A 113437-nucleotide genomic window follows, 5' to 3' on the forward strand; every position below is an offset into this window, starting at 1 on the left:
TTTTGAGAAAAATCCAAATGACTTCAATTGGAGATGAAACAAAAGAGGCCATCTCAACTCTATTTTGAGACAGCCTCTTTTTGTTTCTCTCTATAGGATATCCGGATATTTCTTAATCTTTTCAGAATACTCCTATCGATAATATAAATTCTATCGCAAAATTATCGCTTTATTACTTTTCCACATTCTGTGTAATCGTTCCATTTCCAGGATTAGATACGGCTTCACGCGGAAAAGGCATAATCCATAAATGCGAATCAGACTTTAGAATATACTCTTTTCCTTCAATAGTGCGTGGAAAAGTACGGGCATACTCCGGATCCTTATTCAAACGTCTATAATCACAATATATAACCTGAGTCTGGATATATTCACTCTCTTTATCTCTTATTATTTTTTCCACTGCTTCTTTCGTTGTTGCAGCAGTCCAATCTTGATAAAACTCAAGAAGAATACGTGTTTTTCTCACCTTATTCACCAGTTCCATTGCTTCTCTAATATTAGCTTCTCCCCCTTTACGAGCCAAACATTCGGCCTTTATATAATACATTTCAGGTGAACGCATACCTCCTTTATTCATTTCCAAAGCATAGATACCCGCATAATAAGGAATACCGGAAGATGACACTCTGGATTTCCAATGGGTCAGCAGACGAGTATCCCCCTTTTCAAAACGAGCCGCCCGTTCAGGAGAAATAGCGTAGCTTGTGTTATTCAAGCCAGTCCAGCCTGAAGTGGAAGATCCATAACAATAAATATAATTCTCTACATTATCTGTTTCAGGATTACCGGCTACCCCTGATGTATAATTCTTGGGATCATCATAGCGCTCCTTATCCGCCTCATAAAGATCTATCCAGTTAAAAAGCTGGTCATTTTGCTCCAATGCCAATGAAGCGTTCTTCAAAGCATTGTCATAATCCCCCATAGACAAATACACTCGAGCCAACATACCATATCCAAGTGCCCGATTAGGATGAAGAATCGACTCACTATGTACAGGCAGATCTTCAACCGCCTTATTCAAATCATCAAGCATAAACTCATAGATTGTTTGCAAAGTTACCTGCGGCGACGGAGCCTCCACAGAAGCCGAAGTTATCAAAGGAACTGACAGTTTATCCTTAGTAGCCTCATCATACTGGTCAGCATAAAAATTAGCCAAATAAAAATAATGCATGGCTCTAAGAACACGTCCCTGAGCTATTAACTGACGGCGCTGAACCTCCGTACATTCTGTCGCATCCGGTACATCCTCTACGATTAGATTCCACGCAAAAAGTCCCTCATAAGCATTAAAATAAGGGTTCTTATCATTGCCTGTCATTAAGTCTATTCGATTTACAGATTCATCTGCGTAATAATTGGCACGTGTTAACGACGGACTAGTTACGGCAGAAGGAAGTTTAAATATATCTCCTGCTAATACCGCAAGCTGATCGGGATCAAGAAAATGGTAGGAAAAATTATTTCGGATAAAAGCATTATAGTCTTCCCATGTCTTCGGAATCTTCTGCCCTTTCGGCACATCATCCAAATAATCATCACAAGCGGAAAGCATCATAGCCACCATAACAAAAAGCAGACTGCTTATCTTTATCATTTGTTTTTTCATATTATTCATCCTTTAAAAATTCAAATACAATCCCCATACATAATTCGGTTTCACTTTACCGCCTAAATCGTAATTCGCTTTACTATCAAAAGCAAATGTTGCTACATTCTCTACATTGAACTGAAGACGAGCGCCGGAAAGAGAAATTTTCTTGCACCAATGGGCCGGAACTCTGTACGCCAATGAAATATTACTCAAACGAATATTTGATGCATCATACACAAACAAATCCGAATAACGATATAATTCCGTACGGTGTGTATTAAAATTCTCCGTATCATTAGAGAAAAGCAGACGTGGTACGTCCGTTACATCCCCAGGCTGAGTCCAACGGTCCACTATACCCTTAGCAGTAGATGTAATACGTCCGTTCGACATATTAATGCTTGGAATATTGCTTGACCGCAACTTGTGACCTGCATCCAATATCAGCATTGCTGAAAATTCAAAACCTTTATAACGTAATACATTGGTTAACGAAGCATTATGTATAGGAACAGTCGTACCACAATAAACCAATGCATGATAATCACGTGCAGGACCTGAAGTGACATTATTTTCCGCATCATATACCTGTGGATCACCATTCTCATTCAATCCAGCCCACTTATACGCATAAATACCATATAATGGTTTTCCAACCATAGGATAACTGGTAGGCATACTTATACGGCTATCCCACAAACTTGGTTGCACACTGATGTGTTTTACTTTATTACGATTAAATGCATATAACAATGAAGCGTTCCAACTAAAGTCCTTCTGACGGATAATCTCTCCGCTCAAAGTGATTTCCACTCCCCGGTTTACCATTTTTCCATTATTCGTCATCAACGTTGTATAGCCAAACCCTTGTGTAGGACTACCATTTATAGCGGCAAGTAGATCAACACTGTATTTATTATAATACTCTATTGTTCCCGACAGACGATGACGGAACAAAGCAAAATCTACACCTACATTCACAGTCGTTGTCTTTTCCCAACGGATATCCTTATTGGGAGGAGTATTCACAGACCCTGCCATACCATCCACAAGGCTGGAATCATAATAGGAAGCTATCAGATAGGGAGCTGTATTACGCCCAATATTACCACCAATACCGTATGAAGCGCGTAATTTCAACATGTCTACAAAATCCGCTTGAAAGAATTTCTCTTTATAGATATTCCAACTTCCCCCGACTGACCATAAAGGTTTATTCTGGTATTTCGAATTAGTTCCCCACAAGTTCGAACGATCCCAACGAATACTTCCAGAAAGTACATATTTATCATCATACGTATACGATGCATTCGAATAGAAGGAAACAAAACGATTAAGCAATTCACGAGACGAAGCAATACTATTCTGATCTAACTGAGCAGATCCTAACAAGCCCGAAAAATAAGCCAAATCTTTCATATTATAATTTTGCCATGTTTTAAGCTCCGGATCATATCCGTATACCGTATTTTCATCAAAATTAATCAATGAATGGCGCACTTCCTGTCCTAATATCCATACTAAATTATGCTTTTCATCAAATGTTTTATCAAGACTCAACTGTTGACGGAAGTTATAACTATGTTTGCTGTTCTTCAACGTATGAAACGAATCTCCATTCGGCAGATTATATACCAAAGAACTGCCATTAGGTGATTTGCTGGTAAAATCATTAATACGCTTACGCATAAAATTTGACTCTTTCTCACCCAATGATTCATAATCCGAATCACTTGTTTCATATTGGAACATCACATTGTAATTCAACCAAGAAGTCAAATCAAACTTCAACTTAGCATAAGCGCGGGTTTCAAAAGTTTTGGTTGTATTAAGAGCATAATTCAACTCATCCATCGGCACGAGATCTTCTGAATACAGCCCATATTGATCCACTAAATCACGACGTGACTTGTCACTTTGTGAAGGTGCCACAAAATAACTTCCATCTGCATTGACCAACGGATCATAAGGCATGACAGAAAAGCCCGGATCAAACAAATCATATGACTGGTTCTTCTCTTTGCCATATTTCAGATAAACGCCTGTATCAAAATGCAACCAATTGGTTAGCTGTAATGAATTAGTAATATTGATACCTAATTTCCAATCACTATGATTTATATCCTCATAATCATTATCCCAATAAGTAGTAGAGAAATTAAAAGAATTACGCTCTGTTGTTTTACCTACCCTCAAATTATACTGCTGGTAAAAAGGGTTACGCTTACCATATTTTTCTGCCTGATCATAATATTGATAACCGTAGGAAGCCAACTGATTCAGAATTTTATCTCCCTCAGCCATACTGATTTTCCCAGTGTACATATCTAACAAAGTATTAACTCCCAAACTAGGATATGGTCCGTTTTCACGCAAATCGGCAGCCTGCATCTCCGCAGCCTCAGGCGTACTCAATGCCATAGTCGCCCATTCACGTTCCATAGCAATAACATCAGCCGCATTAGTCCGATTTTTTTTATAATAAGAATAAGGGTGCACTGTAAAGGTAGAAGAAAAACTTACTTCCGCTTTACCTTCTTTAGCCTTTTTCGTAGTAATCACAATCACGCCATTAGCAGCTCGCGCACCGTAGATAGAAGCAGCAGCAGCATCTTTCAGCACTGTTACGCTTTCAATATCTTCCGGATTTAAATCAGGCATATTTTCAGTTGTCTGCCCTATTCTGTCTAATGTTGTATTTTCTACAGGAAATCCATCAATCACGACCATCGGATTCGCGACAGCATTCATGGTTGTGACACCACGAATCTGTCCATTCACATATCCAGCCACTTGTCCCTCAAGCATAGAAGACAAGTTATCCATACGTTTCAACTCTAACTTTTCAGTAGAAACTTTAGAAAACGCACCCGTAGAACGTTCTTTCGACAAAGTCTGATATCCAGTAACCAACACTTCATCCAACATTTCAGTGTCCGCATCCAACCGAATAAAAAGCTCTTTCTTTCCATCCACAACCGCCACTTCTTTTGATTTCATACCAATATATGAAACCACAAGTGTTTCCCCACTGTTTACCTTCAGATGGAAACGTCCATCCACATCTGTTACGGTACCATTCTGAGTTCCTTTTACCAATACAGTCGCTCCAATCAACGGTTCATCATTAGTATCTGTAACCACTCCCGAAATAGATTTTTTTTCATTCTGCCGTATTTCTGAAACGACAGTACTTTCCTCTGCCAACGCATAAGCTACCGGTCCACACAAACAAATACAAAAAAGAATTCTTGAAAAAAACAGATTTCCCCCTTTGCACCTTCTTGAGTTTACTGATTCTTCACTCATAAAATTAAAAAGATTTATTAATATAAAAGTCAGTTAAGTAATTCATCTAATTTAGCTATTGTTTTGGGATCAGAAGGACGACTCATATCCACCGATATAATTTTTCCTTCCTTATCTAAAAGAATAAAACGGGGAATCCCCTTTATCATGTAGTCATTCATAAATGTATCTCCATTTACAAAATGCAACTGAATACCCTTTAAACCAGCCCTCACTCTATTTTCCCATGCTTTTTTGTTATTATCACATGAGATACTAACAAAATAAATATCTTTTCCATGGTATTTTTCTTCTAACTTTTGCAAATGTGGAATTTCACGTTGGCAAGGACCACACCAAGTAGCCCAAATATCTATATATACATACTTTCCCTTAAAATCAGAAAGAGAAACTTTTTTACCAGACAAATCCGTACAGTTAAAATTTGGAGAAAGAGCTCCTACCGACAATTTGCGCCAACGATTGCACAATGTCTCAAAATTCTTCACCAATAGCGGTGATTTTACATACCGATCGAACACAGCACAATAAGCATCAGCAGAATCAAGTCCATATCTCTCTACATAAGCATATACATTCTTATTTATTAAGAACTCTGCAATACTAGGCTCCTTCACTTCCGATTCCACATATCGGACTACCGCATCCAAAGACTTTGATTCCGGGTATTGTTTTCTTGCCACTCTGCTTACCGCCTCAACCAAAAATGAACGGAATTCGTCATATCGCAACAAAGAAGCATCCATAACTATCAACTCCTGTAACTTACTCCAATATTCTAAAGAAGCTTCATAAGTAGAATCCTTAGCTATACGCATATGGAAATAAGGATAAGAAGGCAATGTAGCACAAGTAAAATATTTCAAACGTATTTTCTCCATTTCATTAATTTCCTCTGATAATCCGGCATGATCCAACTCTTGCAGATTTACATTCAAAATACTATCCATTTTCAAAAAGAACGCTTTTTCTCCTAATGCCATATCATCAATTTCTGCTGCTTTCAAACGTCCGTTATTCAAATAGATATTTACTTGTGAACCTGTGCCTGTAATGGCTACACGTTCTCCAAATTTTTTATTTTCAAAAGAAATTTGTATATCTGTATCAGGTGTAAGCAACAAAGTACGACTTATATAATGATAACCTAATGCCACATAAACAGGCTCCGTAACATCGACTACCAATTCTCCCTTTCCTGAAGCATCTATTGAAATAGGAAGTTCTCTCCCGTCAGGAAAATAAAGCATTGCTGAATGATCTTCTATTTTACCACTTATAGACAAAGAAATCTTTGCCGCATAACTATAAAAAGGGAATAACAAACAGACAAAAAGAAAGACTCTCATTTTTTTCTTAAACCACTCCATAAATATTTTTTTATATTAAACATTAAAAATTAAGTGCGAAATTAACAAATAATTTGCAAACCGCCTTAATTTATATTACATAAACTAATGTTTAAGTAGCATTTTAACATAAAAAAAGCGATGGAATTCATACAGAGTTCATCCACGTTCCAATACCCCATATATTCTCCACAAAGAAGTTAAAAGAATTATAGTCACCACTAATACACACCTGCTTAAAGCAAGCGGGCTTATATTGTAATTAGAAAAAAGGAACAGTATAATCCAACAAAGAAGTTAAAAATTAACGGAGAAAATGCCAAACCGTTTGCCCATTCCAAAGACTATCTGTATTTTTGGCAGAAATATTCTGATTAAATGAATGAGAATGTCCTTGCCAAATTGAAAGTACTAGCAGAATCTGCCAAATATGATGTTTCCTGCTCCAGTAGTGGGACTGTGCGCCGTAACCAATCAGGCACATTGGGAAACACCGTAGGCGGCTGGGGAATATGCCACAGCTTCGCTGAGGACGGTCGTTGCATATCCTTGCTGAAAATTATGCTGACCAATTATTGCATATATGACTGTGCCTATTGTATCAATAGAAGAAGCAATGACATTCCCCGTGCCACACTTTCGGTAAGCGAACTGGTAGACCTCACCATCGAATTCTACCGGCGCAACTATATAGAAGGGCTTTTCCTCAGCTCCGGCGTTGTACGCAATCCGGATTACACCATGGAAAGGTTGGTACGTGTTGCCAAAGACCTGCGGTTAGTACACAAATTCAACGGATATATTCACCTGAAAAGCATCCCCGGAGCCAGTCGCGAACTAGTTAATGAAGCCGGACTCTACGCTGACCGCCTCAGTGTAAACATAGAAATTCCCAAAGAAGAGAATCTGAAATTACTGGCTCCCGAAAAAGATCACAAAAGTGTGTACCAGCCCATGCGCTATATCCAGCAGGGAGTACTTACCAATAAGGAAGACCGGAAAAAATTCCGCCATGTTCCACGCTTCGTTCCTGCCGGACAAAGCACGCAGATGATTGTCGGTGCCACAACCGAATCAGACAAAGACATCCTTTATCTTTCTTCTTCACTCTACCAACACCCCACCATGAGGCGCGTTTACTACTCAGGATATATATCCGTAAATACATACGACAAACGGCTTCCGGCACTGAAACAGCCGCCATTGGTACGGGAGAACCGTTTGTATCAGGCCGACTGGCTGTTACGTTTCTATCAATTTAAAGTAGAAGAAATAGTAGATGACTCCTATCCCGACCTGGATTTGGAAATCGATCCCAAACTAGGTTGGGCATTACGGCATCCCGAACTATTTCCGATAGATATAAATCAGGCAGATTACGAAATGATTCTCAGAGTACCGGGCATCGGAATCAAATCGGCAAGACAAATCATCGCATCACGCCGCTTCTCCAAACTGGGATTCTATGAACTGAAAAAAATAGGTGTAGTGATGAAAAAAGCGCAATACTTCATAACCTGCAACGAACTCCCCACCCGAACTGTTAATGAACTGACCCCGACAGGAGTACGCAGACTGTTAGTACCCAAACCCAAAAAGAAAGTGGACGAACGCCAATTAATACTGAACTTCACTGATAACGAATGATTCTGTTTATCTATGACCATACGTTTGAAGGCTTGCTGACTTGCATTTTCGATGCCTACTTCCGCAAAACCTTTCCAGACTCGCTCTTGATGGAAGGCGAGCCGCTACCCTTATTTTATGATGAAGCCATACACATAGCCACTGATGAAGAGAAAGCCGGACGAGTGTGGCGCGGATTACAGAAAAAAATCTCCAAGCATGCCCTGTTCTGCCTAACCTGCTGCTGGTTATCAGAATTACCAAAGGTGGACGAAATGCTTTTCCGCTATATCCGGAAGGCCATAAACTCTCCTCATTCCATCGAAACCAACTTTGCCGATCCTGATGTGCTGGAGCTTGCGAAAATCTATAAAAGAGTAGATGGAGAACGAGTACACCTCATGCAGTTCGTCCGTTTCCAAAAAGCTGCGGACGGAACTTTCTTTGCAGCCGTAGAGCCTCAATTCAACGCACTGCCACTGGCTGTGGATCATTTCAAAGACCGGTTTGCCGACCAGCGTTGGCTCATTTATGATGTGAAGCGACAATATGGATATTACTATAATCTGACGGAGATGGAAGAAGTAACATTTGAAGACCCCCGCCAAGCACATCTGGTCACAGGAATGCTAAATGAAACATTGATGGACAATGATGAGAAATTGTTTCAGAAACTTTGGAAAACATATTTCAAGTCCATTTGCATCAAAGAACGTTGGAATCCCAGAAAACACCGGCAAGATATGCCTGTCAGATATTGGAAATATCTGACGGAGAAACAATAAACAGTTCTTCCGGATATCCCACATCTACCAAAAACAAGGCATGTCCCGGAACAGAACTCCCGGCACTACAACGATCTTTATCCTCTATCACTTTCCTGAACTCATCCACAGTCATTTTACCACGTCCCACTTCTACCAACGTACCTACCACAGCCCTTACCATATTCCGTAAAAAACGGTCAGCTTTAATAGTAAATACCCATTCTGTCCCGCTCACCTGCGTCCATTCAGCATGCATAATCCGGCAATTATTCGTCTTCACATCAGTATGCAATTTACTGAAACTGGTAAAATCAGTATAATCAAACAATACACGGGCAGCCTCATTCATTTTCTCAAAATCCAATGAATTAAAAAGCCTCCAGGCATAGTGACGGTTAAACGGATCTTTCCGGGTAGTCACATAATACTTATAAGTACGATAAGTCGCGTCAAAACGGGCATGCGCATCATCCTTCACCCGCTTTACAGCGTAAACCGCTATATCGGGAGGAAGCAAGCGATTCAATTTCTCCGTTATCTGAACACAATCCAACTCCCGGTCATAATCAAAATGCGCGATCATGAGACGCGCATGCACACCGGCATCAGTACGTCCCGCTCCCACTACCTCTATTGCTTGACGGAGAAAAGTAGAAAGAGCACGCATTAATGTTTCCTGTACACTGTCACCATTGGGCTGAATCTGCCAACCGTGATAATTCGTTCCATCATAAGCCAAATATATGAAATACCGCATCGTAAAGCCTCCGACCAAGTGAAAATTCAATAAATCAGCGGGCTGTTATATGAAAACATCCCTGTTTCAACTCATATTTAATATAGCATTTGTCCGATTTCCGAAGATCACGGAGTACCTCGGCCAATACCAACTTCAGCGTATCCGGACTAACATCCTGCATAGGACGTCCATCCGGGTCTTCCACTTTACAAAACCGACGGTAACTGACATCGAAAGTTGTCCCAAAAGCATGAGCTGAATTGGCAGAAGCATTTCCATTGCGACGACGAAGACGTTTCACATCATCTGCCGTACGAAGTACAGAAGTAACAATGATTTGATTAGGATTCAATCCTTTGCAACTCAATGAATCCAAAAAATTGGCTCCTATTGTATCCAATAACGCACTAGCCTGCGGAATCAGAAAAGGAATGGAGTGAGTCAGCGAATCCATGGCATAACGCTCACAGGGTTTTATCTGAACCAATTTGCCACCCAGCCCCTCTGCTTCCGAACGAGAAGCCAACGGACGAATTCCTATTTTCTTCGCCACACTGAGATGAGTATCATTCAAATCACCGAAACTACGTTTATAGCTAATTACACCTTTTATATTATGAGGCTCGTTCATCTTCATGGACATATCTTTTTCCTTGCAACCGGAAGAAACTGTCAAGGAAAACAACAGTGACAATAGCGTGCAACATGCACCTTTCATACAATTCATAATCTAACTATCTTTTCAAATTCCTCGCAAAGATAGATTAAAATCCTTTTTCTGAAAAAGCTTATGCAAATAAATTGCCCGGAAAATAAGAACAATGAAAACCTTTCATTAAATTTGCACCCTATAAACAAGTACATAAAGTACCTAAACTAGTTAAATGATAGAAAAACATATAGTTTTAGAGGATATTGATCCTGTGATATTTTATGGCGTAAACAACGTCAATATGAAAATGATACAAGCTTTGTATCCCAAATTAAAAATTGTGGCACGTGGAAATGTCATCAAAGTATTGGGAGACGAAGAGGAAATGTGTGCTTTTGAAGAGAATATATTGGCATTGGAAAAGCATTGCGCCCAGTATAACTCACTGAAAGAAGAAGTGATTTTAGACATAGTGAAAGGTCGTTCACCCCAAATAGAGAATACAGGGGATACTATTGTATTCAGTGTAACAGGAAAACCGATCGTTCCCCGTAGTGAGAACCAGTTGAAGCTGGTACAAGAATATGAAAAGAACGATATGCTGTTCGCTATCGGTCCCGCAGGTTCAGGAAAGACATACACTGCTATCGCCCTTGCTGTCCGTTCCCTGAAAAACAAAGAAATCAAAAAAATTATTTTGAGCCGTCCGGCTGTGGAGGCAGGAGAAAAACTCGGATTTTTACCCGGTGATATGAAAGATAAGATTGACCCTTATCTACAACCACTGTATGACGCATTACAAGATATGATTCCCGCCGCCAAGCTAAAAGAATATATGGAATTGAATGTGATTCAAATAGCCCCATTGGCATTTATGCGCGGACGCACCTTGAATGATGCTGTAGTGATATTGGACGAGGCTCAAAATACCACCACCCAGCAAATTAAGATGTTCCTCACCCGTATGGGGATGAACACCAAAATGATTGTAACAGGTGACATGACACAGATAGACTTACCATCTTCACAAACTTCGGGGTTGATACAGGCACTAAAAATTCTGAAAGGCGTGAAAGGAATCAGTTTCATCGAACTCAACAAGAAGGACATTGTACGGCACAAACTGGTTACCCGCATTGTGGAAGCATACGAGAAGTTTGAAGAAAAACAGAAAACCCTTCATTCATGTCATTCTGAACGAAGTGAAAAATCTGAAAACATAAAACGAATTTATTGATTTTAATTATAAATAAAGACATGAGTAAAGCATTAACAAGAACAGACTTTAACTTTCCGGGACAGAAAAGTGTGTACCACGGCAAAGTGCGTGATGTATACAACATCAATGACGAAAAGTTAGTAATGGTAGCTACCGACCGTATCTCCGCATTCGACGTAGTTCTGCCTGAAGGTATTCCCTACAAAGGACAAATGCTGAACCAGATTGCAGCCAAATTTCTGGATGCAACTACCGACATCTGCCCCAACTGGAAAATGGCGACTCCAGATCCTATGGTTACCGTAGGAGTTATGTGTCAAGGTTTTCCTGTGGAAATGATTGTCCGTGGTTACCTGTGCGGTAGCGCATGGCGTGCTTACAAAAACGGCGTTCGTGAAATCTGTGGTGTAAAACTTCCCGAAGGAATGAAAGAAAACCAGAAATTTCCCGAACCAATCATTACTCCAACCACTAAAGCCGAAATGGGCCTGCATGACGAAGATATCTCTAAGGAAGAAATTCTGAAACAAGGTCTGGCCACTCCCGAAGAATACGAAATATTGGAAAAGTATACATTGGCTCTGTTCAAACGCGGTACTGAAATCGCTGCAGAACGCGGACTGATCCTGGTAGATACCAAATACGAATTCGGTAAACACAACGGCACTATTTATCTGATGGATGAGATCCACACTCCGGATTCAAGCCGTTATTTCTACTTGGAAGGTTATGAAGAACGCTTTGCAAAAGGCGAACCTCAAAAACAACTTTCTAAAGAATTCGTACGCGAATGGTTGATGGAAAATGGTTTCCAAGGCAAAGAAGGACAACAAGTTCCCGAAATGACTCCGGAAATCGTAAATTCTATCAGCGAGCGCTATATGGAACTGTTCGAACACATCACCGGCGAAAAATTTGTGAAAGCAGACACTGAAAATATCGCCGCACGTATAGAAAAGAACGTAACCGAATACTTGAAATAAATAAAAATGAAAAATTAAAGATTAAAAGACAGGTACAGGAATCTATCCTCCATCCTCTCCTTTTAATCTTTAATTTTCAATTTTAATTAAACATGAACTACCCACAAGAAAAAATCAAGCCCTACAACGCTGACGAAAAGAAAAGCGTCCAAGTAGAGAAAATGTTCGACAACATTGCCCCTGCTTACGACCAGTTGAATCATGCCCTTTCATGGAACATTGACAAAAGCTGGCGCCGCAAAGCCATTAACTGGCTGGAACCTTTTCACCCGCAACATATAATGGATGTAGCCACCGGAACGGGCGATTTTGCCATTCAAGCCTGTCAGACACTTCACCCCCAAGAGCTGATAGGTACCGATATATCCGAAGGCATGATGAATGTGGGACGTGAAAAAGTAAAAGCCGCCGGACTGGACAGCCGCATCTCTTTCGCTAAGGAAGACTGTACAGCACTCACCTTTCCCGACAAACGCTTTGACGCTATTACCGTAGCATTCGGTGTACGCAATTTCGAAGACCTTGACAAAGGACTCCGCGAAATGCACCGCGTACTGAAAGACAACGGAAAACTAGTCATTTTGGAACTCTCCGAACCCGACTGGTTCCCCATGAAACAGCTATATGCTGTCTATTCTAAAATAGTCATCCCCACTTTGGGCAAGCTACTCTCTAAAGACCGTAGTGCCTACACTTACCTGCCGCAGTCCATCAAAGCCTTTCCACAAGGCGAAATAATGACAGACATTATCCGTAAAGCCGGATTCAATCAGGTGAGTTTCAAGCGGTTGACACTAGGTATCTGTACGCTTTATTTAGCAACGAAATAATTTAAAGTATAGAGTTTTATGAAAAAATATGGTTTGATAGGTTATCCGTTAGGACACTCGTTCTCAAAGAACTTTTTCAATGAAAAGTTTCATTCGGAAAACATTGATGCCGAATATGTAAACTTCGAAATCCCATCCATCAAAGAACTGCCTTCTGTGCTATTGGCTAATCCTGATTTAGTAGGGCTCAATGTCACTATACCTTATAAAGAACAAGTCATCTCTTATTTGGACGAACTGGATAAAGATGCGGCAGCCATCGGAGCCGTCAATGTAATCAAAATTGTCCGCCAAAAAGGTAAGACCAGGCTGATAGGCTATAATTCCGATGTGATTGGCTTCACTCAATCTATCGAACCCTTGCTGGAACCCCAGCACAAAAAAGCTCTGATCCTAGGAACAGGAGGTGCCTCGAAAGCGATTGCTTACGGACTGAAAAAATTAGGTTTGGAATGCAAATTCGTATCACGGAACCTGCGTGAAGAAATGCTGACTTACGATCAGCTCACTCCCGAAATCATGGATGAGTATAAAGTAGTTGTCAACTGTACTCCTGTAGGTATGTATCCCCGTGCCGATGAATACCCCAATATTCCATACCAATATCTCACACCCAACCATTTGCTTTATGATTTGTTATATAATCCTGACACTACTCTTTTTATGAAAAAGGGGGCAGACAAAGGGGCAATTACCAAAAACGGTTTAGAAATGCTCTTATTGCAAGCCTTTGGTGCATGGGATATATGGAACAAATAGTTAAGGTATGAAAAGAAAAAAAATGATTATTGGAACGAGTAGTATATTCGTTCTGCTTATTATAGTCCTACTTGGAGGCAGTCAATATATGCTGAACTATTCCTTACGCCCTGAAAACAGAGGAAAGAATTTGGAAAGTTCCTGGCAATATATGTTTAAGACTTACCCCTATCTAAAACCGTGGATAGATAGTCTGAAACAGAACCAAGCACTGAAGGATACCTTTATCTATTCTCCCGACCACGTAAAACTGCATGCTTACTATGTGGCTTCCAGCCGCCCGACAGCCAAAACCGCAGTTATAGTACACGGGTATACAGACAATGCCATCCGCATGATGATGATAGGTTATCTATACAATAAAAAACTGGATTTCAACATCCTCCTACCAGATTTACGCGACACTGGCCTGAGCGGTGGAAATGCCATACAAATGGGATGGTTAGACCGCAAAGATGTAACACAATGGATGGAGGTTGCCAATCGAATTTACGGTGACAGCACCAGCATGGTAGTACATGGAATCTCGATGGGTGCAGCCACCACTATGATGGTTTCGGGCGAACCGCAACCCGACTATGTGAAATGTTTTGTCGAGGACTGCGGATATACCAGCGTATGGGACCAATTTTCCAAAGAACTGAAAGCACAATTCGGCTTGCCTCAATTCCCGTTAATGTACACCGCCGACTGGTTATGCCAGCTGGAATATGGATGGGGGTTCAAAGAAGCATCCGCATTGAAACAGGTAGCCCGATGCCATCTGCCCATGTTCTTTATCCATGGTGATAAAGATGACTACGTACCCACATGGATGGTGTACAAATTGTATGAGGCAAAACCTCAGCCCAAAGCATTATGGATAGTTCCGGAAGCAGACCATGCACATTCCTATCTGTTCAATACTGAAGAATATACCCAAAAAGTAAAAGCATTTGTAGACAAATACATCCAATGAGAAAATTGACATTTTTACTTACTTTTTTCATGCTTCTAGGCTCCGTCCAGCTTCAAGCCAAAGAATATGCCATAAAAGACATACCGATGGTACATTTGCAAAACCGTACCCGCTACGTCAGCAATCCCGACGGTATCCTTTCATCCACCGCTGTCACCACTATGGACAGCATCCTCTACGCTTTAGAGCAAAAAACAGGTATACAGACATTAGTGGTAGCGGTAACAGGCATAGAGGGAGGTGATTGTTTTGATTTTGCCCACCGGCTGGGACAGGAAACGGGCGTAGGACAAAAAGAACGTGACAATGGATTGGTCATCTTGCTTTCCACCGACGAGCGGTGTGTGCAATTCGCTACCGGATATGGCCTTGAAGGGATATTGCCGGATGCCATCTGCAAACGGATTCAGAACCGCTATATGCTGCCCTATTTCAAGGACAATAACTGGAACGCCGGAATGGTAGCAGGAATACGGGCCGTAAACGGCTACCTGGACGGTTCCATGGAAAATATCGGCAATGACGAAAGCGAAGATGATCCCTTGGAATTCATTATCATCTTTTTTGTGATTTTCGGAGGATTTATTGGCATCGGATTGTATGCAAACTGGCGTAAAACACGCTGCCCCCACTGCAAAAAACACAAACTGCAACGTCTTTCTTCCAAAGTTATAGACCGAAGTAACGGAACAAAGACTGAAGAAGTAGTATATAAATGCAGAAATTGCGGACATATCCTCAGACGGAAAGAACGGTCGAGAGATGAAAATTACAAAGGCCCCCGAGGAGGAGGGCCGTTCATAGGCGGAATGGGAGGAGGATTTTTTGGTGGCCACGGTGGAAGTGGAGGCGGATTTAGCGGAGGAAGTTTCGGAGGTGGAAGCTTTGGAGGCGGAGGAGCCGGAAGCCGTTTTTAAGAACAAGAATATTCATAATTTTAATAGTATATACATATGAAAAAGTCAACGATTATTGTAATAGTAGTCATTGTATTAATTGCCATTTGGGGAATAACCTCTTATAATGGTATGGTAAAAATGGATGAATCTGTCAGCACAGCGTGGAGCAATGTAGAAAACCAGTACCAACGCCGTTCTGATTTAATACCCAACCTGGTAAATACAGTAAAGGGATACGCCTCACACGAAAAAGAAACTTTTCAAGCCGTAGTAGACGCCCGTAGCAAAGCCACTCAGATGCAGATCAGCGCCGATGACCTGACTCCCGAAAAAATGCAGGCCTATCAAAAGGCACAAGGCGAAGTAGGTAGTGCATTGAGCCGCCTGCTCGCTATCACCGAAGCTTATCCCGACTTGAAAGCCAATGAGAACTTCAAAGAGTTGCAAGCACAATTGGAAGGTACAGAAAACCGGATCAGCGTAGAACGCAAAAGATTCAATGACACAGCACGGGCATATAACACAGCCATCCGTACTTTCCCCCGTAACTTGCTTGCTGGCATGTTCGGATTTGACAAACGCCCATATTTTGAATCTGAGGAAGGAGCCGATAAAGCACCTAAGGTAGAATTCTAACTCGTAAAAGATACCTGTTTCCATCCTTAAGAAACAGTTTCCGGGTACGGATTGTATGAATTTTACAGTTTTTCTTATTCCAAACTGTAAAATTCATACAATCCGTACCCCATTTTTATCCATTCTGCTAATTTTTCAGCAACAATCAAGTATATTATCCCTAAAATCATTATCTTTACGGAAAGAAACTTTTAAAACTACAAGCAATATGTTCAATTCATTTGGTAATATTTTCCGGTTAACCAGTTTCGGTGAATCCCATGGACCGGGAGTAGGCGGCGTCATTGACGGCTTCCCTGCCGGTATTAAGATTGATATGGATTTCGTTCAGCAGGAACTGAACCGCCGCCGTCCCGGACAGTCATTACTTACCACCAGCCGCAAGGAGCCTGATACAGTGGAATTCCTTTCAGGTATATTCGAAGGCAAGTCCACCGGCTGCCCCATCGGATTTGTGGTATGGAACAAGAACCAACATTCAAACGACTACGAGAATATCAAGAATCTGTTCCGCCCTTCACACGCAGATTATACTTATATGCAAAAATACGGAATCCGTGACTACCGTGGCGGGGGACGTTCATCAGCACGAGAAACCATTTCACGTGTAGTAGCAGGAGCTTTAGCCAAATTGGCATTGAAACAACTAGGAATCAGTGTCACAGCTTATACCTCACAGGTAGGACCTGTCAAACTTGATAAAGATTACAAAAGCTATAACCTCGACTTGATAGAAACAAACGATGTGCGTTGTCCCGATCCGGAAAAAGCCAAGGAAATGGCAGAACTTATCTGGAAAATCAAAGGAGAAGGCGATACAATAGGCGGGGTAGTGAGTTGCGTCATCAAAGGATGCCCTATCGGACTAGGGCAACCCGTATTCGGTAAGTTACATGCCGCACTAGGAAATGCCATGTTAAGTATCAATGCCGTAAAAGGTTTCTCTTACGGACAAGGTTTTGACTCCATGGAGCTAAAAGGCAGTGAGCAGAATGATGTATTTTATAATAATAACGGAAGAGTAGAAACAAAAAGTAATTATTCCGGAGGAATACAAGGAGGCATCAGCAACGGGCAAGACATTTACTTCCGTGTGGCATTCAAGCCAGTTGCCACAATTCTGATGGAGCAACATACAGTAAATATCAACGGCACAGACACGACCATGAAAGCCAAAGGGCGTCATGATGCCTGCGTACTGCCGCGTGCCGTCCCCATTGTAGAAGCCATGGCTGCCATGACCATTTTGGATTATTATCTGATAGACAGAACTACACAACTATAAGAATCATTCAATTATGGAAATAAAACAATACATTAAAGAAAATGAAGCACGCTTCATGGAGGAACTTTTCAGCCTCATCCGTATTCCCAGTATCAGTGCTTTACCCGAACATAAAGACGATATGCTGGCCTGTGCCTTACGTTGGAAAGAACTTTTGTTGACAGCCGGAGCAGACGAAGCCATGGTAATGCCCTCACAAGGCAATCCATTGGTATTTGCACAAAAGCATGTAAGCAATGATGCTCCTACCCTATTGATTTATGCCCACTATGACGTAATGCCTGCCGAGCCGTTGGACCTGTGGAAAAGCCAGCCTTTTGAACCTGAAATTCGTGACGGACACATTTGGGCACGTGGAGCTGACGATGATAAAGGACAAGCCATGATCCAAGTAAAAGCATTCGAATACGTAGTAAAAAACGGACTGCTGAAACACAATGTGAAATTTATTTTCGAAGGTGAAGAAGAAATAGGTTCTCCCAGTCTGAATACCTTCATCAAGGAACATAAGGAATTGCTGAAAGCCGATGTAATTCTTGTTTCAGATACCAGTATGCTAGGCGCGGATCTTCCCTCTCTGACCACAGGTTTACGAGGACTGGCTTATTGGGAAATAGAAGTGACCGGTCCGAACCGTGACCTTCATTCCGGACACTTCGGCGGAGCGGTAGCCAATCCTATCAATACCCTGTGCAGTATGTTAGCCCAAGTCATTGGCGAAGACGGACACATCACTATCCCCCATTTCTATGACGATGTAGAGGAAGTACCGGCAGCCGAACGTGAGATGATTGCACAAATTCCTTTCGACGAAAAAAAATACATGGAAGCCATCGGTGTAAAAGCACTGAAAGGTGAAAAAGGATATTCTACTTTAGAACGTAACAGCTGCCGTCCCTCTTTTGACATTTGTGGCATCTGGGGCGGATATACAGGCGAAGGTTCAAAAACAGTACTTCCCTCAAAAGCATATGCCAAGGTATCGTGCCGACTGGTTCCACATCAAAACCACGCTGTAATTTCCCAATTGTTTGTGGACTATATCCAGTCTATCGCTCCGGAATATGTACAAGTAAAAGTAACCCCGATGCACGGAGGCGAAGGATATGTATGCCCCATCACCTTGCCCGCTTACCAGGCTGCCGAAAAAGGCTTTGCTAAGGCATTCGGAAAAAAACCACTTGCCGTACGCCGTGGAGGAAGTATTCCTATCATCAGCGATTTTGAACAAATCCTAGGTATAAAGACCGTTCTCATGGGATTCGGATTGGAAAGTGACGCCATCCATTCGCCCAATGAAAACTTCTCTCTGGATATATTCCGCAAAGGAATTGAAGCTGTGGTAGAATTCCATCTCAATTATTAATCAATAATAAAAATGAATGCGGCAACAATCTTTAAAACTCTGACAACTGTTACTCTTTCAATAACATTACTAATTACAGGAGGTTGTAACAATATGGAAGCAAAAAAAGAAGAAACAGGAAAGAACACGGCTATAGAAAATATCTTTGCCCGAAAGAGCGTCCGGACCTATACACGCCAACCGATAGAAAAAGAAAAAGTGGATTTATTAGTAAAAGCTGCCATGGCTGCACCGACAGCAGTAAACAAGCAGCCCTGGGCTTTCGTGGTAGTGGATGACCGTAAAGTATTGGATAAACTGGCCGCCGAACTGCCTTATGCCAAGATGACGGCACAGGCTCCGCTAGCCATCGTGGTTTGTGGTGATTTAAGCAAAGCCCTGAACGGAGAAACAGATAGGTACTGGATGCTGGACTGCTCTGCCGCATCCGAAAATCTGTTGCTGGCAGCAGAATCAATGGGGTTGGGAGCGGTATGGACTGCGGTCTATCCGGAGAACGACCGCATTGCAAAGGTAAGGTCAGTCTTGTCTTTACCAGACCATATCATTCCTTTCAATTTGATTCCGGTAGGTTATCCGCAACATCGGGAAGAAGCTAAAGACAAATTCAAGACCGAAAATATCCATTATAACAAATGGTGAACAAAGGTCTAGAAATATAAATTAAGTCGGCTGGTTTAATATAAATCAGCCGACAATCTCTTTCCATTCATCCATAATCAATTTTTCTCAATCTCTATTAGCCTTATCAAGTTTCTTTTTGGCTTTTTCTATCTTGCTTTTAGCTTTATCCAAGGTTTCCCCAACCTCATCGGCTTTATCCTCAATTTGATCTTTGGCATCATCCACCACATCTTCAACCGATTCTTTGGCTTTTTCTATACGCTCCTCGAATTTATCCTTTCCTTTCTTTTCGCCACAAGATGTAACAGCAAACACCGTCATGCACACTAACACTGTAAATAATTGTCTTTTCATACTTTTTCTATTTGATTATAAACTTGATTTTAAACTATGTTCAAATATAAGCATATAGCCTATTTCTTACAAATTCAACCTGTTCTTTGATACATATAAAATCTAAATCCGACAGGAAAAAAACTTATCCCATCAAAAAAAGCCACCATAGCAAGGTGGCTTTCAATATATTAATAAAACATTCAATTCTATACTACCTGTCAAACTACTTTGTAGCAGGAGCCGTTTTAGCAGGAGCCGTCTTTATATTAATAAGAATACTATTTTCAACCCCTTCCTTGGTTACATATATTATTCTATATGCCTTCACCCCTTCTTCTTTCAGAGAAAGAGAAGCACTTTTCAGAGTTGATTCGGGATATTTTTTGGCTATGGCATCTTTAACAGATTGAGGAACCTCTTTCAGGTCTATGTTTTTAAATCCGTCTTCAACGGCAACTGTATCATTCTTTACTTTCATGGTATTATCAGCCATGACAAAAGTTCCTACACCAAAAAGGAATACAAGTGATAAAAATATCTTTTTCATAATGGTTAAATTTAAATGTTTACCTACCGACAGATATCATAAAAGACAAGAAAAATATACATCATATTCAGTCATTTCCTCCCATTAGAATATCTTCGCTAAGTAAGAATACTAAACTAAGAAAATTATATTGAGAACTAAATTATCAAGAAAAGAAGTACATACCAAATATATAAACTAAAGTTTGTGGAAATAAACATTCTTTAATCCACACCAGCTTATGCTTCCACAGGCTTATTTATTCCGGCTTTCCTGATCATTAAGTAAATAGGCTTCTGTAGAGATAGTTGTACAAACGTTTGGCATAATGCAGCAAAATACGTACTTTTGCGACTCATTTATAAAATACAGTTTGAATGAAAGCATTAAAAGAACGCATTTTACGGGACGGAAAATGTTTCGAAGGAGGAATACTGAAAGTAGACAATTTCATCAATCACCAAATGGATCCTATCCTCATGAAATCCATTGCTGTAGAATTTGTACGCCGTTTCGCCTCTACCAATATCAATAAAGTTATGACCATCGAAGCCAGTGGTATAGCTCCCGCCATCATGGTAGGCTACTTACTGGAACTTCCTGTTGTCTTCGCCAAGAAAAAGAAACCCGTCACAATGGAAAATATGCTCACCACCAGTGTATATTCATTTACTAAAGACCGTTCTTATGATGTATGTGTCAGCAAAGATTTCCTGTCCAAAGGAGACCGTGTTCTTTTTATTGACGACTTTCTCGCCAACGGCAATGCAGCCAAGGGTATCATCGATTTGGTAGAAAAAGCCGGAGCCGAACTGTCCGGAATGGGATTCATCATCGAAAAAGCATTCCAACATGGCGGAGATTATTTGCGTAATGCAGGTATCCGCGTAGAATCATTGGCCATCATTGAAAGTCTGGACAATTGTGAAATCAAAATAAGATAACCCCATGCAGGAATCTCAAACCGCCCAATCCAATACCGGACTGATTTACGGATTGAACGACCGCCCCCCTGTACGAGAGGCCATTTTTGCTGCCATACAGCATTTGCTTGCTATTTTTGTAGCCATCATCACTCCGCCTCTTATCATCGCTGGAGCATTAAAACTGGATTTGGAAACCACCAGTTTCCTAGTATCCATGTCTCTCTTTGCCTCAGGTATTTCTACCTTTATCCAATGCAGACGGATAGGAGGCATCGGCACCGGTCTCTTATGTATCCAAGGAACCAGTTTTTCATTTATCGGTCCCATCATCTCGGCAGGTATGCTGGGCGGACTTCCACTGATTTTCGGCACTTGCATCGTGGCATCATCTGTAGAGATGGTCATCAGCCGCATCTTAAAATATACCCGTAAAATAATCACCCCTCTGGTATCGGGCATTGTAGTCACTTTGATTGGAATGAGCCTGATAAAAGTAGGTATCACAGCTTGTGGCGGGGGTGTTTCCGCCCAAAGCAACGGCACTTTCGGAAGTTTTGAGAATCTAGGTCTAGCTCTGCTGGTACTTATCCTCATTATCCTTTTTAATAGAAGTTCCAACCGCTACCTACGTATGAGTTCCATCGTTATCGGTCTGATTATAGGATATTTAGTTGCCTGGGGACTCGGTAGAATTGATTTCTCGGCAGTACAAAGTTTTGGTGGTTTCAATATTCCCCTCCCATTTAAATACGGACTGGATTTCGACTTTTCCGCATTCATAGCTTTGGGGTTAGTATTCTTGATAACAGCCATAGAAGCCTATGGAGACATTACTGCCAACTCACTGATATCAGGAGAACCTGTAGAAGGAAAAACATTCATCAAACGTGCTTCGGGAGGAATTTTGGCAGACGGATTCAATTCGATGCTGGCAGGTATTCTCAACTCTTTTCCAAACTCCGTTTTCGCGCAAAATAACGGTATAATACAACTGACAGGAGTAGCCAGCCGATATGTAGGCTATTACATTGCAGGTTTTCTTATTCTATTAGGATTATTTCCCAGTGTAGGATTAATTTTCTCCCTAATGCCCGAACCTGTATTGGGAGGCGCTACTTTACTGATGTTCGGAACAGTAGCTTCAGCAGGCATTCGTATTATCGCAGCACAGAAGATCAACCGGAAAGCAACATTAGTCATTGCACTTAGTTTCGCTTTAGGTTTAAGTGTAGAAATGGTTCCTGAAATACTATGTCAATTTCCGGAATCAATAAAGAATATTTTCTCATCCGGCATTACAACAGGCGGAGTGACTGCCATCATTTCAAATGCACTGATACGGATGAAAGAGTAAAAACAAGTAATTTTCTCATAATTTGGAACTAAAGCATTAACTTTCTTTGCAAATCAGCCAAGAAAGGGAGAATAATATATATCTTTGTTCCAAAATATGATTATGATTACAGAGGATTTACAGAACCTATATCAAACCTATCTCGGAGAAGTACCCGAAGAGATTGTAGAATTACCCTCATCCGGTTCCAACAGGCGTTATTTCCGGCTGACCGGAACCCAAAAACTGATTGGCGTATACGGCACTGCCAAAGAAGAAAACGAAGCCTTTCTTTATATGGCAGCACACTTCCGCAAGAAAGGTCTTCCTGTTCCAAAAGTATACATCTGTTCTGAAGACAAGAATTGTTATTTGCAAGAAGATTTAGGAGATATCCTGTTGTTCAACGCTATTGAAAAAGGGCGGGCGACCAGCGTCTTCTCCGAAGAGGAGAAAGAAATGCTGCGCAAGACCATCCGCCTACTGCCTTCTATCCAATTTGCCGGAGCAGACGGCTTTGATTTTTCACACTGTTATCCCCAAGCCGAATTCAACCAACGTTCTATCCTTTGGGACTTGAACTATTTTAAATACTGCTTTTTGAAAGCTACCGGCCTGGAGTTTCAAGAAGACAAGTTGGAAGATGACTTTCAAAAAATGAGTGATGTACTGTTACGCAGCTCTTCCGCCACCTTTATGTATCGGGATTTCCAAAGCAGAAACGTGATGATAAAGGATGGAGCACCTTGGTTCATTGATTTCCAGGGAGGACGTAAAGGACCGTTTTTCTATGACGTAGCCTCTTTCTTATGGCAGGCTAAAGCTAAATTTCCCGAAACCCTGCGCAACGAACTGTTGGAAGAATATATAGACGCCCTCTCCAAATACAAACCAGTAGACCGTGATTATTTCTTTAGCCAGTTGCGTCACTTCGTACTCTTCCGCACCTTGCAGGTATTGGGAGCCTACGGTTTCCGTGGCTATTTCGAAAAGAAGCCACATTTCATCCAAAGTGTACCATACGCCATCGAGAACCTGCGACAATTGCTTCATAATGAATACCCCGAATATTCCTACCTGTGTTCCGTACTAAAAGACCTGACCGAACTGAAACAATTTAAAGATGACTTAAAAAAACGGCAACTCACTGTGAAGGTTATGAGTTTTGCCTACAAAAAAGGAATACCCAACGACCCCACAGGCAACGGTGGCGGGTATGTTTTCGACTGCCGTGCCGTAAACAATCCCGGAAAATATGAACGTTACAAACCTTTCACCGGGTTAGACGAGCCTGTTATTCGTTTTTTGGAAGAAGACGGGGAAATATTCCCATTTTTAAATGCTGCCTATTCTTTAGTGGATGCCTCAGTAAAAAGATACATGGAACGAGGTTTCAGCAATCTGTCTGTATGTTTCGGCTGTACAGGCGGACAACACCGTTCTGTTTATTCAGCGCAACACATGGCAGAACATATCAATAAAAAATTCGGTGTAAAAGTAGAACTCATACACCGTGAGCAGAATATAGAACAAACATTTGAAAGAACATTATGAAAGCAATGATTTTTGCCGCCGGACTAGGCAGCCGACTTAAACCTATAACAGACACCCGTCCCAAAGCTTTAGTAACGGTAGGTGGAAAAACCATGTTAGAGCACATCATCTTAAAGCTGAAAGCAGCAGGATTTGATGAAATAGTGATCAATGTACACCACTTTTCCAATCAGATTCTTGCTTTTCTGGAAGCTAACCAGAACTTTGGAGTCAACATACAAATCTCGGACGAAACAGACTGCCTGCTTGATACCGGCGGCGGTTTGGAAAAAGCATACCATTTATTATACCATCCTGAGAATATGTTTACCCAAAAAGGCGAAACCCCGTATGAACTGATATTCGAAAATCTGAACAAAGGGATGGATGAGGAAGAGATAATCGAAAAAACCTTAGGAGTTATGCGGAAAGAATGCTACTTGCTCCACAACGTAGATATCCTTTCCAATTGCGATTTTGAAAGTCTGATGTATTATCACCAGCATAGTCCTAACATCAATGCCACCCTTTTAGTCAGCCAGCGCAAGACCTCCCGTTACCTGTTGTTTAATGACGACAATCTGTTATGTGGCTGGGTCAATAAGGACACCATGGAAACCAAACCGGCAGGATTCCGGTATAGAGAAGGGGAATACCAGGAATACGCCTATAGCGGAATACAAGTGACCACCCCTAAAATTTTACATCTCCTTCCCAAAGGAAAATATTCCATTATCGATTTCTATCTCTCCATATGTCACAGGGTCGACATCCAGTGCTATGTAGAAGATGACTTGCAATTGCTTGATATCGGCAAACCCGAAAATCTGGAAAAAGCGGAAGAGTTTCTCAGTAAATTCTAAGCAGTCCTAAAAATATATCCATAACATAAAACAGTATCCCGCCTAAAATAACCCATTATTTCAGGCGGGATACTGTTTTGTTTGCTAGCAAATAGCTTCTTATTCTTTCGAATAAAATGGGCAGATAAAAAAAGTCGTAATTTTATGAAGTGCCCCCCAAAAGTTTTGTGTTTAACTTTTTTGGGGGGCACTTCTTTATGACCAAAGGTTCAATTTATTTTTCTGAGCTTCTTCCAAAGATACCGTTTTTACCTGCTTGGCACTGTTTTTCAGACGAAGATCCTCATATTCTTTGTTCAGCCTTTCCACAAACTCAAAAGAAGATTCCGGATTCAGCAAACGGGCGGCTACCAAGGCATTCTGTGAAGCATCTTTCATGTGAATGACCGGACCTCCATAAACAGGTGCTATTTTCAAGGCAGTATGCAGCTTGGAAGTAGTGGCTCCTCCAATCATAATGGGAATGTCCAGCCCCGCACGCTTTAACTCTACAGCCACATGCGCCATTTCTTCCAATGATGGAGTAATCAGCCCGCTTAATCCTATTATATCCACCTTTTCCTCTATAGCCTTCCTGACTATCATTTCGGCAGGAACCATCACGCCAAGGTCTATAATTTCATAGTTATTACAAGCCATGACCACTGATACGATATTCTTCCCAATATCATGCACATCCCCTTTTACGGTAGCCATCAATACTTTTCCTGCACTGCGGACACCTTCCTGTTTGTCGGCCTCAATAAGCGGCTGCAAAATCGCTACCGCCTTTTTCATGGTACGGGCAGTCTTCACAACTTGCGGTAAAAACATTTTCCCTGCTCCAAACAATTCTCCGACTTTATTCATACCTTCCATTAGCGGACCCTCAATAATATCCACTGCTTTAGGATACAGTTTAACCGCTTCTGCCAAATCCTCTTCCAAATGATCGCCAATGCCTTTTATCAAGGCATACTGAAGCCGTTTCTCTACCATCGGTTCTTCACGCCACACATCCTGTTTCACCGCTTCTGTTCCGGTCGACGTTCTTTTCAACGCCTCAGCAGTCTCTATCAAACGTTCGGCAGCATCAGGTCTACGGTTTAAGACCACATCCTCTATCCGTTCCAGCACATCAGCAGGAATATCCGTATAGAGCACCGAAGCAGCAGGATTTACAATACCCATATCCATACCTTGACGGATAGCGTGATAAAGAAACACGGCATGCATCGCCTCACGGATATAGTTATTTCCACGGAAGGAGAACGACAGGTTGCTCACGCCGCCACTGACGTGTGCACCGGGCAAATTCTTTTTGATCCATCCGGTAGCCTTGATAAAATCCACCGCATAATTATCATGTTCCTCAATACCCGTAGCCACAGCCAGTACATTAGGGTCGAAAATGATATCATGAGGATTAAAATCCACCTGTTCTGTCAATATTTTATAAGCACGGGCACAGACTTCAATCTTACGTTCAAAAGTATCTGCCTGTCCTTTTTCATCGAAAGCCATCACTACAACGGCAGCTCCCAGTTTTTTTATCAGACGGGCATGTTCTATAAACATCTCCTCCCCTTCCTTCAAAGAAATAGAATTGACAATGGACTTTCCTTGCAGGCATTTCAGTCCGGCCTCAATGACTTCCCACTTGGAAGAGTCAATCATGACAGGTACACGGGCTATGTCGGGTTCGGACATGACCAGATTCAAGAAAGTAGTCATCTCCTCCCGGGCATCCAGCAAACCGTCATCCATATTTACATCAATCACCAAAGCACCGTCTTCCACCTGCTTGCGAGCGATACTTAGCGCTTCCTCATATTTCTTTTCATTGATTAAACGGAGGAACTTACGGGATCCGGCCACATTGCACCGTTCGCCTACATTAATAAAATTCATTTCGGGAGTCTGCTCCAACAGCTCCAACCCGGAAAGCCACAGCCTCTCAGGAGTGGTGGCAGGGATATGAGGAGATACCCAGGCAGAACCGGAAACAATCAATTCCTGATATTTTGCAATATATTCCTCCGTTGTACCACAACAACCACCGATAATGTTTACTAATCCTTCATCGATATATTCCTTCACTTCTGAAGCCATTTCCTCCGGAGTCTGGTCGTACTGTCCCAAACTGTTAGGAAGTCCGGCATTGGGATAGGCACTTATATAATAAGGTGCCCGTGCAGCCAGCCCTTCCAGAAAAGGTTTCAATTGTTTCGCTCCGAACGAGCAGTTCAGGCCGATAGAAAAAATAGGCGCATGCTGTACGGATGCCAGAAAAGCATCCAATGTTTGCCCCGAAAGAGTACGTCCTGCAATATCCGAAACAGTAACAGAAAGCATAAGAGGAACCTCACGCCCTATCTTCTTCATTGCCGTTTCCGCAGCATAAATGGCCGCTTTGGCATTCAGGGAATCGAAAATGGTTTCTATCAGAAGCGCATCCACTCCTCCTTCCAGCAAGGCTTCCATTTGTTCCTGATAGGCAGCGGCCAGTTCATCGTATGTCAAAGCACGCAAGGCCGGATTATTGACATCCGGGCTCATGGAACAAGTTTTGTTGGTAGGACCTACCGAACCTGCTACAAATCTAGGTTTATGAGGGGTCTTTGCGGTATATTCGTCAGCCATTTCGCGAGCAAGTCCGGCAGCGGCCAGATTAATCTCACGGCACAAATCCTGCATATGATAATCTGCCATCGAAATCCGTTGGGCATTGAACGTATTTGTTTCAATAATATCAGCCCCTGCTTCCAGATATTTATGGTGGATATCCTTTATCACATCAGGGCGGGTAAGACAAAGCAAGTCATTATTGCCCTTCATCTGTCCGGGCATCTCAGCAAAACGCTCTCCCCGGAAATCCTGTTCAGACAAATTATACCTTTGTATCATAGTTCCCATTGCACCATCAAGAATGAGAACTCTCTCGTCAATTAGTTGTTTTAATGTAGCCATAAGTCTATTTTTGGGGTACGGATAACACGGATTTCACTTACCTTTTAAACATACGGTCCATTTCGCGACGGTCGTCCTTCTCTTTCAATGACTCGCGCTTATCATATTGTTTCTTACCTTTAGCCAATGCGACAACCAGCTTCGCCAGTCCTTTCTCATTAATAAACAGACGGACAGGGACAATCGTAAAACCGGGGTTCTTTCCGGCTTCTTCCAATTTCCGCAGTTCTTTCTTATTTAACAACAATTTACGTTCGCGACGGGCAGAATGGTTATTGTATGAGCCGTAAAAGTATTCGGCTATGTGCATATTCTTCACCCACAACTCGCCTTGCACAAAATAACAATAGGTATCTACCAGACTGGCTTTGCCCAAACGGATGGACTTTATCTCGGTTCCCGTGAGCACGATACCTGCCGTGTACGTATCGATAAATTCATAATCGAACGATGCACGCTTATTCTTTATATTAATAGGAGTCGGTTTCATTAATTTAAAATAACAGATAACTCATTAAACACAGCGGCAATCAATGCCGGACAAACAATTATAATAACTGAAGCAATCAAGGTGTATCGTGTCAGTTTCTCTTCATTTACCTTCATCAGGGTACGCGCACCCTCGAACACCACGAATATAGTATAAAATTGCAATATCCAATGGAGAATGGAAATAGAGAACAACCCACTGACAATATCGAGCACAAAAGTCACTACCATAGAATAACCTACAAACTGCTGATTTAGTTCATACTGGTCTTCACGTCCTAACAGTTTCTTGCCCAACTGGTCTATGGCGTATGCCGCCAAAAAATATCCTCCGAACAAGGATACAAATATAGCACAACATCGTGTCATTGCTATCTGGAAAGCAGCGACCCCTGCCGTATTCCCAATGAATGTACCTATAAAAACGGACAATCCGCATAAACCTATCATGGGATAAACAAATGCTCCCAGCACTTTACGCCTATCCTCTTCCTTGCCAATTTCCTCCCATGCTTTTGCCGGAGATGAAATCAGCGATATTACTCGTTTAAATAAATCTTTGTAATTCAATGCCTAATCTATTTACCTCAGTTCAACTTCAATGAAATGCAAAGGTAATCAATTCACTGGAATAAACGAATAAAAAAACGCATACTTCTCTTGGGGGAATCAAAAAAATAAGCCTACTTTTATTATAGATTCAGACTTTCTTTATTTGATTCGAAGATTATTTCATCTCATAATAATACATTTAGAGAAATTCTTCTATACCTTAATCAAAAAGAAAGATAACTTCCGGAGAATATATGCTTATCTTTCGATATATTCAACCAGTGATATTCTAAATTCATTAGGTCAAAATAAAAATTTCGCATCCCAAAACTTTCCCATCGGCACAGCTGTTACAGAAATTATGCACGATGCGAAATTAAAATCAAAGTATTATGGATGACAAAGAAAAAAATGCAGAAGTGGCAAAAGCCATAAAATTACCAGACTTGGCATCTTACATGCAAGTAGTAATCAAACAGTTGGAAATAGACAAAAAATGGTCAGCAGTACATACATATACTTATACACTGAAATCCGTTACGGAGTTTTACGGAGGAAAAGGAACACCTGTGCCAATAGATGAAGCTTTCACATCTGGCAGGTTAAAAGAGTATGAGGAATGGATGAGACTGGAAGGAACAAGAAACAGAAAGACCGACAAGAAAAGGTCAGATAGAAAACATGGAGTACCGAAAGGCCTGAGTTTGAATACTATATCAACCTATATGCGAACCCTGAAAGCTGTATATAACCGACTTGCCGATAAAAAAATACTGCCTTATAACCCGAAGCTATTCGATAATGTATACACAAAGGTAGAATCACAGACCAAACGAGCACTGGATACAAAACAAATGAATACACTACTGCACACCGATATAGAAAAATTGCCCAAAGAGATGCAATGTGCATTGGCATATTTCTTACTAATGTTTCTATTCCGGGGAATGCCATTCATTGACCTTGCCCATCTACGAAAACAAGATGTGAAAGGAAAATATATTGTATATAGCCGTCACAAAACAGGACGACAGATAACAGTGCGCATTCCTAAAGAAGCAATAAAACTGATAGAGAAGTTCAAGAATATGAATTATGATTCCATTTATCTATTTCCGATTCTAGACAAAAAAAACGCAGCAAAGGAACAGAGTCAGAAAAATGGAAAAATAAAAAAAGATAAAGAGCTATATATGAACTATCTCCGAGTACTGCGCAACTTCAACTTGAAGCTAGAAAAAATAGCGACATTGTTACTGCCTGATGCAAAGCTCAGTTCATACACGCCGCGCCATACATGGGCGACATTAGCATTTCATGCAGGAGTAAATATCGGTATTATCTGCAAGGCATTGGGACACTCTTCCATTAAGGTGACAGAAACTTACTTGAAACCATTTGAAAACGAAAAGGTAGATATAGCCAATGACGAACTGATAATCTCGGTAGTAGCACATAATGGAGAAAAGGAAGTGGCATGAGGAATATCATATGACAGCCATTCAAATAAAAGAAGAATTACTTACCAAGTAATAGCTTATATTTTTCTCACAGGGTGAGGAAAAGCGTTTCCTTATTCTGTATTTAATAAGAAAAAACATTTCGTCGGATAGAAAAAGATGTAAGAAATATGATTCCGTTTTTGAGATGTCAAAAATGGAAAGAGGTGTCGTGTAATTTTGTAAATTAGTTAAAGTACTGACAGATGCAATATTGTGCTTGTGCTTATGTGTTTTTCTATAATTGAATAAAATATAGTGGATTAATACAGATTTATAAGCTTTTTCTTTGGATTTATGAGGAAATATTCCCTACTTTGTGAAAGTAATCATCCATTACTTGGTAATATTCTTAATCATCTTAAAAATGTACACTTAAATGTTTTATAATCAATATGTTACAAGAAAGGTAATTTTAATGGAGAAACAAATAAGGAACAAAAATAGGAATTAAAGTGATTTCTCATTTTTCTATTTGCACTCTGTTTCTTTCTTTTCGTTTGTTTGCTTTCAGAGTGCATTCCGAGCAATTTTATCTGCTCTCATCATTCGAAGAATTTGCTCCTAACTTTAACTAACAAATTATTTGCAGCTCATAAAGAGAATACAAATTATTATCTCTTGAAGTTGTATTGCTTGTAGCAAAGATAATCTTTTTTGTACAGGCAGCCAAAAATGCCTGCCTATATTTAGTTTAATTTAGTTTAGCATATATAAGGCTAACAAACTAAACCAAACTGGATTTTCATATTACTTTTTGTGATTTTCCCATTCTACCCATACAGCCAAAAGAGAAGATAAGCTCTTGCCTCTTTTCTCTTTTCGCTGCGATACTCTTTTACTTCATAGCCACCTTTTACACACATCCGTACCGAGCAAACTCCCACATGCTCGCATATCAACTTTCGGTCTGCCCGATGGGAATTGTGTCGCAAAGGTATTTGCCATGTCTTTATTGTATGCAAGGTTGTAACCTGAAGGTTCACTACAAAATCTCCACGCTCCGCTTCGCAGAGGTAGTATTTTGTAGTGAAACCCTGCATACATAGCCATGCCATCTGTTGAAGCGACATAATTTCAATCAAGCCCGAAAGTAAGTGAAATGCTACAGGAGGGAAAGTAACAAACTTAAAACTTGGTATTTATGGCAAATTATGCAACCAACATTTTCCACGCAAGAACGGAAAATAAAACAGACCTCGACAAAATAGAGGCTTTCTTGGATGACACTTTCAGCGAATTTACCAATCGATATGGTGATAGTGTAGATGCAGAATTTTCCTCTCGTTGGGTGTATCCAGAAGAAGAAATCAAAAAATTGGTAGAATCGTTGGAGGACAAAGATAAAGTCTATATCAAGATTCTAACCTATGAATTTGAAGACGAGTACGTGAGCTTTAGAATATTCTCTCAGGGAGAATGGAAGGTCAAATTAGTAACTGAATGAGTAGAAGAAGATAAAGTAAAATTATGGTCTATCCTACACTTTGCTTATTCTATAAGAGACACACGGATGGAACGATTGTCGGTGATTTCGACAACAAAATCACTGTTCGTTTCATCTGTGGCAAAGAGAGATTATTAAATACTGTGATGAAGTAATTTTTACAATTTTACAACATAGAAACCATGACACAGATAGCAATGAAATTCGTCCAATGGGATGTGCCCGAATTGGAAAAACTGAAAGATAGCAAGGTTTACAAATTACGGGAACGTCTTGATAATGGCGACAAGTTGAGTCGGGAAGAAAAGAACTGGCTCACCCGCAATGTGAAAGAGTGCTGCCATTTCAAAAGAGGTATCGCTTTAATGGGCTACCGTTTTGACTTCTCCGATGTTCTCAAACGGTATTTCGTGAAACAACACGGACATATTGCCGAATATTATGCCATTGACAAAACCGCACTACGTTCTGTCCTATATGGTCGAATTGAAGATATAATCGAAGTACAATAAAAATCAAAAGAAGCATGAAAGTAACAATTGAACACAGCTTTTGCCCCTATTGTGACGAGGTAACTGAACTTTATTTCCGAATCATTAACACGATTCTTTTTTCTGGCAATGAGGCGGAATTGCGTGAAAGCATGAGACAGTTGGAGAAAAAAACTCCACTTGATGAATATTTCACATACGGTTACGGTGCACGACACCTTTGGGTTTGCCAGCGACGTCCCAGCGACAAAACCAAAATATTCGAGCATCGTATTATGATGGTTGAATTTCAATGACACCTTGGACAAATATCATCGACTGGCTGGAATGGAATCACCCATTTCAGCCTTACTTCCATTTTCCTTTTATAACTTTTTCTTTTGGCTGCGCCACTCCCTTTTGTAGAAACCAGCCATTTGCACAAAGCGAATTGGAAACCACTTTGTGAAAAGTCTGGTTCTTCCTGCCGTTTTTCCTTCCAGTTCCATTTTTTTTCGATGCGGATATCACTATCCTCCAAGGATGGCTACCTACGCTTCTGTCCACTCTTGGCTGACACATTCCTTATGCAGTGGCCTTTTTTCTGATTGGATGGTATTCTGTTTGTTACAGTCTCAATTCAAGCCAGGCATGTCTCGCTTTGGCTTTGCTATTCTTCACTGACTTTCGGACGGATGTCTCGCCTTTGTGCCGACATTTGGATTTGCTCTTTTTCCTTATCATTACCGGTTTACTTGTTTCCCATTTTCCATAATCGCTTTTTATCGAAGCAATCATCATTTTTCCTCTGCAAAGATAGTATGCCGACGGGAACGACATGGTTGTCTTGACCAATGGCGTAGCCGCTTCAATCTTCCTTTATCGAGCCTTCGATTTTACCTGTGGCTAAAAATAAAGCGTATTGACGCGCTATCCTTGGTGCATCCCTTAAACGACATCTACTTTTTAGGCAGTGTAAAAATTGATTTAATAACTTCTAAAAGCAATTCAACATGAAAAAGATTGAAAACAATTTCACAGTAACCGGATTCTTAGGTAAAGACGCTGAAATCCGAGAGTTCACCAACAGCAGTGTCGCACGTTTCCCATTGGCCGTAAGCTGTCAGGAAAGGAATGCCGAGGAAACCAACCGCATTTCAGCCTTTATGAATATTGAGGCTTGGCGTAAAAACGAGAATACTGGGTCATTCGACCAACTGACCAAAGGTACGATGCTCACCATTGAAGGCTACTTTAAGCCTGAAGAGTGGACCGACAAGGTCGGTGTAAAGCACAATCGTGTTGTTATGGTGGCTGTCAAGTTTTATCCTCCTATCGAAAAGGAGGATGTTCCTGAAAAGCCGGTAAAGCCCGTGAAAAAAGGCAAAAAATAATTCTTGCCTTATCATGAACAAAGCGACCTTTTGGTCGCTTTTGTTTTGCTCATGACCGGATTAATACGCATCATACTTTTATAAGTGGCTGTTGCGATGCCAAGCTCCAAATGAAATCTTCACCCGGTAATACTGTTATATTTAGCTCTACTTGATGAACAGGCAGATTACGATTTTCAATAGAAAAAAGAAGACTCTCTCAATTCCATACCTCTGAGCAGCTTTCCAGTCCCTCTTATAACCATATATTCTTCCCAAAAGTGAGGTTACGTCCGCCGTCCATTAATTTTACAGTGCGAAGTTAAGTCGGACGTGAACCCGCAAGGCGCGTTTCATTTGCAGTCAATGCCGTTCAAATGAAATCCTTCGGATGCCGCTTCCTCCTTGCATTGTTCCCTTCTTCCGCCTTGTGGTTTGCACGTAAAATCAAATCCCACCGGACGAGGTAAAAGCCTCTGAAGGGAAGGGAAAATAAAAAATTAGAATGTATGAAACAAATAATTTGGTCAAGTGATGCTCTATTGGATGAAACAGCAAGAGAGTATTATCAAAATTTCAAGCGAGAAGAACTGGACGATGATGCCTACAAGGTCAGCGATGAAGAGTGGTCGGACGAAGTGTATAATGAATTGGGGGATGAGCGGCAGAACCTAAACAAGGATGTCAATGGAGTCATTATTGCATTTGGAGATTTAGGATTGTGGAACGGACGCAAACAAGGCTATCAAATTTTGGGTGACAACATTGCCGGGATATTACAATCTACACAGTATGATGCAGAGTGGTACGGTGACGGCTACGATATACGAGGCCGTATGTCGCACCATGATGGCACGAATTATGTTTTGTACCGTGTCGCTGAAAATCGTGACGACGCAGAACGGATTGCCGCAAAAATCTACAACTATGAAATTGACGAGAATGGTTTTCGCCAAGTTACACGTTCCCTCCACCCCTATGTGGCCGCAGTGTATGGCTGGAAAACTCTACAGGACAACCTCGTTCAGGTAAAATAGCCTGTAACCTGTACTTAAACAAATGCCGTAACGCTTTCTCAAGAGGCTGTTACGCACTTGTGTTTTATGCCGTATATATTCTGCATAAAATGTGGTGGGAAACTATTCCTTTTTACACATTTATGAATGTTCCCGCCCAACTGTTGTAGGTGGCCGCTTGTGCCAGTTTCCTTTTTTAGACTCCGGCCCTCCTTTATAGCCCCATCCAGCTACCCCCTATATTTCTATCCCGCAAGCCTGGTTATTTCCCTGCAAAATTCGATTGCCGGCTGTCCGTCCTGTCAAGGACCGCTGACACTTGCTGCCGTAAAATCTTCCTCTCCGAAATATCGAAGAGTGTATTTTCCGCATCCTCCTTGCCCGTTCTGGCCGCCAATCCCGTGGGCAGAAAAATAATCAACCTTTCGGTACAGGAAGTATCGAAGGGAAATAAATAAAATATTAATCTTAAAATTTGAGGCATTATGACATTCAGAGAATTTATGTTAGAGAACGGTTATGAATTGCAAACAACCTTTTGGAATGATTTTTCCATTGCTGACCGATTTGGTCTTTCGGCGATACAGGACACTTTCAACCGTGCTTTTGAGGAGTGGAAAGAGAACTACAAGTATCTCACGGAACTGGTTTTAGTGCTTAACCATAAGATATGGCAGTATTATGAAACAAGGCCGGAAATTGCGACATTGTATAATACCCTTTGGGCACAAGCCAGTCAATATGCAATGGAGTATCTGAAAGATGACGAGCTAAGCTATTATTATGATGTAACGGATTAAATGTCCCAGCTACTCCCACAGGAACAAAAGAAAGCCGGCTTTTGTCGGCTGCTCTTTGTGGTCATTCCCTTTTTTATCACTCCGTTTTACCCTTGTATAAAACGAAATTATTTCGTTTCAGGCTGCTACCAGTCAGGACTTGTTTTTTCCTGTGCAAAGGTATTGCCACGGAAAAACATTCAAGTACCGCTACGCTATTTGAACACAATTTTTCAGTAGCTTTCCCGATTTTCAATCGCTCAAATGTCGTATACGCCCCATACCGCAACTGTAAAAATTCTGTCCAAATTCCTTGCCTGCTTTTCCTTAAAGGCAATCTTGAATGCACGTAAAAATCAAATCCCGACTGGAGAAGCCTAAAGGCTTCCGAAAAAAGGGAAAAAAAGAACATGATGTTTAATAGCTAAATTTTAAAAGTATGGAAATTCAATTTGTGATTGTTCGTTCAGAAAATGCAGAGTATTTGTGTCACAATGTAAATGGAACGTATGTGGATGTCAGCGACCCATCAACAGAATTTGTTTCTGGAGAGGATGATTTTCGCTTGGTAGAGCCGGACAGCTCCCTAACGCGGAAAGAATACGAGTTTCGTGGAGAACGCTTTTATCTCATGCCTCAATTTTATGGCAATGGCTGGTTAGCACTTACTTTGCAAAGTGTGGAAGATGAAACAGAGTATATCGTGCTATCCGTCAATTTGGAGAACATGGATGCACTCGATTTGCCAGACCGTACATTTATTGATGTGAATCATTATCCGGATGCAATGGAGTTTCTGGAGACAAATAATTTAGCGACCTATTCAGGTTACAAGCGTAGAAGCGGATTTGTGGAATATCCAATGGCGGTATTGAATCTTCCTTTGCTTTATCAGCACGCCCCGCAGATTTTCCAAGAGGCGAATATCGAATGTTTTTAAATGGTTTTTTGAAAGTATGGTACTGATGACTACCAAAGAGATACCGTATCGGTTAAATCCTATCGGTATGGTATCTTCTTTTGCCCGAAGACAGGTGGCATCCCCCTTTTTTACAGATTGCTCCGTGCCCACTTTTTTAATTTCCTTGTTTCCCTTTTATAGAAGCGTAACAGCCTGCTTCTCTTTTACAGCCCTTATGTAATGAATGTTGATGTTTCCTGTCGTTATCCAGACTTTCGCCCGGTCTTGTTTTCGTGTGCAAAATTACGGCGAACGAACGCTATCCAAGTATCGCTACGCTATCCGAAATGAAATTTGACGTAATCTTCCTAAATCATAGATTTCGGTATTCATAAAATTTCATTTCCGATTCCTTGCACTGCGTTCCTGCTTCGTCGTTTGGGACGCACATGAAAAACAACCCTTCCGGCAAAGTCAAAAGACTTGAAAAAAGGGAAAATAAAAAACTTAATTAAAAACGACAACGAGTATGACAATAGAAGAAGTATTACAGCACGATTTAAAATTCAGGTATATGTTATTGGGGCGTTTGCAAGCCGACTGTGAATATTATCTTGGCTTTGGAAACAAAAGTTCTCGTCGTTTGTGGGCTGGTTCTGAAAAGACACAAATTGAATACATGACGAAAATTCACGACAGCTTCCGAGAAAACGAAAAACCCGAATGGCTGACAATGGAGCAAATCAAAGAATACAGCAATGCTATGGAAGTAACACAAGAATAATTCAAAAAAAATACCGTAATGACCTTTAACGGAGGTGTTGCGGTATTACAGTATTACAAATAAGGGGCGGAGTTTGAGAACATACCCTCTTATAATTGAGAGGGTAATAATAGCCCCTCTTTTATAATTATATCATTCTATTCCTTTTTTATATTTCTGCAAAAGGAATAGCATTCTTCTTTTATATTAATTATTTTTCATTTTATCTCCCATCTATTCTTCATCCTATCACCGGTTTGGTTTTATCAGATGCAAAGGTCGGCTATCGCGCTTGATCCTGCTACTTGAAGTGTATTTCTTACAAAATTCTTCCTTCCTGGGCAAGAGTAATTTGGCAAGAAAAGTTGCCGTATGAAGCTGTATCGACATCCGTTTACCGCATCCATAAATCCCAAAACGGTTCAATCAGTAAAGAACCGACAATAGGGAAAAAAGTTAATAATAACCAATTCTTTAAGCATTAAAATCATGCCTAATTATGTAACAAACCGTTTAGAAATAAACGCAGACAGAGAAACAGTACAAAATGTGATGGATTTCTTAAAAGGAAAAACTGATGAAGACAGTACGCCTTGCTATATTGACTTCAACAACATTATCCCTATGCCAAAGGACTTACTGATAGAAGCGTCCACTTCTGGGGAATTTGGTATGCAGTATATCATAGCACAGCAACGTAAACCGTTCAATTCACAGGACGACCTGAAAGTCATTCAATGGATGGAAATTCAGGAGGAAAAAGTCAGGGAAGAAGCATTACAACTTGGAATGACATATCTGAGAAACTGGGGAAAATACGGTTATCCTACTTGGTATGAATGGTCTATTGCCAACTGGGGTACAAAATGGAATGCCTTTAATCAGAATTTTGAAGAACCGAACGTGCTTTGGTTTGATACGGCTTGGGAAGGTGTGCCTCTGCTTATCCAAACACTCTCCGAGATATTTCCGGACGTCGAGTTTCAATATGCCTATGCGGATGAAGACCTTGGTTCCAACGTGGGCAAAGGGACTATCCGAAATGGAGAAACCGACATGACATTCCCCGATAACGGAAGTAACGAAGCCTTTGAAATTGTCTTTTTCGTAAAACCGGGATTAGAGGAATACTTGGAACTGACAGACGAGGGGTATAGGTGGAAAGCCTAAACATCTCCGGACAGACAATATCCGACATGTATTCAGGGTATATCTCAACCGATATATCCTGGATTCCTGTTGCCGGAAGCTCCGTTTATATTTATTCCATTCCACTTCCTTCTTACAATTTCACGCCTCTTGAACCAGTCTTTTTTGACCGTATTTATCCCATCCCTTGGCTGGCCTACTTATCATCTTTGAAGCTGCTTTTACTGAAACCGCCAAACACGCCCTTCAAGAGCTTGCCGACAACCCAGAATACCAGCAATACAATTATAATATCTCCCATAAGTCTTACTTTTATAGTTTTAACAATAATAAAAATACAAAATAATAACCGAAAAACAAATATACGATCCTGATTATCTGAAAATTCTATCAGGAGCCACCTTCATTTGTTCCGTCCTCTTTCGGGTTCTGTTTGACACGCGGACCGCTGGTTTGGCCACGATCAAGTTTTACGCCATATTTATTGAGTATGCGCCAAATAGAACTTTTGCTGCTAAAACCGCTTGCAGCCCAAATGTCATCGAAAGAATGCCCGTTGATATACATATCCACGATTGTCTTATCTCGTTCAGCTTTAGGTAATACCTTCGGCACAGCCGGGGCTTTGATATTCTGGCGTAACTTCTCGACATGAGCGGAATATTTTCGTAGTGCGGCAATTTCTTCCGGAAATGCCCCTATTATCCACAACACATCGGCTGCTGTCGTACCGGGGAATAATTCACCGCGAGTATCAACTCTGTCATGAATGGATATGACACGTACAATTTTGATACGGCATAGTTCGATGAACGCGGCCAGTTCTCTTAAACCGCGTGCAGCATTGCTGAATTTGGATATGACTATTTCATCGCCCCTTTGAAGATTCGCCATAAGCTGTTTCCACATAGGTCTCAATGTTTCATGTTCAACTGTTTCCTCTACGATTTGTACACAACCGTATCGCTGCATCCATTCTCTCTCAGCATCAAAACTGTCATTATTTTCCTTGAATATATAGCCAACTTTTGCCATTTTAATATACATTGTTTTGATAACAAGTGCAAATATAGCACTTTCATTTTAATCTAAAATCATATCGTGGCAAAAATCTCGCTGAATCCTTTTTTTAGCTTTTTTTCTTGCACTTGTTTTCATTGATAATCATATTATTAATATGATACCAAAAATTATACTAAATGCGATATAAAAGAGCTTTTACAATAAAAATAATATATAGATTTGCATCGTTAAATATGAATTGTTAAATATGAAAATTTTAAAATCATACTACAAGACTCCATCATTTTTGACTGGAAGATGTATCGTTTCATTGGCCATATTGGGCCTGATATCATGCAGCGATAGAAATGGCAAATCATTGTCTGAAGCTACGAACGATCCTGCCGGAATATACAGGGAGTACTTATACAATATACGACGTCAGAAAGATTCCTCATTTCAAGTATTGACCAAGCATATCCTACAATGGCAAACTGTAAAAGACTCTGTTTTTAGGTATCTCCGGAATGATACGCTCAGCCACCCCCATTCCAATCAGCGTGAAGAGTGTATCAGACTGCATGATTCTATCCGCACTGAGTTCTCACGCTTAGCCCTCTCAAAGACGCGTACTTATCAGGAACTTTTGGCTCTCAAAGGAGAGTTCTCACCTTATAACAATGATGAGGAACTGCATCATGCCGCTGGAGAAATCCGCCCGTTTTTCAACTCACTGGATAATCTTCCGCTTCATAAGGGTAACAAAGAGGAAATCCTTGCGGCTTACCGCATGTTACTGACTCGAACTATCCGTAACGGCATACATAGCCGCAATGAACTGATTACTTATATCACTAAAGAAGATGCTATATTCCGTGCGTTCCTCTCTCACTTGCACGATTTCGAAGGTGAGAGTATGGCTGACATCACACGTGGTACTGAACAGTGTTGTTCGCAGATATTCTTTGCCGCTGAGAGAAAGGAGATTACCTATCGGGAGGCTATGCTTTATTTGACAATGCGCACCAATCGTCGCCAAATACAAAATATGCAGATTTGTATAGAAGATGTTCGGAACAAAAAAATCAAGACTTCTTCGCAAGCACATGCTTATATATGGATGCTTATCCACCCTTATACTTCACTGGACGGATTCTCTATGACATTGCTTTCCGATAAAGAACGGAAACAACTTGACAGGATGGCGGCACAGACACCTGTGGCGTTCAAAACCTTGAGCCGAATCCTGCAATCGGAAAGTGGTCAACTGACTGAACTGCCAGGAATGCTTATGGATGTTTTCATACAGACGCTCTAACAATATAAAAAAATGAATATGTTACGACATTTTTTCAATGACTTTATGACATTTGTCCCTCTGCAACTACCGCAACTACTCGATGTGACGACAATGGAGGAAGCACAATTCTACGGTGACTACGCCCTACTGAGCTTCCCGCTACGCGACCCTTACGATTTGGAGGAAGTGATGGATCTGTTTGAGGACGATATGGAGCTTATAACTCTCTACCACCACATCCCCACGCACGCTGACAAATTCGGGCATAGCACCTGTGCATACTCCAACCCGGCATTTGGACAGATGTTCAAGATGAATTGCAAGACAGATGCAGACGGTAAGGTAAATAGCATTCTTGTCACCATCTATGATTCTCTTGAGCAGATGTACGGCGAGCTGTGCCTTGATTTGGATCTTCATTCCAAAAGTGGCACATTCAAGTATAAGAAGAACAAAGACGATCTCTTGTTGGATTTCCTTTAATGGTCATGTTATGCGGGACACACTATACCGACAAATGGTTTATTGGATTAGGGAATACCGGACATGGATAGAGGTTGTTGATGACAATTTCTATAAGGAGTATGCTTTGTCAAGAAACGGATATATCAATTACATTGTTTCCCGCACGTTGGTACTGCGGGCTTACAAAGACAAAGGCTCATACGCCAAAGGCATGACATGGACAATTCCGGAACATAAACTGGATAAGGCATTGGCAGCCTACCGTAAGCAGGAGCATACGTTCAAGCAACGTATTAAGAAAGCAGCGATATACCTTTCACCGAGGGACGCCGAAGTTATCATCCTATTGGCCACCCACAATATTGTCCAATTAGAGTTGATGATATCCCCCATTCAAATACGCGAGAAACCCTATTATTTATGATTTGGAATATACTACAACTTATCTTCTGTATAACGCTTTTCGTATTGCCATTAGCATTGTACAAAAGCCACCGTTCTTTTATGGTAAGGTTCTACGATGCTATGATGCACAGTGTAAAGGCTCGTAAACTATATGTACAGGTCGTATTGATTCTGCTATTGCTCTTCCACTATGTTTACATCAGCGGACATGTTGGCGAGTTCGGTGTTTTTCTTTCAACTGCTATCTGTGTCACTATATATTCATTTAGGAGAGCGGACAGATTGTTAAGAGGTTTATGTGACCGACCATGTATGTTTGTCATACTCTCATTGGTGGCTTTGGCCATCAGTTTTGTTCCACACTTGTACACAACGGCGGTAACTGCCGCCTATCTTCTTTTGGCTGCCCTGTTCTATCCCTCTGTTCGGGTTATGACCGAATTTCAGGACATAGGCATAATCTCTGAATGGATGAAATTCCCCAGACTATTAGCCGAAAGTTATTATGACCATCATCACGCGATATTGCCGCAAGATGCGGATAGCGGCAACTATAATCCGCAAATCGAAATGTTCGCGCGTTTCAAAACGAAAAGTTCATTTCACAAAACGAAGCGTATAATTTAAAGCACTCTTTATTCCATTTGAACTGGTCAATTCTAAGCTAAAAATAACAGAAAAATAACTTGCAAATATCAACAAAAATCACTATCTTTACATAGTTAAATTGAGGTCGTTTACCCTCAAATCAGTTCAGTTTTGTATTCCCCTACCCTATCAATATTCTAAAAAAATTCGACCGGCTTCGCCGGTATTTGAATACCTTTTAAACGGAATTCGGAAACCATCCGAATCCCATTCTTTCGTTTTTGTCGCTTCGCTCCACGCTTTGGCGCTTTGCGCTTACGCCACCTCGCGTATCGCCTTATACGCTGCCACGCTTTGCGCCCGAACGATTTTACCGCGGAAGGCCAGACGCGAGCCGATACTCGCACCCGTATACGAAGCATCGTAATTCGCATACGCACTCGACACACCGCCATACGCGTTCGCATAGTTGCACCCGCGAAAGACCAAACGGACTGTAGAGAGGCTTATCCAGTACTTATCGGAATAGTAGGTAGAAGATGATCCGTTCAGATTACCTACCGGAACCATGTCCATATACTTGCCATGCGCCACGCCTGTTATCCATTGGTCGCTGGACGTTTTGCCCTGCACCCACCGCACCGTGCCGTCCGGCATCCAGATGCGCCATTTCCCTTGGTTGCCGCTGTCGTTCGGCAGATCCACGCCGTCCATCATGTCATACTTGTTGCCGTAGATGTCCTCGTAGCCCAGGCAGCAGATATTGTTCACCTGCACCACGGTCGCCTGTCCGTATTCGTCCCGGCTCTTATACCAGGCATACTGATGCACCAGGCCGTCAATCAGCGAATTCGTGATTTTGTTGTTGATGACATACGCTTCATCATAGCCGATGGTGTCTGTCATACCATGCTCGGCAGTGCCTCCCGTTATTCTATTGTAGTTATGCTGTCCGGCACCGCACTGTTCCTGCATGTCCCTTCGTCCGTAACGGGCATAGCTCAGGTTCGCGATGCGGCTGTGCATCAGAGCATCTATCTGCTGCATGCCACGCTGCTGGCTGTAATAGTGAAAGTCTGTCCACGTCATACTGCCGGCTGTGGTGTTTCCTGTAATGCAAGCACGCAGCTTGCTTCCCACCACCGAGCTGCCCACTACGGCACACAGATGTTCCTCATTGGCCACCCAATCCGGTTCCATGTCCTCTATCTTGTCGCTGTTGCTCAGCACCACGCAGTCAAACTCTGCCGTGTTCAGAATGGAGAAATGCAGAGCCGTCGCACGCTCCGGAACGTCTGCTATCAGATACATGCCAGCTTCAAATTTCAAGCCGATGGTCGGCACCACGATGCTCTTCAGGATGTTTCCTGCATCATCCACAAACACACTGCCGATAAGCCCCGTGCCGGGAACGCTCGGGAAGCGCACGCGCTTGTAGCCGGCTACGTCCACCTTACATACCGAATAGGCCTTGTCCGTCGTATAGGATTCCTTCAGCGTGGGCTTTCCGCTCATGATCTTGCGTTCACCCAGCCAGCCGCCCTGCGTTTCCTTGATGGCATCCAGCGTCAGTACTGTTGCTTCCGGGACAGGGGGCATTTCGTCCTCCGGGTAGCTGCTGTAGCAGGCGTACTTCTTGTTGTTCAGATAATCGTTGATACCCTTGCTCCAGTAGAACGGCTCATACATCATCCAGTCTCCCTCGCTGCCGTCCAGCTTCGCCACCGTGCAGTCGTTCATATCCTCCGCATCGGCATAGAAGTTCGAGCTTTCGTCATGCAGGGGGAAGTAGGTCATCTCCCCGTCCAGGTTGTTCACTTCCACCTGCTGCCCGGCTATCTCAACTTTCCGGCTCGTGGGCATCCTGGTCACCTTGGCCAGTACGCGGTGGCGCTTGGACAGGATGGCATTCACATGCCCGCTCATTTTGTACGTATTGCCGAATTTGTACCCCGTCTTGTTGTCCAGGTTCGAAACATTGGCATCGTCGGCCACACTGTCGTCAAACTCAATCATCGTATAGGGCGGCTGCTTGATGGTCAGTTCCGGATAACGGGCGGCATACTTCTCCAGTTCCTCATCGGCCAGATACTTCGTCAGGGTCAGCTTACCGCGAAGGCCCGAATGCCGGTCATCCACCGCACCCGTCTGCGTGTACGTCCCGTAATCGAAATACTTCTTCAGCAGGGTTCCGTCGTCTTCCCGGTCTATCTCCAGCACAAAGCGCTCCAGCTTGCCGCTGCCGTTCAGTCTGGCCTGATGCAGGCGTTCCAGCATAGCGAACCCGTCGATGCCGGGGCAGTTGGTATAGCGGTAGCCGCGTACGTTGTTGATGCCTTCCAGCACCAGCCCGCTGTCCTGCAGCTTGGTCAGATATTCCAGAAACAGTTCCTCAATCGTGTCCGGCAGGCATAACTGCACAACGGGCGCACCGGTGGCCAGTTTCACCCGGGTCAGCCCCGTACCTCTTACGTCCAGTTTCTTCAGACGCCCCTGCCGGCTCAAATCCAGGGTGGCCACGTTTCCGTTGTCCCCGTTCCGGGCCAGCAGGTTATTGCGCATGTTCACTTCTTCCAGGAGCAGCATCCCGTTCGTCGAGGCCATGAACGAGCCGTTCCGGTACCCGCTGGCTTTCTCCACGCTCATATCCAGTTTTACCAGTGAGGTCAGCAGACCAAAGTTGAAGCCGATGGCGAACGCATCCTCATGCCATACCAGTTCCTTTATTTTGGCTGCGCCCACTATCTTCAGCGGGTCGTTCTCGCCGAAGGCACGGATCAGCTGCAGGGAATGGAGCACGTCCGCATCCACCACACCGCTGTCAGCCTGTACGCCGTTACTGGTAGATAACTGCACACGGTACGGGATGGTCAGCCGGTACTGCATCGGTTTCAGCTTATAAGCCTTGTCCAGCGATGCCGTACTCTGGTAGAACTGGGCACCCAGCGTAGATACATAGCCGTACTCCACCTGCTTCAGGTCGTACCGGCGCTGGATGAAGTAGTTCCGGTGCGCTTTCAACGAACCCTTCAGACCGTAGATCTGCGGATAGGTCTGTTTCGCGCCGTCCGCACCCACCGGCATTTCGTTCAGGAACGGGTAGATGTATTTGAAGATACCGGACTTGTTGTACAGGCGCGAGCACCACTTCTTCATCTGTTCGGTGTCAAAATGGTCAACGGCTTTCTGAATGGAAAAAGCACTCATAAAGCTCGTACCGCCGTTCACGCCCCTGGTCATCACTTCCTCCAGCAGATTGCCCATATTGCCCAGTATCAGGTTCCACAGCCAGCTGTTGTGCCCCTGCATCACATAGGCACCGTCACGCTTCGTCTGCCGGTTGTCGTCATACTTCCCGGTCAGGAACGACTTGTTGTCCGAACCCAGCTGGCAGTCCCCGTCGTAATAGGTTATCCACCACATCACACCGTCCCACGTCCGCACCAGCATGTTTTTAGCCAGCTGGTCCACGCCCAGGTTGAACTGTACATACAGGTAGTAGGCAGCCAGGTTGGGCAGGTTGAAATACTTCCCGGCTTCCTTCCTGAAGGTCGGGCTCACCCATTTCGCGGTCGGGAACCTGTTGCCGTCATCCTCATAGTCCACCCCGTCAAACGTGTGCGACTCCCTGTTATAGGCCAGATTCTTGCCGGCAGGCGTTTCCTTCACGCATCTGTACAGGAAGCCCATCATGCGGTCCAGGGCCTTGTACATCTTGTCATATTTGTCACCGGTGCCCAAGTGTTCCTTGATGTTCGGTTCTTCTTCGGCATCGCCACCGCCGTCGTTCCAGAACACGTCTTTCGGGTGGTTGAACTCGAAACCGCCGTCAAAGTTGAAATCCATGAAGTCCGTATGGTCGGGCTCCGTGGACGGCAGCCATCGGAACAGGCACAGGTCGTTCGAGTTGTTCAGCGTCTCGATGCAGATGGGCAGGTATTCCTTCGGCCGGTCGCCGTTTGCCTGCAGGTAGTTCAGGGTGTCACCGGTTCCCCACTGCTCGCCGCCGATAGTCTTGTCCTGGCCGAATATCGGGTAGCTGTCGCTCTTCTCGTTGTTCATGTTGTACTGGCCGTAATAGGTCAGATCCTCATCCACGCTCCTGGCCACAAACAGGTCACAGGGCAAGCCGTCAATGGCCGAGCGTATATCCTGCCCGCACGTATCGCTATGGTCGGCTGCATATTGCTGGGCAGGGGTCAGGATACCCATCTCCTTCATGCCGTCGTTGATGAACTTCGCACCGCCCGTGTTGGTCGTCATGGAGGAGTCGGAAAAGTCACACTTCGCACAGGCGAGTTTTGCCCCCACCGAGTTGTCCCGCAGTCGGAACAGGTTCTTCTTACCCTCCGTAGCTGTCGGGTTGCTCTGCTGCCCGTTACCGTCTATCTCGCCGTAGCTCATCCGTGCCGTGTAGCCACTGGCTGTCTTCTGGAAATAGAAGCGCAGGTTCTTGCGGGCATAGTTCACCGAACTGGTACCCTGGATACGCAGATAAATGTCACGGGCTATCCAGTCCAGCGCCCGGTTCTCACCGTTGTAGAATCTAACTTCCCGGCACAGCTTGTTGGCCTTCTTGTTGTTCAGCTGGGCCAGCGCGTCCATCACGTTCAGCGTGTCGCTCTCGCTTGGCACCTCACTGCCCACGCTGCCCGTGCCTATCAGTACCAGGATCGAGTTCCGCCGCTTCTTCATCAGTCCCATCAGCTTCTCCATGCTCACCGTGTCCCCCTCATTCAGCACGCGGTTGTCCTCATCCAGTGAGCGCACGCCCGGTTCCCCGTCGGCATCCTCCAGATGGTTGCGGTCCACGATGTAGTTGTTAAGCACCTCGTCCGAGGTCAGCGCCTTGTTATAGATGCGCACGCTCTTCACGTTCAGGTCAGCCCCCTCCGATTTAAACTCCAGCTGGCTCCGGATGTCGAAGTTCACCTTGTCCAGCCACTTCGAGGCGGCACTTTCCTCACCGTTCACATAGAAGCCGATCAACGTGCGCTGTTCGTTCGTCTGCACGTTCGGGTAGAACACGTAGGTAATGCGGATGTTCGTGCCCGGCTGGAACTTCGTACCCACCGAGTCCTCATAGCGCAGCACCTGTCCGGCATCCATCGCCTCGGTCACCACACCGGTCAGGAACTTGGCCTCTTCCGGAGTCACAATCAGCCCGTACCGGTTGCCGTTGTCCAGCTGTCCCAGGCAGGTAATCAGTTCCGCGTTCGTGTCCGTCACGTTGGCCGTGCTGTATTCTATCTCCAGCGTCATGCCCACATCACGGATGGCAAATCCCTCCGGCTTGTCCGCTTCGTTGAAGGGGCGGTACCCGCCATCGGCAGTCAGGGTCATGCCTGCACCGCCGGCCAGCAACAGTCGGTCCTTGTGCCAGCCGCTTCCTGCACCGTATTCGTTCACGCTCCACAGCACGTCCCGAAACTCCATCCGCTTGTCACCGCTCACCCAGCTTGCCGGGTTGTTTTCCGTGTTGCTTCGGCCGAAAGCATTAAACGTACACACCGCATCCGGTGCCAACGTGGCTTCAATGTCGGGGTGCGATGCGGTGTTCACCTTCACCTCAAGCACGGCATCACCGCACGACACGCGGTAGTCCAGCGGTTCCACATTTACGTTGGTCCGCCCGTAGCTGCCGGTCTCACCACGCTGCAGCAGGTCTTCCTTCACCACACTGCCCTGATTGGTCACTTTCACGCGGGCCGTGTACGCATCGCAGTCATAGCCGGCATACGAAAAGCTCCATGCCGTGAACTGCTCTGCCTCCAGCACCGGGCGTTTCCATTCTCGCTGGAACCCTGCCGCGCGGTGGCTGAACATCATGCCGGCATAGGCCGTCACACCGCCGCCTGCCTTCAGCAGCGTAATGTAATGCACCTGGCTCACCACACCGGAGTTCTCATGCTGTGCGTAGGCTTCCACCACGTTCGTACCTTCCTGCATCTGCGTCAGGGGGATGGTCACGTTCTTCTGCTGCACCCCGCTGCCGGCAGAAAGACCGAGGGTAAAAGCCTGTCCGCCGTTCACGCGGTAGTAGATGTTCTTCTCGCCACTCGTTCCCTTAGCTGTAAATGGGATGTTCACGTCGTTCCGGTATCCCCCGTCAGCCAGTCCGTTCCCAACCGAATAAGTGGTACTTAGTTCCATAGCCACCATCGTCACCCTGGCGGTAGCGGTTTTCATCAGCGTACCGCCATCATAACCGGCCTGCGCCGCCACCTGCACGGTGTAGGTCGTGGCATCCTTCAGGTAAGGCGACGCGTCAAAAGTATAGCTCTGACCGGCCGTAACGCCGACAAACTCCGCATCCTGGAATTCCGAAAGGACCGTGGAGCCACGTTTTACGACCACCTTGGCCTTCAGGTCGCTGTAGCCACTCACCTCGCCGCCACCGGCCGTGCCCACGCCAACGGCATATCTCACCACGAAACCGGTACCCAACGACAAATACTGGGAAGCGGGCAAGGAGGAACCCGAAGCATCGGTCAGGTCTATATTCACCACCACCTTGTCGTCGTCGCTATACTTGGAAAAGCGCACCTCCCTGTCGCTTTCCCCGCCTTCGCCATCCTTCTGCGTGACTGTCATCACGTACTGAGTGCCGTCCTCGCTGTCCGTCACGTCGATATTCGTCACGGTGCCCACCAGCGAGGCGAACACCGCGCCACTCGTGGGGGCTTTCGTCTCACCGGCGGCCAGCTCCTCCGTAGGGGTGGCTTTGTCATCAATACTTTTGATATAGTTCTCCACCAACCGGCCGCTCACAGGAAGATTACCCGTGGATTCGTCACCGGACCAATCGGTCTTCTGCATATCCAGACCGTCCTCGTCATACACTTTTTTCGCCATATCGTTATTCTTTAAAAGTTATTTCATCCGTTTCCAGCCATCCGTTCGGCTCCAGGGTTTGTCACCGCGCCAAAAGCCCGCGCCGAAACAGCTCCGGATGGCTTGCCAAACCAGCCTGGCCCCTATATAGACCGTCGCCACCACCCGTTCGCCTACACGGATGGCCGTCACCTCTTTGTTTCCAACACTTATCATACCTATTCCTCCTCGTAAATCAGGTAAATGGTCTTGCCGTCCTTTTCCGGGAGACTTTCAAACTCCTCCTCACTCATCTCCTTATGTTTGTAGCCTTGGGCTATCGCATCCTCGGCCTTCTTCGCGGCCGCCTCCGCCTTTGCCGCCGATTCGCCCGCCGTCTGAATGGCCTTCTTTGTCTCCCGGGTGGCCGCTTCCATTTCCGGGGCCAGTTCCTCCACCCTTTCGGCAGCCGCGATGGCTCTTGCCGCCGCGTCATCGGCCGGCTTGCTCAGTAAGGTGATCGGGACGTTCACCAGCTTGTCACCTTTCTGTCCCGGCAGGGATTTGACCCCGCTCAACGAACCCACGGTTTCCAAAGACTCTACACTCTTCGATTCCGCCTTGACCGCCTCCAAAACCTGGGCGATATCCGATTCTGTCAGTGCCATATCAAACCCCTCCCTCTATAAGTTCATAAACCTGACCGTAACCGCCGGCAGTCAGGCACTCCCCGCACACCTCCTTGATGAGCGTGCCCTCCTCGGTGGTTATCTCCAGAATTCCGCCGCCTTGGATAATACGCTGGCACAGGACGTAAGCCCTGAACTTCTCATCACGGCCTACCGGTTTGTCTTTTCCATAATTGAACAGGGCTTCCGCCACGGCGGTGGCGATGTTGTCGCCACCAAGCTCGTTCCCGTCAAATCCCCTGAATCTACTGTTTAAGTCAACTTTCATATCTCTTGGTTTTAAATGTTTATTCTTTGTTATATCCTACGATGATACCTCCCCTCACGATAAGGCGTATCTTGTCAAGGTCGGGGTTTTCCGACATGCCACCACCCCAGTTCACTCCCTCGTTATACACGTATGTACCGTCGGAATTACGGCTCTGGATGTACCGGAACCCTTTCGACGCGCAAACATCACTTGTCAATCCGTTACCGGTATCCCTTACATCTACCGGACCCACAAAGAACCCGGCATAGGCCATACTGCCGGCCGGGTAGGTTAAGGAGCCTGTCGATGCGTATATAGCGGCCCCACCGGATGTCGCCCCGACTGATTTTACGCCAAACCGACCACTGGTAGCGCCATTGAAGGCCACGTCCACGATCCCCTCCGTCGAGGAACTCGAGACTCCCAGTTTCAAACTCCGGGAATCGTTTCCGAAATAATCGCGGCTCTTCCAATACAAACGGCCGGAATCGATGGTAAAGCCGCCGATCTTACCGCCGCTCGCCTTGACTGTACCGCTGATGTTCGCGTTCCGGGTCTCGATACTCCCATCCGTGAGGACCTTGAAATAGCCGTTAGCCGTAACAAGCCCCTCCAGTTTGATTTGGTCGGCTTTAATGGTGACACCGGAAACAAGATCGCCGAACTCATCCTTGGTGACATAGACGTTCAGTTCCGCCTTCTTCACGAGTCCGTTGCTTGTAACCCCCTCGGCGAACAGCTTGGAAAAATTGGCGGTAGTCACCAATCCGGATTTATTCCGCAATTCCCCGTTCTCATCAAAATACACGGAAATCAGCCTGTTGTATTTGGCCGTCGTGATGATGGAGGATGCCTCCAGCACATTGCCGTCCTTATCGAAATTCGCCGCCGCGATTCGGATCATCTTCTCCGACTGGTCGAAGAACGTGGCATACTTGTACGCCAGGGCATCCGTCCGGTCTGTCGAGAATACCAACAAGGACACTTGGATGACACCCGTGAACGACAGCTTGAAGTCGCCAGTCCCGTTCCAAAGCCCGGAATGGTTGAACACCTTTTCCCCGCCGACCGGCAAATCGCCGTCATAAACGAACATGTTGAAGTTCTCGAACCCTGTCTTATCCCCGTTCACAAACTCGACACGAAGATGACCGGCCTCGACCACCTTGTAATGGAAGGACAGATATACGTAGCCCGGAATAAAAAGCCCCTCCCCGTTCACCTCCCTGAAATCGGGGATCGTGCGGAAATCCCCGTTCTTCTGCATGATATAACTGTTCGTTATCCTGACGTAAGGAACCTTGCCGGTCTTTACGACCTCCACGTTGCCGTTCTCACTCGATGCTAACAGTTTATTACCGGCAAGAATCCACTTGCCGCCGAAAGTCAGGAACGCGGCCTTGTACCCGCTTATCCATTTACTCATCCCCTCGGTAAACGTGGTGTTATCGAAAAAGCTCTGCTCCTCCCTCACCTCGTCGCGCAGACCCTCCACGGCTGATTGTATCTTACCCTCCGTGATCTCAAACCTCGTCAGGATATCCTCGCCGGTCATGAGGACGAACGTACCTTTCAAATATACGTTGTCGCCATAGAGACCGTTCCCGTGTGGTTGGCTATTCGCCGGGAAAGCGCTGTCCTTGATACCGTCAAGATTACCCACCCGGCAGCGCAAACAGCCGTTGAAGTTTTTCGCCATCACGCCATCCAGTATGTCAACACGTGGCTGGCCGTCCTCGGTGGCCGATATGCTGATCAGGTTCTGCCGGAGCGGGTTTTCCGTGTTACCCATCAACACGCACTCATCACCCGCCTTCGGTTCCGTCCCGCCAAACTCCCTCTGGGGTACCGTTATCCCTCCCGTGTCGCTTTCCGACACTTCCACCCAGTAACCCCGAATCTCCGCTCCCGTAAAAACGGCACAGCGCATCAGGTCGTGCGCCACGAACGTGTTCTCCTGCTCAAAGGTGATACGGTAATTGTTGCCCTCCCTGGTCACGGTCTTGATCTTGCCGTTGGCTGCGGATACAACCAGCTGCCCTCCCACGCTGCGAACCTTTTCGATCAACAGTTCCATGGCTACCAGTGTCTGACGGATGGTCGCCTTATCTATCGTAAGGTTACTGAGTCCCGTTATTTTATCTATCCATATCTGCCAGCCCTCACCGAACATGCCGTCCACGAAACGGGTGCTCCGGAGCAGTTCACGGATAACCGCCGTCAGAAACTCGGCGTTCCCGTCGCTGTCAACATTGCCTCCGGATTCACCGGCTTTGTAATCCCCAAAATAAGCCCCTTTCAGAAAACCGATCACCTCGGCAGCGGTATCCCGATGGCGTTTACTCAGGAATTCCCTTTGGCTTCTTTTTGCCGAGTAAAGATTGTTGTCGGTCGGCAGCGTATTATCGAAGCTCCGGATAATATCGGGAAGGGCCGCGCTACCGACCTTATCCTTCGTATAACTTTTCAGTTCCACGATGCTGTCGTTCACCCTGTCAAACTTGGACACCTGCAGGGCGTCACTGATCTCCAGGTCCATCTCCCCGGGAAGGTTTACCTTACGGGTGATCTTCGTAATGCGGCTCCTGCGGTAGCCGTCCTTGGGGAAATACTCGGCACTCTCCAAGCGCACACGCCGGCCGACAAACAAATCGACTCCCTGCTCCTCGATCCATACGTGATCGGTCGGAGCCTTGTAAGAGGCGATGTCCAGCCAATATTCCTTGTTATAGTCATCGACGGCTTTCCGGAATTCCTCCTCTGCCAGACGGTAATATTCATCCGGCATCCGGACGTTCCAAAGGATATAGGTATCCCCTGCCTTCGGAACGAGCTTGCCGCCCGGAAGCTGCGTGTCGTCGCCATAAGGCCAGATCGTGATGATCTCGAACTCACGGGTGGCGCTGTCGAAGTTCACCTCGAAATAATGGTCGTCCCCCTCCCCCAGCCCGGAAAGGTCGCCGCTCTGGAAGGAAACGCGTTTCGTCTCACCGGCCAGCTCGTAATCGTTAGGATCGAAATCCAGCCCTCCGTCCTTGAAGTAATAGACGGTAAAGGTCTTCCCTTCCTCGTCCTTTACCTCCTCACTGCGCACACTGCTTACCGTGCCCACTCGCCGGGGATAGATACCGCTGAAGGCGGCCTGCTCGTAATGGTCATAGATACCGTACTCGTCCACGCCCACCTCCACGTACTTCTTTTTTCCGGGGAGCATCAGACGGGGGCTGCCGTATTTCTCCGCGTCGATGTTCCGGCTGCTCCCGATCGGGAAAAGGCGCGTATAGAACTTCTCCGTATTGCTCGTATCCCGCTCCAGGGAGATCAGCCCCTTGCCGTATCCCAACGTGATCTCCTCGCCGTGCTCGCAACGGCACACGTTCACCGTCTGCCCCTCGACCCACCATTCGGCCTTGCCTCCCACCTTGCCGGCGATCTCCTTCAGAGCCTGGTCGCAGTACATGCCCTCATAGTCGATCACGATAAGATCGGTACCGTCCACCTGCCCCACCTTCCAGTCGGTAATGTTACCCATGCCGTCATTGATGGCCTTCACCACCATCGCCACATGGTCACGGGGCGTGGCGGTCAGCGTGAACAGGGGGTTGGTGTCACCGTCGGTGGTCTCCAGCACCAAGAAACGTTTGATAAGGCTCTCGATGCCGTACAGCTTCAGGTTATACTCCCATTCACCCTCGCTCACCTGCTTCGGCGTGTAGCGTTCCGTCAGCCAGTACCGTTCACCCAGATAGTCCGTGTAGTCGTTCACGTCCAGGGGCACGAAGGCATAATAGCTGAACGACAGGGAAAGCACATTCTCTCCCTGCACTTCCTTGCTTTGCGTCGAGCTGTCGTTCACAGCCACGCCCGCACGCTTGGTTCCGGCTTTGTCATATATCGTTAGAAGCATATTCCAATAGCGTTTGAATGGTTATATAATCGGGTTCGGTTCCCGGAACTTTACCTTAAATTTGCTGGCATGCACGCCTTCCGTCCACAGGTAGGTCAGCGGGGTAAACTTCGTGCAGTCGGCATACTTCACACGCAGTGTCAGATCAAGTTGGGGAAAACGGATGTCCAGCCAGCCGTCCTTCCCTTGTTTCAGAAAATTCACAAAGGCAAAGTACTGTTTCATCCAGCCTGCCTTGGTCTTACTGTAAAGGGCAAAGTGCAGCGTCACGTCCCGCGCTTCATTCCGTGGGGTGAGCACGGCGCTGTATTTCTCCCCGTGCTCTTCCCGGATGGACACGGCGGTATCCTTCTTGGCCTTGCTCGGGGTCAGGATGGCCGTCAGGTTCTCCATGCCCCCGCGCCGGTCTTCCACCAGGAACACGCCGTATTCCGTCCAGATGTCCGTGCCGTTCACCAGCACCAGTCCGCTCAGTATATTGCCCATATCACTTCACTTTTAGTCCGTCACGTATCATTTTCTTTATCACTTCCTTCAGTTCGCCCAGGTGTCCGGCACTCACACCGGTGTTCTCGGCTATCCGGGCCAGGTGACCTTCGGCCGTGTCCATCTTCTCCGACACGCTTTCCAGCTGGTCGTCCATGCTGCTCCAGTGCTGCAGCCCGCCGGTGAACATGCCCTCCAGCTTCGTACCCTGATCCTGCGTCATGGCCGTAAAGCCGCCCGCTTTCGCACTTTGGCTCGTACCACCCTGCTGCGTCTTGTCATAACCGGTGGCTGCCGCCAGGTTGTCACGCAGGGCAAGGGCTTCATCCATATACTGCATGTACTCTTCCATCAGCGCGTTCCGTTCCGCCTCGGTCAGTTCGTTGTCCTCCATGGCCTTGCCGAACTTCTCCCACCAGCCTTTCAGTTTGTCGCTGTACATCTCACCGATCTTGTTGCTCAGCATCGCCCGCATGAAGTACTCGGATATATCCTCCGCCGCATCCTTGGCACCGTACTTCATGTTCATCAGGTTGTCGATGAAGCTGCTGTACATTCCGTCGAATGAAATACCGGTCAGACCTTCATACAGCTGGTCGGTCAGTTCCTCCAGCTTGCCGGCCTGGTCTATGTAGTCATCCAGTTTTTCGGTCAGTCGCCCGCCGTAACCGCCCTTGCCGGTATTCTGGATTTGCGTCCACATGTCCACATTGCTGCGCAGCGCCTTCATCTCCTCCGGGCTCAGGCTCCACAGGTTCCCGTCCCACCGGCGGCCGATCTGTCCGCTCAGTTTGTCTATCTGTGCCTGGCTGAAACCGCCCCAGTAGTAGTTCCACGAGTGGTGGCTTTTGCTGTAGCGTGCCTGTTCCTGCGCTATCTGCAGATAGTTTGCATTCGTCTCTTTCTGGTATTTGTAAGCATCCCGGTAAGCTTCCACCGATTTAGTCCCCTTGCTTGCCTTGATGGTATCGGTCAGGTCCTCAATGGAGGTCTGCAGTTTCTCGTTCCGGTCTGTAAGGCGGTCTATAGCCGCCTGCACTTCCCTGGCGTTTCCGCCGATGCCGAACAGTTTGTTGAAACCTCCGAAAGACACCGTGTTCAGCAGTCCCCCGATACCTTTCACAAGGGAACCGCCTATCTGTTTGAACAGGTCTCCGCTGAGGATATTGTCGAGTATTCCGGTTATCGCATTGAAAATGGTGTCTATCAATGATGAGATAATCGGGCCGATACCGTCTTTCAGCAAATCCAGTATGGAGAGGATGGCCGATATGATCTGCCCGATGACTCCGGCACTTGACAGGGTCTCGGACATCTGACTGATGGCATCACCGACCTTGCCTCCGATATTCAGTTTTGAAAGACCGGTAAGCATGTTCCGGATTCCCTCAAATGATCCCTGCAAGGTTCCGCTCGCAAAGCCGTGCAACCCGTCGGATACCATGTTCAACCCGTCAACCGTGTCCCGGGAGGCACTTTTCACCTCCCCGGCAAGCGCCTTCATTTCAGAGGTGGCGTTCAGGTATTCCTCGTCAGCTGAAACACTGGACGATTGAGCCGTTTGAAGAGCGATTTGGGTACGTTCTATTTCTGCCTGGTTACCGCTTTCAAGAGCCTTGTTGTAATCGGTCTGCGCTGCTTTCAACCGGGCGAATGCCGCTTCCTGCTGCAGTTCCGCATTTTGCACGCGTGTTACGGCATCCCCCAAAGCGTGCATCTGCGTTTGCAGCCGGGCAAAATCCAATGTCCCGTTGCCACCGGGGAGCATGCTTTGAATACGTTCAATGGCATCGTAAACGACCTGCTGGTCTGCGGCTCCCGTTTTTTTGAACTCATCCGTCTTGACATACTGTTTAAGTTCGCCAAGCAGGTTCTTCATCTGGTCTGCAAGCAGACCGGTCAAATCCCCAAACGCTGCTCCCCAGTCTATCTTCTGGGTAAGGGCTTCCATGTCCACTTTGTGCACAGCCGCATCACGCTGCTTCTCCAAAGTCAGCCTTTCTCCCTGGGACTGTGCCTTGCGGATTTTCTCGGCATATTCTTCAGCGATGGCCAGTTTCTGCTGCTGGAAGGTACCGTATTCCTTCAGATAGTCACGCATGGCTTCCGCCTCTTCCCTGTACACGTCCGTCTCCGCTTTTTTCCGGGACTCGGTGTTTGAGGCACGGGCTTTTTCAAGTGCATCCTGTTGCTCCCGGGTAAGTCCGTTATCTCCGGTGGAAAGACCGGCTTCCTTGTTCTCACGCTTCCAGTCGGCTTCCTGCCGGTTAATTTCTTCTTTTCTCGCGTTATAGTCATATTCGATTTGCGCCAGTTTCTTCTCGGTACCGGCTTGCATGCGGTCTATCTCTTCCTTCCGGTTCTCGGCCTGCAGGGCGGCAAGATCCTTCGCCAGCCTGCGCTCTGTGGCAAGCCGTTGCTTGGCTTCCGCTTCCGGATTCTTTCCGGGCTGTTTGGGGTCGATATGCCCGCCGATGCCTGACTTCTGTTCCAGTTTCAAGCGTTCCTTGGTTAAATTCTCCGCTGCTAATATATATCCGTTATATTCTGATTTAAGCCGCTCTATTTCTTCCTTTTTTTTCCAACGTCCGTTATTATTCTGTTTATATGATTGATCCGAAGAAAAGAAACGGTCAACCTTTCCTCCATATCCCCACCAAGTATCAAATTCACTCTCATCCTTCGCTTCTGCCTCGGCTATTTTTTCATCAACCTCTGACGCTTTTTTTACTAAATTCTGTACTTTCGCTTGGAGGAAGAGGGATTGCACATAATCCTCACTCTTTTGTATGATGGTATCATACCATTCGGAAAGTGTTTTATAATACCCGAAAGATTCCCCGTACTTGCGGTTCAGTTCCTCTACCTTCGCCTTTTCCTGTTCCTTGCTGCCGGTGAAGTTCTTTATTTCATCGATGACCGATTTCAGTTCGAAGCGGGTACGCACCATCTGGGCACGGCCGTCCTTCTCTATCTCGGTCATTTCCTTGAGGGATATGTTGTATTCATCCACGCCTTTTTTGGCACTGAACAGGTTTTTCGTCCAATCCCAGATTTCATCACCGTACATTACCAGCAGCATGATGCCGGTGGTCATGGCCGTCTGCCAGGAAAAGAGCGAGGACAGGACCTGTTTCCATACCGGTGTGCCTTTCTTGCCTGACTTCTGCAGCTCATCATATTCCTTACGGGCACGGGCCAGTTCGTCCGTAAAAATCGGCAGGTTGTTGGATATGGCCAGAAAGAACATCTGCGGTCCCATGGCCAAGGAAGGCATTTCACGGGCCATCTGCTGGATGCTGTTATGAAGCCCGTTGAACTGGCGCTGTGCATTAGGTATATCTGCAGGAGTGACCTGTACAGATTCCGATTCATTTTGCAACATTTTCAACTGGGCGTGCAGTTCCTCAAGCTGCTTCTCCAGCGCATGTATTTGCGCAATATTGGCACTTTGGTCCAGATTGGGGGCAGCCGTCTCCCCGGCAAGGCGCAGCCTTTCCAGTTCAGCCTCCAGCAGCCTGACGGTATTACGCAGTTCCAGCGCCTCACGTTCGGCCTTGTTCATGCCGGGCGTGAGTTTGTCCTTCATCAAAAATTCAACTTCTACAGGTTTGCTCATTCCAGTTTGCTTTGAAAAAATCCTACTATATCGTTCGCTTCATCCTCGGCGCTGTGTTCCGGTCTGGGAGCACCGTTTCCGCCCGAAGTACCCGACTTCTTGCGCTTGTAGCGGGGCGCGTCGCTCAGCATCATGATCAGCGTCTGGTAATTCACCCCATCAAGGATGTAATCCACGCTCCAGCCGGTCGCCGATGCAATCTGCCACACGAAGCCGAAAGGGCTATGGGAACCTTCATACCGGGTTCTTAACTCCCCTTCCTTGCCTGGCTCAGTCTCGGAGTCATCGGGTTCGCCCGCGCTGTCGAGCTGATAATACGCATAAAATCCTTCGTGCCCATCAGACGCTCGAATGTTCGGAACATGGCCGTCAGATAACGCCACTCCACAAAGTTCCGCAGTACCCACGCTGTCACCCCGATGCCCACGTGCCGCGACACGTATCCCCGGCATACCGTATAGGCCAGCAGGCGGCTCACAGCCTTACCATGCTCCGCCACAAAGGCCAGTTCCTCGGTCTTGTCCTTCGGTTGCCAATCGGGTTTGACACCCGTCTTCAGGTATTCCCGCGCCAGCAGAATCTGACCCCGCAGCCTCGGACGCTTCATCGTCACACGCACCTCCACCGGGCGTTTCAGCCACGGAAGCTTCCACCTTTTAAGAGGTACGGACACGCCGCTGTCAAGCAGCGCGTCCGCACACTCCATCTCTATCAGTTGTTCCAAACGGTCAGCCATACGTTAGCCCTCCTCACTTTGGAGCGATGCTGCAGCCGCGGCTTCCGCCGGCGGCAGCTTGTACTGCCCCCACTCGTCCGGTATTGCTTCCGTATCGAACACGCCGTAAGGCTGCGAACCGTCCTCCGGCATCGCCACTTCGAGCGTAACCTCTATCTTGGAGGTTTCTGTAAGGGTCAGCTTGCCTGCAGGATTGGAAAGCAGCGTGGCGTTGGGAATCAGTACGCTCTGTCCGGACACGAGGGAGAGTTCCCATGGTCCCTGCATGACAAGCACCTCCGACGGGGCTGTCCAGCCGATCGGAGTTTTCTTTTCCGAGTCTTCTTTCTTATAATGCAGGCTGCCGCCAAGCAGTTTGTGCAGGTTCGAATAGTTCATCTGGATAACGTTAAATGTCGGGGCGATGCCGCCGTTACTCTGTGGGATGACCAGCACCGGGGCACCCTGCACCTGTTCGGCCTCGATCTTCGCGGCCTCGGGTTTCTTGCCGCCCAGGTCAAACGAGTTCTTTTCAATATACCCGATTGTGAAATCCTTATACTTTACGGCTCCTATGCCGTACATAAAATTCTTGTTCATCTTTTTTTCAGTTTCATTGTTAATAACATACCGACAAGCAAGCCGGCAACCATTCCCCAAGTAAACACCCGCACCGGGTTCGGAGGACGTTTTTCCTCCGTTTGAACGTCATTTGAAATTTCGTTCTTGGTCTCGCTACGGATACGCGCCAGCTCTTCTTCATACCATAGCACCAGCTGCTGCAGACTGTCACACGAGGCTTCGGCCACGATGTTCCCGCTGTCGTCGCTGCCTACGGTCAGATTCGCCTGTCCACTCTTCCCGCGATACACCGCCCCTTCAGGAAGTTTACGGAGGCTGTCCGCCGGTATAGTCAGCTTCACCGAACTCGCCGGTACCCCCGCCATCACCAGTCCCGCCCGTCGACTTCCGCTCGCGCTGTCGGCGCTTGCCGTTTCCGTCCGGACTTCCCGGTTCATGCTCTTTCGGTGACTCGCGCAACCTGTCAAGCACAGGGCAATCGTCACGATGAGGACAGTTCCCGGCTGTATCAATAGCTTTTCTAAGACGGGCCATCTCACGTGTATTGCGGGCCAGTTCTTTCTTTGTTTCACAAAATTCATCTTTCAGAGGTTTTACAATATTCTCCATCAAAATGCGGGTGGCATGTTCGGCGTTATCTATGCGCATAGCCTCTGCACCGGCCTCGGCCTTCATCGCTTCCGCTTTCGCTTTTCTCACAGTAGCCCGCAAGGAGCCAATGGTCGCCACCGTACCAACCAGGCCGCCGCCAAGGATAATGTTCATAAATTCGCTCAAGTCCATACCACCCGGTTTTATTATTGATTAATACCTATTTCTTTCAACCATTCCTGCACATCGAAACTCGGACAGGCTTTCGCTGCCAGTTCGTTGTGTCCTACAATGCGTACATCAGGAAATTTCCGGTGAAAATCCTTCACATACTTCTCCAGTGCCTTTTTCTGACAGCCAGTGCGGGTGTCTTTCGGGGTCTTACCGTCTTTTTCCACGCCTCCGGCATACACGATGTGACGGCTCACACTGTTATATCCCTTGGCTCCGTTGGTCACTTCCCAAGGGTCCACCTGTGCATCCTCATTGTTTTCTACCAGACGTTCCACGCCTCCGTTCAGGTGGAACAGGTCGGTATAGCCAACCTGCTTCCATCCTCTTCCTCCCTGGGCAACCGGAGATGTATGCCATTTGCGAATGTCCGCAGATGAAACCTCACGTCCCTCCGGAGTTGCCGTACAGTGTATTACCAGATATTTCAACTTTGCCATAATCATCATGCTTGATAGCCGCTCATCATTACCACTCCGGCATCCTCTTTCTTGGGCATGCAGATGAAGTAATGGCGGAAGTTAATCAGGTTACGCTGGTTCAACGGGTCGTTCTTTGACTCGGAATAATACATCTTGGTAGAGCCTGTTGCCTTGAAAACCCGCTGTTTGTAGAAGGCAAACGAACACGGGAATTCACCGGCTTCTGCCGTTGCACCCAATGCCTTTTTCACTCCGGCTGTAGTATAAAGCGGATTGTTGCCGTACTCATAGATTTCAAAGCCATACAGGTTGCCTACCTTGCCGCTGTTGCGGTCAATGTTGTACTGCTCGCGGAATGCCTGGCTGGTCAGCAGCAGGTCATTCACATGGTCGGGGCAAAGCACCAGTCTGCGGCCGTCTGACGGCACGCGCAGGTTGTCAAGGGCACGCTTCATTTCCACAAGGTCATTCACGGTAAGGCGCAGACGGTTTGTGGCCGGATCTTTCTCGCCGGTAGTCTTAAGCACCGGGGTCGTTGCCGTATTCTTGTTCGCGCAAAGGGCATGGGCCGCCTTGGTGAACTTCGCATCATTGATACTGTTGGCATGACCTTCCTTTACACGGGCGGTCTTGTCATAGCTGATGGCATAAAGTTCGTCATCCGTAATCGGCGTGGCCTTGGTCTGGAATTTGTCAAGCTTGATGGCGATGTCCTTGTCTTCCAAAGCCTGTACGTCAATCGGGTAGGTCTTGTTGTTAATCAAGACGTCCGGATCCACCCCTACCTCTACCAGATGAATCACATCGTTGTTCACGATACTGCTTTGGTCGGGAATTCCTGACAGCCACGTGCCTTCCAGCCCGGCACGGAGTACCTTGACAAGCTCGCCCGTCCAGATTTCCGTATAAACCCCTTCACGGAGTATTGAAGCGCTCTGCGGAGCCATGCCCATGAAGGCTGCCACCGCATTCATTCCCACAGCTCCGGCTGCAGGAGAGAATCCCAGCACGGAAGCACACACGGCACCTGTCAGCGTATTGAACAGGAGTGCCGTCAAAAGCATTACAATTTTTCCCATTGTCTTCATTTTAAAGGTTTTCAAATTTCACAGGTCATTCCATATTCGGCCTTGTACAGACGCTTGTACTCCTCCGGGTTCTGCTCACGCATTTCAAGCAGTGCGTCACTCGGGACATCGCTCAGCTTGGCATAGGTGGACGGCTGTGCCTGCTGCTTGCCACCCTGGTAACTCAGCACGGTGGAGATCTTCACCTGGGGTTGCATGGCATCAAGCACATTCTTCAGCTCGTCGGATCCAACCTTCTTGCCCAGTTCGATAAACTGTGCCTTCTTGTCTTCCCCCAGTCGTTTCTCCGCTACGGCCTTTTCCACAAGACCGGTAATGCGGGCCAGGGTCAGCTTCCCGTTTTCATCTTTCAGAGAGTCATTCTCAGCCTTGGCCGCTTTCAGGTCATTCAATGCCCGGGTTACATCAGCCTCCGTCGCCGTTTCCGGCAGCCCCAATTGAAGGGCCAAAAGTTTCAGTTCCATTTCTTCTTCTGTTTTTTGATTATTGATTGATGGCAAGGGACATTCCCCGTCCCTTCCCAAAGTGATTTGTTTACCGTCTTTCATCAATATGATGGCATCATCGTTAGAACCAACGTCCACCAGAGAGACCTCGTACAGTTTACTCTTGGTCACGGTCGGACAAGTCTGTCCCGGCAGTAGATGTTCGGGCTGTTCGCTCAGTTCCAGGATATCTATGCCGGCACTTACCATTCTCAGGCTGCCGAACTCAAATTGTTTCTTACACCTCTTACTGAGGTCGGTCGCCTCGTCAAACACGGGTTCACCGGTCACCTCGCCGTCTTCCACCCGGATATCCTTCACATAACCGATCACGCTACCGCGCTGGTGCATGTACAGCAGTACCGGATTCCGGCAGTACTGCTCCACACTCATGCCCGATGTCAGCACGCGGCTTCCGTAACTGTTCAGGCTGTCATTTGAAATTCTTACACGTTTACTCATTTTTCCATGCCACGCCTTTGTGCGTTGGCTCTGCAATATTACGGAGCACTCGCAGGGCCGCCAAAAATGTGTGCAACGGTTGCACACTTCTATGAAACCGTTACACATTATTTTGGCGGCAAACCGATAAGCGGACAACTTTGCGAACAAATCGGGCAGGTGTACAGTCATTCCAATACCTGCCGTTCAAACCTATATTCTTTATAATATGACAAAGGCAGAAATCGAAAAGAAGAAATCGCTCGCACGCTCACTATTCCTCTCCGGAATGGAGCAAACGGAAATAGCGGAAAAGGTGGACGTGTCTCGTGTCACCATATCCAAATGGTGTACCTCCGAAGGGTGGAAAGAAGCAAGGGCGGCAAAGAACGTCACTCGCCCGGAACTGGTGAACAAGCTTCTGCTCACCATCGACACGCTTATCACACAAGTGAACTCGTCGGATGACCCCACATTGATAGCCGGGCTGGGCGACAAGCTGGCAAAACTGTCGGCGGTCATCGAGAAGCTCGACAAGAAGGCCAATGTGGTGGATGCCATCGAAGTGTTCATGGCATTTTCCAAATGGATCGAATACCGCTCGACGATCGACCCGGATGTGACCCCGGAATTGGTAAAGGCCATCAACAAGTACCAGGACCTGTACATAACCGAACAGATGGGCATAAAATAACAAGGGCATGGCAACAGCAGCGGAAAAGAAACAGGCATACGAACAGTGGAAAGAACACTGCAAAAGGGTACAGTCCATTACGGATACGGCGCTGCTCGCAGGCGAGACACCGGCACAAAGGGACAGGCGCATTCTGCGGCTGCAGGGTAACTATGCCGCATTCTGCGAATATTACTTTCCCCACTTCCTCACCTTGCGTGACAAGACTACCGGGGAAGCCATACGCACCATTCACAATGCACCGTTCCACAATGCGGCAGCGGCCAAAGTAAGGGGTACGCCCAACCTGAAGGCGGTATTCATGTGGCCGCGCGGTCATGCCAAGTCCACTCACATGGACATCTTCGTCCCATTATGGCTCATGTTCCAACCAAAGCGGCTCATCAATTTCATGGTGGTGGTCGGCAAAAGCGAAGACTCTGCCACACGTCTGCTGGGCGATATTCAGGCGGAACTGGAACACAACCAGCGCATCATTGCCGACTTCGGCAAGCAGCAGGGGAATGCCTCCTGGCAGGATGGGGAGTTCAAGGCTGCCAACGGGGTGAAATTCCTGGCTTGCGGACGCGGACAGTCTCCGCGTGGTCTGCGCGACCGGGAAGCACGCCCGGACTACATCGTCATCGATGACTTGGATGACGACGAACTGTGCCGCAATGAGAAACGGGTGCATGACATTACAGACTGGGTGAAAGAAGCCCTTTTTGGTGCACTGGATGTGGGCCGGGGACGCTTTATCATGGTCGGGAACCTCATTTCTAAAAACTCGGTGCTGGCCAATCTCACCAAGACAAAAGGGGTACATGTATCCGTCATCAAGGCAATAGACAAGAACGGAGAACCGGTATGGCGCGAAAAATGGACGAAAGAGGAGGCGCAGGAATACAGGGATTTCGTAGGCTACCGGGCATGGGAAAAGGAGATGATGCACAACCCCATCGTGGACGGCACTATCTTCCGGGCAGACTGGATTCGTTACAAGAAACTGCCCAGACTGTCCAAGTATGAAATGCTGGTCTGCTATACCGACCCCTCTTTCAAATCGACCACTTCAAACGACTACAAGGCTTGCCGCCTTTGGGGCAAGATTGGGAAGGAACTGCACCTTATAGACTGTTACGTCCGGCAGGATACCGTTTCCGGAATGGTACGGTGGCTTTACGACCTCTACGAGCGTACACGCGATACGGCAGCCGTCCAGTTCTTTATGGAAGCGAACTTCATGCAGGATGTCATTCTGGATGAGTTTGAGGCAGAAGGAAATCTGCGTGGATACCAACTGCCCATCATGCCGGACAAACGAAAGAAGCCGGACAAGCTCCAGCGCATCGAAGCGGTGTCACCATTATGGGAACGCGGTTTCGTATTCTACAATGAGAAGTTGAAAGAATCGCCGGATATGCAGACCGGAATCGAACAGACCTTGGCTCTGGAGCGTGGCAGCCGTATTCACGATGATGCACCGGATGCCGACGAGGGAGCCATCTGGATGCTGCAGCGCAATTCAAGACAGGAGAGTTTTCAACCGGTGTTCGGCAAAAGGCCGACCGCCAAAAATATATGGTAACATGATACAACTGATTAAAAGAATGATTTTTGCATGGCGCTATAAACGTGCCGTTGCCCGTGCTTGCAAGTATGCCAAGCTCTACGGAAGAAAATACTACGTCCTGTATATGGGCGGCAAACTGAAAGTTGTCCCCAAAAGGAATATCTGCGAACTGATTCACCGCCACCGTTTCCGCAAGGGAACCACTATCCGGGATATAGAAAAAATGGCATTATTCATCACTAAATAATAAGGTCATGTTCATTACAGAAGAAGATTACAAAGTTGTCATCGGCGACAACGCATTGAAGGTCATCTCCCAGGTAAGCCCGGAAAACCGTGCCGATGCGGAAACGGTGGCTTTGGAGGAAATATCCGGCTATCTGCGTTCGAAATACGACTGTACGGCCATTTTCGCTGCACAGGATGAACAGCGTAACAAGCTCATCGTAACGTACGCCTGCGACATCGCACTCTATCACATGAGCGCGTCAGTTCCGCAGAAAATGGGAAGCGAGGTGCGCAAGGAACGCTACGAGCGTGCAATAAAAATGCTCGAGGGGATACAGGCCGGAAAAATTGTCCCTGATTTGCCTTTGGCTGTCGGAGAAGATGGGCTTCCGTCCGGAAATTCATTTGTTTACAGCTGTCAGAAGCAGCTTCATCATAACTGGTAGGACTATGGATATTAAAGACTTTTTCAGCGGTATGTTTTCCAATAAACCGAAAAACGTACTGCAAACGCCATACGGCAATTTTAATCTGGCCAAAGGGAAAGACATCAAGCGGGTGCAGAAAATGGTCATCGACCTGCAACGCACCACTGATGCACTCACCCGGAAGGACATCAAGAACTGGCGCGATGCCTGGCAGTATGCCATCAATGTGGACAGTCCCAGCCGCCAGCGCCTGTACGACATCTACCGGGACACGGAAATAGACCTTCACCTCTCCGGGTGTGTGGAGCAGCGCAGAGGTTTTGTCATGGCACGTTCTTTCAAAATCGTGGATATGAAAGGGGATGAGAACGAGGAAGCGGTTCACTTCTTTGACCAGTCCTGGTTCAAGCAGCTCATGCGCTATGCACTTGATTCAATCTACTGGGGACATTCGCTCATCGAATTGGGCGACCTTTACACTGACGGCGACGGCTGCATCTGTTATTCGGATGTGAAGCTTATTCCGCGCAAGCATGTCATTCCTGAGTACGGACGTGTCATAACCGACCTCGGGCAGGACTGGACTACCGGTATAGATTACCGCCAGCCGCCTTTTTCCGACTGGCTCATTGAGGCTGGCAGACCTGACGACCTCGGGCTGTATCTCAAGGCAGCTTCACAGACTATACCCAAAAAGAATATGCTGGCTTTTTGGGACACTTTCGGGGAGATATTCGGAATGCCCATGCGTATAGCACGCACCACTTCGCGCGACCAGAAAGAGATTGACCGTCTCGACAAGATGCTGCGTGAAGCCGGAACCGCCCTCTCCATGGTGGCAGGAATGGAAACCGAAATCGAATTTGTGGAAAGCGGCAAGGGGGATGCGTTCAATGTCTATGACAAGCGAATCGACCGGGCCAACTCCGAACTGTCAAAGCTCATCATCGGGCAGACGATGACCATCGAGGACGGAAGCAGCCTCTCACAGTCCGAAACGCACCTTGAAGTGTTCCAGAACCTCGTGGAAAGCGACTGCGACATGCTGCGGGATATAGTGAACAACCAGCTCATTCCGCGCATGGTGCGCCACGGGTTTCCTGTTAAAGGGCTGCGCTTCGATTGGGACTACTCCATTGACTACACGCCCGAACAGCAGAAAGCTTACGAGGAAATGGTACTGCAGCACTACAAGGTAAAGCCTCAGTACTTTGAGGAAAAATACGGCATCCCGTGCGAGGAGAAGGAACCGAAGGAAGAGCCGGACCCGACAGAACTGAAAAAAAAGAAAGACGGCAAACCGGCTGAAACGCTGTCCCGTTTTTTCGACTGAGCCCCGATGATTATTCGGGGCTGCACCAGCGGTATGCCCACCTGTTGGGTAAACAGGAACTATGCCTCTCCATGGAGGACGAGGCAAGACTCATGCGCGACAAGCTCACGGAACGCTTTGACCGCATGATGAAGGTATTGTTCCGGCAGGAAGGGGCAAACCTTGAAATAGGTATCCTGGCATCCGAAGAAGCGCAGGATTTTATAGAAGCTCATTCTTCTGTCCTGAACGGTTCATTCCGGCAGGTGGAAATATCCGAGGCCATGCGCAAGCGGCTGGAGCGTTCCAACTATGTATTCTCCGGCCTGAAGACCTTCCATGAACTGAATGAGGCCTTTCCCTCCCTGTTGGATGAAAACGGCAATAGAAAGACGTTCGAACGCTTTTTGAATGATGTCCGGAAGATCGACGAAACATACAATTCAAACTATCTACGGGCTGAATTCAACTTTGTACAGGCTTCGGCTGAAATGGCAGCCAAATGGGAACGGTTCATGCAGGACGGCGACCGCTATTATCTACAGTACCGCACGGCCGGGGATGCAAAGGTACGTCCCACCCATGCAGAAATGGCCGGCATCACACTCCCGGCTTCAGACCCGTTCTGGGCAGAATTCTATCCTCCTAACGGATGGGGCTGCCGCTGTTCCGTGGTCCAGGTACGCAAATCCAAGTATCCGCCTACAGACCACGAAGAGGCCATGGCAAGGGGGGAATCAGCTTTGGAAGTTGACAAAAAGGGAATGTTCCGGTTCAATGCAGGCATGGAACAAAAGACGATGCCCGACTATAATCCATACACCATCAAGCGCTGTAAGGATTGCGATATGAACAACGGAAATATGAAACTGGTCTTCGTTCCGGAAAATGAATTGTGCGCCGCATGCAAACTGGTAAGAACATTGGCCAATGCAGATGCCAAACAGATAAAGAAGCAAGCCAAGCCATTGCAGGGAACAGTTATCACGAATAATGAATTCCCATTCCCGGTAAACATATCAAAACGCACGCTTCAAGAATGGACCAACCAGCCATACAAGTTCTACCATGAAAAGAACCTCATGCTTCTGGATATAAAGAATGTATTTGCCAAAGCCAAATACCTGGGAACAGCAGATAACCACAAAGGTATTCCACACCTCATACAATCGCACATTTTCGAGATAGAAGTAAGAGGTGAAAAAGCACTGATAATAGTTCGGGAATACGACTGGCACGAATACACGCTGCACAGTCTTTCAGAAGGAGGTGAATTATACAAACATATAAAAAAGAAAGAATAGCGAAAGACGCAAGCTCCGGGAACTACAATCCCGTTCTGAACATCTAACGCTATTCCTCACTGCAAATATACAAAACAATTTTTAAAAACAACCCGTTATGAACAAAATTATCGAATTTCTCAAACAAAGCAACCGCTACAAACACCTTATTGGCGGTTTGTTGGTAGGCATTTTGGCCTTCACCCCGTGGACAGCGCTCTATGCTGCAGCTGTCGCAGCCTCCTGTCTGGAACTGAAAGACAAACTGAAAGGCAGACTTTGGGACTGGATAGACTGGTCTCTTACCGTCATAGGCGGCATATTGTCGGCCCTATTTTGGTGGATAGTGTAATGCTTTAGCTCATTTTGCCTGTTAAATCAGTAACTTTGTACCCGGTGGAGCTTCCCGATAGTCCGTTTGGTCTATCGCGGGTACAACAATGCGAACGCGAATGGCGGTGTGTCGAATGCGAATGCGAATAACGATGCTTCGAATACGAATGCGAATATCGGCTCGCGTCTGGAAATCTAATTAATCGGCGTACAGCACCGGGGACGTGTCCCCGAAGCGGTGCCGAGGGAAGCAAGCCACAGCAACAGCACCCATTAGGGTGGAAAGCTGAAAAATCACGCGTCGGGTGGAGTTTGGTAGGCTCAAGTCAGCTCGAAGAAGTCAGACCCGGGGAAAGGAAGGCCCTTATCTTCCATGTTTATTAACCAATAGCTGAATTTGTATGCGCAGGGAAGGATATATTATCGAGGAAATCATCGAATACTCCAATATGTCGGAGGCATTCGATTCGGTACTTCGCGGAACCGGTCGTAAGAGGTCAAGGCAGGGACGGTTCCTGCTTGCCCATAGGGAGAAGATTATCGCCGAACTGACGGCTTCCATTGCGGACGGCTCATTCCGGCTGGGCGGCTACCATGAGAGGGAAATTGAAGAATACGGTAAAAAACGTATTTTGCAGATCCTGTCCATGAAAGACCGCATCGCTGTGTTTGCCATCATGAATGTGGTGGACCGCCACCTGCAAAAACGTTATATCCGGACAACCGGTGCAAGCATCAAAAGGCGCGGTACTCATGATCTGATGAACTGCATACGTACCGATTTGCAAAAAGACCCGGAAGGCACACTTTACGCATACAAGTTTGACATCCGTAGGTTTTACGACAATGCACGGCAGGACTTTGTTATGTGGTGCTTCCGGAGGGTGTTCAAGGACGAAAGGCTGTTGGTGCTACTAGAGCGGTTTGTTAAGCTGCTGCCGGAAGGTATAAGCTTCGGACTGCGCAGTTCACAAGGGGCAGGAAATCTGCTTCTGTCTGTATTTTTAGACCACTATCTGAAGGATAAGTACGGGGTTCGTTATTACTATCGCTATTGCGATGACGGACTGGTACTCGGTAAAACGAAAGCGGAATTGTGGAAGATTCGTGATGTTATTCACAGGCAAATGGGAAAAATAGACTTGGAAATAAAGCCGAATGAACGGGTATTCCCTGTAGAAGAAGGCATTGATTTCCTTGGCTATGTTATCCGTCCCGACTATGTAAGATTGCGGAAACGTATCAAGCAGAAGTTTGCCCGGAAGATGCACGAGGTAAAATCGAGAAAAAGACGGCGAGAACTGATTGCCAGTTTCTACGGCATGACGAAGCACGCCGACTGTAATAAGTTGTTTAAAAAATTAACAGGCAAAGAAATGAGAAGTTTTAAAGACTTGAATGTCGCTTACAAGCCGGAGGACGGCAAGAAGCGATTTCCCGGTGTGGTGGTAAGCATCCGGGAACTGGTAAACTTACCGATTGTAGTGAAGGACTTTGAGACCGGTATCAAGACCGAGCAGGGAGAAGACCGCTGTATTGTGGCCATCGAAGTGAACGGCGAAGCAAAGAAGTTCTTCACCAACAGCGAGGAAATGAAGAATATTCTCGCACAAGTAAAGGAAATGCCGGATGGTTTCCCGTTTGAAACGACCATCAAGACAGAGACATTCGGCAAAGGTAGAACCAAATACGTGTTTACATGAGAAGAGTTGAAGGAAGTGCCGGTGTGTCGCTGATGGAATGCACGAACCCGGTTAAAGACAAATGGCGCATCCGCTGGGATGTGCAGGAAAAAGAGAACGGCTCTGCCTCCTACATGGAAGAGGAGTTCGGACACAAGCCTACTGATGAGGAAATCCGCACATTGGTTATGTCATGGTATAACAGCCAGACTGATGCAGCTATCCTATCCGGATTCGCCTATAATGGTGCCCCTGTATGGCTTTCTACGGAGAACCAATACAACTATAAGGCAGCATACGATTTGGCCGTTCAGACGGGCGGAGAGACCCTTCCGGTTACATTCAAATTCGGTTCGGATGAACAGCCCGAATACCATACTTTTAGTCGGTTAGATGAGTTGAAAGACTTCTATACGAAAGCGGTAAGGTATATCCAGAAGATTCTGGCTGAAGGCTGGGAAAAGAAGGATAAGTTCAATTTGGAATTATACAGGATTGAATGATTGAGAATCCCTTCGGGGGAGGGATAAAAAAAGCCCCCGGCCTGTTAAAAATCATCTCACCTACTTTTAACTTAAACGCATCCAGTGCGCACGACCGGGGGCAATGCCCTCGCCGCGCACTGGATGCGTTTTTTAATCAAAAGTAAGTGAGATGTTGCAAATGTACAAAATTTAACTGGATATGAAAGTAATTGAGATACTAAAATTGAACAGGGAGCTTTTAAAAACATGCCATTACATGGGCATACGACCCGATGATGTGCAATATATAGAACTATATAATGAATATAACAAGTTGCAGATCAATGGGGAAAAAGTGTCTTATATCGTAGCAATGCTTTCCCTACGATATGGCATCAGTGAGCGAAAGGTGTATGACCTGATCAGGCGTTTTAAAACCGACTGCAATTTGTGTGCAGTGTAATCAGGACTTCCTCCCACTAAAGGCAAACTCCCCTACCCTACCTTTGTATCGCAATAAATAACATTCATATCATGAACAAGTATTATCAAATCTTAGGCAAGGTGCTTTCGTCCGGAAAGATGCAAAGCAATAAAAAAGGGAATATCCGCTACCTGCTGAATGAACAGCTGACGCTGCTCCCAGCCGACCTTCTTGATATATTCGAGGGGCATACCATAGCGCGGAAGAAGTTAAAAAACGAGCTACAACTGTTTATGAGAGGCGAGCGCAACGTGGAAAAATACAGGGAGGCCGGAATCAACTGGTGGGACTACTGCGGCTCTATCCTTGTGAACAGCTACCCAACCTATTTTGAAAAACTGCCGCCACTCATCGAACGCATAAACAGGGAAAAAAGGAACAGCAAAAACTATATATTGTTTCTCGGATCTACAGGAACAGAAAGCAACCAGGCTCCATGCCTTAGTCTTGTTCAGTTTCAGATAGAGCAAGGAGAACTGGTCATGACCGCCTATCAGCGAAGCAGCGATGCGAATTTAGGACTGCCGGCAGATATTTATCATTTGTATCTAATATCAAGACAGATTGAGTTGCCGCTAAAATCCATCACCCTGAATCTGGGGAACGTGCATATTTACGAAAACAACATCGACAAAACAGAACAGCTGCTTGCCGGCAATGAAAATGTAAAATTTGAATTGAACGTATGAGAAAGATGTATCTGTCAGCCCCTCTCCCATTTGTCGGGCAAAAGCGTATGTTCGCCAAGGAATTCATGAAAGTGCTGGAGCAATATCCGGATGGGACATTGTTTGTTGACCTGTTCGGTGGCTCCGGATTGTTGTCTCACATTACCAAATCCCTCAAGCCCCACTCTACTGTTATCTATAATGACTTTGATAACTACCGCTTCCGCATGAAGCACATTCCGCAAACGAATCAGCTGCTTGCTGACATTCGCGAAATGGTAGGGAATTCCGTACCACGTCATAAAATCATTAAAGGAGAACTGCGTGAACGAATATTCAGCCGCATCGAGCAGGAAGAGAATAGCACCGGATATGTGGATTTCATTACCCTCTCCTCCTCTATCTTGTTTTCCATGAAATACAAACTGTCTGTTCAGGATATGCGGAAGGAAGCTTTATACAACAATATACGCAAGACCGGCTACCCGGAATGTACGGACTATCTCGAAGGGCTGGAAATCGTATCTTGCGATTACAAGGAAGTATTCAACCGGTATAAAGATATTCCTGGAGTAGTATTTCTTGTTGATCCGCCCTATCTGTCCACTGACGTAGGAACCTATAACATGTACTGGAATATGGCAGACTATCTGGATGTGCTGAATGTACTGAAGGGGCATTCATACGTATATTTTACATCCAACAAATCTTCAATTCTGGAGCTGTGCGAATGGATAGGTAAAAATAGGGATTTAGGTAATCCTTTTGAAAACTGCACAAAGGTGGAATTCAATGCTCACATGAATTACAACTCTTCTTACACAGATATGATGCTTTACAAGAAAGAGGCTGCCTGATTGCGTTTACTTTGCCTGTATTGAACAAAAAAGCCGCAGACGGTAATTTGCACGTCCGCGGCTTTTTCTGTCTAATAAAGACGGCTATTGCAGCCGCTTGATGGCCACACACTGATATACCTCGATACTTTCCACAATATCCTCATGGTTGTGATTGGTATCACTCTCCACCAGATCCAGCTCCAAAAAGGTCTCGCCTCCCAATCCGGCAAGCTGTGCATGAATCAGTCCGGGCAGGTCAAACACCTTCAACGCATCTTCCTGCAGCTCGCTTCCATCAGCACTCGAACCTTCCCAGTCTGTCACGATGTGCAGCTTGATCAAAGGTTCTGCCCGGTATTCCACACCGGGAACAATCGCATTCCACTGTATAGGGCAGAATTCCACAAAAACAGCCGGACGCTCCCAGTTCTCTTCCTGCTCGATGAATTCCACGTTGTGATTCCACAGGTCTATGTGCTTTATAAGGTCAATGGCCTTCAGTTCGCTGCAAAGCAGCCGGTAAAGTTCTTTTCTCATCTTCTTATGATATTATATTCAATGGTAAAATACTCTGTTAGGTTCTCTTCTACAATCTCACGGACGGCTTTTTCCACTTCAGGCGATGTGCCGAGGAAACGGCGTCGGGGAATCCTGATGGTGCTTCCTTCTTTCTTTAAAGCCATGAACATCCAAAAATCGGCTTCTGTATCAAGCCGGGCATTTCGTTTGTCTTTTCGCAGTTTTCCGTCCTTCCTTCTCCCGAACGACCCGGTGGCCTCATAATACTTATGCCAGAAGAAACGCTTCATTCGCCCTGTCACCACTATTTCACCACCATCATTATGAATGGCCGCATAGGGAAGAGTAGTAAAGAAGGTAATGCTGTTTACCGTCGTCCGGCTCCCAATACTTTTCCGAAGCGCCCCGGTATCTGTCAGTATGGCTCTGCCTTCATCCCGGATGGGACTTTTCCGTCGCTGCCATTTCTCACTGAAAAAAGCCTGCCGCTCAAAGTTCTTGTCAAACTCATCGCTCATTTCCACCTGAATGTCTTTCAGTATCCGGGCCACTACTTTTTTTACATCTTCATTCATTCCCAGTCAAAGTTAAATTTCAATTGTACCGTATCGTCCGGCAAATCATTTTTAGGGTCTGCGGACGCTTTAAGCATATTGTAGAATGTACGCTCACTAATAGCATACACAGGATATATGTACCGCCGCCATATTTCACGGTTCGGTACACCGTGACTGGCATAATGGTCATATATCCTGTTTACTTCTACTACACGCTTCTGATAACTGACTCCGTGCCGCTTTCCCATATAGGTTTAATCGTTCATAGACGGTTTTACTTTAGGTTTATAGGGACGGATGTCAAGCGTCATTTTTGCGCTTACCGTTACCCGGCCACTTCCTTCACACTGTCTGCAGACTTCCCCAATGGTTTCGCTTCGCTTCTTTCCAAAGATCCGAGAGGGATATTCTACAACTTTCTTTACTTTACCTGTACCGTGGCAAGCACGGCACAGGGCTACTTTCGGAGATTTCTCCACTTCTTGTATCATAGTTCTATTATTTATGATTCTGTCATTCCCAGAGGGATAGGTTTCCACATTCCGTTTTCGTTCTTGATTTCAGCACGGATAAACTGTTTGCTCACTTCCGGCTGGTAGGCTTCCTCAATGATACGCACACCTTCAATGAAACGGTCATCTCCGGTTTCCATGGCCACTTTGCGAAGCTGCACGATGCGTGAAGCCTTCAGGGTTCCCTTGGCATCACGGGCCAACAGACGAAGTACCATGCTCACCAGTGCCTTGGTCTTTTCATCTTTGGCCAGACCTTCTATGTATTCCTTCACAATGGCTATACCGTCTTCCACCGTGTCACGGTAACCGTCGGTCACATACACACCCAGCGTGATTCGTTTGTCGCCTTCACTGTTAGTAAAGGTATGGCTGCGCTGGTCATCCTTCACCTTGGTCTTGAAAAGGTCTGCCTTCATTTCCAGAATGGTTTTGAAGTTGTCCATCACAGTCTGCTTGCTTGCCTTGATCTGCTCACTGATGCCCAGCAGTACCGGAATGGAGTTTGCTATCTCCTCATCCACCATCTGTTTGTACATTTCGCGGTCATTCTTGGCTTTTTCCTCTGCCGCTTTCTTTGCTTTTTCTCTCTGGAAGGCTTCAAATTCCGCCTTCTCCTCTGCCGTCATTACCACGGTCGTTTGTTTCATTTCTTCCATGATTCTTGTTTTTTGGGGTTATTGGTTTTCATAATCCTGCATTTCAGGTTCGTCTTCCATCAGCATAGCCTCTCCGTTGGCGTATGCCCAGTCAGCCAGTTCACTATAAAACTCGGCTGCATCTTGCTTCTCCATATCAGAGGCAAGCAGATTGATTTCCTTTTTCAGATTCTCTAAAATCTTTGTGTTTCTATTTTCCATATCCAATCAGTTTGCCGGAGCATCAGGGTCAATCTGAATGAGTGATACCACGCTCACGGGGTTAATCGTTTGCTTTTCTTTCTTGGGCTTCAAGCCGCCTTTCCGTTGTATGGACCGAAGCTTTACCGCCAGCTCCTCCAGTTCGTCCACCGTAATCTGTCTGAACGCCTTGCCGGATATTCGGGGATTACTGCAGAAGTCATTGATTCGTGCCCAGTCGGATGTATCTATGCCCAGTTTCTGCATCAGGTTCAGACAGAGACTCCGTTTCCGCCGCAGCTCCTCACGTAGTTTCTGCCGCCATTCGTCTTGTCCGCTCAGCTTCTCCAAGGCAGTACAACAAACTTCATACTCCTTGGCCGTCATTTCCTTCAGACTGTCTGTCCGGTTCCACGTGTACTGCAGCACGATTTGTTTTTTGAATTCCTCCCGATCGCCCTGATAAGGCAGTTTGTTGAACAATGCATAGAACCGGGCGAAATTGGTTACTTCCTGTGCCATATCATCCTTTCACTTTTTTCTCCACTGAAAGAATTGCCAAACTTATCATCATAAGTTTTACAGACTGGCTGTCCTCTTCAAGCAAATCAATATCCGCAACCACAGGCTCACCGCTCATGGTGTTCCATATTTGCTCTACCTCTTCCGTCTTCTTTTGATTCATCAAAAAGAGATACGCGTCATACTCGGAACGGTCAAATTCAAATACGACCTGAACTTTCTGTTTTTCTTCCATATATTCACTATTAAAAGGTTATTCAAACAATACTTTAATGCCACACGAACTGGCCACATCAAGCTCCAGCTTAGCTCCTTTACTCAATTCCCATCCTTGTAGCATATAGATAAAATTACAATCCAGTAACAAACGGATGTCCGCCCGCATGTGCTCTCTCCAGTGCGCTTCATCCGGCAGTCCGTTTTTGAATGGATTCACCGGAACGAACCCCATAGCACGCAATCTGTTTTCAGCATCGAGGAACGCACCTTTGCGCTCATCGATATTGTAGTGGGCTATTGCACCACTGATGTAAACTTTGTCTTTTTCCATATCACTTCTTTTTGATGTTGACTTTACAACTTGGATTCCATATCAGCACATTACGTGCAAACAAGACATCACCCGTTTCTATTACGACATGACCGGGCGTTTTCGCTCTTCTCACTTTCAGGTCACTTTGAATGTTTCGCTCCAGCCAGTCATCCAATACTGCCCGGCTGGAATTTCCGTCCAGCAGGATCTGGAACTCTTCCGTTCCGGTGTAGCTTTCAAAAGCCTTTTCGTTATTATCCATAATCACTTTGGTAAATTATTACTTGTTTGAATGATTCCGTCTTCCCATACCACATAATAGCTTCCCGGGTCTCCAATGGCGCGTCCTTGACAATAAGCTTTATAACCGACCACCCGAATCTTCATATCACAGATATATTTCAATCTTACTGCACCGCCACCCATCGGCTGGCTTTTCTTTTCCTGGCTAATCCAGATGAAACATTTCTTCGGAAAGGTTTCCATCAGTTCCACAGCCTGCGGATAATCCCATCCGGCCACCTGAAAGGAATCGATGATGATAAACTTCGGGCTTTTCGGTTTTTTCAGTCTGGCAATCACTTCCTCCAGACTGCCTTCTGTCACCACGCGAAATTTACCCTGCACCTCATTCATCTTCAGATAACCCATACGCCGTTGGAAGCTTTGGTTGATTTTCTCTTCGTAACTCATGTACAGCACCGTCCCATAGTTGCACAGTTCCTTTCCAAGTTGCATCACAAAGCTGCTCTTCCCGCTGGCACTGGCACCACTGATGAACCACGAAGCGTTCTCTGCCGGGAACCCGAAAGGTTTGCTCCATTTCTCATTCCACGGCAGAGTAACCCATTTCTTGGCGGCTATTTCCTTCGGACTGTACGCACGCTTCATATTTTTTTATATTTTTGCATCATGAATGATTCAATACACATAAGAGTTTCATTATTTAGCAATGTTCCAACGCGAACGGATGATGGGTTTCATCGTTTTGAAACCGTCTTTCTAAATCCGCTCCTACAAGCATGTGCTCCTCCTCCACTGTCAACTCACGAATGGGAAGTGACTCGACATCGATACATTCCATACAAGGTCTTTGGAGAGGGCGGGAGGGCTGAATGCTTTGGCGCTGATTTAATTCTGCGTCACACATGCAAATCAGCACATCAAGCCTTTCTCGTAGCGCAAGCAATTCGTTCAGTAACTGATTTGTTCCAGTCTTCACACGAGGGGATTTATTGTTTTTGTTGCATCTATTCATAATTCATTCATTTTAAGTTTTTCAATCTCAGTATAGACTCTTCTCAAACCACCGCGTGTCTTCCGTACAATCTGGGCTATATCAGCACCTGCTGGGGCATTTACCTTGGCCACAATACGTGCCTGGTTATTCAAGAACTGTTCGCGCTCCTTGCCATCATCTGGTGTCACCTTGCTGTACCGGTCACCATAACGGCTCAACATTTCGGTATAGCCCACCTTCTTACATTCTATGGAGCGGTTGATTTTCTCTTTCAATCCGTCTGCCCCCATCATGTACCAGGCGCAGCAGCGTTCAGTGGCATTCCATAGAGCCTTCAGTTCAAGGAAAGCTTCATACTGCAGGTCGCCTGCTTCATCGAGGATGATAAGCGGGGTTTCCATCGAACGGAGATAATATACCAGGTCTTCATACACGTCTGAATACTTTCCCTTGCTGTCCACACCAAACTCCGCGGCAATCTTGCGTACCAGCTTCAATTTGGTCTTTACCTGCGAGCAGTCGATATACACGGCATTCTTGTGGCTCTGCACATAATAACGTGCCGTGAAAGTCTTGCCGATATTGGGCATGTCGCACAGGATGCCCGACAGGCTGGACTGCTGTGAGAACTCCAGCTGGGCTGTTATATATTCAAAGGTCGGGGTCTTGGCTGCTTTCCATTCCATTTCACCACGGAGGTTCACCCCTAATTTGCGGGCAATGCTTATCCAGTTGGCATCGCTCAGGGCTTTGTCTGTCTGTCCGTTCTTGATTGTACTGTACACAGACGTACTGATGGCCAAAGAGGCAGCATGCTTGGCATCACTGGGATAGTTCGCACGGTTGGCGGCTATCGCTGCTAAAATCTTCTGTTTTTGCGCTTCTGTAATCATAATTCTAACGCTGTTTTAATGTTGTTCTAATTCTGTTCTTACATGTCACTGATGGCCCTCATTGCCTCGCTTATTCCGGAGTGCCATTCATAATCTGATTCCGGATCTGCCGACAATTCGGCTGGCAAATCATTGGATAGTTCCACCGGGGGAAGTTCCAGTTCCTCTTCCGGGTCATCCGTTGGCTGATCCGGTGTACCGGTTCCCACCTTGCCGATGGCGTGGTCATTGAGGTATTTGCTGAAATGGCTCAGAACTTTGTTTTGCTCTGTATAGGCTGCCCGGTCTTCTTCGGTCTGTTCTGCCATCACCCGGTTGTAAGTCACTACCGGACGAACCTTGTCAAGGTAGCGGTCGTTCTGGAACAGGAAGACATCCGTAGGCTTACCCTCTTCATCCGGCAGGTAGTAGGCCGTCACCCTGCGGTTGTTTGGTTCCAACTGCTCCAGCACTTCCGGACCGCTCAGCCACCAGTCTGCATTTGCCACACGTACTGTGGAATTTCTACGAATACTGGTATCTACCTTTTCCCCGATATATCTGCTCAAAGTCAATTTATCAAGCGGTCGAAGGGTCGGATTGATTTTGGCTACAAGCACATCCCAACGGGTCATTCCGGGATATTTCTTTTGGTTGGGGTGAAGCGTATTGTTCCATTCTTCACAATCGCGACGGTCATCCGCCACAAGCTCTTCAAACGTATAATACTTTCGGTCTTCCCAGGTGTGGTTACTGCTGTCGCTCACTTTCTTCTGGTCCACCCGCCGTGCACCTTTGTTATGCCAGCGGCCAATGGCTTCATGGTTCTTATGTGCTATGGTTGTCTTGAACGCACCGTTCAGAGCTTCAGCATATTTTTCCTGTGAGTTCTGCGGAGCACAGAAATGCACAAACTTGAATACCTCACCTGACTTCAGGAATCCTTCTTTATACTTGCTCATCAAGTGCTGCTCCACCTCAATACCGGCTGGAATACCCCATCCGTTGCGTTCGATGAGCCGGAACATATCACGGAAACAGTCCACTACCAAAGCATCATCCTTATCCCGTCCGTAGGCCAGCCCGATACGGCACTGGCTCACCGCATCATAGGCATAATAGGCATGCACATACTCGCCGCCTTTCATTCGGCGCGGCAAATCCACGTCATCCATCGTTATTTGTGACAAAGAGAACTCCCCGCCATGACGGTGCATGTGCGGCATTTGCTCGTGATAGAACTCCATACGTCCACGCAAGACTTTTTCTATCAGCAGCTGGCTTGCCGGGTTGTTCAGAATGTTCCGGATAGTGCTTTCGCTCAGTTCTTTCGGCTCCCCGTTCTTGTCCGTAAAGTCTTCCGGATTGAATATCTCTCCTGTTTCCAGATCCCAAACTTCCAGTTCTCCGCATACAAACGACAGATACATTTCATGCACATCGCTGCCGTATGGTTGGTTGGGAAGTACTTTCAAACTCATCACCAGGCGTTCGTCCATGTGAGTCACCTTCCGTTTGTTCTGGTTGCCGAACTTACCGGTTATCAGACATTCGTAACCGTACTGCTTGTATTCGTTCACTTTCTTTCGGAAGCGCAGGGTACTGGCAGGAAGGTCATGACCAAAGTCTTCGCGCAGGGTCTCGATGGTGGTGGCCATCATGTCCCAGTTGTATTTTTCACCCATCAGTTTGCGGTAGTCATTGCTTCTGTTATAAAGCTTGATACAAGTATTCAACACGGAAGCATTCACCGCATATTTCCGGGCAAGTTCGTCTGTAGCTCTTTTGCTGGAAGAATGGGCAGACCATTCCAAAAAATAGGCTACTGCAGCCTGATCCAGCACATAGTTTGATAGTATCCAGTGGCGAAGTGCCTGCTCTGTTCCACCGGGGTTGTCTTCCTTCACCCGTTCCAGACACTCGGTAGGCAGGCTATTGAGGGCGACCAACGCGCAATTTCCAGCAGCACCTCCACCACGGCGCACCACCTTGATACGGCCACGGTTCACCCAGTTCCTATAACAGGATTCGGTGATATAGCCGCCATCTATGAGCTCACGTGCAGAAATACACTGTATGTTACCGTAATACACCAACATAGCCGCCTCCTATCTCAATGCCGATGCAAACGCTTGGATTTGGTTAATATCGGCAACCATCACATGCTCGTAAGTCTTCACCGTTTCTCCCTTGAATATTACCTGACCGCTACCATCATTACGGTCAAGCTCTATCAAGGCACCGTTCGGACAGTACTGACGCATCACATTGTCATAATCATGGAAAGTTTCTATTTCCGGAATAACAACCATCACAATACCGCCACGATCCATGGCCAACTTACGGATCTTTGCAGAAAGTTCGGAGTTGCCACGACGGTCATCAAACCGGATAGCGTTATAAACAGTCTTCTCTGTCACGTTGAGTGCCTTTGCGATAAAGTCGCGGTCGGCTTTCGTAATGTGAATGTACCTCTTGTTCATATCTCACTTGTTTTAATGATTAATATTGGGGGGGAGTCCGGGGAATCGAACCCCGGCACAAGAACCATGCACTCCCGTGTGTCTTTCCACACCGTCACCCGTCTCTTAACGCCTTCCGGGTTGTCACGCTGGGTTTACTGTTGTCCCTCAACCTTTTCACCTTTTTCAATAATCCCAAGAAGTATAGTGAATTTCTCACGTATCTTCTGGTTCACTTCCAGTTCCAACGTATGCGCCAAATTTGAAGCCGCACTGGTGCTGTTCTTGCGGATGCTTCCGGTAAGAAGACTATCAGTCAGACTGTTTATCTTGCTTTCCATGTATAACTTTACATCATCATGGCTACCGGCAGATAAAACCACCTTCAAGGCACGGTAACAGGAAAGTTCACGTTGCGTCTTGTACATATCCTCGGCATACCAGCAGAAGAAATGTTCAAAATCCTCATTCATGTCTTTGGTGTACTTGTCAGCCTGTCTTACCAGATCATCTATATGAGTCTTTACAGAACTGAATACAAAATCCCAGCAACTCATTTTCTTGTTTTCCATAATCTCACTTATTTAAATTCGTTTATAATCGGTTTCAAACTCACACCGTAACAACTCATCAGGCGGCGGATAAGGTTCTTCACATAAAAATCAGGTGCGGAAAACACAATCCCGGTCTCTTCGGTATATCTGAAGCTGATACCGTCCATCATCAACACGTAAGCCACCTTGTGCTTCACGCTCTGTGTCTGCCATTCTTTTATTTCTTCGTTCATTTTCTTTAATCCTTAAAATTCGCTAATCACATGCCTTTTTCGTATATTTGGCGCGGTGTTCCTTTTTGAACACGCTGCAAATATATAGAATATTTTCGACACCAAAAAGTTTTATGTAGATAATTTACGACTTATGACGAATATTTCCAACAGGATTGCAATCCTAATTAAAGAAAAAGGTATCAGTACAAGGGCACTTGAACAAGCTATTGGGTGCTCGAATGGAGTAATTTCAAGATGCATTAGCAAAGGAACAGATATATCAAGTTTATGGGTGTCGAAAATTATCGAAATACATAATGATATAAACCCTACCTGGTTACTTACTGGGAAAGGTGATATTTACTATAATACATCATCTACAACAACACAAACAACCGAACTCTCCTCTCTCCTTGCCTTAATTAGAGAAAAAGAAGAAATCATCAGGGAACAAGATAGAGAAATCGGACGCTTAGAGGAACGAATCCGGCAAATGACAATCGAAAAGGAAAAACATGTATCGGATGCGCCCATTTCCGGTACTGCAAATGTCGGGTAGGCGGATTTACTATTACCATACACCGGTGATGGAAAACGAAGCGTACCCCCTATCATCCCCCATGATGTCCCCCTCCCAAGCAATCCCCCTCCCCTACCATTATATAAGGGCATAAAGGCACTGATATTGGGGAATTTAAAAAGTAAAACGTGAAAAATGATAGGTTTTTAGGGGGGGGGCTATCAAATAAAAAACAAGGGTATTTTTAAAATTGTGGTATTTTAGCATGTCTGTATCGCACACCGCCAAAACCCTATTTTGAATATCCAGTTCTATAAAAGTGAATATCCACTTTGAATATCCACCTGAATATCCAGCGTCAAAAAAGACCGATTTCAAGCACAAAAAAGGGGAGGTATAACCACCTCCCCACACCGGATCATTCTAAAGCCGTTTTTATTGCCTTTTTAGCCGCTTATTATTCGTCTGATACATTTCTACTACGCCCGCAAGAAATGAGCGTAGATTGCTTTATTATAGCCTTTTTGGTGCATACAGTCCCGTTACCAGATAATCCTGCATGAAGCAGATAATTCTTCGTTGCGCCCACCTGTTCAGCTGTAAAAACGGTATAAACCGCCGAAATGCTGCTGAAATACCAATCTTTCCGCTTTGTTCCTTCTATTCCGTGCGTCAAATGCACATGTATTACCTTTCCCATAACTAATAATATTTTGTCGCAAATATACCAAATAACTATTATATGGAATAATTTAAGCAGAATTATATCAAATAATCGGGCACAAAAAAAGCAGCCGCAGCTGCCATGCACTCCCCCACCCTAATCAATCATGTAAGCCCTATGTAAACCCAATTAAACTTATCTGCAAATCTGTATACCCGAAAAGCATCTAAATGTAGCTGCAAATTAAACCCACGTAAACGTTTCGTTTTGCAGAGCCATCCATCCATATTCCGCACAACCATTTGTATATCAATAGGTTTAATATCTTTTTCATTCAATCCTCAATATACGTTTCGTTCTGTGCCCCATACAACACTGATATATCCGCACAATAGTAATAATTAAAAAATGAAATGAAAATGAAAACCAAGCAGAAAATAGCTGTCCCTATATTGGCAGACAGAGAAGTATTTGACTACCTCAAGGAGAAAGTCGGTGAACGAAAAACAAAGACAGAAGCCTTCTGTGATTTATTGGATAAATCTTTGGCAGGTTTTGTTTCCCCTTTTTTAAGGAACAAAGGCTACGAACTTCAACCCAACCAGTGCCACGTGACTGTTTCTGACCTTTCATCGGAATGGCATTGGCATAGGGCTACTGTCCGTTCTTTTTTGGATGTAATGGAAGAGTTCGGCTTGTTGAATCGCATCCGGCTTTCCAAAAGCGTCATCATTACCATGACTGTGCAAACCAGCCAATCCACGGAGTCTTGCAATGGACAGAAGAAGTTGAACCTTGCAGAACAGCTACGTGAGGCATTGTCCGATTGGATAATCGGCAAAGTGTCCCTTGACGAGATCGGAATCAAGTGTGAGCAACTTGTTCGTCGGGCAATGGATGAAGCTGGCATATGCGATAGCTGCCCATCTCCGGACAGTATCATTCGCATCAATCCGGCAGCGGATGATGATGAACGAGCTGTCAAGATTCGTATGGTAGCTTTGGAGTGCATTACATTTGCCGCTATACAACGGGCACTGCGTAAGTCGAGATTCGATGACAGTGCAGAGTTTATGGACTACTTCCGATTGGAATTGTATGGGGACTGGACAGGACTTATTGCAACTTCGAAAGGTATTGCCGGGCTTATTCTTGATGTAGATAGGGATGAAAATTCCGATTATGATGAAGATGACAGGGAGTTCCTTAAAACGCTTTTTAAGCCTTTTCTGGCATTTGCGGCAAAGGCACAGGAGGCAACGTATCAGATTGGAGGTTGAAAACAGAATGTATAACCGCAACAATCCACTTTTGTATCCAGTGAAGCCCCCCTGCCAGTTATAGAAGGCATCCGGGCTTGCCCGCCTGCCACGAACAAAGGGAAGGGGGAGCCTAATACCCCACCTGCCTGACGTTGGTGGGAAGGGTGTCCGAACAAGCAGCAAGCTGGGACACGGTAGATTGTCCGAAACAATATGAAAAACGTATGGCAAATCAAAAACAGGTACTCGACGTGCAGGTGTCGAAAGGGATTACCACCGCCCAAAGTAATGAACATCTGCGTGACCGTAGTGAAAAGGCAGAGAAGTACGCTATGAGTAAGGGAAATTATGATCCTACGCGTAAACGGCTGAACTTCGAGATTGCGCCCGGAGGTAAAATACATCCCATCGACACAAGCCGTAGCATTCCCAAACGGATGGCGGACATATTAAGTCACCGTGGAATCAAAGATCCTAATGAGGGGCTGCTCGAACCAAAATACCGCACGGTGGTAAATATCATCTTCGGCGGTTCACGGCAGCGAATGCAGGAACTTGCTTTCGGTACGCAACAGGTGGACTTTGAAAAAGGTGCGGACAATACCCGCATCGAACGGAAGCGTGACATTGAACGCTGGGCCAAGGATGTTTATTCATTCGTTTGTGGCAGATATGGTGAGCAGAACATCGCTGCATTCATTGTACATCTGGATGAATTGAACCCGCATATCCACTGTACGCTTCTGCCAATCAAGGATAGTCGCTTTGCGTACAAGGAAATCTTCGCCGGTAAGGATAAGTTTGAATATAGTGCAAGAATGAAACAACTTCATACGGACTTTTTCGCAGAAGTCAATACAAAGTGGGGAATGTCAAGAGGAACAAGCATATCCGAAACGGGTGCACGGCACAGAACGACTGAGGAATACCGCCGAATGTTGTCTGAAGAGTGTACAACAATCGAGGATAATATCAAACTCCATCAACAGGTATTGGGTGAACTTCAATCAGACATCCGGTTGGCAGAACGCAGAGTCAAAGGGCTTACGACAATGGTTAGCAATCTTGAAAAGCAGAAAACTGAAAAAGAAACCTTGTTATCGGCAGCCGAGTACAATTTAAAAGAAAACAAAGGCAATGCGGCAGAATTGGCAATCCAAATACAAATGTTGGAAAAAGAGCTGCAAGGAATCATCAGACAACTGGCAGACAAGCAGGAAAAGTTGCAGACGGCTGACCGGCAACTCATCGAACTGAAAAAGGATATGGGAGCCATTGAAGAACGTACCGAAGAACTCAAAGAGGAGGCCTATCAATATTCCCGTGATGTACATTCCAAAGTGGATAGCTTGTTTAAAGACGTCCTACTGGAGAGTGTAATCAGCGAGTATCGTAACGCATCGGCACAAATGAATGTTTCAGAACGGCAGCTCTTTGACGGTTCACTGGTACAGTCTATCGCCGAGCGGGGTACGGAAATCATGCACTGTGCGACAATGCTATTTCTCGGAATGGTAGATGATGCCACTACATTTGCCGAATCACATGGTGGTGGAGGCGGAGGGAGTGACCTCAAATGGGGACGTGACGAGGACGAGGACAATCGAGCATGGGCACTTCGCTGTATGAGGATGGCGAGCCGCATGATGCGCTCGACTATCGGCAAGAAATCTAAACGGTAAATGGCATACGCCTTACACCAGATTAAAAGTATAACTAATGAAATCATTGGAATATGACGAAACAAATTATTTTCATCTTCGCTTTGCTCTGCACGTTGCAGGCACAAGCAAGTGTACAACCCGTACAGAAGGACACTGTACGACACACTATTCATTATGAAGTAGCGGAATTGCTTCAACCGATGCAGCCCGTCTATCTCAACGGGGTGCTACTTCCGGCATCTCGAACCGGCAACTGGTTTGTTAGCATATCCGGAGGTGCGACAGTTTTTCTTGGTACACCTCTCGGTTGTGAAGACCTTTTTGGACGAGTGAAACCTTCGTACAGCCTCGCCGTCGGCAAATGGTTTACTCCTTTGGTCGGCGCAAGGGTAAATTATAGTGGCTTGCAGTTTAAGGATGCACAATTATCTACGCAGGACTACCATTATATCCATGCAGATCTCCTGTGGAATCTCCTTGGACGCAGATATGCCCGACAGGAACAGGTACGTTGGAGGCTTGCACCCTTTATGGGTGTCGGTCTGCTACATAACGCCACCAACGGGAACAATCCCTTTGCGCTTTCTTACGGCATACTAACACAATACCGTATTTCCAAACGGGTTAGTGCTATGCTGGAACTCTCTAACACAACTACATTCCAGGATTTCGACGGATATGGCTATCCAAACCGTCTGGGCGATCACATGCTTTCGCTGACTGCCGGATTCACCTTTCATCTCGGTAAGGTCGGCTGGAAGCGCGCGGTGGATACGGCACCATACATCCATCGGAACGAACTGCTTGTCGATTATGGCAACTTCCTTTCGGAGGAGAACAGTCGTTATGTGGGACGTCACAATCAAGATAAGCGAACACTCGTGGAATTAAAGAAAATTCTGGAAATCGAAGGACTACTCGATACATATAGCCATATCTTTGACAACGACGATATAACCGGATGCAGATATCCTATAAATAATTATAGCGGTTTGAACTCGCTTCGTGCAAGATTGAAGCATAGCTATTGGGACGGGTCGTCACCTCTTGACACGACTATTCTTCAGACAGAGAATGGAAAGCCATCATATAATTACACGGCTTCCCGAAATGTGCAGTCCGCCCATCAGGACACCCTCGCTATGGATTCCACGGTTCTTTCATACGCTGATGGAGAGTGCATCGGTACACCCATCTATTTCTTTTTTGCTCTCAATACGACACATCTGACGGATACCTCACAGAGGCTTAATCTTGACGAACTGGCTCGTGTAGCTAAGAAATACAGTTTATCCGTGAGGGTAACTGGTGCTGCTGACAGTTCTACAGGAACATCAAGTATCAATGATTCTTTGAGTATATCGAGAGCAGGTTTTATTACCGCAGAACTGGAACAACGTGGAATACCAGCCAAGCGGATTATCAGAGTTAGCAAAGGTGGAATTGCCGACTATACGCCCGTGGAAGCCAACAGACATACGAAAGTGGAGTTGTTTTTTCCAAAAGCGAAATAGAAATTTCGCATAATTGATGTTTAACTTTGTCATAATCAATGAAGCCTCTCCGCTGTGAAGCGAAGAGGCTTTTTCGATATGGTACACGTGAAGTTCGCCATTTTCCTACTGTCAGAACCAGAATGAAAATTATTTCGATGCTTCGAGTGACTCTTTTCTGAACTGTTTGAGAAGTTTTTCAAGTTCAAGTGATACTTTGCGGGCACGAGTTCCGGCAGCTTTGTTGCCTTTCTCCATCTGGAGGTTGGCATCTTTTGAGAATTGATCGAACAATTCACAGATTTGTGTAAATGTTTTTTCCATTGTTATGTTCTTAATATTATATAATACGCTGGCAAAGATAGCAAAAATATTTTTTTAGGACTTATATTAGCTCTGTTATATATTTCGCCTATAATATGATACCCCTTTTTATGTTTTTCCATTCTGAGTATTCCCTTATCGCACCATCGGCAAATCTGGCCGAAGAGATTTTATATGCAAAGGTACAGCGTCCGGACGATTGTCAAGCACCGCTATGCTAACGGTTCCTGGATATTTTACGGCAGCCTTCCTCAAATCAAAGATTGACTTTCAGTCCCCTTCTCATTGCAAGGTATAAAAGGACAAGCCTGCTTCTGCTCTTACATTCGAAGGTTGGGTATTCCGTTCCATTCCATTTACTGTTTACTTGTCTTATCGCCCTTATTCCACTGTTAATCCTGCATAAAAATCAATCCCCGGCAAGAAGCCGAAAGAGCTTCAAGCAAAGGGAAATAATAAATCAAAGAATATGGGAAAATACGATTTTATCAAGTTGGGTAATCTTCTTTATTGGCATGACCCAGATAGTGGTCTGTCTAATGGGGTTTACCAAGTGGCTTCTATTCCGGAAAACATTGAAGAGGATAGCGTTATTTTGATTGCATCTGATACTTCGGAAGCGGAGGTTTTTCCTTCTGAATTATCACCGATACATACCGGTAGAAGTCATAAAGAAGACTTTTTGCGTTGGAAAACAGAACGTGAAGCTGAAGGTATTGAGTTTTACGACCACCTTTCCAAGGTGATGGATACGGAAAACGACTTGAGTGTGGGAGATATGGTGGCGTTTACAAACGATTATGGAGTGATATTTGGACCTTGTGAGGTCTTAGCTTTTGGGAATCTCTGTAATAGTGGCAGATGTGTATATATTGACAGTGATTCTTATTGGTTTCCTAACCGTCCCGACCAACTCACCATCATGAGAGGTGCGGAATGACAATAACATATCCACCTGTAGCCAAAGCGGGTGGATAGCATTTCCTTGTATTGTATATTCAGCCCGATTACTCTTATAGCCATGCTCCACCGAACTCCCACAACCGGTCCTATTCCTTTTTTACTCGTCGTACTCCGTTTCTAAACAGTATAACACATTTATTGGCCTGACATTCTTGAAATTCACAACGGAAACAGCTTGGTTCCCGTGTGATGAAACACTTGAACTGGTATGTGAGAAATTCCCAACACTATGTTATTTCTATCAATCGGAAGAGTCGGGTCTGGCGGAGTACTGGACAAATGACCAAGAGAGTAAATACTTTCCCGAAAAGTACATTGCAGACCTATGTACTCCAGACGACAAATGGTACAAGGAATATTTTGTCAACCAGACAGAAGTATTCAAGTGGTTTGAGGTGATAAGCGGTCAGTCTGTCGAATCAATAACAGAAATTCTTGCTATTGCCGAACAACGGAAAGATGAAAACGACAATTCTTTCTGTAACATCTATGAATATGCCGCAGGCTAAGACTAATCCGATGCAGAAAACGAAATGACGGTATGCTGACAGCGTGCAGCGAACTATCATTATCCGATAAGCTTCTCTGATTTGCCATGCAGATTGGGGAGACTTTGTCGCCTTCAGTCCTTTTATACAGTCTCAGAGTGCTTCTCCAGTCTTTTATATTCTTCCAATCCGGATATTCTTTATATCGCACATCGGCAGTTCTTATCTGAGAGATTTTGTATGCAAAGATACAGCTTTAGAATGGTCGTCAAGTAACGCTGCGCTAACAGTTCCCGGATACTTGTGGCAGCCTTCCGCATATCGAAGATTTGGGTATTCCACTTCATTCCATCCACTGTTTACTTGCCTTATCCATCCTTTCCTTGCTGTCAATTTCGCATAAAAATCATTCCTGACAAGAAGCCGGAAGAGCTTCAAGTAAAGGGAATAAAGTTTAATCATTTAAATTTCAAAATTATGCACAGCCGAATTTTTCAGATTTCTAAAATGTGGATAGAAAAAGAAAACTATCTGAATGAAGACACTCTCCAGCAGGGAGATGGCAGTTTCTATGACTATTGTGCGGAGATAGATGACGAAAAACGTAAGGAAGATATTCGTTATTTGGTCAATACTGCTCTACCAAAAGGCATGTTCGAACTTGTAGGCGACGACACCATGCGCTACATTGGTGGTGTGGAACAATGGAAAGAGAATTTTGTGACTAACATCCGTAAGAAAGCTGAAGCTATTACAACCGAAAACATGTTGGAGTTTGTAGGTCCTGTTTATCAACTTGAAAAGGCATTGGAAAATCCATTGGATATTGCGTATCATTTCTATTTGGACGGAGATGGATACCAATCATTTGCCGAAAAATCTTTTGCATTTATGGAGTTTGTCTGTACGCTTGAACCGGGAACGATACTTTATATTGGAGGAGTCATCGACTATCACTTCTGATATTCCATATAAAATTTTTACGCAACTATATACTTTATTGTACCAACGATTGTGTATAATGACTGGTTGGACTTTAATGTGCCAATCTGCGACTTAGCAGATTGGCATTGTTAAAGCCACATCAGCTTATTATTCTCATGACAAACAATACAATTGCACGCGTTTTGCCTTTACACTGGTATCACGGAATATTTATAGAAAATCCACAAGCCCTTCTTGCATATATCTTCGAGCTTTTTCTTCCTCTTCAAGGGTTAAATCTCTGGAAATTTCCAGAAAACTCGCCCAGAATAGTGTTGACAATTTACCATATGCTTCATCTGATATTTGTTCGCCTTCTTGGAGTGATTTCATCCACTGTTGGTTCTTTTTTATAAACCCAATTGGATTTGTGAAAGAAGAAATATCCTCCCATCTATCATAGTTTAACCCTTCTGAAAGAGATTTCTTTTTCAATATATCATCACACTTTCCTTTGCAACAATAATATGCTTTTTGATAAACATCTTTTCCATTTGATGATTTTTGATTTGCTAACCATGTAACAAAAATTCCCATAGAATCTTTTTCAAGTAAATTTTTACCGCAGCACTCACATAAAATTTCTACTTTTTGAAATAATTTTCTGTTTTCCATAATGTTTTGTTTTAATGAATTATACAAAGGTAATGAATTTGTTTCAATAAAAATACTATAGATGCATATTTTGAAGTAAAAAATGGAGTATGCGCTTGTTTTTATTTTGAAGAATGATTCGATTTGCCGATGATTATAACCGAACAGTTTATCAAACACCTATTCTACTTGCTGAAATAGAATCACACGATTAAAAACATTTTTTTACTATTCTGGCTCCGGTGTTCTTCTTGTTGGTAAACGGTAATAGCTTCTTTTTATCAGTTAAGTCTTTCCGGTTTATTATTTTCCTTTTACTCTTTTATTATAATAACAAGACTTATAGGACAAAATTAGGGTATGCCAGTTTCCCAGCATACCCTACTAAAATTTTGCATACATAATTCGATTAAGTATTTTATATTGCACAAACCCCATAAAAAGTGTTAGTAGCATCTAACTGTTCTGGAGATGACCAATTAAGCCCATCATCCGAGGTTGTAATATATCCACCACCGTCATAAGTTCCGCATCCCACTACGATTTTTAAAGCCACCCGCAACTCAAGCGGGTGGTTATCATCTTCCTATATAACAGTCCGGTTACTTTTATAGACCATGTTCTGCCGAACCTCTGTTACCAATTCACAGCCTCTTTTACCGATTCTATATTACCTGTTCTAATTGTATTACATTCTCACAGTCCCGACATGCACCATTGTTTGTTTCGTGCGCAAAGGTACGGTGGCAAACGATGTTCAAGTACCGCTGTTGCTACCTGAAATGAAATTTGACGTAACCTTCCGCAATCACAGATTCCGGTATTCATAAAATTTCATTCCGGTTACTTGCTCATAGTTCTTGCATCCACCGTTGAAAATGCACATGAAACAACCTCTTGGGTAAAGTCGGAAGGCTTAAAGAAGAGGGAAATAAAAAACAACTTAAAAAAATAAATGCAATGAGAACTAAAACACTCTACAGATGCGATGCACAGAAAATAGACATCAGTCGTTTCCCTAACTTTCACATAACAGGAAGTATAACCGGAATGAAGAAACTCTATTATGGCAAGAATGCTCTATTGGTACGTTGCGGAAGCTGGATTTACAACGTGTCAAGTGAACCCGAAGTTTATTATAATATAGCACATTAGTAGTATGAAAAAAGGTTATAAAAAAGATTTTCAGAGTTGGAAAGGTATAGTAACTCTAAAATTACTTTGCTGCAATATAGCAGCAGGTCGTTTTGATTGGAAGAAATATTGTACGCCACAGCCTTATTGTGGTCAGGAGATTTGCGTTATACCGCTACATTGTTCTTATGGACAGATAGGCTACACTGTGTATTTCCCTTATTCTGATATGCCGGAAGTGGAATACGATTGGGAAATGAACAAATTAACTATTGACAAAGAGAATTGGGAGAATTATTTACAGAATTAATATTAAAAATATGGCACAGAATTTTTATACCAAATGGCAGAACGCAATCCTTGCAGATGCAGGAGTCTATGTTTCAAAAAAATACCGCAGTTTCCAAACGGCCTTAGTACGTGAGATTTCCAAGTACGCAACAGCCGTTGGCGCAAAAGTAACATTCAACTTAAAGGGGCATTATAATACCTCTTGTTTCATAGAACGTAACGGTAAATTCGTTTACATCAGTCACTCTTCCGGTTTGTCCCGAATGGGTAGCGGTGTAAAAATAGAACTCGATTCTTTCTTAATCCGGACAGCCCAACACGCGAAAGATTACAGAGGGGGACATAATCAGTATTGCGATATAACAAATTTACAGTCTATGATAGATAATTTGTTAGAGTAATAAAATAAATTCAAGAAAAGGTACGGAGCAAACAGCTCCGCATCTTTTTCCGTTTTATCGGCGCATTCCGCCGCTGTACTCTGCTTCTTGTAGCTCTTCCCGGTATTCCTCCATATTATTCAGCTTTTCGTTCACGGTTTGCAGGTTGGCATCCAACGAAGCATTATGGTCGTATGGGAAACGATGTTGTGCGACAAGTCCCGCATTAGTAACCGGCCCGATATCTATCATGTCGGATTCTTTATTATAGCTGACATACAGCACATCACCATTCGGCATTTCAAATGCAGGAATCTTTTGTTGTGTCATGATAGCGAATTGTTCCGCAGCCATCTCCTTGGCTACCCCTTTTAACGTATCTCCAGCATGTTCGATACCATAACGCCTGATATGGTCGCGTACTTCCTTTTCCGTGAATTTCAGCATCACTTCATAAGTTCCCCCGACACTCCCATTGTACACCACAGCAAAATCCTTGTCCTCAATCAAAAGATTGTCTCCTCGGTTCTGTATGGGAGAAGAATAAGTATATTCTTCGTTAATGCCGTTACCGTCATAATACTCCTTGGCGAGAGTCAGCAGTCCTTCGTAGTCCCCCTTATCCTTGAATGCGTCCAACCGCATCGTGTCATCGGTAAGCTGAAGATAGGCCACGGAAGAATAATACACTTTTTCTTTCGGTGCTACTGTTTGCTCTTCATCAATGTTCTGCTCCAATTCCAGTGCAATCTTATCCACCTTTTGGGTAATCAGAGAAGCCGCTCTTTTCACATCCAACAGAGTTGTCTTGATGAATTGTGGCGATTCCTTCAATTCGTCGAGCCATCCTTTGAGGTAGGCACAACTGTCCTCTTTTATATGTTTCGTCATGCCGTAACGTTGGGCAACCAATGCGCTACCTAACTCGGCTACCAATTCTTCGCGCGCATACTCTGCCGAGCCGAAAGTTGTCGGCTTGATACGGTCGAGAACTCCTTCCGCACCGGTCGAGTGTGTCATCTCATGGAATAGTGTTCCATAGAACGCCTCTCCAGATTTGAACTGTTCCTTTTCCGGCACAACGATTTCATTTCTCGATATAGAGTAGTAAGCGTTATCCTGATGCTGTGGTTTGATCGGACAAATCCACAGATTGTCCTTTATCAGCGCATCGACGGGAGCGAAGCTGAAATACTCTCCGTTCTCAATCTTCGGTAGCGAATACTCCTTTTCGAGTTTTTGCCACAGCTCCGGTCTTGCCTCCTGCAAGTTGGTCTGTGACACGTTAAAGACTCGGAATACCTGCATCTTAGGATAAACATTGTATTCCTTCTTCTCGTTATCAGATAGTTTTTTGTAGTCATCATACTTAATCTTCTCACCAGAATCCTTGTGTATGCAGGTAAATGTAGTCAGCATGATTGGGAATGATTTCTCTCCACGAAGTACAGAAACACGAGGTTTCTCCTGATTGTCCTTATCGGATTTGTTGAGTCGTTGTACACACTCAAAAGTGCAGAAGCGTGGAATCTTGTAACCTTCCTTTTCACAATGTATAAGCAACATAATGGCATTCATGCCATTATACTCGCGTCCGGAAAGATTGCAGGGCCATTGTAACGCTCCTTCCGTGAACCATGGCTTTCTCCAATCCTTACGGATACTCTCGATTTTCTCAATCATCATTTCAGCGAAGAGGTCTAATGCTTTATCTTCGCTGTTCGGCCCGTCCGTGTGCTGTTTTTTATATCCGGCCATATCCTTTACTGATTGGAATTAGACGAATCTGCTACATACTGTACAAGTTCTTCCACCTTGCATGAAACATTCAGCTTCCCGTTATATGCCGAAAGGGCTATTTCACCTTTGGCATCCACTCGCACGCCCGGCTGTAACCATGCTTCGCGTTCTTTGCCAAAACAGAAAAAACGTACCCATTGGTATTCAAATCCATCCTCTACTTTCTCCGTACTGAATGCCGAGAACATTGTGTAAGGCTGGTCTTTCTTATCCCTTTTTTCCTCGATATGCTGCCCGACCTTACCTCGAAATACCAATTCGCCCTTGACCGTATCTTTCGCATCTGCCGTAGCTGTACGAATTTCGTTAATAAAAAGATTGAAATAAAGTTTGTCACCACGGTGTTTGAGATACATTGTCCCCGAAACCTCGATGCGGGAACCATTTCGATATTTGGAAACCTCCTTTCCGGCAGTATCTTTGCTGACATCCACCTCAATAGGCATAGTCTTCCCGTCAGTGTCAGGGATCATTACTCGAAGAGGAAAAACCAGGAACGTTTTCCCTTCCTTATTGGTGCGTATCGACGCATCACGTCCGATAACGCCACATACCGTAACATTACATTTTATCATTTCTATTGTCTTTTAATGTGATACATAATCACCCGACAACTGTGTTGCCATGATTTGTTGTTGAACTGCTAAATCATTGCTCTTAATCGGGTGCTCGTATCATTGCCCAGATCAGCCATCCGGCAAGGAACAGTTGAACGCTCACGATAATGAGCGTTGCTACCCAGCCGAAGAGTTGGTAGCAGAGCAGGACATACAAGGCAAGGTAGGACAGTCCGAACAGACATCTGCATAGCTGTATCATCACGCATTTTACCATATCGCCACGCCTCTATCTTTTTAGGTTCTCTGTCTGTCCCTGCTGTTGGGACATCCCTTGTTCAAAATTCTGTGAAGCCGCTTCCGAGAGGATAACCGTATTCAGCATACCGGTTACACGTATCCTTTTGGCTTCTTCTGTGAGAGTATTGTTATTCAGTGTTGCCGACAGACGGCTTAACTCCGCAGTAGTCAACTCACGTGACATACGCAGTTCTCCATTGTTCACTCGCAGAATAGCCTTTCCATTTTCACTGATTGCCAGTTCGCAGTTTTTCATGCCCGGTAATAATGATTTCAGATTGATGCGTCCACTATCCATTTGTTTGGATATGGCAGTCTTTTGCTCCTCCTCGTTCTTGTTGTCGATTTGTACGGCCAATAGCATAAGGGAACTAAAGGCTGTCATCGCCATCTCTACTATAGGGTCATTGCATCCTGACATTCCCACACCGCTATCCTCTGACGAAAGCAACTTCTTCATCCATCCGTCGGGCGAAAGGTTTTTGCCGGCGGCATTCTCTTCTGTTCCTTTATATCGGGTGAGCAGGCTGTTCCCGTTGTGCAACACTTCCAATTTGATATTACCTTTCTGGGCGATTTCAGTCAGATAAGCCGCAGGGTCGATGTCACGCTTTGTTCCGTCTGCATAGAAGTTTGTCACGCCGAAATGTAGATGTTCGCCCGTTGTACGTGTACCTGTGTTGCCCGATGTGCCGAGCTTCCCACCGGCTTGTACTACATCACCGACCTTTACAGTAACCTCCTTAAGGTGCATATAAGTACATTGTACCTTGCTGCCATCCGTTCGGGTATATTCCACAGTCAGCGATTTCCCACCGGGCGTGTTCTTATTCTGATTCACAGCCACCACCTTCCCGTTGTTCTCAGTAGCCAGTACCGCATCGCCATTGCAACGGATATCAATTCCCTTGTGCATCTGTTGTTTCGTGTTGTCCATCGGATCTTGCCGCATACCGAAAGGCGAGGTAACAAAAAGAAACTCTTCACGCTCTACCGGGAATGAGTACTTCGCACCATACTCTGAATTTTCAGACGTTCGGAGAGGATTATGTTCCGTACCGAACCGCTTACCCTGTGTCTCCATTTCCTGCATCACCAGTTTGTCATACTGCTGTAAGCCATTTTGCTCTATAATCCGTTGCAGACTCTCGGCATATTCTCCGCCTGTGGCATAACCGGCCTGTTCGATATTTTGTGTCCAACCCTTGTAATCGTCGGGCGAAAGTGCAAAACATTGGGCATAGCGGCTGTTTTCTTTTAAAAAACGGGAGTGGTGTTCGTATGAATCACCCACACTGTCATAACTGCAAAACTTCTCATTCGGCTTATCGTCAGTATATATACCATACCTTCCTCCTTCGGCAATCCATGCAGGCGTAGCCTTGATGCCAAAATGATTGTTCTCATTCTGCGCCAAACGGCTTTGCCCGTTGGAACTTTCCAGTATGCCTTGTGCCAACGTCACGGATGCGGGGATTCCGTACCGGCGCATCTGCTCCATAGCATACTCTGCATATTTCATTGCGTATTGTTGGTTCTTGCTCATTTCCTTACTCCTTATCTATGAAAACCTCTGTGTGTTTCTTGTTCCTCCATGTCACTTATAGCAACCCGTGCCCCGGCACGGACGAGCTTAGACAGATAGTTGTCGAGCTGCTCCGTTGAAAATTCCGTTGAAGCCGTAATGTCCCCTTCCGGATACTCTTTTAGGGTTATGCCCAATATCTTTGCACCCTGTACCGCATCTTCGTTATAGAGCCGATAACCATCTTTCGTGCGAAGCAGTTGCAAGGCATCGGGATGATTCGCTTTAAGTTTGTCCCACAACTGCCGTTCCTGTGAAATACCCTTGTTGTCTGATTCCGTCCGTTCCTGCGCTACCGTTTCTATCGGCCACAACTCTGCTTCTTTCTGTTGTTTCTCTCCGGTGTGTGCCTCCTGCGATTGTCCTTTTTGTAGTACGTCTGCGAATAAGGTAGCTGCCAAATGACGTTTGTAGCTGTCACGCTCTTCCGCTATCCACATCCGCTGCCACTGTTGCGGAGTGACACTTCGGGCAGGCTGTTTCTGCCCATCAATAGTTGCGACGCATTGTATGCCGTCTTGTTTGGTTTTGAAAACCGAAACACGCTGAATACGGTTCAAGTCTATTTCCGGCATTTCGCTGCTGAACAAATCCACCTTCAGGTCAGGTTTGACCTCGGCCAGCGCATAATACTTGTGCGCCAGTTCCATCCGAACCTTACCGATGTTATCCATTGCTTGCTTGAGTGTTGAAAAGAAGCGGTTTATATCTTCTTTATCAGGATAGATGCTATATCCGCTCTTATTTTCGGGTTTGATATAAAGTGCCCATCGTTTCTTATCATCTTGAATCATCTCTACGTGGTCAAATCCGATCTCATTCGCCTGTTTGACCGCTGACGCCACGTCCAGTGTGGAGAGCTTCTCCATTGCCCAATTCTTCAGCCGGGCCAGCATAATCATCTTCTCGGCAAAATAACTGTCATCGGGTCGATAACCTAATGCACCATCCGTATTGTAGAAGCGTACCTGCTCGATTCCATCTTTCTGCAACGCTCGCATGATACGTCCCTTGTTCATTCCCGGTATCTCGTTATCTACCTCTGTAGAAGCCCCTGCTGGAAGAATTACATCTGCGGTTTTTGCCTGTGGGTCAATAACAAGCACAATTTTTTTCGTTTCTTTATCCGGATGCTGCCGAATCTCGTTCGACACAAAATAATGTTTGGGCATTTGCTCCTGCATGGTTGAAGTGTCCCGCCGGTTGCGCATGGTGGCGTATTCGATTTTCTCGCCCCGTTCCGCTTTATTGATTACTTCGATGGCATTGTTTACGTCACTTTCGAGAGCGTCCATCAAGTTCGGGTTCTCTTTCAGCTCCCGGCACCAGTATTCCACTGTCTTCAGACTTTCTTCAGACAACCGTGCTGGCAACCCCAGTTCCAACATTTTAATCCCTGAAGCCAGTTCCACTACCAACCGTTCCTGTCTGACAGCATCCTCCGAAGGAGCCACACCGTTCTTCATCACCATACCTTCACGCGCTAACCGTTGTTGGTGTCCGGTAGCACTCACGATTTGCCGCAAGGCTTCCTGTATATAGTCGTGATAATGTCTGAACTCTCTTTGTCGCGGCATATAGACCGCATCCTTATCTGTTTCGTAGTGGGGTACACCGCTTCCATCCAAACGAACAGGCACAAGGTTGTCTCGCATCCTCAGTAGGAAGTCGTTGAATTGAATATGCAACCGTCGGTTGTCAGCTTCCGTATATCCTCTTTCCACTGCACTTCCATACCGCCGCAACGTCGTTTCGTATCGCTCCTTATCCACGTAGGGCAGTGTCGTCTGGTCAATGTTGAACAAGGTGCGAATTTCACGGTTATGTACACCTTTATATAATTTTTGTTCCTCTTCATACAGTTTCATGTAGTCATCACGACTGATAACCTGTTCTGGATTATTGCGGTGAACGTACTTGTTCCAATTATAAAACAAAAATGGAACGCCTTGCTCATTCTCACGCACCGAGGCTCCTTGTGCCTTGGCATCGCTGAATAGCGTGAACTGGTTGGTTTTGCATCCATTTTTATCAGAATGCAGCGTCATGAATAGTGCATTGAATGCGCTGACAGAAACACCCTTTGGATAGAGGCGCGGGTATCCCTTTCCTGATGCGTTGAGCCAGTGTCCACCGGCATTCGAGGCTTCACTCAAAGCCGTAGAAAGCAAGGTGATTTGTTTTTCCTCGGCTTTCTTTTCGATTTGCGATTTTTCTTTCATATCGTTTATTTGATTATAGGATTATTGAATACCCCGTGGGCGCACGATGGTTTCCAGTTTTCCGTCCTCATAATTCCGTGCGGCAGCCTGGCGAAGCTGGTCGTTCTTGGCAAGGACAGCATTTGCCAGCGTGTTCAAAGGCAATGCCCCGGTACGGTAGGCTTCTGCTACAATCGGTGACAACTGGATGGTACACGGTACTCGGTCTATCGTGGCAATCAACGTACTATCTTGCAATACAGGGTTTACTATACGTGGGTTCAGAGTTTCATTTGTATAGCATCGGTACTGCACATTGTTCTCATTTGTTACGTTCAGTTTTCCCTCTGTTCGTTCTTTCAAGGCTTCGTGTCCTGCCTTATTCAACAAGTTCATACCTCCCAGGCCTATCAGGAGCATTTTCAGCAACGGGTTACGCACAAACATACCCGCCACAATGCTCGCTATCGGTAACATATTGTCTCCCAAATGCAATGATTCTGTCTTGCCTGTGAATATTCCCAGTAGAACATCAGGGAGCATGGCCATTACATAACCGAGATTGCCTGTGATATTACCTATGCCATCCAGTCCCAGCATACCAAGCAGTCCGCCCCAACCGTTTCCGTTTCCCTGTGCTACTTGCGCACTTTGTATCGTTTGTACATGTTGTTCCACATCATTGGCAGGAACAACAGTTTCATGCTTCTCTTCTTTCATAATTTCATCCTGTTCTGTCCTGACCATTTTCGCTTTGTCACGTTGTTCCAAAGACTGCAAGTAGGCTTCTTCCTGTCCGGGAGCAACAACAATCGGCACACCCTTGTACCGTTCCTCATGTTTCTGTTCTTCCTTGCTCTGTACATTCGGCCACAATAAACCGCTATTCTGGTTTTGTGTCCATTCCATGAAGCCAAAGTCCATGACAGGGATTTTCTTTTTCAGTTGCTTGTTGTCTGTACCAATCGCCGTGTTCTCTTTGATTTGTATTTGGGCTGCCTCTTTGCGAAAATCGTCGAATACGTTTCTGTCTCTGCCGAACACTCCTTTACTGATGCACTGTTCTACTGAAAGGGTATCAGGCTTCTTGCCTTCAAAATGATTGGTGATGGCTGCAATAGCCACATCTGCACCGGTAAACTTTGCCAGTGCCGTCCATGAACCAATACCACCCATCATCAGGGTATCTGCGGCTGTGCCCAACATCCATCCCGTACCTTTTTCCCATCTGTTCGGGCGGTAAGCTGCTTCGCCTCGTGCCTCTATTTCATCGGTCAGCGGTGAACGGCTTAACGTCTGCGATAATCCCAGCAGACTCGATTCGGCAGCCTTTCGGATAATGTAGTCAGCGGAAGACTTGGGCATACGTTCTTTCACCAACCGGTCAATCATCAGTTCCTCTATCCGGTGGTCCATATAGGCATAGGCGAGGTCACAACCGAGCTGTTCTGACAACTCATTGTAACGTGCCCTTCCGATTTCCTGCACGACGGTATCCCGCCACTGCCCGGCCATATACGCAAGGTCTTGCTGCATTTCCTCGGAACCGGTAATCTCCGTCTTGCACATCTCGATATAGTCCTCTGTTGTTTTGGAGTTCCATTCGCCTGTGACCTTGAGTGCTTGATAGGGGTCGCTCATTGGTTGTGCCGAAGATGCCATCATACTGAGAATACCACCTAAAGAGGTAGAATATTCTTTCATTTCCTCTCCCTGATTCCGTATGAGGTCAGTCCGCGTTTTTGACATGATGGGTGCGATATGGCAGTTGAAATAGTCGTTCACGAGGCGTTCCATTTCTGCAAATCGTCCGCTATGCTTGATTCCGTCCATAGTGTATTATATGTTTATCCTATTCTATTCATTAATAATTGCTCTTTTGTCTGCTCGATGGCGTTGTGGTAAATTTCCATCTGTTTGGGATAAAACTCTTCCAGCCATACATCCTTCTCGATGTTGTCGTGAATGAAGCGTATCGCTTGTTCTCGCTCAATCTCCACCGATGCTTCGCCCTCTTCCCGGTTATTGAACCATGCTTTCGTCCACCAGCGCACACCGGCCCGGTCAGGATATACCGTGACTGCTCTCGGTATGTCAAAGCTCTGGATGTCTATGTCTAATTCTGCCAGTGGGTCAATGATACCACTATGGGTCAGGGCTTCGTCGTAGAGTTTTTTTTTACATCATCGCCCATCGTCGATAAGTACACGCCATGCCGTAGGGCAAGGTAATGCAGGAAGTCCGCAATGAGTAGGTTCTGCACCTTACAAGCAAGCGGCATTGCTTTATGTCCCAGTCCGAGTGGGTTGGATATACTTGGCATATTTTCATAGAAGTATTCTTTGACTGCTCCCATTGTAAAGACATGGCGGAGTGACTGCTCCGTATGTGGAGGAAGTCGGTATGCACCACGCTGTAAGTCTTCCATGTAGTAGGGCAGGAAACGTAGCATCAATTCCTCTATTTCCTGTCTGTCCTGCTCGTAATCGGTGGTCAGTGCCATCTCCATGTTGGGAGATGTTGCCGCTTCGCCTCCATCAGCATGACACAATGCTTGGATATTCCCATACAGCATGGTTAGAAATTCCAGCGGATTCAGTTCCTCACCCTTGAAGCGTATCCCGATATGCAGCTTGTCACCGCTTAAAGCTACAGTCTGTCCGGCCTTGACACGCTGTCCGAACTGGGCGAAGACATTTGACAAATGCCCATAGGTCACTTCATACTCCCCATAGCGTATAGTTTGGCAGATGCCGAGTGTAGGGTCATTGCCTATACCTGACACAATACCGCTGGCAACAGCCGCCAGCGTGTAACACCGTACATCGAAGTCGATGCCATGATGAAAATATGTTTTGCCCGTTGCCGGATCGGTTTGTTCGCCGTAGCCGAGCGATAGTTTCACATCCTTGCCCTTCCGTTCTTCAAAAGGCATACAGTATCCACTTTCGGATTGCAGGATCATTTCTTCTGTATATTTCATTATGTGATTATATTTGATTCGTATTCTTATTCTTATCTTTTCATCCCTCCGTTATTCGTCTGTTCTTCAACGGGAAGAGCGGGTGTCTGTATTCGTTGTATGCTTCTCGTATCAGGTGTGCGGAAAATACCGGCATTGTTGCCGATAAGCATCATGCCGAGAAATGCACCGGCAATCTTGCCCAGCCAGCCGAAGCGTCCGAATATAAGAAATGCTGCTGCGACCAGTCCCGCTATACTCAATCCCGACACGTTACCCTGTCCGAGATTACGGAAAAAGTTACCGAACATATCGGAAACTCCGCCATTGGAGACTTGCCGTAGAAAATTCGATACTCCACCCAGTTTTGAGTCTATGCCGGCTACCGTACCGCTGACGGAACCGACTGCTTCTCCGGCTTTGCTTGTCAGTTCTCGCACACCGTCCGCTGCATCTGCAAGGGTATCCGTAGCCGATTTCCCTATGACCGCATCGCTTACGATATGTACCACGCTCTTATCTGTGGTTAGTTTCTCCCAACCCACATAACCGACTGCACCGCCGATGGCTGCGGTCTTGACGGCTTGTCCTGTGCCCCGTAAGGTTTGTGAAGGATGCAGTGCAGCATGTCCCATACTTCTTCCGGTAGCTTTTGCTGCTTTGCCGCCATATTTTAATATTGAATCCCAAATTCCCATATCATTACATTTTTAAGGTCTTACATTCTTTCCAATCTGTCGCCAACGTCGCTTGGCTGCGTCCACGATACTACGTTTATCGGCTTCGGGATGTGCACCCTCGTCGATTTCCCGCCAAATGTCGCCCATTGTCGTGTACTTTACCGCTTTGGTCAGTCGTTGCAGCTTTGTGTTCATTGTTTTGAGCTTTGGACGGATGCCAAAGACAATTTCCATACGCTCTTTTTCCGTCATCTTGTTCTCCGAAAGGCACGCTGTGCGTATATCGTTCACAATTTCTACACTGTTCATCATCAGTTCCCTATAAATCTTGTTGCGCTGTGTGGATAGGGCTACGGCAAGCGTATTGGCTGGACTTCGCTTCAATTGTTTGGTGAAGTCGCCCATATTGTCTGTCAGCCTCGATACCTCATAATAGAACCCATAAGTTTGCGCCGCATAGCAGACTATTGACCGGAAAGAGTTTAGATAGTTATTAAACTCTCGTTGCAGGTCTGTTGTCGCCTGCACTTCTTCTTTTGTCCAAATATGTCCGGTGGTCTGCATCAGCATGACCTTTTCCTGATTCTTCAGCTCCTTCTCTGCCTTTTCGGTATATACTGCAATCATTCCGGCCAGTACAGGGTCATTCTGCGCTTGTACCTCACCGATACCGATAAGACACAGCAGTAATATACTTATCCAAATTGTCCATTTCATAACTGATATATTTTATCGGACGAGAACTGCCGCCCTGTGCCAATGGGACAGAGCCATACGAGCTGCCTCACCGTTGTCACGGTCAAGCATTCCTGCCGTTACGTTGTTCCACACATCATTGAAAGTATAGTACCGTATGCTCAAATAGAGCAGATGCAACTTCCGGCTAAAATCCGATAGTTGGTCGTTCAACGCCCATAGCGTCTTGCTGCGTTCTGCCCCCGTAAGCATGTTTTCGTTGCTACCTTTGGCCACAGCGTCATTCAGCAATGTAAAAACAGAGACAAGTTCCGTTGCTGTTTCTATATAGAGGTTGTTCATGTTCATACTGGCCACAATGCCCTGCGGATTGTTTTGGATGGCCTTGCCTAATTTCCCCAGCGTGAGGAAAATCCGCACACCGTCATTGTAGAGATGCGTACAGGCTTTCAGTGATGAAGCGTAACCGCTTGCTGTCTTGAGGTAACTGTTGTACTGCTTCTCCCACTTGTGGATTTGGTTGAACTCGGTAGCGATGCTGTTTTGGAGCAAGGCTGTTTGTGTCTGTCCCTTTATTTGTTTTTCAATCTGCCCGTTTATCAGTTCGTTACCTTCGGCCAATGCAGTCCATTCCAACGGATTGGAAGCCGCAATTTGGGCTTCTGCCACCTGTGGAAGCAGGCATACCAGCGAGACAACCAGCCCCAGACTAATGATTCGTGATTTCATATATTCCCTTTTTTCGTTTGTTAGTTTCTACCCGTTCACGGATAATTGACACGAGGTCGTCCCTATGGAAGATACCGATCAGGTCAAGACGGGGCGTGTTTCTGTCCATTGAAAGGATACGTACGGTTTTCAGCCCACAAAATTGTTGCAGCAGGCTTTGGTGCTCTTGAAAATCCACGATACGATATAGCTCCATATAATCCACTTTGCGACGGATAATACCGTATTCACTGACAAGTTGTTCCGTGCCGATGCAATAACGGATTCGCCGCAGGTAGAGATAACGGTAGAGTAACAGTAACGAGAGTATCAAGGCAATTACTGTGGCAATAGCTGTCAATGGCAGCCCTTCCATGCCTCCGTACACCCATACAGTGCCGCACAGCACGAGAGTGGGCAGCTCGTTGATGACAAATTGCCCGGTATGTGGATGGATGACAATGGTTTTGTGACAAGTTCTCTGCATAGGTTTTATGGATTATCGGTGAAAACGGGAATGAAAGTCTTCTCTCATTCCGGAAAGAGAATTGGTTATATCCACTTCCAACCGGGCAAGTTCTTCCCGTATCTTGTACATTTCCTGAAAACCCTTATCTGACATTCCTTGGTCATTGGTTTCAAAGGAGAATATTACTCTGTCCGCACGTTCAAGACGCTTTCGCACAGCCTCATGGTCTGCTTCGTCGTATAATCCGTTTCGGATATGTTCCGGATTGACTTCGGGCAAATCGGACAAGGCATGATTCAGCGTGGCTTTACCGCTGATCTCCCAATCGTCAAGGTTGTCCTTCTCTGGTTTTATCCGTTTGCCGAGTAGCTGGTCGTTCCAATCCTTATAACCCTCTGCGGCAGATTCATACAAGATGCATCCTGTAGCTTCCGGACCGGAAATGGAAGCATCAATCGCTTTTTCGATGGCTTCCAGATTGCTTCTCATTTTCTCTAATTCTTCCTCACTGGCAGAACCTTCGTCACGAGCCATTTCGTACTCATCCATACAAACCATTTTCATTTCCTGTAGATAGCCGTCACCAATTCCCATGTCGTCACGCTCCCCATTCTTCAAATTTTGTTTTGCATCATTTATACCCAGAATGGCTGTAATCTTTTCAAAATTGAATGGTTCAAGTTCTATTTCATACTGTGAATAGTCTTCGCTGTTGTTCTGTACAATCAGTCTGCCGGTTTGTGACAGACAGGTGGAGAAGTTCCAGCCTGCATGAGTGAGAGCAAAGTGGATAGCATAGACTTGTCCGGCACGGTCATGATCGAAGCAAAGATGATGTGAGGCATGGGGAGTTGCTTTTATCGCTCCTTTGAATTGCTGCTGGCTCGGTGCCCCTCCGGTAGAGATGAATACCGCCTTTCGCAGATCCTTGTTCTGTGCCTGATGAAGTTGGTAATATGCCATCGCATCATAAGCACTTTCGAACCAATAGATATGTTTGGCGGAGGTGAGAGAAGTGCGGGCAGGGCTGGCAATCCACAGTCCCTCGCTTGAATTGCTCCCTGCGGCTTTGCCTTTGTAGCTGCCGCTCCCGTCCATACGGGCACGTCCTCGTTCTTCAAGTCCCACAATCGCTCCGTCGCCTTTGGGCAGGGTTAGTGGAAAGGACAGGTTCGTGTAGGTCGCACCGTCCTCCCGATGTTTCGTAGCCAGATAAAAATGCCGATGGAAGGCATATTGTGTATAAAGGTCGATACCTCGGCTTTTAAAATAAGGATAAAATTTTTTCTGCGTTTCCCGATTCTGCGGATTGAACTTATGAATGTCGTAATCCGCTATGTCAAATGGCTTTACATCTCGTTTAGGGTTCACTATTCGGGTTTTCCGTTCAGTGACAGGAATGTTCAGTAATCTGTTACAGACAAGATTCACCAGTCTGTCCGGAGACATACCCGCATGGTACTCCGTGAAAAAGTGCGGATGCTCCTTGATGAAGGAAATGATGTTATAAACTTTCTGTTGTTGTGCGTGGAAACAGCATTTTCCTTGTTGTGTCACAATAAATTTGTCACCACGGATACGTCTGCCGTCGCTGTCCAAACGAACATACGAGGGATAGCGCAGACCGTCACGACGGTTCAGGTGATACCCTGCATCAATCAATACGTCCTGGATGTTTAGTCGTTGCAGAAAGTCATCGTATGTAAGGTCTCCGTCTCTCATAGGTTTACCTCCCTCTTCTCATTTCATTAATATCTTGATTCATCTGTGCCTCGAAATTACGGATGGCCACATCTCTCGGTGTATCTACGCCGGGCTTGAAGTATGGATGTGGCGGTCCGCTGAAACGTTCGCCATAGAACTCCGGAGAGTAGTGGTGATGGAAGCCATGTGCGACTTCCGATGCCACCACCGCACCGGCGGTAAGGGCAGCGAATATCTTCACGCCAAGCCCCTTGTTCGCTTCAGGACGTGTCTTCATATCCACCTCGTTGAAAATCTTCGAAAAAAGTTTCATCCGGTGGTAATCATCCACAGCAAGAAACTTGTCGTAGTCTTTCTGGCTGATTTCGTGGCTGATGACCTGTCCGTCAATAACAGCGGACATCTTGTATTTACCCTCCGTCTGTGCCGGTTGCACGGCAATGTCACTGACCTCTACTTCCCGGCCATGTTTCTCCTCACGATACCAGCCTTTGCTTTCGTTGAGTAGTTGCAGGTCACGCCCGTCCACGGCTGCACCGATACTGCCCTGTATGTATTCCTGCCGCATCGGAGTTTCTTGCTGCATGAATAATTCTTGTTCCTGCCGCTGCCGTTCTTCCAGTTCATGCCGCACTTCGGGATGCAGGCCGATACTGATGTGTTGTTCGCTGTTGAGCTGTTCCATCGTTACTTTATCGGCAAAGTCCGCTCCGATAATGCCGTTCAGCAGATCCAGCCGTTTCTCCACAGGTTGTTCCTCGATGGATGCGGTAGCCAGTTTTTTCACTTCTTCTTCCGTCAGGTCATAGACCATATCGGCATTGACACTTTCCGATTGTACGGTCAGTGTCCTCCGTTCCATATCCACGATAAGACCGTGCGAAGTAAGGCACTCCGACCATTTCTCGTTGGAAAAATAGACTGGTGAAGCAATCAACTCCTTGTATGCTTGTGCCGGTTCCTTGCTGCGCGGACGGCTGACAAGCGGTGTAATGACCTCCTGCAAGTTCTTCAATACATCTTGCTGTACAATGGGTTGCTCCTGTTGACCGCCTTTGTAGTAAAAGCCGTAGCCACCCGATTGCAGTTCGCCGGGCTTCATGCGCCCGTCTGGGCGTTCGGGTACGATGGATGGCCCCGGAAAGAAAAGCTGCCCACCAACTCTGCGTAGGTGGAAACCCCACTGTTCGCGTGGTGTCCAACCAAGGAATGGAGGGGGCATACCCAGTCGCCCCATGTGTCCGTACTCACCGATACCGATGCGGTAGCCATGTAGCCCCATCGCCACGCGACCGTTGGCATTGCGGGCATGGACGAAATTTTTCGGCATATAGAAGTCTTTTCCTATGATACTCGTGAGTATGTTGTAGGCTTTCTTGTTGGCCGTATTCGTTCCCCAGTCCGTCAGAGCCAACATCTGTCGTTCTGTTATAGGATAGACCAATAACGGTGAATCATGCCCTTGCACAATCAGCCGGTAGCCGCCTCCGTCAAATGCGACATGGGCTTGAAGTCCGTTACGCATCAGTAGATTGCGCATTTCGGGTTGCAAGTCCATCTGCCGAGGATTAGTGTTTGTTCGTATCGTCATAGTCTGATGTTATGATGGTTACTTGTTATGCGTTGCCGTATTTCATAGCCGCTTCCAATTGTTCGTCTTTGAAACGGACAAACCCGGCGGCAGAATCTTCGCAGACCGTGAGTCCTTTTTCCTCACAGTAATGGGCGTACTCCTCCTGCCACTCGGCAGAAAAATGGTTGATGTAATCGAGCCAGCCGTATTCGCCGCTCTGCATCTTCTCGACGAGAATCTCTTCGGGATAATATTTCTGTTGTGCCATACGCTTATATTAAATAGGTTTTATTTGTGAATACCTGCCATTCGGTTACGCTCACCGCTTTTCTTCTGTTCGTTCCACAGTTCTTCGGTGTATTCCTCCTCTGGAACGTAGTCGAGAATGCCGTCATCATCCATCACCCAGCAACCGTAGCAACCGAAGGTGTACTTATCCCATTCACGCTTGGGTTGCTCTTTCCATTTCTGCGCGTCACCTGCGCAGAAACGGATGCCTGTCTTGTTGTGAAGGTCGATGCCTACCGTGACAGGTTCGCCATCCACTGCCACCGTCAGAGGCTCACCATGCTGCATTCCGTTTACTTCTACTGTACCTAAGTGCATTACCTCTGCCAGCACTTTCAGGTTACGGGCGATGATGGGTGTCGGAACATACATCACCTGTTTTGTCTCCTCGTCGATTTGCACGAAAGCTTTACTGCGTCGTCCGTCCGCCATAGCCACGTCTGCAATGATGGATTTGCCGTCAAGCAACTGTTTTTGCTGCTCCTCGTTGTAGCATTCCAGTGGTGACGACTTCAGTGTGGGATAAAAGACCACATCCACCTCGCCGCTATCCATACGGATAAAGGCAAACCGACTGCGACTCTCGATTACTTCGCCATTCTCGTTAGTGACACGCATGGGCAGTACCGGCGAGTAGCCGCCTTTCCCGATTTCTTTCAGGATACACAGGGGCAAATCTTCAATCATTTCTTGGGTAAGCCCAAAGCGGGCCAATGTCGGATAAGGCAGTTCGTTGAACTCAAATTGTTCTTTTTTCATATTCTGAACGATGTTATAAAATTATACTCAGCAAATATAGAGCGATTTCTTATCTGATGACTAAAACATTTCTTTATAAGTGATTATAAAGTGATATTTTTAATGTTTTGAATATGATTTTTCGCAAATAATCATATTCAAAATTGATTAAATAGTTATATTTGGAGAGAAAACAGTCGGCAATGGACAGACCATAAGAAGAGCGTGCTAACTTTGCTGCCATGAGAAAGATTTTATTATTGATGATGACGGGTGTCTCATTATGTATCACGCCAGCCAAAGCACAATTCAATACCGTTGCCGTTACCCCAACACGCTACAAGATGGAGGTATTGGATATGGGGTTAGACCAAGCGGAACCGGCATCCGAAAGCGAGATTTCCGTACAGGAAGTTTCAACAGGTATCCCGGTATCCGCAGATATGGATAAGAAAAAGTGGATGGATCGTTACTTGAGTGTAAGTTACCCGTTACGTTATATCAAGGTCACTTCGCCTTATGGCTACCGTAAGGACCCGTTTACGGGAAAGAGTAAATTTCATGGCGGACTGGACTTGCGCGCACGTGGCGACAAGGTGATGGCCATGATGGAGGGTGTGGTCGTGAAGGTCGGACAGGACAAGACTTCCGGCAAGTATGTAACCTTGCGGCATGGTAGGTACACCGTCAGTTATTGTCATCTCTCTAAAATTCTTATCGTCAAAGGGGCAATAGTTCATCCTCGTGATGTGGTTGGCATTACCGGCTCCACAGGACGCAGCACCGGCGAACACCTGCATATCACCTGCAAACTCAATGGCAGGAGTATCAGCCCCTCGCTTATACTCGATTATATCCAATCCATCCGGCAGGAGTGTATATCAGCATTGGCAGGTTTGTAAAAGAGAAGTGAAAAGGGCTGAAAACGTTCCGGTTACTTTGTCATCCGTTCAATAATATGGGCAATATGGTTGCCCCAGACGTGTATTTGTACAAGGAGCATCGAAGGCATGGAGAGCGTCTTGCCATAGAAGATAGCCGCCACTACTTTGCCACCGCACCGTTCTATCTCTTCCTTGTAATCCACCACGCTTTGCCCGGTTGTCAGCACATCATCTATGATGATAATCTCTTTCCCTTTGATTTTTCCGGTAATGAGGTAGTTTCGTTCGAGGATACGCTTCTCTCCACCTTTGGCCTCATGCAGGCTTTCTCGTGCATCGCAAATATCAACGTCGTACAGTCCTGAAGTTAAATCCTGTCGGTGCTTTCCGATGTACCAGTCGAGCCGTTTGAACCGTTGACCGTATTTTATCCAGTTGCTACACGGCATGAACATTATATGGTAAGGTCTCTTTTTCAGTTGCAAGGCATTCATACACGTTTTAAAGAACTCGATTCCGTGTATATCTCCTTGTTTGAACTGGTAGATGGAATGGCAGAAAGCCCTCTGTTCATCATTGAGCAGCGCATTGTATCGTGACGGATAGTAATATCCGTAAAAGGAGATTCGGATGCCTCGTAACTTGAACGGCTTATGGGGAGAATGGCCATCAAACCGTTCGGGATGCAAGAGACAGAACATACGGCAGGCTTCCCGATGACCGGCCATTACCGCCAGACGGCAGTAACGTTCACGTTCCTCGCTCTTTTCGGTCAACCGTGCGGCGGCGAATGCCGCTTCTCCTGCTTTTCGTCGCCAGTAGCCGATAATATACCACAATGCCCCAATTGTGAAAAGCAGGAGTATGAACAATAGTCTTGCATTCATCGTATTTTTATTTGAATGAAGCGGCCCGTTTCAATCTGGTAATTTACAACATTACGGTGTATTTCGACATAATCGGATATGGGGGTTATGGCTTCATTACTTATATCAAATTCGTTTTCACTCACTTGCAAAGTTAGCAAAATCGTGGCACTAATCTAAAATAGCACCGATAATTTATAAGCCATATCACTTTTATATCATAAAGTCTTACCCATACAATTTCCTCTTTTAATTGTACATGCTCAACTTTTATAGAAGATGTTCGCCCTGACCGGTACACGGCAAATGGCATACAAGTCTGCTATATGCTGTGTACCAGTCTTTGGGATAAAGCAAGGACGATGGCACATTTGCCACAAGTGTCAATCAAGCCAACCTGTTGTCCTTGCAGCGACCTCTGCTATCTGTTCTTTTGTAACCGGCAATGCCGTCTGTTTGTTTTTATAGCTTCGCCCCACACCATCAGCGGAGCGTCACAGGACTTGTCCGCAAGAGACATTCACTCACCTTATGGCAGCAGAGCTGCTATGGGGTGAGTGAAAGACTCTTTACGGAAGCCAAACATGAAAAGACCGTACACCTCGGTCACAAACTGCCAAGGCTTACGCTTCGCCAGATTTGAGACTAAGTTGTACGGTCACTTCATCGGGAAGTTTGGACCGGCAAGCCACAGACGCTCCACTGCCCACCCATTCCTTTTATAAATCTTGCACCTATTCTACATGTCTATATGACAACCGCCTGTAGTAAGAAAGCATATTCTGTTTGTCGGTTAGCTCTGCCGTAGTCATATTTTCCGCAAAGTAAGCCGCCTTTTACCAAACATCAAATCGCCACTATCGCTGGAACGAAAAATCTTCCTCTGACACGTCAGAGCGTATTTCTTGTCCCCGTTTTGTCTTATCGGTATTCTTGGGCGGCAGTTGATGGCAGAAAATATCCCTCAGCAGGCTGAACAGCCTTCAAAAAGAGGGAAAAAGAAAAATTATCAGAGTTATGGCAAAGACGATAGACATAGAACTTCAAAAACAGTTGGACAAGCCACAGGCATGGTTCTGTAAGTATTTTCCTGCACGCATACGCAATGTGAGTGAGCGTGAGATAGCAGACCGCAAGTTAGTCTTTGATTTCAAGGATGGACGGGCATACGAAGAGGTTGCTCAACGCACGGCAGCCAACATGACCGGACGTTATGGAACATCATGTACCAACATTGTATTTTCTCCCGTACCGGCATCCACCGATAAGAAGAACGAGATACGTTACAAAGCATTCTGCCAAAGAGTATGCGAACTGACGGGAGCTATCAATGGTTATGACCATGTATCAGTGGGTGGTGAGAGGCTAACCATTCACGAAAACCGTAAGGCAGAGAAAGAAGTCCGTAAGGTAAACGTCATTGAGTTTGATTCGGCTTTTTTCAACGGCAGGTCTGTGGTAGTCTTTGATGATGTGATAACCAAAGGGCTGAGTTATGCTACCTATGCCAATCAGCTTGAAAGCCTTGGTGCTAATGTACTCGGAGGTATATTCCTCGCAAGAACCCATTACAAAGTGAAATAATATGACCCAGACAAAGTATGATAAGGCAGTGTCCGTTTGCTTCAGTGGACACCGCAATATTCCATTCCTATACAGGAAGCAACTGAAGCTGCAATTAAAGGTAGCGATAACCAAGGCATACTCTGGAGGTTATCGTCATTTTTACTGTGGTTGTGCCATGGGGTTTGATATGCTGGCGGCAGAAGTTGCTCTTGCGTTGCAGTCCGAATTGTCAAGTCTGCAAGTTATTGCCGTAGTACCGTATCGCGGACAATCCGAGCGGTGGAACGATGCGATGAAAGCCCGGTATGATACTATTCTCTGTAACTCGGATGATGTTATCATCCTGAGCGAACACTACTACCATGGCTGTTTGCTTCGACGCAACGACTATATGGTTTTTCACAGTTCGTCTCTTATTGCCTGGTATGACGGAAACCCCAAGGGTGGTACGTTTTATACTTATCGTAAGGCTACAGCGAATGGACTAAAAGTTCTAAATCTCTATGGCAGCTCAATCGTATAACAGCCATCTTGTTTTCGCATATTCCGAGCCGTAGCGTTAACTCCTTTGCCATTCATGTAAAGGCTGTTTTGTCAGCCATAGCGTGATATGGCAAAGTACGCTATTAGTTCTGATGTATTGCCCGGCTTTACCTATGTACCGGTTTAGTTGGTGTGCTGTATTTTTATATCTTCGGAGGCTCCATCCTCCTTATATCTTTCTCTACCTTTTTTAGTATTCGGCTTAAAAAGTAATATACTTGCCTTACTTTTCGCCTATTTAGCATGTTTAGGGCACGTCTTTTATAATAAAAGTGCAGCAATTGGTTGCTGCACTTTTGCTATAATATCTATTTGTCATATTAGACCTTCCCGTACACCGTCCTCATTTTTCCGTCCACCAGCACCTTATTTGACCGCACAATCCAAGCTCTGCCGTCATTCAATCCGCATTCCAATGCCTTTTCGCCGCCGCCGATTAGTACCGGAACGGTTGTCACTGTGATTTCGTCCGCCAGCCCGTTATCCAAGAGTAAAGCCCCGATTTCCTCACCGTAAGCCACCACCATACCGTCGCCGTCTTCCTTCATCTGTCTCAGTTCTGCCACTGCATCTCCTTGGATGAACTTCACTCGTTCATTCTCCGTCAGGTCGATGCCGCCGTTCGTCACAACCAAAGTCTCTTTCGCCGTAATCGGCCAACCCAAATGGTTCATATAAATACGCAGGTAAGTTTCTTCGTCAATCAGCACACAACTGGAGGCATCCACAGCCGCATCAAAATGCTTGTCCGAAGGAGCTGGACAACCGTCGATGGACTGGTACACGTGCAAGGAAATCTGTTTCATATTCAATGTGTTTTTAAGAATTATGTCCACCTTGCACCCTAAAGAACAGCATGAACCCACACTATTCCGGAATAGAGGTACTGCCATACCTAAAAGGCAGATAAGCAAACCCTTGCTGTATAAACATACAGTATGAATATTTTGCTATACATCTTGTCTTTTTGATAAGTGTTAGTTTTCTATTCCAAGACGTTCAGTGAACGTATAATATGTATATCAATCTCCGCCTGTTTCCAAGCCGAGTATGAATCTTCCATGTCACGACAATGACCGTACCTGAAAGTACCGTCTGCTGTCTTCATTTTGACAAAGATAACGAAAGATTGGCGGACAAGCAAACAAAAACCATTGTTTTTCAGATTGCCTGTTCCGAAC

At 45.7% G+C, this 113437-nt stretch carries 124 protein-coding genes (1 of these 124 cut by a window edge); 56 read left to right on the forward strand and 68 right to left on the reverse strand.

Annotation, left to right across the window (positions count from 1 at the left end):
• Positions 1–172: 172 nt before the first annotated feature.
• From AB5062_RS08900 to AB5062_RS08910, 3 genes are read right to left on the reverse strand one after another with little or no spacing between them, the layout of a single operon-like run.
• On the reverse strand, positions 173–1615 hold the full coding sequence (locus AB5062_RS08900) for a RagB/SusD family nutrient uptake outer membrane protein (RefSeq protein ID WP_005847227.1): 1443 nt from the start codon (positions 1613–1615) through the stop codon (positions 173–175).
• Between the two features lie 12 nt (positions 1616–1627).
• Positions 1628–4909: a SusC/RagA family TonB-linked outer membrane protein gene (locus AB5062_RS08905; RefSeq protein WP_005847225.1), complete on the reverse strand. Its 3282-nt coding sequence runs from the start codon at positions 4907–4909 to the stop codon at positions 1628–1630.
• A gap of 29 nt (positions 4910–4938) precedes the next feature.
• Complete coding sequence (locus tag AB5062_RS08910; protein ID WP_032952470.1) at positions 4939–6279, reverse strand: TlpA disulfide reductase family protein; 1341 nt, start codon at positions 6277–6279, stop codon at positions 4939–4941.
• Positions 6280–6636: 357 nt separating this feature from the next.
• Here AB5062_RS08910 and AB5062_RS08915 point away from each other — a divergent pair, with 357 nt between their 5' ends.
• Entirely contained in the window at positions 6637–7905 is a 1269-nt protein-coding gene (locus AB5062_RS08915) for a putative DNA modification/repair radical SAM protein (RefSeq protein ID WP_005847221.1), read from the forward strand.
• A complete protein-coding gene (locus AB5062_RS08920; protein WP_008669931.1) occupies positions 7902–8669 on the forward strand; it encodes a TIGR03915 family putative DNA repair protein in 768 nt (255 codons plus the stop codon). Before AB5062_RS08915 ends, AB5062_RS08920 begins: the two co-directional genes overlap by 4 nt.
• Here the strand turns inward: AB5062_RS08920 and truA are convergent.
• A complete protein-coding gene (gene truA, locus AB5062_RS08925) occupies positions 8635–9408 on the reverse strand; it encodes a tRNA pseudouridine(38-40) synthase TruA (RefSeq protein ID WP_032952582.1) in 774 nt (257 codons plus the stop codon). The genes AB5062_RS08920 and truA overlap by 35 nt on opposite strands.
• Positions 9409–9442: 34 nt before the next feature.
• Positions 9443–10117 carry a DUF5715 family protein gene (locus AB5062_RS08930; protein WP_005848222.1) on the reverse strand — a complete coding sequence of 225 codons (675 nt, stop codon included), beginning with the start codon at positions 10115–10117 and terminating at the stop codon, positions 9443–9445.
• Positions 10118–10274: 157 nt separating this feature from the next.
• Here AB5062_RS08930 and AB5062_RS08935 point away from each other — a divergent pair, with 157 nt between their 5' ends.
• From AB5062_RS08935 to AB5062_RS08980, 10 genes are all read left to right on the forward strand, one after another.
• The gene (locus AB5062_RS08935; RefSeq protein ID WP_005847214.1) at positions 10275–11279 is read left to right on the forward strand and encodes a PhoH family protein; all 1005 of its coding nucleotides are present in this window, start codon (positions 10275–10277) and stop codon (positions 11277–11279) included.
• Positions 11280–11299: 20 nt separating this feature from the next.
• Positions 11300–12244 (forward strand): phosphoribosylaminoimidazolesuccinocarboxamide synthase, encoded by a 945-nt coding sequence (locus AB5062_RS08940; protein WP_011965642.1) that lies wholly within the window; start codon positions 11300–11302, stop codon positions 12242–12244.
• 92 nt (positions 12245–12336) lie between these two features.
• A complete protein-coding gene (ubiE, locus tag AB5062_RS08945) occupies positions 12337–13074 on the forward strand; it encodes a bifunctional demethylmenaquinone methyltransferase/2-methoxy-6-polyprenyl-1,4-benzoquinol methylase UbiE (RefSeq protein ID WP_005847210.1) in 738 nt (245 codons plus the stop codon).
• Positions 13075–13092: 18 nt separating this feature from the next.
• Positions 13093–13833: a shikimate dehydrogenase gene (locus AB5062_RS08950; RefSeq protein ID WP_005847207.1), complete on the forward strand. Its 741-nt coding sequence runs from the start codon at positions 13093–13095 to the stop codon at positions 13831–13833.
• A gap of 7 nt (positions 13834–13840) precedes the next feature.
• On the forward strand, positions 13841–14791 hold the full coding sequence (locus AB5062_RS08955; RefSeq protein ID WP_005848225.1) for an alpha/beta hydrolase: 951 nt from the start codon (positions 13841–13843) through the stop codon (positions 14789–14791).
• Complete coding sequence (locus tag AB5062_RS08960; protein WP_011965641.1) at positions 14788–15708, forward strand: YgcG family protein; 921 nt, start codon at positions 14788–14790, stop codon at positions 15706–15708. The genes AB5062_RS08955 and AB5062_RS08960 overlap by 4 nt, the downstream gene beginning before the upstream one ends.
• Before the next feature lie 36 nt (positions 15709–15744).
• Positions 15745–16326, forward strand: coding sequence for a LemA family protein (locus AB5062_RS08965; RefSeq protein WP_005847199.1), 582 nt, complete (start codon positions 15745–15747; stop codon positions 16324–16326).
• Positions 16327–16534: 208 nt separating this feature from the next.
• Complete coding sequence (gene aroC, locus AB5062_RS08970) at positions 16535–17611, forward strand: chorismate synthase (RefSeq protein ID WP_005847197.1); 1077 nt, start codon at positions 16535–16537, stop codon at positions 17609–17611.
• Positions 17612–17624: 13 nt separating this feature from the next.
• Positions 17625–18977, forward strand: coding sequence for a dipeptidase (locus AB5062_RS08975; RefSeq protein ID WP_228680445.1), 1353 nt, complete (start codon positions 17625–17627; stop codon positions 18975–18977).
• A gap of 12 nt (positions 18978–18989) precedes the next feature.
• On the forward strand, positions 18990–19619 hold the full coding sequence (locus tag AB5062_RS08980) for a nitroreductase family protein (RefSeq protein ID WP_016270169.1): 630 nt from the start codon (positions 18990–18992) through the stop codon (positions 19617–19619).
• Between the two features lie 87 nt (positions 19620–19706).
• Here AB5062_RS08980 and AB5062_RS08985 read toward each other — a convergent pair whose 3' ends face one another.
• Positions 19707–19955: a hypothetical protein gene (locus AB5062_RS08985; RefSeq protein ID WP_016270168.1), complete on the reverse strand. Its 249-nt coding sequence runs from the start codon at positions 19953–19955 to the stop codon at positions 19707–19709.
• Positions 19956–20160: 205 nt separating this feature from the next.
• Positions 20161–20484, reverse strand: coding sequence for a hypothetical protein (locus AB5062_RS08990; protein WP_118292244.1), 324 nt, complete (start codon positions 20482–20484; stop codon positions 20161–20163).
• Positions 20485–20840: 356 nt separating this feature from the next.
• Between AB5062_RS08990 and xpt the strand changes: the two genes are divergently transcribed.
• The 4 genes from xpt to AB5062_RS09010 all read left to right on the forward strand — a co-directional run bounded on the left by xpt (position 20841) and on the right by AB5062_RS09010 (position 25118).
• Positions 20841–21407 (forward strand): xanthine phosphoribosyltransferase, encoded by a 567-nt coding sequence (gene xpt, locus AB5062_RS08995; RefSeq protein WP_005847479.1) that lies wholly within the window; start codon positions 20841–20843, stop codon positions 21405–21407.
• 4 nt (positions 21408–21411) lie between these two features.
• The gene (locus AB5062_RS09000) at positions 21412–22743 is read left to right on the forward strand and encodes a nucleobase:cation symporter-2 family protein (protein ID WP_032952472.1); all 1332 of its coding nucleotides are present in this window, start codon (positions 21412–21414) and stop codon (positions 22741–22743) included.
• Positions 22744–22845: 102 nt separating this feature from the next.
• Positions 22846–24276, forward strand: a complete 1431-nt coding sequence (locus AB5062_RS09005) for an RNase adapter RapZ (RefSeq protein WP_032952583.1) — start codon at positions 22846–22848, stop codon at positions 24274–24276.
• Positions 24273–25118, forward strand: a complete 846-nt coding sequence (locus AB5062_RS09010; protein ID WP_005847471.1) for a sugar phosphate nucleotidyltransferase — start codon at positions 24273–24275, stop codon at positions 25116–25118. Before AB5062_RS09005 ends, AB5062_RS09010 begins: the two co-directional genes overlap by 4 nt.
• Positions 25119–25313: 195 nt before the next feature.
• On the opposite strand, the gene metH is transcribed toward AB5062_RS09010, so the two are convergent.
• From metH to AB5062_RS09025, 3 genes are read right to left on the reverse strand one after another with little or no spacing between them, the layout of a single operon-like run.
• Positions 25314–28067 (reverse strand): methionine synthase, encoded by a 2754-nt coding sequence (metH, locus tag AB5062_RS09015; protein WP_032952584.1) that lies wholly within the window; start codon positions 28065–28067, stop codon positions 25314–25316.
• Between the two features lie 37 nt (positions 28068–28104).
• Complete coding sequence (smpB, locus tag AB5062_RS09020) at positions 28105–28557, reverse strand: SsrA-binding protein (RefSeq protein ID WP_005847465.1); 453 nt, start codon at positions 28555–28557, stop codon at positions 28105–28107.
• Entirely contained in the window at positions 28557–29126 is a 570-nt protein-coding gene (locus AB5062_RS09025; RefSeq protein ID WP_005847462.1) for a Yip1 family protein, read from the reverse strand. The genes smpB and AB5062_RS09025 overlap by 1 nt, the downstream gene beginning before the upstream one ends.
• A 374-nt stretch (positions 29127–29500) precedes the next feature.
• On the opposite strand from AB5062_RS09025, the gene AB5062_RS09030 reads away from it, so the two are divergent.
• Positions 29501–30589, forward strand: a complete 1089-nt coding sequence (locus AB5062_RS09030; protein WP_016270161.1) for a tyrosine-type recombinase/integrase — start codon at positions 29501–29503, stop codon at positions 30587–30589.
• Between the two features lie 791 nt (positions 30590–31380).
• Here AB5062_RS09030 and AB5062_RS09035 read toward each other — a convergent pair.
• The gene (locus tag AB5062_RS09035; protein ID WP_009040977.1) at positions 31381–31680 is read right to left on the reverse strand and encodes a hypothetical protein; all 300 of its coding nucleotides are present in this window, start codon (positions 31678–31680) and stop codon (positions 31381–31383) included.
• Positions 31681–31751: 71 nt separating this feature from the next.
• Here AB5062_RS09035 and AB5062_RS09040 point away from each other — a divergent pair, with 71 nt between their 5' ends.
• The 3 genes from AB5062_RS09040 to AB5062_RS09050 all read left to right on the forward strand — a co-directional run bounded on the left by AB5062_RS09040 (position 31752) and on the right by AB5062_RS09050 (position 32841).
• Positions 31752–32054, forward strand: a complete 303-nt coding sequence (locus tag AB5062_RS09040) for a hypothetical protein (protein WP_004323452.1) — start codon at positions 31752–31754, stop codon at positions 32052–32054.
• Between the two features lie 182 nt (positions 32055–32236).
• Positions 32237–32566, forward strand: coding sequence for a hypothetical protein (locus tag AB5062_RS09045; protein ID WP_004323450.1), 330 nt, complete (start codon positions 32237–32239; stop codon positions 32564–32566).
• Between the two features lie 14 nt (positions 32567–32580).
• On the forward strand, positions 32581–32841 hold the full coding sequence (locus AB5062_RS09050) for a hypothetical protein (protein ID WP_004308737.1): 261 nt from the start codon (positions 32581–32583) through the stop codon (positions 32839–32841).
• A 69-nt stretch (positions 32842–32910) separates the two neighbouring features.
• Here the strand turns inward: AB5062_RS09050 and AB5062_RS09055 are convergent, their stop codons facing one another.
• Positions 32911–33033, reverse strand: a complete 123-nt coding sequence (locus AB5062_RS09055) for a hypothetical protein (protein ID WP_255344247.1) — start codon at positions 33031–33033, stop codon at positions 32911–32913.
• Between the two features lie 504 nt (positions 33034–33537).
• Between AB5062_RS09055 and AB5062_RS09060 the strand changes: the two genes are divergently transcribed.
• The 6 genes from AB5062_RS09060 (at position 33538) to AB5062_RS09085 (ending at position 38526) form a co-directional block, all read left to right on the forward strand.
• A complete protein-coding gene (locus tag AB5062_RS09060) occupies positions 33538–33918 on the forward strand; it encodes a single-stranded DNA-binding protein (RefSeq protein ID WP_009040978.1) in 381 nt (126 codons plus the stop codon).
• Positions 33919–34406: 488 nt separating this feature from the next.
• The gene (locus AB5062_RS09065) at positions 34407–34934 is read left to right on the forward strand and encodes a hypothetical protein (protein WP_004308734.1); all 528 of its coding nucleotides are present in this window, start codon (positions 34407–34409) and stop codon (positions 34932–34934) included.
• 464 nt (positions 34935–35398) lie between these two features.
• Complete coding sequence (locus AB5062_RS09070; RefSeq protein ID WP_007218095.1) at positions 35399–35713, forward strand: hypothetical protein; 315 nt, start codon at positions 35399–35401, stop codon at positions 35711–35713.
• A 418-nt stretch (positions 35714–36131) separates the two neighbouring features.
• The gene (locus tag AB5062_RS09075; RefSeq protein ID WP_009040980.1) at positions 36132–36632 is read left to right on the forward strand and encodes a DUF4313 domain-containing protein; all 501 of its coding nucleotides are present in this window, start codon (positions 36132–36134) and stop codon (positions 36630–36632) included.
• Positions 36633–37122: 490 nt separating this feature from the next.
• Entirely contained in the window at positions 37123–37377 is a 255-nt protein-coding gene (locus AB5062_RS09080) for an LPD11 domain-containing protein (protein WP_008640428.1), read from the forward strand.
• Between the two features lie 468 nt (positions 37378–37845).
• Complete coding sequence (locus tag AB5062_RS09085) at positions 37846–38526, forward strand: hypothetical protein (RefSeq protein WP_004308730.1); 681 nt, start codon at positions 37846–37848, stop codon at positions 38524–38526.
• Positions 38527–38895: 369 nt separating this feature from the next.
• On the opposite strand, the gene AB5062_RS09090 is transcribed toward AB5062_RS09085, so the two are convergent.
• Positions 38896–39540: a recombinase family protein gene (locus AB5062_RS09090; protein ID WP_007218098.1), complete on the reverse strand. Its 645-nt coding sequence runs from the start codon at positions 39538–39540 to the stop codon at positions 38896–38898.
• 235 nt (positions 39541–39775) lie between these two features.
• On the opposite strand from AB5062_RS09090, the gene AB5062_RS09095 reads away from it, so the two are divergent.
• The 4 genes from AB5062_RS09095 to AB5062_RS09110 are packed head-to-tail and all read left to right on the forward strand — an operon-like array spanning position 39776 to position 42304.
• Entirely contained in the window at positions 39776–40825 is a 1050-nt protein-coding gene (locus AB5062_RS09095) for a hypothetical protein (protein ID WP_009040981.1), read from the forward strand.
• A gap of 18 nt (positions 40826–40843) precedes the next feature.
• A complete protein-coding gene (locus AB5062_RS09100; RefSeq protein ID WP_009293478.1) occupies positions 40844–41290 on the forward strand; it encodes a hypothetical protein in 447 nt (148 codons plus the stop codon).
• A 10-nt stretch (positions 41291–41300) separates the two neighbouring features.
• Positions 41301–41696 carry a hypothetical protein gene (locus AB5062_RS09105; protein WP_008640424.1) on the forward strand — a complete coding sequence of 132 codons (396 nt, stop codon included), beginning with the start codon at positions 41301–41303 and terminating at the stop codon, positions 41694–41696.
• Complete coding sequence (locus tag AB5062_RS09110) at positions 41693–42304, forward strand: hypothetical protein (protein ID WP_368326863.1); 612 nt, start codon at positions 41693–41695, stop codon at positions 42302–42304. The genes AB5062_RS09105 and AB5062_RS09110 overlap by 4 nt, the downstream gene beginning before the upstream one ends.
• A 276-nt stretch (positions 42305–42580) precedes the next feature.
• Here AB5062_RS09110 and AB5062_RS09115 read toward each other — a convergent pair whose 3' ends face one another.
• Genes AB5062_RS09115 through AB5062_RS09185 form a run of 15 tightly spaced genes read right to left on the reverse strand, consistent with a single transcriptional unit; the run spans position 42581 to position 62605 of the window.
• Positions 42581–49120 carry a hypothetical protein gene (locus tag AB5062_RS09115; RefSeq protein WP_368331262.1) on the reverse strand — a complete coding sequence of 2180 codons (6540 nt, stop codon included), beginning with the start codon at positions 49118–49120 and terminating at the stop codon, positions 42581–42583.
• Between the two features lie 18 nt (positions 49121–49138).
• Entirely contained in the window at positions 49139–49315 is a 177-nt protein-coding gene (locus tag AB5062_RS09120; RefSeq protein ID WP_008778316.1) for a hypothetical protein, read from the reverse strand.
• Positions 49316–49317: 2 nt separating this feature from the next.
• The gene (locus AB5062_RS09125; RefSeq protein ID WP_195642092.1) at positions 49318–49746 is read right to left on the reverse strand and encodes a hypothetical protein; all 429 of its coding nucleotides are present in this window, start codon (positions 49744–49746) and stop codon (positions 49318–49320) included.
• 1 nt (position 49747) lies between these two features.
• A complete protein-coding gene (locus tag AB5062_RS09130; protein ID WP_195642091.1) occupies positions 49748–50035 on the reverse strand; it encodes a hypothetical protein in 288 nt (95 codons plus the stop codon).
• Between the two features lie 19 nt (positions 50036–50054).
• Entirely contained in the window at positions 50055–53924 is a 3870-nt protein-coding gene (locus tag AB5062_RS09135; RefSeq protein WP_195642090.1) for a hypothetical protein, read from the reverse strand.
• Between the two features lie 21 nt (positions 53925–53945).
• Positions 53946–54410, reverse strand: a complete 465-nt coding sequence (locus tag AB5062_RS09140; RefSeq protein WP_195309740.1) for a hypothetical protein — start codon at positions 54408–54410, stop codon at positions 53946–53948.
• Between the two features lies 1 nt (position 54411).
• A complete protein-coding gene (locus AB5062_RS09145) occupies positions 54412–58029 on the reverse strand; it encodes a viral A-type inclusion protein (protein ID WP_195642089.1) in 3618 nt (1205 codons plus the stop codon).
• Positions 58026–58238: a hypothetical protein gene (locus AB5062_RS09150; protein ID WP_195587693.1), complete on the reverse strand. Its 213-nt coding sequence runs from the start codon at positions 58236–58238 to the stop codon at positions 58026–58028. Before AB5062_RS09150 ends, AB5062_RS09145 begins: the two co-directional genes overlap by 4 nt.
• Before the next feature lie 38 nt (positions 58239–58276).
• Entirely contained in the window at positions 58277–58765 is a 489-nt protein-coding gene (locus AB5062_RS09155) for a hypothetical protein (protein WP_005798252.1), read from the reverse strand.
• 3 nt (positions 58766–58768) lie between these two features.
• Entirely contained in the window at positions 58769–59344 is a 576-nt protein-coding gene (locus tag AB5062_RS09160; RefSeq protein WP_005798256.1) for a hypothetical protein, read from the reverse strand.
• Positions 59341–59667: a hypothetical protein gene (locus AB5062_RS09165; RefSeq protein ID WP_227194001.1), complete on the reverse strand. Its 327-nt coding sequence runs from the start codon at positions 59665–59667 to the stop codon at positions 59341–59343. The genes AB5062_RS09160 and AB5062_RS09165 overlap by 4 nt, the downstream gene beginning before the upstream one ends.
• Complete coding sequence (locus AB5062_RS09170) at positions 59633–60109, reverse strand: hypothetical protein (protein WP_008778308.1); 477 nt, start codon at positions 60107–60109, stop codon at positions 59633–59635. Before AB5062_RS09170 ends, AB5062_RS09165 begins: the two co-directional genes overlap by 35 nt.
• A gap of 14 nt (positions 60110–60123) precedes the next feature.
• Positions 60124–60588 (reverse strand): N-acetylmuramoyl-L-alanine amidase, encoded by a 465-nt coding sequence (locus tag AB5062_RS09175; protein ID WP_008778307.1) that lies wholly within the window; start codon positions 60586–60588, stop codon positions 60124–60126.
• A gap of 5 nt (positions 60589–60593) precedes the next feature.
• Positions 60594–61634: a hypothetical protein gene (locus AB5062_RS09180; RefSeq protein WP_171030726.1), complete on the reverse strand. Its 1041-nt coding sequence runs from the start codon at positions 61632–61634 to the stop codon at positions 60594–60596.
• Between the two features lie 35 nt (positions 61635–61669).
• Entirely contained in the window at positions 61670–62605 is a 936-nt protein-coding gene (locus AB5062_RS09185; RefSeq protein ID WP_032934379.1) for a peptidase, read from the reverse strand.
• Positions 62606–62813: 208 nt separating this feature from the next.
• Between AB5062_RS09185 and AB5062_RS09190 the strand changes: the two genes are divergently transcribed.
• The 12 genes from AB5062_RS09190 (at position 62814) to AB5062_RS09245 (ending at position 72569) form a co-directional block, all read left to right on the forward strand.
• The gene (locus AB5062_RS09190; RefSeq protein WP_008675577.1) at positions 62814–63278 is read left to right on the forward strand and encodes a terminase; all 465 of its coding nucleotides are present in this window, start codon (positions 62814–62816) and stop codon (positions 63276–63278) included.
• 7 nt (positions 63279–63285) lie between these two features.
• Positions 63286–64845, forward strand: a complete 1560-nt coding sequence (locus tag AB5062_RS09195; RefSeq protein WP_008675575.1) for a hypothetical protein — start codon at positions 63286–63288, stop codon at positions 64843–64845.
• Between the two features lies 1 nt (position 64846).
• Positions 64847–65077 carry a hypothetical protein gene (locus tag AB5062_RS09200; protein WP_005798272.1) on the forward strand — a complete coding sequence of 77 codons (231 nt, stop codon included), beginning with the start codon at positions 64847–64849 and terminating at the stop codon, positions 65075–65077.
• A 7-nt stretch (positions 65078–65084) separates the two neighbouring features.
• The gene (locus tag AB5062_RS09205) at positions 65085–65504 is read left to right on the forward strand and encodes a phage protein Gp36 family protein (RefSeq protein ID WP_368326861.1); all 420 of its coding nucleotides are present in this window, start codon (positions 65085–65087) and stop codon (positions 65502–65504) included.
• A gap of 4 nt (positions 65505–65508) precedes the next feature.
• Positions 65509–66819: a DUF935 family protein gene (locus AB5062_RS09210; protein WP_195642083.1), complete on the forward strand. Its 1311-nt coding sequence runs from the start codon at positions 65509–65511 to the stop codon at positions 66817–66819.
• 71 nt (positions 66820–66890) lie between these two features.
• On the forward strand, positions 66891–68102 hold the full coding sequence (locus tag AB5062_RS09215; RefSeq protein WP_195642082.1) for a phage minor head protein: 1212 nt from the start codon (positions 66891–66893) through the stop codon (positions 68100–68102).
• A 97-nt stretch (positions 68103–68199) separates the two neighbouring features.
• Positions 68200–68433, forward strand: a complete 234-nt coding sequence (locus tag AB5062_RS09220; RefSeq protein ID WP_195642081.1) for a hypothetical protein — start codon at positions 68200–68202, stop codon at positions 68431–68433.
• Positions 68434–68815: 382 nt separating this feature from the next.
• Positions 68816–70117, forward strand: a complete 1302-nt coding sequence (locus AB5062_RS09225) for a reverse transcriptase domain-containing protein (RefSeq protein WP_008620877.1) — start codon at positions 68816–68818, stop codon at positions 70115–70117.
• Complete coding sequence (locus AB5062_RS09230) at positions 70114–70599, forward strand: hypothetical protein (protein ID WP_195642080.1); 486 nt, start codon at positions 70114–70116, stop codon at positions 70597–70599. The genes AB5062_RS09225 and AB5062_RS09230 overlap by 4 nt, the downstream gene beginning before the upstream one ends.
• A 181-nt stretch (positions 70600–70780) precedes the next feature.
• The gene (locus AB5062_RS09235; RefSeq protein WP_195642079.1) at positions 70781–71023 is read left to right on the forward strand and encodes a hypothetical protein; all 243 of its coding nucleotides are present in this window, start codon (positions 70781–70783) and stop codon (positions 71021–71023) included.
• A gap of 71 nt (positions 71024–71094) precedes the next feature.
• A complete protein-coding gene (locus AB5062_RS09240; RefSeq protein WP_195642078.1) occupies positions 71095–71733 on the forward strand; it encodes a thymidylate synthase in 639 nt (212 codons plus the stop codon).
• Positions 71730–72569, forward strand: a complete 840-nt coding sequence (locus AB5062_RS09245) for a DNA adenine methylase (RefSeq protein ID WP_195642077.1) — start codon at positions 71730–71732, stop codon at positions 72567–72569. Before AB5062_RS09240 ends, AB5062_RS09245 begins: the two co-directional genes overlap by 4 nt.
• 84 nt (positions 72570–72653) lie before the next feature.
• Here AB5062_RS09245 and AB5062_RS09250 read toward each other — a convergent pair whose 3' ends face one another.
• From AB5062_RS09250 to AB5062_RS09330, 17 genes are all read right to left on the reverse strand, one after another.
• A complete protein-coding gene (locus tag AB5062_RS09250) occupies positions 72654–73088 on the reverse strand; it encodes a hypothetical protein (protein ID WP_195642076.1) in 435 nt (144 codons plus the stop codon).
• Positions 73085–73645 (reverse strand): phage virion morphogenesis protein, encoded by a 561-nt coding sequence (locus AB5062_RS09255; RefSeq protein ID WP_195642075.1) that lies wholly within the window; start codon positions 73643–73645, stop codon positions 73085–73087. The genes AB5062_RS09250 and AB5062_RS09255 overlap by 4 nt, the downstream gene beginning before the upstream one ends.
• On the reverse strand, positions 73642–73875 hold the full coding sequence (locus AB5062_RS09260) for a hypothetical protein (protein WP_005798295.1): 234 nt from the start codon (positions 73873–73875) through the stop codon (positions 73642–73644). The genes AB5062_RS09255 and AB5062_RS09260 overlap by 4 nt, the downstream gene beginning before the upstream one ends.
• Positions 73876–73881: 6 nt before the next feature.
• Positions 73882–74118 (reverse strand): molecular chaperone DnaJ, encoded by a 237-nt coding sequence (locus AB5062_RS09265; protein WP_368326860.1) that lies wholly within the window; start codon positions 74116–74118, stop codon positions 73882–73884.
• An 11-nt stretch (positions 74119–74129) separates the two neighbouring features.
• Positions 74130–74798, reverse strand: a complete 669-nt coding sequence (locus AB5062_RS09270; protein ID WP_005798301.1) for a DUF3164 family protein — start codon at positions 74796–74798, stop codon at positions 74130–74132.
• Between the two features lie 18 nt (positions 74799–74816).
• The gene (locus tag AB5062_RS09275) at positions 74817–74999 is read right to left on the reverse strand and encodes a hypothetical protein (protein ID WP_005798303.1); all 183 of its coding nucleotides are present in this window, start codon (positions 74997–74999) and stop codon (positions 74817–74819) included.
• Positions 75000–75005: 6 nt separating this feature from the next.
• Positions 75006–75500: a hypothetical protein gene (locus AB5062_RS09280; RefSeq protein WP_195642073.1), complete on the reverse strand. Its 495-nt coding sequence runs from the start codon at positions 75498–75500 to the stop codon at positions 75006–75008.
• Between the two features lies 1 nt (position 75501).
• The gene (locus tag AB5062_RS09285; RefSeq protein WP_117907743.1) at positions 75502–75735 is read right to left on the reverse strand and encodes a hypothetical protein; all 234 of its coding nucleotides are present in this window, start codon (positions 75733–75735) and stop codon (positions 75502–75504) included.
• A gap of 18 nt (positions 75736–75753) precedes the next feature.
• A complete protein-coding gene (locus AB5062_RS09290; RefSeq protein WP_195642072.1) occupies positions 75754–76050 on the reverse strand; it encodes a DUF4406 domain-containing protein in 297 nt (98 codons plus the stop codon).
• 1 nt (position 76051) lies between these two features.
• Positions 76052–76294: an RNA polymerase subunit sigma gene (locus AB5062_RS09295; RefSeq protein ID WP_195642071.1), complete on the reverse strand. Its 243-nt coding sequence runs from the start codon at positions 76292–76294 to the stop codon at positions 76052–76054.
• A gap of 2 nt (positions 76295–76296) precedes the next feature.
• Positions 76297–76923: an AAA family ATPase gene (locus AB5062_RS09300; RefSeq protein ID WP_134770746.1), complete on the reverse strand. Its 627-nt coding sequence runs from the start codon at positions 76921–76923 to the stop codon at positions 76297–76299.
• 55 nt (positions 76924–76978) lie between these two features.
• Positions 76979–77116 carry a hypothetical protein gene (locus tag AB5062_RS09305; protein ID WP_195642070.1) on the reverse strand — a complete coding sequence of 46 codons (138 nt, stop codon included), beginning with the start codon at positions 77114–77116 and terminating at the stop codon, positions 76979–76981.
• Between the two features lie 170 nt (positions 77117–77286).
• A complete protein-coding gene (locus tag AB5062_RS09310) occupies positions 77287–78165 on the reverse strand; it encodes an AAA family ATPase (protein WP_195642069.1) in 879 nt (292 codons plus the stop codon).
• Positions 78166–78203: 38 nt separating this feature from the next.
• Positions 78204–80243 (reverse strand): hypothetical protein, encoded by a 2040-nt coding sequence (locus AB5062_RS09315; protein WP_195642068.1) that lies wholly within the window; start codon positions 80241–80243, stop codon positions 78204–78206.
• 9 nt (positions 80244–80252) lie between these two features.
• Complete coding sequence (locus tag AB5062_RS09320) at positions 80253–80627, reverse strand: hypothetical protein (protein ID WP_005798318.1); 375 nt, start codon at positions 80625–80627, stop codon at positions 80253–80255.
• 134 nt (positions 80628–80761) lie between these two features.
• The gene (locus AB5062_RS09325; RefSeq protein ID WP_008620889.1) at positions 80762–81178 is read right to left on the reverse strand and encodes a hypothetical protein; all 417 of its coding nucleotides are present in this window, start codon (positions 81176–81178) and stop codon (positions 80762–80764) included.
• Between the two features lie 8 nt (positions 81179–81186).
• Positions 81187–81393: a hypothetical protein gene (locus AB5062_RS09330; protein ID WP_008620891.1), complete on the reverse strand. Its 207-nt coding sequence runs from the start codon at positions 81391–81393 to the stop codon at positions 81187–81189.
• 133 nt (positions 81394–81526) lie between these two features.
• On the opposite strand from AB5062_RS09330, the gene AB5062_RS09335 reads away from it, so the two are divergent.
• On the forward strand, positions 81527–81934 hold the full coding sequence (locus AB5062_RS09335) for a hypothetical protein (protein ID WP_195642067.1): 408 nt from the start codon (positions 81527–81529) through the stop codon (positions 81932–81934).
• A gap of 418 nt (positions 81935–82352) precedes the next feature.
• On the opposite strand, the gene AB5062_RS09340 is transcribed toward AB5062_RS09335, so the two are convergent.
• Entirely contained in the window at positions 82353–82595 is a 243-nt protein-coding gene (locus tag AB5062_RS09340; protein WP_195642066.1) for a hypothetical protein, read from the reverse strand.
• Between the two features lie 383 nt (positions 82596–82978).
• Between AB5062_RS09340 and AB5062_RS09345 the strand changes: the two genes are divergently transcribed.
• From AB5062_RS09345 to AB5062_RS09355, 3 genes are all read left to right on the forward strand, one after another.
• Positions 82979–83839: a hypothetical protein gene (locus tag AB5062_RS09345; RefSeq protein WP_032556764.1), complete on the forward strand. Its 861-nt coding sequence runs from the start codon at positions 82979–82981 to the stop codon at positions 83837–83839.
• Positions 83840–84045: 206 nt separating this feature from the next.
• Positions 84046–85503: a MobV family relaxase gene (gene mobV, locus AB5062_RS09350; protein ID WP_004323434.1), complete on the forward strand. Its 1458-nt coding sequence runs from the start codon at positions 84046–84048 to the stop codon at positions 85501–85503.
• Positions 85504–85556: 53 nt separating this feature from the next.
• Positions 85557–86999: an OmpA family protein gene (locus tag AB5062_RS09355; RefSeq protein ID WP_009040985.1), complete on the forward strand. Its 1443-nt coding sequence runs from the start codon at positions 85557–85559 to the stop codon at positions 86997–86999.
• Positions 87000–87128: 129 nt separating this feature from the next.
• Here the strand turns inward: AB5062_RS09355 and AB5062_RS09360 are convergent, their stop codons facing one another.
• Positions 87129–87302 carry a histone H1 gene (locus tag AB5062_RS09360; RefSeq protein WP_004308720.1) on the reverse strand — a complete coding sequence of 58 codons (174 nt, stop codon included), beginning with the start codon at positions 87300–87302 and terminating at the stop codon, positions 87129–87131.
• 469 nt (positions 87303–87771) lie between these two features.
• Between AB5062_RS09360 and AB5062_RS09365 the strand changes: the two genes are divergently transcribed.
• Both AB5062_RS09365 and AB5062_RS09370 read left to right on the forward strand, forming a co-directional pair.
• Positions 87772–88242 carry a hypothetical protein gene (locus AB5062_RS09365; protein WP_004308716.1) on the forward strand — a complete coding sequence of 157 codons (471 nt, stop codon included), beginning with the start codon at positions 87772–87774 and terminating at the stop codon, positions 88240–88242.
• A 175-nt stretch (positions 88243–88417) separates the two neighbouring features.
• On the forward strand, positions 88418–88774 hold the full coding sequence (locus AB5062_RS09370) for a hypothetical protein (RefSeq protein WP_004308712.1): 357 nt from the start codon (positions 88418–88420) through the stop codon (positions 88772–88774).
• Between the two features lie 201 nt (positions 88775–88975).
• Here the strand turns inward: AB5062_RS09370 and AB5062_RS09375 are convergent, their stop codons facing one another.
• Positions 88976–89215 (reverse strand): hypothetical protein, encoded by a 240-nt coding sequence (locus AB5062_RS09375; protein WP_004323430.1) that lies wholly within the window; start codon positions 89213–89215, stop codon positions 88976–88978.
• Between the two features lie 15 nt (positions 89216–89230).
• Here AB5062_RS09375 and AB5062_RS09380 point away from each other — a divergent pair, with 15 nt between their 5' ends.
• Complete coding sequence (locus AB5062_RS09380; protein WP_005777225.1) at positions 89231–89716, forward strand: hypothetical protein; 486 nt, start codon at positions 89231–89233, stop codon at positions 89714–89716.
• Positions 89717–89908: 192 nt separating this feature from the next.
• Here the strand turns inward: AB5062_RS09380 and AB5062_RS09385 are convergent, their stop codons facing one another.
• Positions 89909–90352: a hypothetical protein gene (locus AB5062_RS09385; RefSeq protein WP_005777227.1), complete on the reverse strand. Its 444-nt coding sequence runs from the start codon at positions 90350–90352 to the stop codon at positions 89909–89911.
• 939 nt (positions 90353–91291) lie between these two features.
• On the opposite strand from AB5062_RS09385, the gene AB5062_RS09390 reads away from it, so the two are divergent.
• Genes AB5062_RS09390 through AB5062_RS09400 form a run of 3 tightly spaced genes read left to right on the forward strand, consistent with a single transcriptional unit; the run spans position 91292 to position 92157 of the window.
• Positions 91292–91486 carry a hypothetical protein gene (locus AB5062_RS09390; RefSeq protein ID WP_004313635.1) on the forward strand — a complete coding sequence of 65 codons (195 nt, stop codon included), beginning with the start codon at positions 91292–91294 and terminating at the stop codon, positions 91484–91486.
• A gap of 4 nt (positions 91487–91490) precedes the next feature.
• A complete protein-coding gene (locus AB5062_RS09395) occupies positions 91491–91775 on the forward strand; it encodes a hypothetical protein (protein WP_004308705.1) in 285 nt (94 codons plus the stop codon).
• Positions 91776–91785: 10 nt separating this feature from the next.
• On the forward strand, positions 91786–92157 hold the full coding sequence (locus AB5062_RS09400; RefSeq protein WP_004308703.1) for a hypothetical protein: 372 nt from the start codon (positions 91786–91788) through the stop codon (positions 92155–92157).
• A gap of 54 nt (positions 92158–92211) precedes the next feature.
• On the opposite strand, the gene AB5062_RS09405 is transcribed toward AB5062_RS09400, so the two are convergent.
• The 16 genes from AB5062_RS09405 to AB5062_RS09480 form a co-directional block, all read right to left on the reverse strand.
• The gene (locus AB5062_RS09405) at positions 92212–93894 is read right to left on the reverse strand and encodes a zincin-like metallopeptidase domain-containing protein (protein ID WP_009040987.1); all 1683 of its coding nucleotides are present in this window, start codon (positions 93892–93894) and stop codon (positions 92212–92214) included.
• A gap of 5 nt (positions 93895–93899) precedes the next feature.
• The gene (locus tag AB5062_RS09410) at positions 93900–94511 is read right to left on the reverse strand and encodes a hypothetical protein (protein ID WP_009040988.1); all 612 of its coding nucleotides are present in this window, start codon (positions 94509–94511) and stop codon (positions 93900–93902) included.
• Between the two features lie 82 nt (positions 94512–94593).
• Complete coding sequence (locus tag AB5062_RS09415; RefSeq protein ID WP_004313634.1) at positions 94594–94770, reverse strand: hypothetical protein; 177 nt, start codon at positions 94768–94770, stop codon at positions 94594–94596.
• Between the two features lie 12 nt (positions 94771–94782).
• Positions 94783–96339, reverse strand: coding sequence for a glucosaminidase domain-containing protein (locus AB5062_RS09420; RefSeq protein WP_004308692.1), 1557 nt, complete (start codon positions 96337–96339; stop codon positions 94783–94785).
• An 11-nt stretch (positions 96340–96350) separates the two neighbouring features.
• Complete coding sequence (locus AB5062_RS09425; protein WP_009040989.1) at positions 96351–98600, reverse strand: zincin-like metallopeptidase domain-containing protein; 2250 nt, start codon at positions 98598–98600, stop codon at positions 96351–96353.
• A 21-nt stretch (positions 98601–98621) separates the two neighbouring features.
• Positions 98622–100412, reverse strand: coding sequence for a hypothetical protein (locus AB5062_RS09430; RefSeq protein WP_009040990.1), 1791 nt, complete (start codon positions 100410–100412; stop codon positions 98622–98624).
• A gap of 14 nt (positions 100413–100426) precedes the next feature.
• Entirely contained in the window at positions 100427–100708 is a 282-nt protein-coding gene (locus tag AB5062_RS09435; protein ID WP_009017568.1) for a hypothetical protein, read from the reverse strand.
• Positions 100709–100731: 23 nt separating this feature from the next.
• Positions 100732–101562 carry a M23 family metallopeptidase gene (locus AB5062_RS09440; RefSeq protein ID WP_009040991.1) on the reverse strand — a complete coding sequence of 277 codons (831 nt, stop codon included), beginning with the start codon at positions 101560–101562 and terminating at the stop codon, positions 100732–100734.
• A gap of 32 nt (positions 101563–101594) precedes the next feature.
• Positions 101595–102239, reverse strand: a complete 645-nt coding sequence (locus AB5062_RS09445; protein ID WP_009040992.1) for a hypothetical protein — start codon at positions 102237–102239, stop codon at positions 101595–101597.
• Positions 102240–102251: 12 nt separating this feature from the next.
• Positions 102252–102938, reverse strand: a complete 687-nt coding sequence (locus AB5062_RS09450) for a hypothetical protein (RefSeq protein WP_009040993.1) — start codon at positions 102936–102938, stop codon at positions 102252–102254.
• A gap of 12 nt (positions 102939–102950) precedes the next feature.
• Complete coding sequence (locus AB5062_RS09455) at positions 102951–103646, reverse strand: hypothetical protein (RefSeq protein WP_009040994.1); 696 nt, start codon at positions 103644–103646, stop codon at positions 102951–102953.
• A complete protein-coding gene (locus AB5062_RS09460; RefSeq protein WP_004313632.1) occupies positions 103627–104112 on the reverse strand; it encodes a PH domain-containing protein in 486 nt (161 codons plus the stop codon). Before AB5062_RS09460 ends, AB5062_RS09455 begins: the two co-directional genes overlap by 20 nt.
• Before the next feature lie 12 nt (positions 104113–104124).
• Positions 104125–105816: a toprim domain-containing protein gene (locus tag AB5062_RS09465; RefSeq protein WP_009040995.1), complete on the reverse strand. Its 1692-nt coding sequence runs from the start codon at positions 105814–105816 to the stop codon at positions 104125–104127.
• Between the two features lie 4 nt (positions 105817–105820).
• Positions 105821–107389 (reverse strand): hypothetical protein, encoded by a 1569-nt coding sequence (locus AB5062_RS09470; protein ID WP_009040996.1) that lies wholly within the window; start codon positions 107387–107389, stop codon positions 105821–105823.
• A 25-nt stretch (positions 107390–107414) separates the two neighbouring features.
• A complete protein-coding gene (locus AB5062_RS09475; RefSeq protein ID WP_005836766.1) occupies positions 107415–107639 on the reverse strand; it encodes a hypothetical protein in 225 nt (74 codons plus the stop codon).
• Between the two features lie 20 nt (positions 107640–107659).
• Positions 107660–108418 carry a DUF4099 domain-containing protein gene (locus AB5062_RS09480; protein WP_009040997.1) on the reverse strand — a complete coding sequence of 253 codons (759 nt, stop codon included), beginning with the start codon at positions 108416–108418 and terminating at the stop codon, positions 107660–107662.
• A 221-nt stretch (positions 108419–108639) separates the two neighbouring features.
• Between AB5062_RS09480 and AB5062_RS09485 the strand changes: the two genes are divergently transcribed.
• On the forward strand, positions 108640–109299 hold the full coding sequence (locus AB5062_RS09485) for a M23 family metallopeptidase (protein ID WP_004323419.1): 660 nt from the start codon (positions 108640–108642) through the stop codon (positions 109297–109299).
• A gap of 32 nt (positions 109300–109331) precedes the next feature.
• Here AB5062_RS09485 and AB5062_RS09490 read toward each other — a convergent pair whose 3' ends face one another.
• Positions 109332–110168, reverse strand: coding sequence for a phosphoribosyltransferase family protein (locus tag AB5062_RS09490; protein WP_004308677.1), 837 nt, complete (start codon positions 110166–110168; stop codon positions 109332–109334).
• A 305-nt stretch (positions 110169–110473) separates the two neighbouring features.
• Between AB5062_RS09490 and AB5062_RS09495 the strand changes: the two genes are divergently transcribed.
• From AB5062_RS09495 to AB5062_RS09505, 3 genes are all read left to right on the forward strand, one after another.
• A complete protein-coding gene (locus AB5062_RS09495; RefSeq protein WP_008776190.1) occupies positions 110474–110704 on the forward strand; it encodes a hypothetical protein in 231 nt (76 codons plus the stop codon).
• A 460-nt stretch (positions 110705–111164) separates the two neighbouring features.
• On the forward strand, positions 111165–111731 hold the full coding sequence (locus AB5062_RS09500) for a ribonucleotide-diphosphate reductase subunit alpha (protein ID WP_008640403.1): 567 nt from the start codon (positions 111165–111167) through the stop codon (positions 111729–111731).
• Between the two features lies 1 nt (position 111732).
• Positions 111733–112236 carry an SLOG family protein gene (locus tag AB5062_RS09505; protein WP_009040999.1) on the forward strand — a complete coding sequence of 168 codons (504 nt, stop codon included), beginning with the start codon at positions 111733–111735 and terminating at the stop codon, positions 112234–112236.
• Positions 112237–112576: 340 nt separating this feature from the next.
• On the opposite strand, the gene AB5062_RS09510 is transcribed toward AB5062_RS09505, so the two are convergent.
• Both AB5062_RS09510 and AB5062_RS09515 read right to left on the reverse strand, forming a co-directional pair.
• The gene (locus AB5062_RS09510; RefSeq protein WP_004308674.1) at positions 112577–113062 is read right to left on the reverse strand and encodes a dihydrofolate reductase family protein; all 486 of its coding nucleotides are present in this window, start codon (positions 113060–113062) and stop codon (positions 112577–112579) included.
• Positions 113063–113241: 179 nt separating this feature from the next.
• On the reverse strand, positions 113242–113437 hold the 3' portion of the coding sequence (locus tag AB5062_RS09515) for a hypothetical protein (protein WP_008640400.1). The gene runs 5 nt beyond the window's last position; only the last 196 of its 201 coding nucleotides appear in the window; its start codon lies off the right edge, out of view; its stop codon occupies positions 113242–113244.

It is taken from the genome of Phocaeicola sp. RTP21359st1_B8_RTP21360_211022, assembly GCF_040911965.1.
GTDB classification, from domain to species: Bacteria; Bacteroidota; Bacteroidia; order Bacteroidales; family Bacteroidaceae; genus Phocaeicola; species Phocaeicola vulgatus.

What these genes read in the sequence shown, in the direction of transcription:
- AB5062_RS09190 (WP_008675577.1), top strand. Translation starts at nt 62,814, where the DNA reads ATGACAAAGGCAGAAATCGAAAAGAAGAAATCGCTCGCACGCTCACTA.
- AB5062_RS09220 (WP_195642081.1), top strand. Translation starts at nt 68,200, where the DNA reads ATGAACAAAATTATCGAATTTCTCAAACAAAGCAACCGCTACAAACAC.
- AB5062_RS09495 (WP_008776190.1), top strand. Translation starts at nt 110,474, where the DNA reads ATGCTGTGTACCAGTCTTTGGGATAAAGCAAGGACGATGGCACATTTG.
- AB5062_RS09215 (WP_195642082.1), top strand. Translation starts at nt 66,891, where the DNA reads ATGGAGGACGAGGCAAGACTCATGCGCGACAAGCTCACGGAACGCTTT.
- AB5062_RS09450 (WP_009040993.1), bottom strand. Translation starts at nt 102,938, where the DNA reads ATGAAATGGACAATTTGGATAAGTATATTACTGCTGTGTCTTATCGGT.
- AB5062_RS09310 (WP_195642069.1), bottom strand. Translation starts at nt 78,165, where the DNA reads ATGATTACAGAAGCGCAAAAACAGAAGATTTTAGCAGCGATAGCCGCC.
- AB5062_RS09225 (WP_008620877.1), top strand. Translation starts at nt 68,816, where the DNA reads ATGCGCAGGGAAGGATATATTATCGAGGAAATCATCGAATACTCCAAT.
- AB5062_RS09375 (WP_004323430.1), bottom strand. Translation starts at nt 89,215, where the DNA reads ATGATTAAACTTTATTCCCTTTACTTGAAGCTCTTCCGGCTTCTTGTC.
- AB5062_RS09365 (WP_004308716.1), top strand. Translation starts at nt 87,772, where the DNA reads ATGGGAAAATACGATTTTATCAAGTTGGGTAATCTTCTTTATTGGCAT.
- AB5062_RS09405 (WP_009040987.1), bottom strand. Translation starts at nt 93,894, where the DNA reads ATGGCCGGATATAAAAAACAGCACACGGACGGGCCGAACAGCGAAGAT.
- AB5062_RS09115 (WP_368331262.1), bottom strand. Translation starts at nt 49,120, where the DNA reads ATGGCGAAAAAAGTGTATGACGAGGACGGTCTGGATATGCAGAAGACC.
- AB5062_RS09235 (WP_195642079.1), top strand. Translation starts at nt 70,781, where the DNA reads ATGAAAGTAATTGAGATACTAAAATTGAACAGGGAGCTTTTAAAAACA.
- AB5062_RS09340 (WP_195642066.1), bottom strand. Translation starts at nt 82,595, where the DNA reads ATGGGAAAGGTAATACATGTGCATTTGACGCACGGAATAGAAGGAACA.
- AB5062_RS09395 (WP_004308705.1), top strand. Translation starts at nt 91,491, where the DNA reads ATGAAAAAAGGTTATAAAAAAGATTTTCAGAGTTGGAAAGGTATAGTA.
- AB5062_RS09110 (WP_368326863.1), top strand. Translation starts at nt 41,693, where the DNA reads ATGATTTGGAATATACTACAACTTATCTTCTGTATAACGCTTTTCGTA.
- aroC (WP_005847197.1), top strand. Translation starts at nt 16,535, where the DNA reads ATGTTCAATTCATTTGGTAATATTTTCCGGTTAACCAGTTTCGGTGAA.
- AB5062_RS08985 (WP_016270168.1), bottom strand. Translation starts at nt 19,955, where the DNA reads ATGAAAAGACAATTATTTACAGTGTTAGTGTGCATGACGGTGTTTGCT.
- AB5062_RS09460 (WP_004313632.1), bottom strand. Translation starts at nt 104,112, where the DNA reads ATGCAGAGAACTTGTCACAAAACCATTGTCATCCATCCACATACCGGG.
- AB5062_RS09280 (WP_195642073.1), bottom strand. Translation starts at nt 75,500, where the DNA reads ATGGCACAGGAAGTAACCAATTTCGCCCGGTTCTATGCATTGTTCAAC.
- AB5062_RS09335 (WP_195642067.1), top strand. Translation starts at nt 81,527, where the DNA reads ATGACGAATATTTCCAACAGGATTGCAATCCTAATTAAAGAAAAAGGT.
- AB5062_RS09245 (WP_195642077.1), top strand. Translation starts at nt 71,730, where the DNA reads ATGAGAAAGATGTATCTGTCAGCCCCTCTCCCATTTGTCGGGCAAAAG.
- AB5062_RS08975 (WP_228680445.1), top strand. Translation starts at nt 17,625, where the DNA reads ATGGAAATAAAACAATACATTAAAGAAAATGAAGCACGCTTCATGGAG.
- AB5062_RS09485 (WP_004323419.1), top strand. Translation starts at nt 108,640, where the DNA reads ATGAGAAAGATTTTATTATTGATGATGACGGGTGTCTCATTATGTATC.
- AB5062_RS09075 (WP_009040980.1), top strand. Translation starts at nt 36,132, where the DNA reads ATGGAAATTCAATTTGTGATTGTTCGTTCAGAAAATGCAGAGTATTTG.
- AB5062_RS09180 (WP_171030726.1), bottom strand. Translation starts at nt 61,634, where the DNA reads ATGCTTTTGACGGCACTCCTGTTCAATACGCTGACAGGTGCCGTGTGT.
- AB5062_RS09070 (WP_007218095.1), top strand. Translation starts at nt 35,399, where the DNA reads ATGACATTCAGAGAATTTATGTTAGAGAACGGTTATGAATTGCAAACA.
- AB5062_RS08910 (WP_032952470.1), bottom strand. Translation starts at nt 6,279, where the DNA reads ATGGAGTGGTTTAAGAAAAAAATGAGAGTCTTTCTTTTTGTCTGTTTG.
- AB5062_RS09195 (WP_008675575.1), top strand. Translation starts at nt 63,286, where the DNA reads ATGGCAACAGCAGCGGAAAAGAAACAGGCATACGAACAGTGGAAAGAA.
- mobV (WP_004323434.1), top strand. Translation starts at nt 84,046, where the DNA reads ATGGCAAATCAAAAACAGGTACTCGACGTGCAGGTGTCGAAAGGGATT.
- AB5062_RS09085 (WP_004308730.1), top strand. Translation starts at nt 37,846, where the DNA reads ATGCCTAATTATGTAACAAACCGTTTAGAAATAAACGCAGACAGAGAA.
- AB5062_RS09510 (WP_004308674.1), bottom strand. Translation starts at nt 113,062, where the DNA reads ATGAAACAGATTTCCTTGCACGTGTACCAGTCCATCGACGGTTGTCCA.
- AB5062_RS09170 (WP_008778308.1), bottom strand. Translation starts at nt 60,109, where the DNA reads ATGGACTTGAGCGAATTTATGAACATTATCCTTGGCGGCGGCCTGGTT.
- truA (WP_032952582.1), bottom strand. Translation starts at nt 9,408, where the DNA reads ATGCGGTATTTCATATATTTGGCTTATGATGGAACGAATTATCACGGT.
- AB5062_RS09265 (WP_368326860.1), bottom strand. Translation starts at nt 74,118, where the DNA reads ATGATACAAGAAGTGGAGAAATCTCCGAAAGTAGCCCTGTGCCGTGCT.
- AB5062_RS09125 (WP_195642092.1), bottom strand. Translation starts at nt 49,746, where the DNA reads ATGGCACTGACAGAATCGGATATCGCCCAGGTTTTGGAGGCGGTCAAG.
- AB5062_RS09145 (WP_195642089.1), bottom strand. Translation starts at nt 58,029, where the DNA reads ATGAGCAAACCTGTAGAAGTTGAATTTTTGATGAAGGACAAACTCACG.
- AB5062_RS09475 (WP_005836766.1), bottom strand. Translation starts at nt 107,639, where the DNA reads ATGGCACAACAGAAATATTATCCCGAAGAGATTCTCGTCGAGAAGATG.
- AB5062_RS09000 (WP_032952472.1), top strand. Translation starts at nt 21,412, where the DNA reads ATGCAGGAATCTCAAACCGCCCAATCCAATACCGGACTGATTTACGGA.
- metH (WP_032952584.1), bottom strand. Translation starts at nt 28,067, where the DNA reads ATGGCTACATTAAAACAACTAATTGACGAGAGAGTTCTCATTCTTGAT.
- AB5062_RS09100 (WP_009293478.1), top strand. Translation starts at nt 40,844, where the DNA reads ATGTTACGACATTTTTTCAATGACTTTATGACATTTGTCCCTCTGCAA.
- AB5062_RS08965 (WP_005847199.1), top strand. Translation starts at nt 15,745, where the DNA reads ATGAAAAAGTCAACGATTATTGTAATAGTAGTCATTGTATTAATTGCC.
- AB5062_RS09050 (WP_004308737.1), top strand. Translation starts at nt 32,581, where the DNA reads ATGAAAGTAACAATTGAACACAGCTTTTGCCCCTATTGTGACGAGGTA.
- AB5062_RS08950 (WP_005847207.1), top strand. Translation starts at nt 13,093, where the DNA reads ATGAAAAAATATGGTTTGATAGGTTATCCGTTAGGACACTCGTTCTCA.
- AB5062_RS09445 (WP_009040992.1), bottom strand. Translation starts at nt 102,239, where the DNA reads ATGGGAATTTGGGATTCAATATTAAAATATGGCGGCAAAGCAGCAAAA.
- AB5062_RS09010 (WP_005847471.1), top strand. Translation starts at nt 24,273, where the DNA reads ATGAAAGCAATGATTTTTGCCGCCGGACTAGGCAGCCGACTTAAACCT.
- xpt (WP_005847479.1), top strand. Translation starts at nt 20,841, where the DNA reads ATGAAAGCATTAAAAGAACGCATTTTACGGGACGGAAAATGTTTCGAA.
- AB5062_RS09230 (WP_195642080.1), top strand. Translation starts at nt 70,114, where the DNA reads ATGAGAAGAGTTGAAGGAAGTGCCGGTGTGTCGCTGATGGAATGCACG.
- AB5062_RS09360 (WP_004308720.1), bottom strand. Translation starts at nt 87,302, where the DNA reads ATGGAAAAAACATTTACACAAATCTGTGAATTGTTCGATCAATTCTCA.
- AB5062_RS09500 (WP_008640403.1), top strand. Translation starts at nt 111,165, where the DNA reads ATGGCAAAGACGATAGACATAGAACTTCAAAAACAGTTGGACAAGCCA.
- AB5062_RS09270 (WP_005798301.1), bottom strand. Translation starts at nt 74,798, where the DNA reads ATGGAAGAAATGAAACAAACGACCGTGGTAATGACGGCAGAGGAGAAG.
- AB5062_RS09205 (WP_368326861.1), top strand. Translation starts at nt 65,085, where the DNA reads ATGTTCATTACAGAAGAAGATTACAAAGTTGTCATCGGCGACAACGCA.
- AB5062_RS09425 (WP_009040989.1), bottom strand. Translation starts at nt 98,600, where the DNA reads ATGAAAGAAAAATCGCAAATCGAAAAGAAAGCCGAGGAAAAACAAATC.
- AB5062_RS09440 (WP_009040991.1), bottom strand. Translation starts at nt 101,562, where the DNA reads ATGAAATATACAGAAGAAATGATCCTGCAATCCGAAAGTGGATACTGT.
- AB5062_RS09325 (WP_008620889.1), bottom strand. Translation starts at nt 81,178, where the DNA reads ATGGAAAACAAGAAAATGAGTTGCTGGGATTTTGTATTCAGTTCTGTA.
- AB5062_RS08900 (WP_005847227.1), bottom strand. Translation starts at nt 1,615, where the DNA reads ATGAAAAAACAAATGATAAAGATAAGCAGTCTGCTTTTTGTTATGGTG.
- AB5062_RS08960 (WP_011965641.1), top strand. Translation starts at nt 14,788, where the DNA reads ATGAGAAAATTGACATTTTTACTTACTTTTTTCATGCTTCTAGGCTCC.
- AB5062_RS09345 (WP_032556764.1), top strand. Translation starts at nt 82,979, where the DNA reads ATGAAAACCAAGCAGAAAATAGCTGTCCCTATATTGGCAGACAGAGAA.
- AB5062_RS09390 (WP_004313635.1), top strand. Translation starts at nt 91,292, where the DNA reads ATGAGAACTAAAACACTCTACAGATGCGATGCACAGAAAATAGACATC.
- AB5062_RS09355 (WP_009040985.1), top strand. Translation starts at nt 85,557, where the DNA reads ATGACGAAACAAATTATTTTCATCTTCGCTTTGCTCTGCACGTTGCAG.
- AB5062_RS09455 (WP_009040994.1), bottom strand. Translation starts at nt 103,646, where the DNA reads ATGAAATCACGAATCATTAGTCTGGGGCTGGTTGTCTCGCTGGTATGC.
- AB5062_RS08905 (WP_005847225.1), bottom strand. Translation starts at nt 4,909, where the DNA reads ATGAGTGAAGAATCAGTAAACTCAAGAAGGTGCAAAGGGGGAAATCTG.
- AB5062_RS09240 (WP_195642078.1), top strand. Translation starts at nt 71,095, where the DNA reads ATGAACAAGTATTATCAAATCTTAGGCAAGGTGCTTTCGTCCGGAAAG.
- AB5062_RS08915 (WP_005847221.1), top strand. Translation starts at nt 6,637, where the DNA reads ATGAATGAGAATGTCCTTGCCAAATTGAAAGTACTAGCAGAATCTGCC.
- AB5062_RS09055 (WP_255344247.1), bottom strand. Translation starts at nt 33,033, where the DNA reads ATGGAACTGGAAGGAAAAACGGCAGGAAGAACCAGACTTTTCACAAAG.
- AB5062_RS09005 (WP_032952583.1), top strand. Translation starts at nt 22,846, where the DNA reads ATGATTACAGAGGATTTACAGAACCTATATCAAACCTATCTCGGAGAA.
- AB5062_RS09030 (WP_016270161.1), top strand. Translation starts at nt 29,501, where the DNA reads ATGGATGACAAAGAAAAAAATGCAGAAGTGGCAAAAGCCATAAAATTA.
- AB5062_RS09105 (WP_008640424.1), top strand. Translation starts at nt 41,301, where the DNA reads ATGCGGGACACACTATACCGACAAATGGTTTATTGGATTAGGGAATAC.
- AB5062_RS08980 (WP_016270169.1), top strand. Translation starts at nt 18,990, where the DNA reads ATGAATGCGGCAACAATCTTTAAAACTCTGACAACTGTTACTCTTTCA.
- AB5062_RS09120 (WP_008778316.1), bottom strand. Translation starts at nt 49,315, where the DNA reads ATGATAAGTGTTGGAAACAAAGAGGTGACGGCCATCCGTGTAGGCGAA.
- AB5062_RS09320 (WP_005798318.1), bottom strand. Translation starts at nt 80,627, where the DNA reads ATGAACAAGAGGTACATTCACATTACGAAAGCCGACCGCGACTTTATC.
- AB5062_RS09465 (WP_009040995.1), bottom strand. Translation starts at nt 105,816, where the DNA reads ATGAGAGACGGAGACCTTACATACGATGACTTTCTGCAACGACTAAAC.
- AB5062_RS09260 (WP_005798295.1), bottom strand. Translation starts at nt 73,875, where the DNA reads ATGGGAAAGCGGCACGGAGTCAGTTATCAGAAGCGTGTAGTAGAAGTA.
- AB5062_RS09140 (WP_195309740.1), bottom strand. Translation starts at nt 54,410, where the DNA reads ATGGGCAATATACTGAGCGGACTGGTGCTGGTGAACGGCACGGACATC.
- AB5062_RS09295 (WP_195642071.1), bottom strand. Translation starts at nt 76,294, where the DNA reads ATGGATAATAACGAAAAGGCTTTTGAAAGCTACACCGGAACGGAAGAG.
- AB5062_RS09095 (WP_009040981.1), top strand. Translation starts at nt 39,776, where the DNA reads ATGAAAATTTTAAAATCATACTACAAGACTCCATCATTTTTGACTGGA.
- AB5062_RS09090 (WP_007218098.1), bottom strand. Translation starts at nt 39,540, where the DNA reads ATGGCAAAAGTTGGCTATATATTCAAGGAAAATAATGACAGTTTTGAT.
- AB5062_RS09035 (WP_009040977.1), bottom strand. Translation starts at nt 31,680, where the DNA reads ATGTCGCTTCAACAGATGGCATGGCTATGTATGCAGGGTTTCACTACA.
- AB5062_RS09275 (WP_005798303.1), bottom strand. Translation starts at nt 74,999, where the DNA reads ATGGAAAATAGAAACACAAAGATTTTAGAGAATCTGAAAAAGGAAATC.
- ubiE (WP_005847210.1), top strand. Translation starts at nt 12,337, where the DNA reads ATGAACTACCCACAAGAAAAAATCAAGCCCTACAACGCTGACGAAAAG.
- AB5062_RS09305 (WP_195642070.1), bottom strand. Translation starts at nt 77,116, where the DNA reads ATGGAATGTATCGATGTCGAGTCACTTCCCATTCGTGAGTTGACAGTG.
- AB5062_RS09200 (WP_005798272.1), top strand. Translation starts at nt 64,847, where the DNA reads ATGATACAACTGATTAAAAGAATGATTTTTGCATGGCGCTATAAACGT.
- AB5062_RS09080 (WP_008640428.1), top strand. Translation starts at nt 37,123, where the DNA reads ATGACAATAGAAGAAGTATTACAGCACGATTTAAAATTCAGGTATATG.
- AB5062_RS09315 (WP_195642068.1), bottom strand. Translation starts at nt 80,243, where the DNA reads ATGTTGGTGTATTACGGTAACATACAGTGTATTTCTGCACGTGAGCTC.
- smpB (WP_005847465.1), bottom strand. Translation starts at nt 28,557, where the DNA reads ATGAAACCGACTCCTATTAATATAAAGAATAAGCGTGCATCGTTCGAT.
- AB5062_RS09285 (WP_117907743.1), bottom strand. Translation starts at nt 75,735, where the DNA reads ATGGAAGAAAAACAGAAAGTTCAGGTCGTATTTGAATTTGACCGTTCC.
- AB5062_RS09290 (WP_195642072.1), bottom strand. Translation starts at nt 76,050, where the DNA reads ATGGAAAAAGACAAAGTTTACATCAGTGGTGCAATAGCCCACTACAAT.
- AB5062_RS09255 (WP_195642075.1), bottom strand. Translation starts at nt 73,645, where the DNA reads ATGAATGAAGATGTAAAAAAAGTAGTGGCCCGGATACTGAAAGACATT.
- AB5062_RS09490 (WP_004308677.1), bottom strand. Translation starts at nt 110,168, where the DNA reads ATGAATGCAAGACTATTGTTCATACTCCTGCTTTTCACAATTGGGGCA.
- AB5062_RS09410 (WP_009040988.1), bottom strand. Translation starts at nt 94,511, where the DNA reads ATGATAAAATGTAATGTTACGGTATGTGGCGTTATCGGACGTGATGCG.
- AB5062_RS08990 (WP_118292244.1), bottom strand. Translation starts at nt 20,484, where the DNA reads ATGAAAAAGATATTTTTATCACTTGTATTCCTTTTTGGTGTAGGAACT.
- AB5062_RS08930 (WP_005848222.1), bottom strand. Translation starts at nt 10,117, where the DNA reads ATGAATTGTATGAAAGGTGCATGTTGCACGCTATTGTCACTGTTGTTT.
- AB5062_RS09045 (WP_004323450.1), top strand. Translation starts at nt 32,237, where the DNA reads ATGACACAGATAGCAATGAAATTCGTCCAATGGGATGTGCCCGAATTG.
- AB5062_RS09415 (WP_004313634.1), bottom strand. Translation starts at nt 94,770, where the DNA reads ATGGTAAAATGCGTGATGATACAGCTATGCAGATGTCTGTTCGGACTG.
- AB5062_RS09160 (WP_005798256.1), bottom strand. Translation starts at nt 59,344, where the DNA reads ATGAACAAGAATTTTATGTACGGCATAGGAGCCGTAAAGTATAAGGAT.
- AB5062_RS09040 (WP_004323452.1), top strand. Translation starts at nt 31,752, where the DNA reads ATGGCAAATTATGCAACCAACATTTTCCACGCAAGAACGGAAAATAAA.
- AB5062_RS09420 (WP_004308692.1), bottom strand. Translation starts at nt 96,339, where the DNA reads ATGAGCAAGAACCAACAATACGCAATGAAATATGCAGAGTATGCTATG.
- AB5062_RS09300 (WP_134770746.1), bottom strand. Translation starts at nt 76,923, where the DNA reads ATGAAGCGTGCGTACAGTCCGAAGGAAATAGCCGCCAAGAAATGGGTT.
- AB5062_RS09185 (WP_032934379.1), bottom strand. Translation starts at nt 62,605, where the DNA reads ATGAGTAAACGTGTAAGAATTTCAAATGACAGCCTGAACAGTTACGGA.
- AB5062_RS09060 (WP_009040978.1), top strand. Translation starts at nt 33,538, where the DNA reads ATGAAAAAGATTGAAAACAATTTCACAGTAACCGGATTCTTAGGTAAA.
- AB5062_RS08940 (WP_011965642.1), top strand. Translation starts at nt 11,300, where the DNA reads ATGAGTAAAGCATTAACAAGAACAGACTTTAACTTTCCGGGACAGAAA.
- AB5062_RS09430 (WP_009040990.1), bottom strand. Translation starts at nt 100,412, where the DNA reads ATGGACGGAATCAAGCATAGCGGACGATTTGCAGAAATGGAACGCCTC.
- AB5062_RS08955 (WP_005848225.1), top strand. Translation starts at nt 13,841, where the DNA reads ATGAAAAGAAAAAAAATGATTATTGGAACGAGTAGTATATTCGTTCTG.
- AB5062_RS08920 (WP_008669931.1), top strand. Translation starts at nt 7,902, where the DNA reads ATGATTCTGTTTATCTATGACCATACGTTTGAAGGCTTGCTGACTTGC.
- AB5062_RS09210 (WP_195642083.1), top strand. Translation starts at nt 65,509, where the DNA reads ATGGATATTAAAGACTTTTTCAGCGGTATGTTTTCCAATAAACCGAAA.
- AB5062_RS09135 (WP_195642090.1), bottom strand. Translation starts at nt 53,924, where the DNA reads ATGCTTCTAACGATATATGACAAAGCCGGAACCAAGCGTGCGGGCGTG.
- AB5062_RS09175 (WP_008778307.1), bottom strand. Translation starts at nt 60,588, where the DNA reads ATGGCAAAGTTGAAATATCTGGTAATACACTGTACGGCAACTCCGGAG.
- AB5062_RS09480 (WP_009040997.1), bottom strand. Translation starts at nt 108,418, where the DNA reads ATGAAAAAAGAACAATTTGAGTTCAACGAACTGCCTTATCCGACATTG.
- AB5062_RS09380 (WP_005777225.1), top strand. Translation starts at nt 89,231, where the DNA reads ATGCACAGCCGAATTTTTCAGATTTCTAAAATGTGGATAGAAAAAGAA.
- AB5062_RS09330 (WP_008620891.1), bottom strand. Translation starts at nt 81,393, where the DNA reads ATGAACGAAGAAATAAAAGAATGGCAGACACAGAGCGTGAAGCACAAG.
- AB5062_RS09470 (WP_009040996.1), bottom strand. Translation starts at nt 107,389, where the DNA reads ATGACGATACGAACAAACACTAATCCTCGGCAGATGGACTTGCAACCC.
- AB5062_RS09505 (WP_009040999.1), top strand. Translation starts at nt 111,733, where the DNA reads ATGACCCAGACAAAGTATGATAAGGCAGTGTCCGTTTGCTTCAGTGGA.
- AB5062_RS09385 (WP_005777227.1), bottom strand. Translation starts at nt 90,352, where the DNA reads ATGGAAAACAGAAAATTATTTCAAAAAGTAGAAATTTTATGTGAGTGC.
- AB5062_RS09130 (WP_195642091.1), bottom strand. Translation starts at nt 50,035, where the DNA reads ATGAAAGTTGACTTAAACAGTAGATTCAGGGGATTTGACGGGAACGAG.
- AB5062_RS09065 (WP_004308734.1), top strand. Translation starts at nt 34,407, where the DNA reads ATGAAACAAATAATTTGGTCAAGTGATGCTCTATTGGATGAAACAGCA.
- AB5062_RS09155 (WP_005798252.1), bottom strand. Translation starts at nt 58,765, where the DNA reads ATGGCTGACCGTTTGGAACAACTGATAGAGATGGAGTGTGCGGACGCG.
- AB5062_RS08935 (WP_005847214.1), top strand. Translation starts at nt 10,275, where the DNA reads ATGATAGAAAAACATATAGTTTTAGAGGATATTGATCCTGTGATATTT.
- AB5062_RS09250 (WP_195642076.1), bottom strand. Translation starts at nt 73,088, where the DNA reads ATGAGAAAAGAACTTTACCGGCTGCTTTGCAGCGAACTGAAGGCCATT.
- AB5062_RS09400 (WP_004308703.1), top strand. Translation starts at nt 91,786, where the DNA reads ATGGCACAGAATTTTTATACCAAATGGCAGAACGCAATCCTTGCAGAT.